Annotated in this window: 111 protein-coding genes and 7 pseudogenes (2 of these 118 cut by a window edge); 57 read left to right on the forward strand and 61 right to left on the reverse strand. The window is 44.8% G+C overall.

Annotation, left to right across the window (positions count from 1 at the left end):
- The 4 genes from AC0IYG_RS19025 to AC0IYG_RS19040 form a co-directional block, all read right to left on the reverse strand.
- On the reverse strand, positions 1-994 hold the 5' portion of the coding sequence (locus AC0IYG_RS19025) for an FG-GAP repeat domain-containing protein (RefSeq protein ID WP_471712670.1). Its footprint begins 218 nt before the window's first position; 994 of the gene's 1212 nt are visible here — the first part of the coding sequence; its start codon is at positions 992-994; the stop codon falls past the left edge of the window.
- 697 nt (positions 995-1691) lie between these two features.
- On the reverse strand, positions 1692-2774 hold the full coding sequence (rhaT, locus tag AC0IYG_RS19030; protein ID WP_471712671.1) for an L-rhamnose/proton symporter RhaT: 1083 nt from the start codon (positions 2772-2774) through the stop codon (positions 1692-1694).
- Between the two features lie 49 nt (positions 2775-2823).
- Positions 2824-3048, reverse strand: a complete 225-nt coding sequence (locus tag AC0IYG_RS19035) for a T9SS type A sorting domain-containing protein (RefSeq protein ID WP_471712672.1) — start codon at positions 3046-3048, stop codon at positions 2824-2826.
- Entirely contained in the window at positions 3014-5074 is a 2061-nt protein-coding gene (locus AC0IYG_RS19040; RefSeq protein ID WP_471712673.1) for an FG-GAP repeat domain-containing protein, read from the reverse strand. Before AC0IYG_RS19040 ends, AC0IYG_RS19035 begins: the two co-directional genes overlap by 35 nt.
- A gap of 115 nt (positions 5075-5189) precedes the next feature.
- On the opposite strand from AC0IYG_RS19040, the gene AC0IYG_RS19045 reads away from it, so the two are divergent.
- The 3 genes from AC0IYG_RS19045 to AC0IYG_RS19055 all read left to right on the forward strand — a co-directional run bounded on the left by AC0IYG_RS19045 (position 5190) and on the right by AC0IYG_RS19055 (position 7867).
- Positions 5190-6494, forward strand: coding sequence for a UDP-N-acetylmuramoyl-tripeptide--D-alanyl-D-alanine ligase (locus AC0IYG_RS19045; protein WP_471712674.1), 1305 nt, complete (start codon positions 5190-5192; stop codon positions 6492-6494).
- A 218-nt stretch (positions 6495-6712) separates the two neighbouring features.
- On the forward strand, positions 6713-7264 hold the full coding sequence (locus AC0IYG_RS19050) for a peroxiredoxin (protein WP_471712675.1): 552 nt from the start codon (positions 6713-6715) through the stop codon (positions 7262-7264).
- Positions 7265-7276: 12 nt separating this feature from the next.
- A complete protein-coding gene (locus AC0IYG_RS19055; protein WP_471712676.1) occupies positions 7277-7867 on the forward strand; it encodes a carboxymuconolactone decarboxylase family protein in 591 nt (196 codons plus the stop codon).
- A 75-nt stretch (positions 7868-7942) separates the two neighbouring features.
- Here AC0IYG_RS19055 and AC0IYG_RS19060 read toward each other — a convergent pair whose 3' ends face one another.
- From AC0IYG_RS19060 to AC0IYG_RS19115, 12 genes are all read right to left on the reverse strand, one after another.
- Entirely contained in the window at positions 7943-8440 is a 498-nt protein-coding gene (locus tag AC0IYG_RS19060; protein ID WP_471712677.1) for a hypothetical protein, read from the reverse strand.
- A complete protein-coding gene (locus AC0IYG_RS19065; protein WP_471712678.1) occupies positions 8421-8702 on the reverse strand; it encodes a hypothetical protein in 282 nt (93 codons plus the stop codon). Before AC0IYG_RS19065 ends, AC0IYG_RS19060 begins: the two co-directional genes overlap by 20 nt.
- A complete protein-coding gene (locus tag AC0IYG_RS19070; RefSeq protein WP_471712679.1) occupies positions 8699-9148 on the reverse strand; it encodes a TapB family protein in 450 nt (149 codons plus the stop codon). Before AC0IYG_RS19070 ends, AC0IYG_RS19065 begins: the two co-directional genes overlap by 4 nt.
- 28 nt (positions 9149-9176) lie before the next feature.
- Positions 9177-9536, reverse strand: a complete 360-nt coding sequence (locus tag AC0IYG_RS19075; protein ID WP_471712680.1) for a hypothetical protein — start codon at positions 9534-9536, stop codon at positions 9177-9179.
- A gap of 64 nt (positions 9537-9600) precedes the next feature.
- Positions 9601-10080, reverse strand: a complete 480-nt coding sequence (locus AC0IYG_RS19080) for a hypothetical protein (protein WP_471712681.1) — start codon at positions 10078-10080, stop codon at positions 9601-9603.
- Positions 10067-10270 carry a hypothetical protein gene (locus tag AC0IYG_RS19085; RefSeq protein WP_471712682.1) on the reverse strand — a complete coding sequence of 68 codons (204 nt, stop codon included), beginning with the start codon at positions 10268-10270 and terminating at the stop codon, positions 10067-10069. The genes AC0IYG_RS19080 and AC0IYG_RS19085 overlap by 14 nt, the downstream gene beginning before the upstream one ends.
- A 156-nt stretch (positions 10271-10426) precedes the next feature.
- On the reverse strand, positions 10427-11191 hold the full coding sequence (locus tag AC0IYG_RS19090) for a right-handed parallel beta-helix repeat-containing protein (RefSeq protein ID WP_471712683.1): 765 nt from the start codon (positions 11189-11191) through the stop codon (positions 10427-10429).
- Positions 11184-11384 carry a hypothetical protein gene (locus AC0IYG_RS19095; protein WP_471712684.1) on the reverse strand — a complete coding sequence of 67 codons (201 nt, stop codon included), beginning with the start codon at positions 11382-11384 and terminating at the stop codon, positions 11184-11186. The genes AC0IYG_RS19090 and AC0IYG_RS19095 overlap by 8 nt, the downstream gene beginning before the upstream one ends.
- Entirely contained in the window at positions 11362-11637 is a 276-nt protein-coding gene (locus AC0IYG_RS19100) for a hypothetical protein (protein ID WP_471712685.1), read from the reverse strand. Before AC0IYG_RS19100 ends, AC0IYG_RS19095 begins: the two co-directional genes overlap by 23 nt.
- Positions 11638-11822: 185 nt before the next feature.
- A complete protein-coding gene (locus AC0IYG_RS19105) occupies positions 11823-12218 on the reverse strand; it encodes a LytR/AlgR family response regulator transcription factor (protein ID WP_471712686.1) in 396 nt (131 codons plus the stop codon).
- Between the two features lie 16 nt (positions 12219-12234).
- On the reverse strand, positions 12235-12513 hold the full coding sequence (locus AC0IYG_RS19110) for a LytR/AlgR family response regulator transcription factor (RefSeq protein ID WP_471712687.1): 279 nt from the start codon (positions 12511-12513) through the stop codon (positions 12235-12237).
- Entirely contained in the window at positions 12510-13616 is a 1107-nt protein-coding gene (locus AC0IYG_RS19115; RefSeq protein WP_471712688.1) for a sensor histidine kinase, read from the reverse strand. Before AC0IYG_RS19115 ends, AC0IYG_RS19110 begins: the two co-directional genes overlap by 4 nt.
- Positions 13617-13915: 299 nt before the next feature.
- On the opposite strand from AC0IYG_RS19115, the gene ahcY reads away from it, so the two are divergent.
- Complete coding sequence (gene ahcY / locus AC0IYG_RS19120; protein WP_471712689.1) at positions 13916-15232, forward strand: adenosylhomocysteinase; 1317 nt, start codon at positions 13916-13918, stop codon at positions 15230-15232.
- Positions 15233-15315: 83 nt separating this feature from the next.
- On the opposite strand, the gene AC0IYG_RS19125 is transcribed toward ahcY, so the two are convergent.
- Entirely contained in the window at positions 15316-15672 is a 357-nt protein-coding gene (locus tag AC0IYG_RS19125) for a T9SS type A sorting domain-containing protein (protein ID WP_471712690.1), read from the reverse strand.
- A gap of 3 nt (positions 15673-15675) precedes the next feature.
- The gene (locus AC0IYG_RS19130) at positions 15676-19959 is read right to left on the reverse strand and encodes a M4 family metallopeptidase (protein WP_471712691.1); all 4284 of its coding nucleotides are present in this window, start codon (positions 19957-19959) and stop codon (positions 15676-15678) included.
- A 65-nt stretch (positions 19960-20024) separates the two neighbouring features.
- On the opposite strand from AC0IYG_RS19130, the gene AC0IYG_RS19135 reads away from it, so the two are divergent.
- Positions 20025-20231 carry a hypothetical protein gene (locus AC0IYG_RS19135; RefSeq protein ID WP_471712692.1) on the forward strand — a complete coding sequence of 69 codons (207 nt, stop codon included), beginning with the start codon at positions 20025-20027 and terminating at the stop codon, positions 20229-20231.
- A gap of 201 nt (positions 20232-20432) precedes the next feature.
- Here AC0IYG_RS19135 and AC0IYG_RS19140 read toward each other — a convergent pair whose 3' ends face one another.
- Complete coding sequence (locus AC0IYG_RS19140; protein ID WP_471712693.1) at positions 20433-21275, reverse strand: SHOCT domain-containing protein; 843 nt, start codon at positions 21273-21275, stop codon at positions 20433-20435.
- A 171-nt stretch (positions 21276-21446) separates the two neighbouring features.
- Between AC0IYG_RS19140 and AC0IYG_RS19145 the strand changes: the two genes are divergently transcribed.
- Together AC0IYG_RS19145 and AC0IYG_RS19150 are read left to right on the forward strand one after the other, a co-directional pair.
- On the forward strand, positions 21447-22301 hold the full coding sequence (locus tag AC0IYG_RS19145) for a hypothetical protein (protein ID WP_471712694.1): 855 nt from the start codon (positions 21447-21449) through the stop codon (positions 22299-22301).
- A gap of 167 nt (positions 22302-22468) precedes the next feature.
- Positions 22469-23299 (forward strand): hypothetical protein, encoded by an 831-nt coding sequence (locus tag AC0IYG_RS19150; RefSeq protein ID WP_471712695.1) that lies wholly within the window; start codon positions 22469-22471, stop codon positions 23297-23299.
- A gap of 98 nt (positions 23300-23397) precedes the next feature.
- Here the strand turns inward: AC0IYG_RS19150 and AC0IYG_RS19155 are convergent, their stop codons facing one another.
- From AC0IYG_RS19155 to AC0IYG_RS19180, 6 genes and pseudogenes are all read right to left on the reverse strand, one after another.
- Positions 23398-23913 carry a TolC family protein gene (locus tag AC0IYG_RS19155; protein WP_471712696.1) on the reverse strand — a complete coding sequence of 172 codons (516 nt, stop codon included), beginning with the start codon at positions 23911-23913 and terminating at the stop codon, positions 23398-23400.
- Between the two features lie 154 nt (positions 23914-24067).
- Positions 24068-24766 (reverse strand): annotated as a pseudogene (locus tag AC0IYG_RS19160) (TolC family protein); the annotation flags it as partial.
- Positions 24767-24798: 32 nt separating this feature from the next.
- Positions 24799-27222 carry an efflux RND transporter permease subunit gene (locus tag AC0IYG_RS19165; protein ID WP_471712697.1) on the reverse strand — a complete coding sequence of 808 codons (2424 nt, stop codon included), beginning with the start codon at positions 27220-27222 and terminating at the stop codon, positions 24799-24801.
- Positions 27209-27925 (reverse strand): efflux RND transporter permease subunit, encoded by a 717-nt coding sequence (locus AC0IYG_RS19170; protein WP_471712698.1) that lies wholly within the window; start codon positions 27923-27925, stop codon positions 27209-27211. The genes AC0IYG_RS19165 and AC0IYG_RS19170 overlap by 14 nt, the downstream gene beginning before the upstream one ends.
- Positions 27926-27938: 13 nt before the next feature.
- Entirely contained in the window at positions 27939-29021 is a 1083-nt protein-coding gene (locus tag AC0IYG_RS19175) for an efflux RND transporter periplasmic adaptor subunit (protein ID WP_471712699.1), read from the reverse strand.
- A 165-nt stretch (positions 29022-29186) separates the two neighbouring features.
- Positions 29187-29462, reverse strand: a complete 276-nt coding sequence (locus AC0IYG_RS19180) for an ArsR/SmtB family transcription factor (protein ID WP_471712700.1) — start codon at positions 29460-29462, stop codon at positions 29187-29189.
- Between the two features lie 202 nt (positions 29463-29664).
- Between AC0IYG_RS19180 and AC0IYG_RS19185 the strand changes: the two genes are divergently transcribed.
- The 4 genes from AC0IYG_RS19185 (at position 29665) to AC0IYG_RS19200 (ending at position 36048) form a co-directional block, all read left to right on the forward strand.
- Entirely contained in the window at positions 29665-29928 is a 264-nt protein-coding gene (locus AC0IYG_RS19185) for a filamentous hemagglutinin (RefSeq protein WP_471712701.1), read from the forward strand.
- 75 nt (positions 29929-30003) lie between these two features.
- On the forward strand, positions 30004-31107 hold the full coding sequence (locus AC0IYG_RS19190; RefSeq protein WP_471712702.1) for an alpha-amylase family glycosyl hydrolase: 1104 nt from the start codon (positions 30004-30006) through the stop codon (positions 31105-31107).
- A complete protein-coding gene (locus AC0IYG_RS19195; RefSeq protein WP_471712703.1) occupies positions 31104-31709 on the forward strand; it encodes a hypothetical protein in 606 nt (201 codons plus the stop codon). Before AC0IYG_RS19190 ends, AC0IYG_RS19195 begins: the two co-directional genes overlap by 4 nt.
- A 178-nt stretch (positions 31710-31887) precedes the next feature.
- A complete protein-coding gene (locus AC0IYG_RS19200; RefSeq protein ID WP_471712704.1) occupies positions 31888-36048 on the forward strand; it encodes a carbohydrate-binding protein in 4161 nt (1386 codons plus the stop codon).
- 81 nt (positions 36049-36129) lie between these two features.
- Here the strand turns inward: AC0IYG_RS19200 and AC0IYG_RS19205 are convergent, their stop codons facing one another.
- Positions 36130-36801, reverse strand: a complete 672-nt coding sequence (locus AC0IYG_RS19205; RefSeq protein WP_471712705.1) for a GlxA family transcriptional regulator — start codon at positions 36799-36801, stop codon at positions 36130-36132.
- Positions 36749-37144 carry a type 1 glutamine amidotransferase family protein gene (locus AC0IYG_RS19210; RefSeq protein WP_471712706.1) on the reverse strand — a complete coding sequence of 132 codons (396 nt, stop codon included), beginning with the start codon at positions 37142-37144 and terminating at the stop codon, positions 36749-36751. The genes AC0IYG_RS19205 and AC0IYG_RS19210 overlap by 53 nt, the downstream gene beginning before the upstream one ends.
- Positions 37145-37349: 205 nt before the next feature.
- On the opposite strand from AC0IYG_RS19210, the pseudogene AC0IYG_RS19215 reads away from it, so the two are divergent.
- From AC0IYG_RS19215 to AC0IYG_RS19225, 3 genes and pseudogenes are all read left to right on the forward strand, one after another.
- Positions 37350-37571 (forward strand): annotated as a pseudogene (locus AC0IYG_RS19215) (DUF1579 family protein); the annotation flags it as partial.
- A 4-nt stretch (positions 37572-37575) separates the two neighbouring features.
- The gene (locus AC0IYG_RS19220) at positions 37576-37848 is read left to right on the forward strand and encodes a DUF1579 family protein (protein WP_471712707.1); all 273 of its coding nucleotides are present in this window, start codon (positions 37576-37578) and stop codon (positions 37846-37848) included.
- A gap of 55 nt (positions 37849-37903) precedes the next feature.
- Positions 37904-39094: a peptidoglycan DD-metalloendopeptidase family protein gene (locus AC0IYG_RS19225; protein WP_471712708.1), complete on the forward strand. Its 1191-nt coding sequence runs from the start codon at positions 37904-37906 to the stop codon at positions 39092-39094.
- Between the two features lie 33 nt (positions 39095-39127).
- On the opposite strand, the gene AC0IYG_RS19230 is transcribed toward AC0IYG_RS19225, so the two are convergent.
- On the reverse strand, positions 39128-39532 hold the full coding sequence (locus tag AC0IYG_RS19230; RefSeq protein WP_471712709.1) for a hypothetical protein: 405 nt from the start codon (positions 39530-39532) through the stop codon (positions 39128-39130).
- Between the two features lie 194 nt (positions 39533-39726).
- Between AC0IYG_RS19230 and AC0IYG_RS19235 the strand changes: the two genes are divergently transcribed.
- From AC0IYG_RS19235 to AC0IYG_RS19250, 4 genes are all read left to right on the forward strand, one after another.
- Complete coding sequence (locus AC0IYG_RS19235; protein WP_471712710.1) at positions 39727-40089, forward strand: hypothetical protein; 363 nt, start codon at positions 39727-39729, stop codon at positions 40087-40089.
- Positions 40082-41656, forward strand: a complete 1575-nt coding sequence (locus AC0IYG_RS19240; RefSeq protein WP_471712711.1) for a tetratricopeptide repeat-containing sensor histidine kinase — start codon at positions 40082-40084, stop codon at positions 41654-41656. The genes AC0IYG_RS19235 and AC0IYG_RS19240 overlap by 8 nt, the downstream gene beginning before the upstream one ends.
- 53 nt (positions 41657-41709) lie before the next feature.
- A complete protein-coding gene (locus tag AC0IYG_RS19245) occupies positions 41710-42327 on the forward strand; it encodes a response regulator (protein WP_471712712.1) in 618 nt (205 codons plus the stop codon).
- Positions 42328-42558: 231 nt separating this feature from the next.
- Complete coding sequence (locus AC0IYG_RS19250; RefSeq protein ID WP_471712713.1) at positions 42559-42972, forward strand: putative toxin-antitoxin system toxin component, PIN family; 414 nt, start codon at positions 42559-42561, stop codon at positions 42970-42972.
- A gap of 4 nt (positions 42973-42976) precedes the next feature.
- Here AC0IYG_RS19250 and AC0IYG_RS19255 read toward each other — a convergent pair whose 3' ends face one another.
- Positions 42977-44425, reverse strand: a complete 1449-nt coding sequence (locus tag AC0IYG_RS19255) for an arylsulfatase (RefSeq protein ID WP_471712714.1) — start codon at positions 44423-44425, stop codon at positions 42977-42979.
- Between the two features lie 401 nt (positions 44426-44826).
- Here AC0IYG_RS19255 and AC0IYG_RS19260 point away from each other — a divergent pair, with 401 nt between their 5' ends.
- From AC0IYG_RS19260 to AC0IYG_RS19295, 8 genes are all read left to right on the forward strand, one after another.
- A complete protein-coding gene (locus AC0IYG_RS19260; protein ID WP_471712715.1) occupies positions 44827-45885 on the forward strand; it encodes a LacI family DNA-binding transcriptional regulator in 1059 nt (352 codons plus the stop codon).
- A 170-nt stretch (positions 45886-46055) separates the two neighbouring features.
- Entirely contained in the window at positions 46056-47063 is a 1008-nt protein-coding gene (locus AC0IYG_RS19265) for a Gfo/Idh/MocA family protein (RefSeq protein ID WP_471712716.1), read from the forward strand.
- Between the two features lie 40 nt (positions 47064-47103).
- A complete protein-coding gene (locus AC0IYG_RS19270; RefSeq protein ID WP_471712717.1) occupies positions 47104-48456 on the forward strand; it encodes a Gfo/Idh/MocA family protein in 1353 nt (450 codons plus the stop codon).
- Between the two features lie 63 nt (positions 48457-48519).
- Positions 48520-48642, forward strand: a complete 123-nt coding sequence (locus AC0IYG_RS19275; protein ID WP_471712718.1) for a hypothetical protein — start codon at positions 48520-48522, stop codon at positions 48640-48642.
- A 273-nt stretch (positions 48643-48915) separates the two neighbouring features.
- The gene (locus tag AC0IYG_RS19280) at positions 48916-50235 is read left to right on the forward strand and encodes a sugar MFS transporter (protein WP_471712719.1); all 1320 of its coding nucleotides are present in this window, start codon (positions 48916-48918) and stop codon (positions 50233-50235) included.
- Positions 50236-50332: 97 nt separating this feature from the next.
- A complete protein-coding gene (gene nagA, locus AC0IYG_RS19285; RefSeq protein WP_471712720.1) occupies positions 50333-51535 on the forward strand; it encodes an N-acetylglucosamine-6-phosphate deacetylase in 1203 nt (400 codons plus the stop codon).
- A complete protein-coding gene (locus AC0IYG_RS19290) occupies positions 51525-52301 on the forward strand; it encodes a glucosamine-6-phosphate deaminase (protein ID WP_471712721.1) in 777 nt (258 codons plus the stop codon). The genes nagA and AC0IYG_RS19290 overlap by 11 nt, the downstream gene beginning before the upstream one ends.
- A gap of 45 nt (positions 52302-52346) precedes the next feature.
- Entirely contained in the window at positions 52347-53726 is a 1380-nt protein-coding gene (locus tag AC0IYG_RS19295; RefSeq protein ID WP_471712722.1) for a putative oxidoreductase C-terminal domain-containing protein, read from the forward strand.
- Positions 53727-53833: 107 nt separating this feature from the next.
- On the opposite strand, the gene AC0IYG_RS19300 is transcribed toward AC0IYG_RS19295, so the two are convergent.
- Both AC0IYG_RS19300 and AC0IYG_RS19305 read right to left on the reverse strand, forming a co-directional pair.
- Entirely contained in the window at positions 53834-54499 is a 666-nt protein-coding gene (locus tag AC0IYG_RS19300; RefSeq protein WP_471712723.1) for a hypothetical protein, read from the reverse strand.
- 84 nt (positions 54500-54583) lie between these two features.
- Positions 54584-54832: a hypothetical protein gene (locus AC0IYG_RS19305; protein WP_471712724.1), complete on the reverse strand. Its 249-nt coding sequence runs from the start codon at positions 54830-54832 to the stop codon at positions 54584-54586.
- 191 nt (positions 54833-55023) lie between these two features.
- Here AC0IYG_RS19305 and AC0IYG_RS19310 point away from each other — a divergent pair, with 191 nt between their 5' ends.
- The 4 genes from AC0IYG_RS19310 (at position 55024) to AC0IYG_RS19325 (ending at position 57249) form a co-directional block, all read left to right on the forward strand.
- Positions 55024-55446: an XRE family transcriptional regulator gene (locus AC0IYG_RS19310; protein WP_471712725.1), complete on the forward strand. Its 423-nt coding sequence runs from the start codon at positions 55024-55026 to the stop codon at positions 55444-55446.
- Between the two features lie 43 nt (positions 55447-55489).
- Positions 55490-56074: a zeta toxin gene (locus tag AC0IYG_RS19315; RefSeq protein WP_471712726.1), complete on the forward strand. Its 585-nt coding sequence runs from the start codon at positions 55490-55492 to the stop codon at positions 56072-56074.
- Positions 56061-56219 carry a hypothetical protein gene (locus AC0IYG_RS19320; RefSeq protein ID WP_471712727.1) on the forward strand — a complete coding sequence of 53 codons (159 nt, stop codon included), beginning with the start codon at positions 56061-56063 and terminating at the stop codon, positions 56217-56219. The genes AC0IYG_RS19315 and AC0IYG_RS19320 overlap by 14 nt, the downstream gene beginning before the upstream one ends.
- A gap of 151 nt (positions 56220-56370) precedes the next feature.
- Positions 56371-57249, forward strand: coding sequence for a hypothetical protein (locus AC0IYG_RS19325; RefSeq protein ID WP_471712728.1), 879 nt, complete (start codon positions 56371-56373; stop codon positions 57247-57249).
- An 86-nt stretch (positions 57250-57335) separates the two neighbouring features.
- On the opposite strand, the gene AC0IYG_RS19330 is transcribed toward AC0IYG_RS19325, so the two are convergent.
- From AC0IYG_RS19330 to AC0IYG_RS19405, 16 genes and pseudogenes are all read right to left on the reverse strand, one after another.
- Positions 57336-58226: an anti-sigma factor gene (locus AC0IYG_RS19330; RefSeq protein ID WP_471712729.1), complete on the reverse strand. Its 891-nt coding sequence runs from the start codon at positions 58224-58226 to the stop codon at positions 57336-57338.
- Positions 58223-58954, reverse strand: a complete 732-nt coding sequence (locus AC0IYG_RS19335) for an RNA polymerase sigma factor (protein ID WP_471712730.1) — start codon at positions 58952-58954, stop codon at positions 58223-58225. Before AC0IYG_RS19335 ends, AC0IYG_RS19330 begins: the two co-directional genes overlap by 4 nt.
- A 68-nt stretch (positions 58955-59022) precedes the next feature.
- A pseudogene (gldF, locus tag AC0IYG_RS19340) lies at positions 59023-59752 on the reverse strand (gliding motility-associated ABC transporter permease subunit GldF).
- Positions 59753-59779: 27 nt separating this feature from the next.
- On the reverse strand, positions 59780-60295 hold the full coding sequence (locus tag AC0IYG_RS19345; protein WP_471712731.1) for a DUF4199 domain-containing protein: 516 nt from the start codon (positions 60293-60295) through the stop codon (positions 59780-59782).
- Positions 60296-60305: 10 nt separating this feature from the next.
- The gene (locus AC0IYG_RS19350; RefSeq protein WP_471712732.1) at positions 60306-60866 is read right to left on the reverse strand and encodes a DUF4199 domain-containing protein; all 561 of its coding nucleotides are present in this window, start codon (positions 60864-60866) and stop codon (positions 60306-60308) included.
- Positions 60863-62146 (reverse strand): dihydroorotase, encoded by a 1284-nt coding sequence (locus tag AC0IYG_RS19355; protein ID WP_471712733.1) that lies wholly within the window; start codon positions 62144-62146, stop codon positions 60863-60865. The genes AC0IYG_RS19350 and AC0IYG_RS19355 overlap by 4 nt, the downstream gene beginning before the upstream one ends.
- Positions 62147-62230: 84 nt before the next feature.
- Positions 62231-62611, reverse strand: coding sequence for a glycine cleavage system protein GcvH (gene gcvH / locus AC0IYG_RS19360; protein WP_471712734.1), 381 nt, complete (start codon positions 62609-62611; stop codon positions 62231-62233).
- A gap of 76 nt (positions 62612-62687) precedes the next feature.
- Complete coding sequence (gene sov / locus AC0IYG_RS19365) at positions 62688-65291, reverse strand: T9SS outer membrane translocon Sov/SprA (RefSeq protein WP_471712735.1); 2604 nt, start codon at positions 65289-65291, stop codon at positions 62688-62690.
- Positions 65237-69776: pseudogene (sov, locus tag AC0IYG_RS19370) on the reverse strand (T9SS outer membrane translocon Sov/SprA). Before sov (AC0IYG_RS19370) ends, sov (AC0IYG_RS19365) begins: the two are co-directional and overlap by 55 nt.
- 182 nt (positions 69777-69958) lie before the next feature.
- Positions 69959-70549: a Holliday junction branch migration protein RuvA gene (gene ruvA / locus AC0IYG_RS19375; RefSeq protein WP_471712736.1), complete on the reverse strand. Its 591-nt coding sequence runs from the start codon at positions 70547-70549 to the stop codon at positions 69959-69961.
- Between the two features lie 31 nt (positions 70550-70580).
- Positions 70581-70883, reverse strand: coding sequence for a LysM peptidoglycan-binding domain-containing protein (locus AC0IYG_RS19380; protein ID WP_471712737.1), 303 nt, complete (start codon positions 70881-70883; stop codon positions 70581-70583).
- A complete protein-coding gene (locus AC0IYG_RS19385; RefSeq protein ID WP_471712888.1) occupies positions 70843-71499 on the reverse strand; it encodes a hypothetical protein in 657 nt (218 codons plus the stop codon). Before AC0IYG_RS19385 ends, AC0IYG_RS19380 begins: the two co-directional genes overlap by 41 nt.
- Positions 71409-72146, reverse strand: coding sequence for a lytic transglycosylase domain-containing protein (locus AC0IYG_RS19390; RefSeq protein ID WP_471712738.1), 738 nt, complete (start codon positions 72144-72146; stop codon positions 71409-71411). Before AC0IYG_RS19390 ends, AC0IYG_RS19385 begins: the two co-directional genes overlap by 91 nt.
- A 297-nt stretch (positions 72147-72443) precedes the next feature.
- Positions 72444-73902, reverse strand: a pseudogene (gatA, locus tag AC0IYG_RS19395) (Asp-tRNA(Asn)/Glu-tRNA(Gln) amidotransferase subunit GatA).
- Between the two features lie 90 nt (positions 73903-73992).
- Positions 73993-74193: a Sec-independent protein translocase subunit TatA/TatB gene (locus AC0IYG_RS19400; protein WP_471712739.1), complete on the reverse strand. Its 201-nt coding sequence runs from the start codon at positions 74191-74193 to the stop codon at positions 73993-73995.
- A gap of 70 nt (positions 74194-74263) precedes the next feature.
- Positions 74264-74680 carry a YkvA family protein gene (locus AC0IYG_RS19405; RefSeq protein WP_471712740.1) on the reverse strand — a complete coding sequence of 139 codons (417 nt, stop codon included), beginning with the start codon at positions 74678-74680 and terminating at the stop codon, positions 74264-74266.
- Positions 74681-74887: 207 nt separating this feature from the next.
- Between AC0IYG_RS19405 and mdh the strand changes: the two are divergent.
- A pseudogene (mdh, locus tag AC0IYG_RS19410) lies at positions 74888-75815 on the forward strand (malate dehydrogenase).
- A 113-nt stretch (positions 75816-75928) separates the two neighbouring features.
- On the opposite strand, the gene AC0IYG_RS19415 reads toward mdh, so the two are convergent.
- Positions 75929-77305, reverse strand: a complete 1377-nt coding sequence (locus AC0IYG_RS19415; RefSeq protein ID WP_471712741.1) for a hypothetical protein — start codon at positions 77303-77305, stop codon at positions 75929-75931.
- 81 nt (positions 77306-77386) lie between these two features.
- Here AC0IYG_RS19415 and AC0IYG_RS19420 point away from each other — a divergent pair, with 81 nt between their 5' ends.
- The 15 genes from AC0IYG_RS19420 (at position 77387) to AC0IYG_RS19490 (ending at position 91485) form a co-directional block, all read left to right on the forward strand.
- The gene (locus AC0IYG_RS19420) at positions 77387-78562 is read left to right on the forward strand and encodes a hypothetical protein (protein WP_471712742.1); all 1176 of its coding nucleotides are present in this window, start codon (positions 77387-77389) and stop codon (positions 78560-78562) included.
- Positions 78559-79074, forward strand: coding sequence for a hypothetical protein (locus AC0IYG_RS19425; protein WP_471712743.1), 516 nt, complete (start codon positions 78559-78561; stop codon positions 79072-79074). Before AC0IYG_RS19420 ends, AC0IYG_RS19425 begins: the two co-directional genes overlap by 4 nt.
- Positions 79001-79810 carry a triple tyrosine motif-containing protein gene (locus tag AC0IYG_RS19430; protein ID WP_471712744.1) on the forward strand — a complete coding sequence of 270 codons (810 nt, stop codon included), beginning with the start codon at positions 79001-79003 and terminating at the stop codon, positions 79808-79810. Before AC0IYG_RS19425 ends, AC0IYG_RS19430 begins: the two co-directional genes overlap by 74 nt.
- Complete coding sequence (locus tag AC0IYG_RS19435; RefSeq protein ID WP_471712745.1) at positions 79764-80288, forward strand: helix-turn-helix transcriptional regulator; 525 nt, start codon at positions 79764-79766, stop codon at positions 80286-80288. Before AC0IYG_RS19430 ends, AC0IYG_RS19435 begins: the two co-directional genes overlap by 47 nt.
- Before the next feature lie 167 nt (positions 80289-80455).
- A complete protein-coding gene (locus AC0IYG_RS19440; RefSeq protein ID WP_471712746.1) occupies positions 80456-80773 on the forward strand; it encodes a carboxypeptidase-like regulatory domain-containing protein in 318 nt (105 codons plus the stop codon).
- Positions 80733-83471 (forward strand): SusC/RagA family TonB-linked outer membrane protein, encoded by a 2739-nt coding sequence (locus tag AC0IYG_RS19445; RefSeq protein WP_471712747.1) that lies wholly within the window; start codon positions 80733-80735, stop codon positions 83469-83471. The genes AC0IYG_RS19440 and AC0IYG_RS19445 overlap by 41 nt, the downstream gene beginning before the upstream one ends.
- A gap of 20 nt (positions 83472-83491) precedes the next feature.
- Positions 83492-84505 (forward strand): RagB/SusD family nutrient uptake outer membrane protein, encoded by a 1014-nt coding sequence (locus AC0IYG_RS19450; RefSeq protein WP_471712748.1) that lies wholly within the window; start codon positions 83492-83494, stop codon positions 84503-84505.
- The gene (locus AC0IYG_RS19455) at positions 84489-84860 is read left to right on the forward strand and encodes a RagB/SusD family nutrient uptake outer membrane protein (protein ID WP_471712749.1); all 372 of its coding nucleotides are present in this window, start codon (positions 84489-84491) and stop codon (positions 84858-84860) included. The genes AC0IYG_RS19450 and AC0IYG_RS19455 overlap by 17 nt, the downstream gene beginning before the upstream one ends.
- Positions 84838-85002 (forward strand): hypothetical protein, encoded by a 165-nt coding sequence (locus tag AC0IYG_RS19460; protein ID WP_471712750.1) that lies wholly within the window; start codon positions 84838-84840, stop codon positions 85000-85002. The genes AC0IYG_RS19455 and AC0IYG_RS19460 overlap by 23 nt, the downstream gene beginning before the upstream one ends.
- A 133-nt stretch (positions 85003-85135) precedes the next feature.
- Positions 85136-85882 (forward strand): LamG domain-containing protein, encoded by a 747-nt coding sequence (locus AC0IYG_RS19465; RefSeq protein ID WP_471712751.1) that lies wholly within the window; start codon positions 85136-85138, stop codon positions 85880-85882.
- Positions 85883-85940: 58 nt separating this feature from the next.
- Positions 85941-86267, forward strand: a complete 327-nt coding sequence (locus AC0IYG_RS19470; protein ID WP_471712752.1) for a hypothetical protein — start codon at positions 85941-85943, stop codon at positions 86265-86267.
- A 5-nt stretch (positions 86268-86272) separates the two neighbouring features.
- Positions 86273-87286, forward strand: coding sequence for a glucoamylase family protein (locus AC0IYG_RS19475; RefSeq protein WP_471712753.1), 1014 nt, complete (start codon positions 86273-86275; stop codon positions 87284-87286).
- Between the two features lie 55 nt (positions 87287-87341).
- Positions 87342-88691: a glucoamylase family protein gene (locus tag AC0IYG_RS19480; protein WP_471712754.1), complete on the forward strand. Its 1350-nt coding sequence runs from the start codon at positions 87342-87344 to the stop codon at positions 88689-88691.
- Positions 88692-88833: 142 nt separating this feature from the next.
- Positions 88834-89814, forward strand: a complete 981-nt coding sequence (locus AC0IYG_RS19485) for a Kelch repeat-containing protein (RefSeq protein ID WP_471712755.1) — start codon at positions 88834-88836, stop codon at positions 89812-89814.
- Positions 89815-89847: 33 nt separating this feature from the next.
- Positions 89848-91485, forward strand: a complete 1638-nt coding sequence (locus AC0IYG_RS19490) for a M1 family metallopeptidase (RefSeq protein WP_471712756.1) — start codon at positions 89848-89850, stop codon at positions 91483-91485.
- Here the strand turns inward: AC0IYG_RS19490 and AC0IYG_RS19495 are convergent.
- From AC0IYG_RS19495 to AC0IYG_RS19510, 4 genes are all read right to left on the reverse strand, one after another.
- Positions 91477-92145 carry a thiamine diphosphokinase gene (locus tag AC0IYG_RS19495; protein ID WP_471712757.1) on the reverse strand — a complete coding sequence of 223 codons (669 nt, stop codon included), beginning with the start codon at positions 92143-92145 and terminating at the stop codon, positions 91477-91479. The genes AC0IYG_RS19490 and AC0IYG_RS19495 overlap by 9 nt on opposite strands.
- A 10-nt stretch (positions 92146-92155) precedes the next feature.
- On the reverse strand, positions 92156-92785 hold the full coding sequence (locus AC0IYG_RS19500; protein ID WP_471712758.1) for a hypothetical protein: 630 nt from the start codon (positions 92783-92785) through the stop codon (positions 92156-92158).
- A gap of 61 nt (positions 92786-92846) precedes the next feature.
- Positions 92847-93677, reverse strand: coding sequence for a nucleoside triphosphate pyrophosphohydrolase (gene mazG / locus AC0IYG_RS19505; RefSeq protein ID WP_471712759.1), 831 nt, complete (start codon positions 93675-93677; stop codon positions 92847-92849).
- 23 nt (positions 93678-93700) lie between these two features.
- On the reverse strand, positions 93701-94183 hold the full coding sequence (locus AC0IYG_RS19510) for a PaaI family thioesterase (RefSeq protein ID WP_471712760.1): 483 nt from the start codon (positions 94181-94183) through the stop codon (positions 93701-93703).
- 163 nt (positions 94184-94346) lie between these two features.
- Here AC0IYG_RS19510 and AC0IYG_RS19515 point away from each other — a divergent pair, with 163 nt between their 5' ends.
- Both AC0IYG_RS19515 and AC0IYG_RS19520 read left to right on the forward strand, forming a co-directional pair.
- A complete protein-coding gene (locus AC0IYG_RS19515; RefSeq protein ID WP_235129119.1) occupies positions 94347-95141 on the forward strand; it encodes a phosphosulfolactate synthase in 795 nt (264 codons plus the stop codon).
- Between the two features lie 40 nt (positions 95142-95181).
- Positions 95182-95838 (forward strand): DedA family protein, encoded by a 657-nt coding sequence (locus AC0IYG_RS19520; RefSeq protein WP_471712761.1) that lies wholly within the window; start codon positions 95182-95184, stop codon positions 95836-95838.
- Positions 95839-95975: 137 nt separating this feature from the next.
- Here AC0IYG_RS19520 and guaB read toward each other — a convergent pair whose 3' ends face one another.
- Positions 95976-97451 carry an IMP dehydrogenase gene (guaB, locus tag AC0IYG_RS19525; protein ID WP_471712762.1) on the reverse strand — a complete coding sequence of 492 codons (1476 nt, stop codon included), beginning with the start codon at positions 97449-97451 and terminating at the stop codon, positions 95976-95978.
- 284 nt (positions 97452-97735) lie between these two features.
- Here guaB and AC0IYG_RS19530 point away from each other — a divergent pair, with 284 nt between their 5' ends.
- From AC0IYG_RS19530 to AC0IYG_RS19555, 6 genes are all read left to right on the forward strand, one after another.
- Positions 97736-98290, forward strand: a complete 555-nt coding sequence (locus tag AC0IYG_RS19530) for an RNA polymerase sigma factor (RefSeq protein WP_471712763.1) — start codon at positions 97736-97738, stop codon at positions 98288-98290.
- Positions 98291-98307: 17 nt separating this feature from the next.
- Complete coding sequence (locus AC0IYG_RS19535) at positions 98308-99309, forward strand: FecR family protein (RefSeq protein ID WP_471712764.1); 1002 nt, start codon at positions 98308-98310, stop codon at positions 99307-99309.
- Positions 99310-99461: 152 nt separating this feature from the next.
- Positions 99462-99689, forward strand: a complete 228-nt coding sequence (locus AC0IYG_RS19540; RefSeq protein ID WP_471712765.1) for a hypothetical protein — start codon at positions 99462-99464, stop codon at positions 99687-99689.
- Positions 99676-102840 (forward strand): SusC/RagA family TonB-linked outer membrane protein, encoded by a 3165-nt coding sequence (locus AC0IYG_RS19545; protein WP_471712766.1) that lies wholly within the window; start codon positions 99676-99678, stop codon positions 102838-102840. Before AC0IYG_RS19540 ends, AC0IYG_RS19545 begins: the two co-directional genes overlap by 14 nt.
- 34 nt (positions 102841-102874) lie before the next feature.
- Positions 102875-104314 (forward strand): RagB/SusD family nutrient uptake outer membrane protein, encoded by a 1440-nt coding sequence (locus tag AC0IYG_RS19550; protein ID WP_471712767.1) that lies wholly within the window; start codon positions 102875-102877, stop codon positions 104312-104314.
- Between the two features lie 3 nt (positions 104315-104317).
- Positions 104318-104734, forward strand: coding sequence for a hypothetical protein (locus AC0IYG_RS19555; protein ID WP_471712768.1), 417 nt, complete (start codon positions 104318-104320; stop codon positions 104732-104734).
- Between the two features lies 1 nt (position 104735).
- Here AC0IYG_RS19555 and AC0IYG_RS19560 read toward each other — a convergent pair whose 3' ends face one another.
- The 5 genes from AC0IYG_RS19560 to mutY all read right to left on the reverse strand — a co-directional run bounded on the left by AC0IYG_RS19560 (position 104736) and on the right by mutY (position 110026).
- Positions 104736-106022, reverse strand: coding sequence for a transporter associated domain-containing protein (locus AC0IYG_RS19560; protein WP_471712769.1), 1287 nt, complete (start codon positions 106020-106022; stop codon positions 104736-104738).
- A 164-nt stretch (positions 106023-106186) separates the two neighbouring features.
- Positions 106187-106663, reverse strand: coding sequence for a single-stranded DNA-binding protein (locus AC0IYG_RS19565; protein WP_471712770.1), 477 nt, complete (start codon positions 106661-106663; stop codon positions 106187-106189).
- Between the two features lie 60 nt (positions 106664-106723).
- Positions 106724-107929, reverse strand: coding sequence for a Gfo/Idh/MocA family protein (locus AC0IYG_RS19570; RefSeq protein ID WP_471712771.1), 1206 nt, complete (start codon positions 107927-107929; stop codon positions 106724-106726).
- A 54-nt stretch (positions 107930-107983) separates the two neighbouring features.
- Complete coding sequence (locus AC0IYG_RS19575; RefSeq protein WP_471712772.1) at positions 107984-108841, reverse strand: phytanoyl-CoA dioxygenase family protein; 858 nt, start codon at positions 108839-108841, stop codon at positions 107984-107986.
- Positions 108842-108946: 105 nt separating this feature from the next.
- Positions 108947-110026, reverse strand: coding sequence for an A/G-specific adenine glycosylase (mutY, locus tag AC0IYG_RS19580; RefSeq protein WP_471712773.1), 1080 nt, complete (start codon positions 110024-110026; stop codon positions 108947-108949).
- A gap of 159 nt (positions 110027-110185) precedes the next feature.
- Between mutY and AC0IYG_RS19585 the strand changes: the two genes are divergently transcribed.
- The 3 genes from AC0IYG_RS19585 to AC0IYG_RS19595 all read left to right on the forward strand — a co-directional run bounded on the left by AC0IYG_RS19585 (position 110186) and on the right by AC0IYG_RS19595 (position 113196).
- Positions 110186-110491 (forward strand): HU family DNA-binding protein, encoded by a 306-nt coding sequence (locus AC0IYG_RS19585; RefSeq protein WP_026631310.1) that lies wholly within the window; start codon positions 110186-110188, stop codon positions 110489-110491.
- A gap of 33 nt (positions 110492-110524) precedes the next feature.
- Positions 110525-111370, forward strand: a complete 846-nt coding sequence (locus AC0IYG_RS19590) for a tetratricopeptide repeat protein (protein WP_471712774.1) — start codon at positions 110525-110527, stop codon at positions 111368-111370.
- A 263-nt stretch (positions 111371-111633) separates the two neighbouring features.
- Positions 111634-113196 (forward strand): Rne/Rng family ribonuclease, encoded by a 1563-nt coding sequence (locus AC0IYG_RS19595; RefSeq protein ID WP_471712775.1) that lies wholly within the window; start codon positions 111634-111636, stop codon positions 113194-113196.
- Positions 113197-113222: 26 nt separating this feature from the next.
- On the opposite strand, the gene AC0IYG_RS19600 is transcribed toward AC0IYG_RS19595, so the two are convergent.
- The 3 genes and pseudogenes from AC0IYG_RS19600 to AC0IYG_RS19610 form a co-directional block, all read right to left on the reverse strand.
- Positions 113223-114050, reverse strand: a complete 828-nt coding sequence (locus tag AC0IYG_RS19600) for an enoyl-CoA hydratase/isomerase family protein (RefSeq protein ID WP_471712776.1) — start codon at positions 114048-114050, stop codon at positions 113223-113225.
- 39 nt (positions 114051-114089) lie between these two features.
- Positions 114090-115176 (reverse strand): annotated as a pseudogene (locus tag AC0IYG_RS19605) (M20 family metallo-hydrolase).
- A protein-coding gene (locus AC0IYG_RS19610) for a glutamate-5-semialdehyde dehydrogenase (protein ID WP_471712777.1) crosses the window boundary here: on the reverse strand, positions 115170-115343 show its 3' portion. The gene runs 1077 nt beyond the window's last position; the window shows 174 of its 1251 coding nt (coding positions 1078-1251); its start codon lies beyond the right edge, outside the window; its stop codon occupies positions 115170-115172. The pseudogene AC0IYG_RS19605 and the gene AC0IYG_RS19610 overlap by 7 nt, the downstream one beginning before the upstream one ends.

A 115343-nucleotide genomic window follows, 5' to 3' on the forward strand; every position in this document is an offset into this window, starting at 1 on the left:
AATATCGTTTTCCAGTAACTAAATCCATGTTTCCGTCACCGTTAATGTCCGCCAAAGCGACGCCGTGGGTTTGTGAAAATGACTTGTCAATGTTGTGGTGCCGCCAAGTCTGATTGCCTTGATCGTCCTTGCCTTGCTCATGCCACCAAATGCCGTAATCGTGCGCAGAAGCACTTAAAACATCGCTTAGTCCATCTCCGTTAAGATCCATCACATACATTTGAGAACAATCTTTGCCAAGATCAGCGGGATGAAATTTCCAGTCAGCATCTTTCGGCTGTTTCGCGGGCCCGCCTTCCGGCCCTTCCCACCAGCCACTTCTGACCACAACGTCTTTCCGGCCATCGCCATTAATGTCGCCATAGCCAATGCCGTGCGTGTACATGTGCGTGGCTACCTTTTCATCATTGCTGATTGTGAATTTTTCCCATGCTGTGTCTCCCTTTCTCGAAGGAGCGCGCAGCCAGATCACTTTTTTGGCAGTTGGGTCGTTGCATAGCAAGTCTAACCGGCCGTCGCCATCCATATCCACGAGCATCGGCGACTCATTTCCGACTGACGAATGTATTTGATGTGTTGGCCAGTAACCGGGTTTTCCTTGTGGGTTTTCGTGCCAAAAAGCTGCCTTTCCAGGCCAGTCAATCCGGATCAGATCGATCCAGCCATCTTGATTGACGTCCATCGCAAAATCCAGAAATGAATCGCTGTAACTGCCATTGACCACAAATGTATCGGGCTTAGCGAGTTCGTGCGCTTTCCAACTAGGTGCTTCAAACCAATAAGCTCCTGCAAGAATGTCTTTTTTGCCATCCTTATTTACATCACCCATTGCGGCCCCTTCCGAAATGAATCGTTTGGTCAGCTCCTGCTTTTTGAATGTTATGGCTCCTCCTTTTTTCGCTTTTGCCTTGGTTTGAGCCTGAGAAGCAGCCGCCGAAATCAGAAAAACGTGGATCAGACAAAGCCATTTCAAATGTTTCGCAATCATCATCATTTATCAAGGATTTAGTATCTGTATATTAAAAAGGAAAGGGGGCTGATTTTACTGCTTTGCAGGTTAGATTTCCTTAGGAGAAAAACGTTAAAAAACTGGTTCTTTCGCTAAGTTAACGCTGGATTCTTTACTTCCAGGCCAGGTTAAAACCTGGCCTTAGGATATCAGCCGTGCCTGATGGCACTCCTCCGAGAAGAATGCCGTCAGGCATGGGTGATATGCTAACTCCGGAATTCATTCCGGAGAAAAACACACTAAAAAGGAACCCGCTACTCTCGCCAGCATTAAATTCGGATACTTTTATCCTTCCAGGCCAGGTTGAAACCTGGCCCGAGTATATCAGCCGTGCCTGACGGCACTCGTCGAAAAAAATGCCGTCAGGCATGACCGATTTACTAACTCCGGAATTCATTCCGGAGAAAAAAGCGCCCCAAAAAAGAACCTGCTCCGCTCCCAAGTTAAAAAAGGACATCTCTTCCTTCCAGGCCAGGTTGAAACCTGGCCCGAGCATATCAGCCGTGCCTGACGGCACTCGTCGAAAAAAATGCCGTCAGGCATGACCGATTTACTAACTCCGGAATTCATTCCGGAGAAAGAAAACACACTCCCCCCAAAAAAAACCACACCTTTCAAGCCAGGTTAAAACCCGGCCCGGGGAAATCGACCGTGCCTAACGGCACTCAGCGCTGCTAAAAATCTACTCCCTCAAATAGTTACCATACCCCACAATCAGCACAGAAAGGATAATGACCATAATCCCCGAAAGGATCGTAATGATGGTTTTACGGCTTACTGCGTTCCATTCTTTGAGAATTAAGCCCCAGGAATTGGCGACGAGAATGATGAATGCCATGTGAAGGATCCAGGAACTGGGGCCGTTGCCGAGCTTGCTTTCGCCCATTCCGTAGAAGAAAAATTGCAGAAACCAGGTTGTCCCGGCGAGTGCAGAGAAAATATAATTGGATAGCAGCGGCGTGCTGGAATTGGTATAGTCGCCAAAGGTTTTGTTACGCGCATTCAGGATCATGCACCAGAAAAAGTTTGTTGTCAGTCCACCGAGGAGAATGACCACATAGGTCACATTATTTTGAAATAAAAACTCACCCTCACCCGGATTAGCGGCTTTCCAAACTGCATTTGCCTGTTCAGCCATAACTTTTCCTGCATCAATTCCAAAAGCAAAGCAAGCGCTCAGCACACCGGAAATGATGGAAACGGTCAACCCTAAACCAAGCTTAAACTCCACATTATCCCCTTCGATAAAACCACTTTTTTTACGTTCGCTATCTTTCATAGCACCCGCTTTTCCACAAATAACAATCCCGATAAGGCAGACCAGCAGTCCTAGCAACACAGTTTGACCCCAGGCATTTGTAAAAAGGTCAGAAATGGTGTCTTTTCCAGGTTTCGGATTAAATTGATAAAATATAGAAGGAATAAGCGCACCCAGAACAGAGCTAAGGCCTAAAATAATGGAGCTTCCCAGCGAGACACCCAGATAACGGACGCCCAGTCCATAAGTAAGCCCCCCTATCCCCCATAAAACGCCAAAAAAGTAAGTCAGAAAGAGAATGCCGCCATTGGTGTTGGCAATGATGTCCGTATAATTGGGAATGGTCAGAAATGCAGCAAGCGGTGGAACGATAAACCAGGAAAAAAGTCCGCCGACGATCCAGTAAGACTCCCAGGCCCAGCCTTTGACCCGCTTGTATGGAATGTAAAAACTGCCGGAAGCAAAACCGCCGATAAAATGGAAAATTACACCAAGAAGAGCTTGCATGAATGATGGATTTTATCATGTAAGGACGGTTAAATGGTGTTCTACTCCCTTACTCGGCAACCATCACTTTTTTGACAATGCGGCTGTTGCCCGTTTTAAATTCAATCAAATACAATCCCGCAGGCCAGTTTGCAGTAGAAATTTCCTTTTCAATGCCCGCTCGCACGGGCTCATTGCGAACAAACGATTTTCCACCCGGAGTAAGCACATCAAAAGAGCCATTTCGAGAGGATGAGATTTTAAAGAAAGTCGGCCGCAGGATTTGGAAAAACATTGACAACAACCTCGGCGGATGGCTCATTTCCTGTTATCGTCACCGGCAAAACGTTAGTCAGCAATCTCAGCCCGCCAGCATTGCTTCCCAAGGCCAGGTCCGGCTTTTTATCACCATTATAATCGCCCGCAGCAACCGCCAGATAGTTTCCAAAAGAAGGCGATGCGGCTTTGCCAGTTTGTTCAACCAACAATTGCTCACGCGCCGTCCACTTGCCCCAATCGGCACCATGAAAAATGCGAATGTTCCCGGTATGGTCCGCAGTAATCAGGTCTGGGCGGCCGTCGAGATCGAAATCAGCGACTGCCACTTGCGGCGAGCGGCCCTCAAAACTGATCCCGACACCCGCAAAGGCATCCGTTTCAAGTTTGAATGTAAACTGCTTGCTAGTTCCGGTGTTGGAATAATAATAAATGTTGCCCTGCGTCTTGCCGACCAGTAAATCCAAATCTCCGTCATTGTCTGCATCATAAAAATGTGGCGAATCACCCGTCTGTGATTCCGTGGGCAATGTGATAACCACGGCATCGGCAAGATTAAGTTGCGCCGCTGCACCTGGCTGCGCTTTATTGGGAATGTAACGATATTCCAGTCTTAATGTAGAAGTTGATGTTGATGCAAAACCGAGGTCAATGGTGCCATCGCCATTGAAATCTGCCCATTGCGGCTTGATATTATACACCGCAAATGCAGACGCCAGATTGAGATAATTCTCAGATTCCACTACAAAATCCGGTGCAGCATTGGTCCCATTGTTTTTCAAAAGCCAAAAACCGCCTTTAAATCCGCCCTGACCTGCAATTCCGCCAGTCCCGATGAGCATATCCAGATCACCATCACCGTCGATATCAAAAAATGAAGGAGCCGCATTTTCGCCGACGTCCAGCATTTGATCTTGCAAAAAATTCTTTTTACTAAGTTTAAAATCAGGCTTAATGGTTGTTCCAGCATTATGATACAGCCATCCGGAGGATTTGAAATCAGTCAAATTTCCATCATTGGAAGCAATGCTGGGTGCAACAAGCAAATCTTTCACACCATCAAAATCAACGTCCTCCATAAACGCGGCAGGAAAAATGTGCATCTGCACCGGATCGACAGCTGGATAAGTGTTGGTAAAAGCATTAAAATTTCCGATCAAACCCGATGCTGAATTGGTTAAAAAAGAAATGTGCGTGTTGCTAACGTGGCCAACCAGCAGATCCTTTTTCCCATCGCCATTCAAATCCTGCAATAAGATAGAGTTCCCCGCATGCATAACGCGACCACCTGAAAGATCCTGAACGCCGCAGTCCAACCCGAACTCAAAACCTTCATTCGTTCCTTTATGAAAATTTCCCCAGCAATCGCCATTACGCTGAAAAACGGGATCTTTGGCGTTGCCCAAACTATCTGCAACACCAAACTTTTCCTTACTCAGATTCTGGTGCAGCTCAATGTAATTCCCGGAAAAATCAAACAACAGCAAGTCCAGATCGCCGTCGTCATCCACATCCCCAATGCCTGGAATGTCCGTTCCAGAAACCTGCAAATTGATATTTCCTGAAAAACCTTTGGTATAAATCACTTCCTGCATCAATTTCCAGGACCAGGATTGTCCCGTTTTTAGCTGCTTATAAACGCTGATTCCCAGCGAAGTGCTTGTAAAAAGATCTTTATTTCCATCGCCATCATAATCCGCTAAAATCATCCAGTTGTCGGCTTTTGGAAAAATGGATTCATAATAAGGTGCGTGAATGAATGTCCTTTTGCCCGCATTAACCGGATCCGGACCAGCCAGAAAAGTGGTGATCTTGCTATTCGTGCGGTCGTAAACAACCAGGTCTTCGTCGGCATCATTGTTCAGATGCATTTTCAAAAATTGAGGCGCATTAAGGCCCCCAGCCCAGGGATTGGCCAGTTTTACACCTTTGGAAGTAACATTAGTGAGTGTATCAAGCTTAAACCAAGAGGTTTGCGAAAACGCTTTTGAGATAAATAGTAAACAAAAAATCAGGAAGAAAAAGGAGGTAAATTTCGGTCGCATCGTTGAGGAATAATCTATTAATTTTGCAGGTTCATGCGGACGCCGCGCGGGCTTGCTATTACGTTTTAAACCTAACGAAATAAGCGCTTATAACTTTATAACGATTGCACATTTCATGTATACTTCAACCGAAACGCTCTATCAACATTTCCAAAATGGCGCCGCCATATGCACGGATACGCGCAAAATCAGCGATGGATGTCTGTTTTTTGCTTTAAAAGGCGACAATTTTGACGGCAATCAATATGCCGCAGAGGCATTGACCAAAGGCGCTGCCTATGCCGTTGTGGATGATGAGCAACTCGTGAAAAGTGAGCGGTTTTTGTTGGTTGAAAATGTGCTCGAAGCATTGCAGGATCTTGCCAGACATCACCGCAAAACATTCCCTTTTCCAGTGATCGCATTAACCGGCTCGAATGGTAAAACGACGACCAAGGAGCTGATTGCAAAAGTGTTATCGATGAAATTCAACACCTATGCAACCAAAGGAAACCTCAATAACCACATTGGCGTGCCGCTGACGCTTTTGTCCATTGATCCGTCAAAACATGAAATGGCGGTTGTAGAAATGGGCGCAAACCATCAGCAGGAAATCGCGCTGCTATGCACCATCGCATTGCCCACGCACGGCCTGATCACGAACATTGGAAAGGCACATTTGGAAGGTTTCGGCGGAATAGAGGGCATTAAGAAGGGAAAAGGCGAACTGCTTGATTTTCTTTCAAAGAAAAAAGGCACCGTTTTCGTGAACAGCAGACACGACGTGATCATGGAAATGGTTAGCAAGCGCCGTGCTTTTGGTGAGATCGTGTTCTATGGTTCTGAAAACAGTCCTGTTAATCCGGAATTGGTTCAGGTAAGTCCTGTGGTCGTTTACCAAAACAATGGAAAAACAGTCGTTACGCAGCTTCCGGGAGGTTATAACTTTGATAACATGTGCGCAGCGCTGGCCATCGGAAAACATTTTGGCATTGAAGACAATGATGCGAATGAGGCCGTGGCCAATTACAAGCCTGATAACAACCGCTCTCAAATCGTCAAAAAAGGAAGCAACACGGTGATTATGGATGCATATAATGCGAATCCATCGTCCATGTCGGCAGCCATTGCCAACTTTGCTAGAATTGAAGCACCGAGGAAAATGGTGATTCTCGGCGACATGTTCGAGCTGGGAGACGCCGCGGCGGAAGAACATTTGTTGCTTGGCGAACAAATCGCCGAACACAAGTTTGATATCGTCATTCTGGCAGGCAGCCTCATGCAGCATGCGTTGCCCGCATTGCCAAAAGCATATTACTTTCCAGACAAGTTTTCACTTCATAATTGGGTTATGGACAACCCGCAAGAAAATACATACATTCTGATCAAAGGTTCGAGGGGAATGGCATTGGAAACAGTGCTAAACCTGATGCCAGAATGAGGAGTATAAGTTAAGTAATTATTACTATAATTATATCGGCCGAATCTATAACATTATTGACGAAATTTATAAATAAGCAGAACTTATAAATAAAAACAAATTCATTTGATTAGAACAACACTTTCCCTGGATAATACCAGGCGGAAAGTTGCCTCGTGAGGACTGCGATTGTAGTTTTGTAACACAAAAAAGTACAAATTAATAACCAACGCACAATCATGTCAAATAGAATCCTTTCTGTGGGATCGACTTTCCCTCAGTTCAAAAAAACATCCGTAGTTTCTCTTGAAAAAGGAAACGAATTCTACGATATTACCTCAGAAGATCACAAGAATGCTGATAAGTGGATGGTAATGTTCTGGTGGCCAAAGGATTTCACATTCGTTTGCCCAACTGAAATTGCTGAGTTCGGAAAGCACGTTGAAGATTTCGCTGACCGCGACACAATGCTGATCGGTGCTTCTACTGACAGCGAATTTGTTCACCTTGCTTGGAGAAAAAACCACGACGACCTTCGTGACCTGCAATTCCCAATGCTGGCTGACACTTCTAAGTCACTTGCAGAAGAGCTTGGAATTCTTGAAGCAAATGAAAAAATTGCTTACCGTGTAACATACATCGTTGATCCACAAGGAATTATTCGTTGGGTTAGCGTTAACGACCTTTCTGTTGGCCGTAATGTTGGAGAAGTTATCCGCGTTTTGGATGCTTTGCAAACTGACGAACTTTGCCCTTGCAACTGGGTAAAAGGAGAAGCAACATTAGCTTAATCCACACCAGAAATGTATCCATTTGCAGCAACAGGGAACACCAAAGATTCCCTTTATAAGGAAGTAAATTTGCCTGCGGAGTTTGAAAGTGTGCTGATTAATAAATTGGCAGCGCTTGATCACCGTTATCTCAAAGATTTGAAAATCAATGTGGGTAACGTGTTAAAATCGCAGACATTGAACCGCAAAGAGGCGCTTTTGATTGCGCTTTCCGTAGCAGTGAACGAGAAAAATGCAGCATTGATCACTGCATTGGAGGAGCTTGCGGCTAATGAAGGTGCCGACGAAAAGGAGATTGCAGAAGTTACAGCTTGTGTTTCTCTGATGAATGCCAACAACGTTTTTTATCGTTTCAGGCATTTCATGCACAAGGAATTTTATGATAATGCACCTGCCGGAATTAAAATGAGCATCATGGTTAATCCGGTTTTGGGCAAAGAGTTTTTTGAATTATTAAGTCTTGTGGTTTCAGCATTGAACGGCTGCGAAATGTGTGTTACATCACACGAGCAATCGGTTTTGAACCACGGCGGAACCCAGGCGCGTATTTTTGACGCGGTCCGCGTTGGCGCAATATTCAAAAGCTTTAACGTTTTGATTTAAAAAACTATCCAGGTCCAAATGCAGCAATGCGTTTGGCCTGGACATTTTGAACTACCTACTCTTTACTCCGTACTTTTACTCTGAATAGCTGACAAAAGCAATGTTGTCTCCCCACATTGTGGATGGCTCGAAGTCGATCGTTAATTCCTCTTCATATTCGTCTTCTGAAAAATGCTTCCGAAGTTTTAAAGGACCCTCTCCCGCTTCACCTTTGTAGTAAGCTGTCATTTTATATCTGCCCAGCGGAATGTCGACCAGCTTACCATAATCATCCGTAAAAGGTGCTCCATGTTTCATTTTAAGCGTTTTTCCTTTTGAGCCATCGATCAGGTTACCCACTGGAACAAGCGTAAATTCAATGTTTTCTGAATCATAAATGCTGCTAAGAATCGCTTTGTTGACCTCGATGGTTACACCGTAATATCCCTGTGCATCAACCGGCCGCCTGCCGGTCAGCTTCCACTGAAAATTTCTGACGGCGCCGTCAATACTGAATGCTTCATACACATCCGGATGCAGGTCAAACTCATATTCCTTGCCATTATATCGCTTCTTAATGTGCGCCGAAGCCATAAATGTGCCGACTTTCGGCAGCTGGATTTTGTAGTTTCCATTCGCGTCTGAATTCCCAATCGAGTACGACCGTGTGGATCATGGTGTTGTCAATGACGACTTCAACCCCTGAAAGCGGCGATCCATCCGTGTTGGTCACTTTGCCGGTTGCGTATCCATCCTGGGCACCCGCTCCGTCCGGCACGGGCCCGTCTGTATCCTTGCAGGAAACTGCAATCAACAGCATAATGGCACATTGAAATGCGCGTAATGTGCGGCTCATTGCTTGGAAATTTTTTGCAGTTCGGTGGTTGTTTTGTCTTTGCCGGATGCTTCGATGCTTTTCACAATGCCGACGCCGGGAGCCGTCCAAAGTTCAACTGTGTAAACCACTTCGCTTACTTCGTCGGGAATGCTATCACCAGATAGTTTGGTATACATTTCATAATCATACACCCATTTGCTGCAATTGAACGTTCCTGCGGGGGTTGTGATCGCTTCCTGTTTTGTTACTTTCCCTTCCAGGTAAGTCACTTTACATTCCAGATTGGCTTCAATGTTATCGTCCTCTTCGATCGGGATGAGCGGCTTCAGCTTCATGCGCACGGGTTCTTTGCTGAAAGTCAACTTGCTATCGACTGTTCCTTTGTTTTCAAAAATCTGCTGTTGAGGAAAGCCAGTTAAGCTGTAATCCTCTATTACTGCAAATTCGCGAACATATGCTGTCATTGAATTCAATCCTTCGGGATAAATTAGTTCATAAGTTGTCAACCCGTTTTTTTGTAAAAGCACGATTAAGGCTTTTCACTTCAATGCCTTCCTCTTCGATCAGATTTTCAATGTTATAAACCGCTATGCCCGAAGAATCTTTTACGCTAACCACTTTCATGACCGAACTGCTCTTGGCGCCGTCACTATCCTGAATCGTGTATGTGTAAATTTCATCTTTCGCGGGTAAAAATGCTTTGTCTTCGGTCGCCGGATTTCCGTCGTCGGGCTTAATGTTGTCTTTGTCATCTTTACAGGATGTGAACGCAGCGGCCGCAACGGCCAGCATAAACAATGTTTGCCTCGCCTGGCGGGCAATAATAGAGTAAGGTTGATTCTTATTTAACATGGCTTTTTGATTTATAAAATTTATTGAGACAAAACGGAACTTGATATACGCAGCATTGAAAGTTTCAACGCGCTTTAAAAACAAGGTGCATGATGAGCAGCAGAAATCCGGAAATGGACAGATAACCGCGAAGGAAAATGAATGTGAGCCATTCGTTCCGAGCGTTTTTGAAACCCGTTTCCGTATTAAGCAAGTCGCTGTTAATAAGCTCATTCACAGGCTCGCTGAACTTTACAATCAGCACCATATCGGCCACCAAAAGCAGGAAAGCAAAAAGAACTGGCGCATAAGCCAGGAAGCCATTTGATTTATCGGTTAACAGCAGCCAGAGAAACATAATGGCCAATGCAGAAAGATAAAGCACTTTAAACCTGCCCCGAACGATCGGATCAACGGCTTTTCTCAACTCGATAAAATCATTGGAAGGAATGTTGTATAAAGCTTTTCCGAAGCCGAAATGATAAAATGCGCCTTGCGCAGCGATAAAAAAATAGAGCGAAATGCCAATGATCCTGACGAGGGAGATTAACTCAATTGATTTCATAAAGTTTGGTTCTTGAATTGGCGGTTGAATCTTTTTCCAGCGTTTTGGCGAGCTTTTTGTTCAAATATTTGCGCACAGAAAGCCGGGTAACATCGAGTCTTTCAGGCTCAATGGTCGTAGAAACGAGATGATTGCTGTTCGCGTAATAGCGCACGATCGTGCCTTTTTGATCCGGACTTGTTTCTGTCACCCAAAAACCGCTTTCGGGAAGCTGGCTGGCGCACCGAACGCTTCCCGCCTTGCATGCCGAACTGGATGCTCACGGCCAAAATGATGGCCGCAAGCACTGACTTATTCATCTTCATCATTTATTTTTCTGGCTAATGTCTTCCGGGCCGGTTCGCCATTATTCTTTCAGCAACTTACCCTGGGCGTTATCGGCAAATGTGTTTGCCGTTTCCACATCATTGTTAATGTTCGCCTGATAATTCACATAAATGCCGTAGCCGCCGCTTCCCGAGATCTTGGAGTTTTTAATCTGCATGCTGGCCTGGCTTCCGTAAACGGCAATGTTCACTTTCTTACCTGAAACGAGCGCCGTGCTGCCGCCGCCGGATATTTCGGCATGTTCAAGCACATTCATTGCGCTGGTTGAGAAGCATATCAACCCTCTCCAATAGGCAGGTTTGTTTTCCGCTCCACGGATGATGATTTTTGAAGTTGGCGTTCCTTTTGCATGGATATAACCATCATCGACAGACATTCTGGCGCCGGCAGTCATCTCAATGATTACGCCCGGCAAAAGCTTCCAGTTAGCATCCACGGTAAGGCTTTCCAGGATCCGATAAGGTGTTTTATCCTTGAAACCTTGCCAAACAACCTCGCCGGTTGTGTTTTTAGAAATTTGCGAAGCAGCAACTTCTACAACATTCCGCCCGTTTCCATTGGTAAAAATGGAGTTGACGTCTAATTTGGCAACATTATTGGCTGATAGCAGAATGCCCGCTTCGGTGTTATCCTTAAATGTATTGGAAGCAAAATTTGATAAAATGGCTGCGTCTTCCACCCATAATCCGTAACCGTCATTTTTTTCAAAAAGGCAGTTTTTAATGGATAACTGAGCTTTTGAACCTCCTGTAATGGCCATTCCGGCTTTTTTGGCACTAAACAAAACTTTGCTTCCCGCGTGTGAAAACCTGCACATATTCCAATGCATTGGCACTGCTCGCAGAGCGGAAAATTACGCCTGCCCAAAATCCTTTTGTTTTTTCCTTGCCAATCAACCTAATCGGCTTTGCAGAATCACCTTTTGCAAGCAAAACTCCACCATTATCATTGATTTCAAAATCTGGCGTCTCTTGCAAAAGCAATCACCACACCGGGCTTTAATGTAAGCTCCGCATTGACCGAAACACTGCCGTCTGTGATGTAATCGGGCAACTCCGGATCGGCAATGCGGTCTTCTAATGTGGTTTTGGCCTTAATGTTTGCTTCCAGCACAATGGGCAGGATCACCTCATCAGGCTCGTCGGGTTTTACAACTTCGTCTTCCTTACAGCTTGTCACAAAAAGGGCAAGCGAGAAGAGGGCAAGCAGGATTCTTTTACTTTTTAACATGGCTATTTTGAATTAACTGGACACTGATTTTTGCCACTTTGTCAATGGCGGTGCAAGTGTAATCCGAAATAGCGAGGTGAAGAATTAATGTCGATCAACAGCAACTTTTATCGACAAAAGGCGTCAGCAGATGCAGATTCCGACCGTTCACTCAAAATGTCAGCTTAAAGCGTCGCTGACAATCATTACGGAAGTTGCGACCGATGGGGAGCTCTTTTTCCAGCAATTTCAATTTTATGCGCGTGGTAACTTTCCACTTTGTCCACTGACACGATGAACGACCTGTGCACGCGGATGAAACCGTCTTCGGGAAGCAGCTCTTCCAGCAGACTGATCTTATGTTTCGAGATCAAAACTTTGTCTTTCAAAACCACCTTAATGTAATCCCGCAAACTTTCGATCCAGAAAATATCATTAACATTGACCTTCACCATTTTCCTGTCCACTTTCAGATAAAGAAAAACATCCTGATTGCTAACGGCAGGCTTTTGTGTTACAGAAATGGACTGATTGGTAACATTAAGGCCTGTAAAAACCTTGTCCATCGCCCGCAAAAAACGCTCAAACGGAATGGGTTTCAACAGATAATCAACAGCATTAAGGTCGAAGCCTTCGACGGCATAATCCTGATATGCAGTCGTAAAAATAACTTTCGGGGGGCGTTTTAAGGCTTCGGAGCAGATCCGTTCCTTTCAGTCCCGGCATTTTCACATCCAGAAACATGAGATCCACTTTTTGCTGCTGCAAAACCTGGAAAGCCTGAATTGCGTCCTGGCAGCGCGCAATGATCTCGATCTCACTAAAATTCCGGAGATAATTGTCCAGGACTTCAATGGCATGCGGTTCATCATCAACCAGGATCGCTTTGATTTTCATGCGGCTATTTCAATTTTTTTATCCAATTCCAATTCAAGAATGACGGCAAACATTTCATCCTCTTCCAGGATTTTCAACTGATAAGCAGACGGATACAAAATTTCCAGCCGCTTCCGTACATTGGCCAGCCCAATGCTCACATGATGGCTTTTATCACCTTTCTGAGCCTCGCGCTCGGGCCTGCTGTTTGATATTTTAAATTTAAGAAATTTGTTCTTGACCCTTAAATCCATATTGATCCAGGCCTGCCCGACCTGCTCGCTCGCGCCGTGTTTAAAAGCATTTTCGACCAAAGGCAGAATGAGCAGCGGCGCGATTTTAAATTCCGGAGAAAGGCCGTTGATACTGAAATTAATGTCCAGCCGCTCGCCGTAACGGATCTTTTCAAGCTCAATATAACTTTCCACGATCGTAATATCGCGTTCCAGGCCGACCTCGTCCGTGTTGGCTTCGTAAAGCATGTAACGCAATATTTCCGCAAGGCCCATCACCACAGACGGCGATTGCGGCGACTGATTAAGCGTCAATGCGTACAAATTGTTGAGCGTGTTGAAAAGGAAATGAGGGTGCAGCTGCCCTTTCAAAAAATTGAGCTCGGCCTCCATTGCGGCCTGCCTTCTTTCGAACCACATTTTGAAAAATTTAACCGATAAGGCAATCCAGACGAAGATATTGGTTTGTTCAAAAGCGCTGATAAGATAGACGGGCTTCGTCAATTGCTGCCAGAAACTGCCTTCCAGTTTTTTCCAGACAAATGTCGGATCTGTCTTTTTCACAGCGTTATAAATGATCGGATCGGCCACCCAGATTTCCAATAACCTGAACGCCAGCGTCGACAGCACGACAGCCGCAATGAGTAAAACGAAGAATTCGACCCGTTTTTTCCTATTAAAAAACTTCGGAATAATGACGTATCCGATGGAATAGAAATAGGCCGTGTGAATGGGCAAAAATAGCGAAACAACACCGGCCGCAATCCAGTAATCGGGCATGCCGGCGCCATAAATGAAGGTAAGGATGATCAGAACGACGATCCAAAATGCTACATGCTGAAAAATCCTGATCTGAGCCTTTTTGGAAATGGGGAAAACGTTTGGGCGCATAAAGCAAATATAACCAATTCGTGCCCTAATTTCAGAGCTGGAAGAGTTTGTCGACAAAGACCTCAATCGCGTCGACAAACAGCACATTAAGCAACATTCATCGACTTATAAGACAAAATATCTGCAACAGCTCCCTATTTTCCTGCTACTAACTGACAAAGTCCCGATTCACTGAGGCAATCAGATAAAACATCCAAATTGTTGACCGAAATGACAATTTGTATCTATTTTTCTTCCCGTCCGTGGTTTTTCTAGTTAGTTTTGTAGTAAAATAAAGATATAAACTAAACTGTCAAATAATGGCGACGTCAACAGAAACGTACATTCCTTACAAGGTAAAAGACATCAGTTTGGCCGAATGGGGCCGTAAAGAAATCACATTGGCAGAAGCTGAAATGCCTGGTTTAATGGCAATTCGCGCTGAATACGGTCCATCACAGCCCCTTGCAGGTGCACGTGTTGCCGGTTGCTTGCACATGACGATCCAGACTGCGGTTTTGATCGAAACGCTTACTGCACTGGGTGCTGAGGTTACCTGGTCTTCATGTAACATTTTCTCAACGCAAGATCACGCAGCGGCGGCGATCGCAGCAGCGGGAATTCCTGTTTACGCTTGGAAAGGCATGAACGAAGAAGAATTCAACTGGTGTATCGAACAAACATTGTTCTTCGGTGAAGACCGCAAGCCATTGAATATGATCCTGGACGACGGCGGTGACCTTACTAATATGGTTTTCGACGAATATCCTGAGCTGATCGCTGGCATTAAAGGACTTTCGGAAGAAACTACAACAGGTGTGCTTCGTCTGTACGACCGTTTGAAAAACGGAACGCTTCATTTGCCTGCAATCAATGTAAATGACTCGGTTACAAAATCGAAATTTGATAACAAATACGGCTGCCGCGAATCACTTGTAGATTCAATCCGTCGTGCAACTGACTTGATGCTTGCTGGTAAAGTGGCAGTTGTAGCAGGTTACGGTGACGTTGGTAAGGGTTCAGCAGAATCACTTCGTGGCGCAGGTTGCCGCGTATTGGTTACTGAAATCGATCCAATTTGCGCGCTTCAGGCTGCAATGGACGGTTTTGAAGTGGTTACAATGGATGAAGCTGCAACTCGCGCTAACATTTTCGTAACTGCAACAGGAAACTACAAAATTATCACAGACCGTCACTTCCTGGCGATGCGTGACAAAGCGGTTGTTTGCAACATCGGTCACTTCGATAATGAAATCGACATGGCTTGGTTGAACTCAACTTATGGAGATTCAAAAGTACAGATCAAACCACAGGTTGACATTTATTCGGTTGCCGGCAAAGACATTATCATTCTTGCAGAAGGCCGTTTGGTAAACCTGGGCTGCGCAATGGGCCACCCGTCATTCGTAATGTCATGCTCGTTCTCTAACCAGACGCTTGCGCAAATCGAACTTTGGACGAACACTGCGGCATACGACAAAAAAGTATACGTGCTTCCAAAAGCACTAGACGAAAAAGTAGCAGCATTCCACTTGGCCCACGTAGGCGCAAAACTGGAAACGCTGTCAGACGAACAAGCAGCTTACATTGGTGTTAGCACCGAAGGGCCGTTTAAATCTGAGACTTATCGTTATTGATTGTTTGAGTTTGGCCTGTTTAGGTCAACATTCGTAAAAGCATCCCAGGCCGAAAACCTGGGATGCTTTTTTTATTGCCAATCCTAGCGTTGAACAACCAGTTTCCGCGAACATTCTTCTCTCCCTCTTGTAAATCTCACAATGTAGGTTCCGGTCTGCAATTTAGAAATGTCAAGATCCTCTGCATTCCAATGTTCGTGTTTCATACAACTGCGTCCTTTTTTATCCAATATTTCGACTTTGTAGCCGACAACTGGCTGTGCGGATTTAAACCTGATATTTGTTGCTGCCGGATTTGGAAAAACGGTTATGTCGATGACTGTCCTTTTTAATGGATAAAGTGTCAATCCATATTCACTTCTGATGACTTTCTCCTGAGCCTGAGCTTGAAGCGCGCAAATTGCATACAACATCACTGCGACTAAACAGATCTTTTTCATACGTCAGGGCTTTTTAGTAGAGAATATATAATCGAAATCAAAGTCAATGCTGGCTCCCACCCACCTTCCACCGAACACACCTGATTTTGGGAGCATTTCTATAAAAGGCATCTTGCCATTTTGTAAGTGTGCGGGAAGGCCATCATATAAATAAAGTTTGAAATCAAAACTAGGGCCCGTCGCATAACTATCATCCTTCCCGTTAAGGTTAGTAATTTCAATGTGAAAATGATAAAGTGCTGTTTCCTCAGGTAAATCGCCATTAATTTTTGTTTGAAAGAGATCTTCTGGAATAAAGACAACTCCAAATCCATTTACCGCACAGTCCCACTCTCGAAAATAACCCTTATCACTTGTCACTGTGACGCGATAGCTGTAAGAGTGTAGATCAGAAAAATCATTGTCTGTGAGATCAACTGTAAAACCTAACTGTGGATAGAATACTTTGCTAGGGTCACCTTCTGAATCATTGGGGTTATCTGGATTATTTGGGTCGTCAGACGTAGCTTGCTCATCATCAGGATCATATTCTTTCACCTTCTTTTCTCCATGATTGGCCCCATGCATTGTCGAAAAATGATGAAATGTGTACGGGTCAGGGTAATGTGTCCCAGTTGGTGTAATGTTCATGGCCAATGCGTCCCAGGCATAATCCACACCATATTCGAGATTTGTAAGCATTATCGAAGTTCCGGCTGTTTCTTTTTCGTAGATGATCTGGTTGTTTTTATGAAGTCTGAAAAGATAGCCATCTGGTGCCCATTGATTTGCCCAAGAGAATTCCACTTTTGAAATGTCCACATCCTGTTGATTTTCGCTGGGATGGAACAAATTTGACTTCTCCGGACGCAACCAATAGAAAAACGGCTTTGAATACGGCCCATAAATCCAATCCCCTTTGTCATCCTTTGCCTTCGCCCGGACGCGCCATTTGAAACCACCGTTTTTGTCCAAAGGCAGTATTAAAGCATCAGGTATTGTAGCTGCGGTTTGAATTGTTGAGCCGAGCCCATTAGGAATGATGGCATCATCACTAGTTCTATAAATGGTATACTCATATTCATGTGCTCCAGTCACCTCCGACCAAGCCAACCCTTGTGCTACGCCATACTGAAAAGCAACAACCTGATCATTTTTAGGGCTTACCAGCACCGGTGCAGGCACCAGCGAATAATCCAGCACGAATGTTGATAAGTTCTTCTTTCCAAACTCCTTCTCAGTGATAAATGGAGGTGTTGCCTCCTTGTAAGGTTCGAACGCCCATGTATATACTTTTCCGTCAGATTGGTCAGGCAGTTTTAAGTTTTCATGGTCATAAAGCACCTGTGGGGATTCCATATCATCTTTTTTGTCCTGGATGTGAAATCTGTAACCACTGACGCCGGGCGTTTCTTCGGCGGAAAGTATTAAATCTTTTCCGAAAGGAGGAACGTGTTGGCCGTCAACAGGACTAGGCGGAACTAGTAGCGTTGTTTGAGGCAGATCGGTGTGAAAAGAAATTGCGTCAAGCCATTCGCCGAAAATATCAGTATTAGTTAGCCCAGTTTTAATAAGGCTCTTCGAGCCTTTATCCCAGGTTACCCCTTCTTCTGAACCCAGTTTATGGGTTGCGATCACTTGCCAACTATAATCCCGCTCCTTAGCCAAAGCGAATTCCTTCGCCTCCTTCTCATCATCGACTGCTTCCACGGGAAAATCCTGCGCAGGCACTTCTCCTGTCAGATCGGTTACTCTTAATATGTAACCCGCCGCGCCGGGAGTTGCCTGCCATTCAATAACACCCCCCCAGGCGGGCAACTGTTCATGCTGCAGAGGACTGATCGGTGCTGTAGTTATGGGCGCGGTTGTTACTTCGAGGATAGGACTCCAATTATTGACCATTTTTTCCAAAGCACGGCACTCTAAATATCCACCTAACAAGTTGGCGCATCCCTGCCCACCTGCGGCATAAAGCCTGCGACGGACAAAATACTTTTTACCACCCTCCAAATAAAACTTGGCTGTTGTTGTCTGTTTGCCTGGGTCTTTTTCATCAATGTAAGGCAAAAGTACTTCTGTTGTATGTTGAAATGCCCTGTATACCGGTGATATAAGGTCGTCAAAAGCAACATCTTCGGAAACCTCTGTTAAACTAATCTCTTCCTTGCCAGGATAGACCACATCCGAACGAAATCTGGCATCAAAGGCCTGCACTTCTTTAATTTCTATGTCATCAGCATTGACTGCCCATATCTTGGGCTGATCAACAAACTCTTTGCCAAGCACACAGGTCAAGGCTTTATTACATTTCTTCCATGTATCCGATGTTTCCTTAAAGCCATTAGCGAGGAGCGAAGACTGAATGGCCAGCGCCATATCATCAAAGGTGGAATTAGGCGGCATGAATTTAAAAAACGCATCGAAAACAATCTTTCCAGGCACACCTTCCGGAAGTTTTGTAAAAAATTCGGCATGTCCGTTTTCATTAGTAAAACCGTTCAGCGGCGTCCCGTTACTAATCAAGTAAAAAAACTGAGTCCAAACGCCTGCTTTTTGCTCTGGTGTTGCAGCAGACCAACCTATTCCATTGTAAAACTTCAATTGTCCTTTCGACGTCGGATCCGAAAAGCTGCGTAGATAGTCATTTCCCCCAAAAGCATCTGCGCCAATGGTCCATGCAATTTCCTTATTCTTTGAAACTCTATATTCGTTGTTTACCTCCAAACCAAAAATATCCTGCAGGGCGAAGCTTATAGCAATCGTCTCAACCGATTCTGGCAATTGGGCATTCTTATTTGTATAAAAGATTCCACTGAAGTAAATTCCGGCTACTTGATCTATGGTAAATAACTCATCGTTATCAAGATATCTAAAAAGATTAGTCTTTTGCTGATAACCGGAGGCGAAAGACGGGTACTTTGGACCAACAACATTATTAATGACACTGGCTCCTTTCCCATCTAGGCTTGCAAATTGGTAACGTTTCTTAAAATGTTCTTTTGCCAGATCAGTTATAAAATGTACCGAGACACCCTTTCGTGAAAGTGCTAATTCATTATTCAAAGTGTAAATTTGATCCGCATCCTTCGTATCTACGAAAGGCATAGTTTCTGTCGGGTCAAATACATAAGTTGTTACTGGCCCATCTTTTGAACAATCTCGCAAAACCCAAACCACCTCTCCTGACACATCTGGCGTTGTTTGTGCAAGAACCGTTTTCACAGGCACAGTCCCGTAATGCACTGTCTCGGCAGATTTCCCATCAACAGGCAAACATCCCCCTTCAAAAAGCGAAAGTTTGATCCCCACCCCCACTGCCTTCCATGCTTCCCTAACCGCAAGATCTAATTCGGATCCTACCGGGTGACCCATGTTATGCACTACTTCAATTGTTGCGTTACGTACATCGAAAAAATTGGAGTTTGGAGTAAGCTTACTCATAGCTCCCCAGAAGATTTCTGTTGCCTTAGGAACACCAATCCCCAGGCAGGAATATTCGGTCCCATGGTCGTTTTTCTTGACACCATTTGACCCTTCTGATAAAAGGTAAAAACACTTGTTGATTACGCCGGCATTATCATGCTGAGACTTCGGGTCATTCCAAGACTTCCAATATTGCCCTTCGAAAGTATCTGGGTGTTTTTGGTCTTTGGGATTAGCCATATTACGAACTCCACCTATATATGACTGGTCCCCAAATACCCAGTTATAACTTGCATTTTTCTCAACTTCCCGTTCTATTACTACAGAGAATATATCTGCAAAAGCTTCTGAAATAGTTAGACAGGAAGCGTTTGTGCCCACATTCTGAGGATTGAAGATTCTATGTAAAAAAATGCCATGCGCAAATTCGTGTGCGACAATGTCCACTTCTGTTCGGTGTATTGACAAGTTAATGATCGACTGGAAAGTAAATTCTTTTTTTTGCGGGCTGTAAGCAGCATAATGTGTACTTGTTGTTGATTGAATTAAATTGCACTTGACAGTCAATCCTGCATTGTCGAGTCCATTCCACCCAAAATACTTTTGAAAGGCCACCATAGTTTCTCTCAAAGACCATATCAGTCCAGTGCCCACTGGACTTGGAAAAGAATTTGGCTGCTCATCAATAAAAATACCGTCATTGTTCTTGTCTAAAAAATTCACTTTGGAATTACTCCCCTCGATACCAGCAGTAAGCTCTATTGCCGGCAAGCTCTTTTCAGGCAAAGTTTCCAGCCGATATTCCTTATTTAACCCGGCCTGGTCAGTCGAATACTGCATCAGTCTCACATCTCGCTGCCCATTGAAAAAGGTCGGCAGCGACATGGTAATGTTCTTTTTATTATAAATAGGTTGTGCGTGAAGCGATGTGCACAGAAACAGCAGAACGAATGGCAGGCAATGCCACCATTGATAAAATATTGTCTTTAACATTAATGATAGATGTGCTAAATAGAAAAATGGTTTACGCTATGCTGCGGGTTGAGGTGCAAAGAATAGCAGATGCCACTTGGAAGCACGAATCGAATGAGCCTGCGGTCGGTGCGAGCTATTCTAAGGAAAAATTCGAATTACGTTTGTTGCTAATCCTTCACTAGCGGAGGCAAAAGTTCCAACGGCCTGGGGATAGGAAATCCAATGTTGTTTTCATCAAAACCCCTCTCGATTGCCTCATAGCAACACTTTTTGCAGGCCCGGGGCCTGCTGTATTCCAGCTACACCCTCCTATTTCAGCCCTAAAACACGAAAAAGGCCGAAGAAATGATTTCCCCGGCCGTCGACATTTCTAATTTTCAAGATTATAATCTTGCCAGCAATTCCTGCTTTTTGGCTTTAAACTCTTCCTCGCTGATCTGACCTTTTTCAAATAATACATTAACCCTTTCAATCGTCGCAATGATTATGTCTTGCGGGCTGCGGTCAGTCGGGCTATGGTCAGCCACGCTGCGGTCAGTCGGGCTGCGGTCAGCCGGGCTGCGATCAGCCGAACTGCGGAGGTCTGAATTTGAAGTTACATCGTATGCAATTTCAGGAGTGGGCTGCGTTTGCGTGCTGGGTTCTGAGATCAGTTCGAGACTTGCCAAGTCTACCGGGCCGTGCTGACTGGTGAATTTATAAGAATTTCCAGCGCCTTGCTGTTGCGAAACGCCCGTGATTTTGTGATGCTTGGTGTCATAAATGGCTCTCTTTCCATTTTCCTCAATCACCAACCGCCTAACCGGCGCAAAATAGGCATATCGGAAATTGTTCTGCGACCCGCTTGAGGTAGGATTTCCAAAAACCGACGGCCATGAGCTGCCTGCATTGTCGCTAGCTAGCGAAGTTTTGTGGTTCGCAGGCGTTTGCGACTTGTCATCTCCAGTGTCTGCATACAAAACCTGACTGGTAACAAGGCCCGAAAGCTCATTGCAAATGCTGCTAACAGTTGCTTTTAGCGAGCTATTGAACATTTCCCCAACCATTGTCATCCCGCCCTTCATCCACTGCCCCGAGCCGCCAAGTTCCGGAATATTGAATTGCGCCATCGAGCCATTTCCATTAATAACAGCTTCCAGAAGCGACTCGACCGTTTCATTTTTCACATTATATTTCGTAGCAAGCTCTTCAATATATTGCCTGCCTGTATTTGTCAATGCTTTCATATTTCTTCTCTTTTTACGTATACGTCACAAAAATGGTGCCATGAAGGAATTTCAAATCAATTTAACCGCAGGCTCATTGAGAATTACCACTTAACCATCGGATTTTTGTTAATGTTGGCGCAGCGATATGTTTGATGCAGTTAAACATTTTTTTTATCAAACATTAAGATTATGAAATTACTTCACAATGTCCCGGCAGTTACCAAGGCAATTATCCTTGCAGCCATGATGAGTGCTTGCCAAAATGAAAAAGACGATGTTGTAGCACCCGCTAATTCGCTCGAACAAGCTACGGATGCTAATGCCAAAACAATTACCAAATTGTTAATTAAAGATGGCGGCACAAAACTTACGTATTCCGGAATTCGGAATTTGCTAACGAAGGAACTTAATGATGCAGAATGGCTCAGAGAATATTCCTATGTCGACAATAAAATTGTTTGTGCACTTTCAAAAGGCAGTGCAAAGATTAATAATTACGCAACTTATACATTGAATGCAAAAGGGCTTTGCGAACAGAGCGCAATTACACAGTATTCGTCACAAACCGTTATTTACAAATACAATGAAATGAACCGGCTTTCCCTGGCATACAATAAGGCAACGCCTAACTTGCGTCAGGAATACAAATACGAGCTAGATGCGGACGGACAAGGAGAGTCATTGCGTTCAATTACATTTTACGACAAATATGATGTTAAATTGAAAGTAATCGAATTTAAATATATGGATGGAACGAACGGTTCATGGTCAACCAATGATTTGTATCCTGTAAATCCGGATCATTTAGCAGAAGCTACAAGTAAATATTTACCGATGTTTGGAAAATTCAGCCGATATCTTGTGAAACAGAAATTGGAGAAAGTATATTATGTGCCTAATGGCGTTCCTGCTGAAACAGAATTCAATTATAGCTACAATTCAGATGCGGGTGCTGCTGGTGTAAAGACGATTAAAACAACCGACTATTTTGGCAAATTGCTTTCGACTGTCGAAAGACAATATTTAATGCCGATGGTTCAGTAGTATTAATTTGCTTATATTCAAATGACCTGTCAACTAACATTGACAGGTCATTTTCGTTTTCACCGAAGGCTCAACGAGACCCGCCGCTTGACCATCGGATTTCATTTAAATGCACATTTGGCGATAAGTTTGTTTTGTAAAAGTTTTATAAACAAAACATATAACTTATGAAATTACTTCAAAATTTACCTGCCATCGCAAAGACAATTGTTGTCGCCGGAATGCTGGGCGCTTGCCAAAATGAACAGGATGCAATCGTAAACCCAATTACGGAACGCAGTGAGCAAGCCGATCAAAATGCAAAGTTGAATCCTACGTTTAAAGTCAACAGATTACTAAGTGACGATAATGTAACATTGTCTTACACGGGTCCGCTCAGGTTACTTTACCTACAAACTAACAATGGGACCAATGAATATACAAGTTACAATTATGCAAATTCGAACCAAATCGTTGGAATCAAACGCAACGTAACGACCCAGGCAATCATTGAAACGTCCGTTTATGTAATCAATGCATCAGGAAAATGTAACGAAAGCCACCACGTGAAAAATGGCGTAACGGAAATATATGTTTACAAATACAATTCAGATGGACGTCTGGAAAAAATGTACAATAAAAACCATCCGAACGATTGTCAGGAATTCAGTTATGTTAGCAACAGTAACGGAAATGTCAATCTACAATCAATTAATTTCTTTAATAGTAACGGCCAAAAATACAAAGATGTGTATTACTATTATTACAACAATGAGGAAGATAAGGCTAAGATCAACCCCGCAAGCATAGCCCTCGCGCGTGGTAAGTATCTGCCCATCTTTGGAAATTTCAATGTTAATCTGATAAAACAAATTTCTGAAAGCACCTTGACAAATCAGATCTCGCCTTCAACTGTAAATCGTGAATTCACTTATTCATGGGTTGATGACATCGAAAATGTTAAAGAAAAAAATAACATTGGTGTGATTTCCAGGAAAAGGAAATATGGCGTGTTATAAATAACACAAATAAAAAAAGAAGAACCCCAAACAGTATCCGGGGTTCTTCTGATTTACAACCTAACACAACCTGTTGATCTCTATAACGCTGAGTAAAATTAGAGTTGCTCCTTTACATTTCCCGTAATACGATCGAGTTCGATTTTTGAAGATAAATAATCGTAAACTGCTTCGAGATAATTGGATTTTGCTGACGTTAATGCGAATTCTGAATCAATCAGTTCGAGGCGTGACGCGACCCCTTTTTCGTATCTGTATTTCGTGATTGAATAACTTAGTTCAGCCGTTTCGGAAACATTTTGCTGCGTTTTTATCCGTTCAGATGTTTCAACCAAACTGGCTAAAACCTGCTTCACTTCCGTTTTGAGCTGTTCCTGAGCATTGTTGTAAATCACGTCAGCTTGTTGCCTTTCTAGCTTGCCCAATGCTATTTTGTTCACATTCTGGTTTCCGCTGAAAATTGGGATGGAGAACTGGACGCCAGCGAAGAAAACAGGAGGATAGGAAGCATTTCCAAATCTGAATTGATTGGTCTGCGTCTGGATTTGATATTGGCTGATAAAACTCACCACCGGCAACCGCGCTCGATCTGTACAAGTCAATCTCCTTGTCATTAATCTCCTTGTTCAATGTTAATATTTGCAGATCCGGACGTTGCTGGACGGACAACTTGTAAGTTCCATCCTCTGCCGGAATAGCATCTCCCGGGGTTAATTCCAGAGAATCCGAAAGCACAAAATCTGTATCAGAAACGTCACCAAGCAGATTTCGCAATTGCTGTTGACTGATTTGGAGTGCATAAGTTAGTCTTAAAACATCGGGTTCTAGATTTTTAACCGAAGTATAAGCGCGCAATGTGTCTACACGCAAAGCGCGGCCTTGCGCTAATAACGAACGCGCATCATTAAGTGCCTTCTGATTTCTTACAATGCTCTCTTTTTGCAATTTCAGCCGCTCATTCAGCACAAGCAGCTGAACATAGTTTTGCTTCACCTGCGCCACTACGTCCACTTCTCTCTGACGAAAGGAAAGCTGGCTCTGTTTTTCAAGCAGTTTTCGACGTTCGATTTCATGTCTGGCTCCTGCATTGTAAATCGGTTGAATTAACGAAACCTGTGCCGCACCGATGTCTTCACCTCCAAAACGCGCATAACCTATCTTTTCAGAATTTGTCGCTCCGCCGCCATTCAATCCGAAGAACACGGGTTTTTGAAAATAATGCTGAAACTGACCGGTTAGGCTGATATTTGGCATTAACAAACCGCGCGTAATGCCGGTTTGTTGTTTGGCCTTGTAAATGTTGATCGAATCGATCCGCAAGTCACGGTTGTGGCTTTGCGCCAGTTCAATTGCCTTTTGCAAAGACAATGTCTCACTTTGTCCAAAGGTCAGCAGCGGGCTCAGCAATAATGCAATTGCAAGCTGTTTTGTCAACCTTTTATATTGATTTAAACTTGGATTTTTCATGATTGAAATGTGGTATTATATTTCGTAACGGATTAATGTGTGTGTAATAAAGCCTCTTGTTCGATCGCTGTATTGCCATCTTCTTTGCGCAGTTTGTGCGGTCTGGACAAATAGGAATAGATTGAAGGAATTACATAAAGGGTGAGGATCCCGGCGAAGACCAGGCCGCCGACTACGACAATTCCCAATGACTGGCGACTGCCGGACGCTGTTCCCAATGACAATGCGATGGGCAATGTTCCGAAAATCATGGCCAGAGTCGTCATCAAAATCGGGCGGAACCGGGAGACAGCGGCAATTTTCGCAGCCTCGAAAGTTGATACGCCTGACTCTTTGCTTTGATTGGCAAATTCCACGATCAGAATGCCGTTTTTGGTGATCAAACCAATGAGCATAATGATGCCGATCTGACTGAAAATATTAACTGTTTGTGCTGTAAACCATAAGCTTAGCAATGCACCCGTGAGCGCCATTGGAACAGTCAGAAGAATAATAAATGGATCCACGAGACTTTCAAACTGCGCAGCGAGCACGAGATAAATGAGGATAATCGCGAAAATGAATGCGAAGATCAAGCTTGAACTGCTTTCTGAATAATCGCGGCTTTGTCCTGCCAATGCTGTGCTGAATCCTTTGGGAAGTGCCTTTGCAGTGATTTGATCCAATTCCTGAATGGCTTCACCCAAGCTTACACCTGCCGCCGGAGTGGCCGAAATGGTGGCGCTGTAATTTTGATTATAACGGTAAATCGCGGGAGGACTAATGCCTTCATTTTGCTTGGTAAGGTTGTCCAATGACACCATTTCACCACTTCCGGATTTCAGATACAACGATTTGAGATCATAAGGAGCCGACCTATCTTCCCGGTCCAGCTGGCCAATCACTTCATACTGACGGTCATTGTGGATGAAATAACCATATCTTCTGCTACTCAATGCAAGTTGCAATGTCTGTCCAATGGCCTGGGTTGAAATTCCAAGCTGTGCCGCGCGCTGACGGTCAATGCTAATGCTGATTTCGGGACGGTTGATCTTAAAATCTGCGTCTGCGAAAACCAACTTTTTATTGCCGCTTACATCGCCCATTAATTTAGGCATCACATCGATAAGCTCCTTCAAACCAGGCGCTTGTACCACATACTGAACGGGTTGCGTATTTCCGTAACCACCAATTGTCGGCAGCTGGATGGGGATAATGAGCACATTGCGGAACCGCTGCGAAGCGCCAACCAGTTTCATAAATATTTGCGCTTGCGTCAGGCCACTTTTCCGGTCTTTTGGTTCTTTAAGGAAAATCCATTGAAAACCGCCGTTAACTGGCTGCGTTAGTGTTCCGCCCGCTGCGGCGATGGCGGTGTAAGTTCTTTCCATGTTCAAATCCGGAATGGAATCATTTACAAAATCCCCTATCTCCTTCATACTCTGCTCCATACTCTCGAATGAAGTGCCTTCTGGCGCCATAACGGCAAGTCCAACCATGGATCTGTCTTCGAGTGGTGCCAGCTCAGACGGCAGCTTAGGCGCTAGCCAGAACGCAACACCAAATGAGACCAAAAGCAGCACGATGCCCAGCCAACGCACTTTCATAAACGCAGACAGCGATCGTGCGTAAGCATTGTTCATGGCGACAAACCAAGGTTCGGTTTTTTTGTAAAGCCAGTTATGCGATGTGCCCGGTCTGAGCAGATAGGCGCTCATCATTGGCGTAAGCGTTAGCGCGACGAAGGCCGAAACGGTGACCGAGCCGGCTACGACAATGGCAAATTCTTTAAACAAACGGCCCGTAAGCCCTCCTAAAAAGAGAATCGGAAGGAATACAGCGACAAGCGTAATGGTTGTTGAAATTACCGCAAAGTAAATTTCATTGGAGCCCTCGCGCGCCGCCTGAATGGGCGACATGCCTTCTTCGACTTTACTATATATATTTTCCAAAACAATAATCGCGTCATCGACGACAAGTCCAATCGCCAAAACAAGCCCCAGCAGCGTCAGAACGTTGATTGAGAAGTCGGCAATGTACATGATGAAGAATGCCGACACGATCGAAACGGGGATTGCAAGCAAGGGAATTAATGTGCTTCGCCAGTCTCTCAGGAAGACAAAAATGATGAGTGAAACCAATGCAAAAGCAAGCAGTAATGTCTCCTCAACTTCTGACAATGAGTTTCTTACCGGAACCGTAAAGTCTTTACCAAGCGCGATTTCATATTCTTTCGGAGCTGTTTTTTTAATTTCTTCAAAACGTTTTTTAAACTCATCCACAATAGCCAGCGAATTGGCGCCACGTTGCGGGCTCACACCCGTTCCTACTCCATATTCAGCTGTTTTGCCATTGTAAACAATCATCGCAGTCCGCTCGTTTTGAGACGACATGATCGCCTGGCCAATGTCTTTGAAACGAACAATTGCACCATTGCTTTCCCGCAGGATCATGTTGTTGAAATCATCTTCCGTCACCAGTCTTCCCTGCGTTCTGAGCGTTACTTTCGGTGTTTTCGCCTTCTATGCGGCCGCTGGGTAAATCGACGTTTTCACGCTGCAATGCGGTTTGAATGTCGGTTGGCGTGAGTCCGTAGGAAGCAAGTTTCACAGGATCCATTCTCAAACGCATCGCGCGTTTTCTTCCTGCATAAGAATCAACCAACCTCACCCCGGGGATGGATTGAAGCCGCTCTTTGATGTTAATGTTAACAAAATCGGTTACGTCTTCGAGCGTTTTTGTTTTACTCTGAACGGTCAGGAACACCAGGAAATCGGCCGGACCGGCTTTTTCTACAATAGTTGGCTCAATGTCCGTTGGCAGTTGCTGGCGCGACTTGGAAACCTTATCCCTAACGTCATTAGCAGCCGCTTCGAGATCTGCATTCAATTCAAATTCAACTGTGATAATGCTCACTTGCTCGCGCGAAGTGGAAGATACGGAACGGATTCCGTTGGCTTCGGCAATGGCTTCTTCCAAAGGTTTTGTAACCTGCGAAGCGATGATGTCGGCGCTGGCTCCGGGATAAACTGTGGTTACCATTACAATCGGGGAATCTGTAACGGGATATTCCCGTGTTCCCAAAAATTTATAACCGACAATCCCAAAAAGTATAAGCAGTACGGACATTACCCCGGCCAACACGGGCCGGGAAATACTTACTTGTGAAATAGCACTCATGACTAATAGATATTTATTTAATAGAAACCAATTGGATAGCTGAACCGGGAGTCAAACGCAGCATATTGCTCGTAATCACCGTATCGCCAGGGGCAAGTCCTTTTGTAACGTGCACTGAAAACGCATTCCGTTCGCCCACTTCAATGGATTTAAAACCCGCTGTGCCTGCATTGGCAACATATACGCTGTAACCTTTCGATGAAGGGATCAAAGCCTGATTTGGCACCAAAATAGCATTACCGGTATTGCTTAAACGCAACGAAAGACGAGCACTTTGGCCTGGCAATAATTGGCTGCCTTTGTTTTCCGTCACAGCACGCATCAGGAGCGTTTTTGTTTTTTGATCCAGCCCCGCTTCGTGCGCTACGATCTTTCCTTTGTAGACTTTGTCGTTGGATTCAACATGGTATGCAACCTCATCGCCCAATTTTAACGTGTTCGCGTGTTTTTCAGGAATGGCAAAGTCGATTTTCAAACGGCTGTTGTCAGTCAGCAATGCAAGCGGACTTCCGGGAGTTACAAAAGCGCCGGTGTAAACATTCACAATGCCCAGGTTACCGCTAAATGGTGCACGAATGCTTGTTTTTGCGATAGTAACTTTCAATTGCTCGATTTTAGCTTGCAAAACTTTCAGGTTTGTAAATGCTTGATCATAGTCTTGCTGAATCGCTGCTTCTCTGTCAATCAGATCTTTAAGTCGTCTTTCATTTAAAAGGACCAATTTTTCCTGTTGTTTCAATTGTTCCAATTCAGCAAGCAGATCCGCATCGTCTAATTTGAACAACAATGTTCCTGCATTTACAAATTTTCCTTCTTTCGCATGCACCGCGACCACTTTGCGGCTCAGCTCACTGGTAATGCTCACTTCCTGATAAGCCATCAACGTTCCCGAAACGGTCATTTCTTCATTTAGCGATTCCGTGCGAAGCACCTGTCCGTCCACCGGAACGCCTACTGCCTGAGGTGCGGCAGCAGCTGCCGGTTTTTTCAAATCAGTTTTTTCTGACGTGTATCCTTTGAAGAATACAGACAGCAATATCACCCCGGTTATAATAAGGCCCGAGATGATTTTTGCAGAGTGAATTGTCTTTTCCATGTATAGATGAATTTAAATATTTAAAATATTCGATAAATAAGGTTAAAACTTTCCCTTTTTGAGGAGGCTAACCCGGAAAGTTTTAAAGCGACTTTCCAGGACTAAATAAACGATTGGTTACATATTAATATATTGGAATGTATCAATATATCAGGGCAAAAAAAGTTAGACTTTCAATGTGTTCAAAAACTGAACGTATTCGTCTAAAATGGCTTTGTTAAGTTTGTATTTCACGTTTCTTCCCTCCTTTTCGACCACGATCAGGTCTGCATCGGCAAGTTGTTTTACGTGATGGGAAATAGAAGGTTGTGTCAGGTCAATAAAATCTGGGATTTCATGACAATACAGACAATCTTCTTTTTGGCGCAACTCCTGCAAAATGAGGATGCGGCTGGGGTCGCTCAACGCTTTCGAAATCCGCTCCACTCTCCTGACCTCCATGACTAACGATATATAGATAAATTTGAATATATTAATAAAACTGTACAGTGCGTAGATTACAAAGTAAGTCAATAAATAATTCCGCAGGAAGCAAAGTTTTTTTTGTTTCCCACAATTTGGGCTAATTTCTGAAGCATCCAACCCGGCACAGTTATTGTATCTCACAGCATCATATCAGTGTAAACAACAAACTCATAAGACCATGGACATTTATCAAATTGCTTCCGAATATTGGGATTCTTCAAATGTAGGGATTGATCCGTCAGACCCTCGTGAAACACCACCTTTTGACCCGCGCCCGGAAGTACCGTCGCCGGATGTGCCGGAAGAAACACCTCCGTTTGAACGCGATCCCGAAACGCCGCCTGTTCAGCCAGAACCTGAGTTACCGCCTGCTGAGCCGGTCGTGCCGGAAGTGGAGCCTATGCTGCCAGGACAGGAGCCGGACATTCCTGCTTTTATTTAAACCTGCATTCGTCTCCATACTTGCGGCGCCGCACATGGCTGAAATAGCGGAGGAAGTGGCTTAAATATTTGGATTATGAATAACAATCAAATCGTCACAGCTCTCTTTGACGCCGTGCAAAACAATAATCTTGACATTGCAGGCGCCGATAAAAAATTTTATACAAAACTGGTTTTACACGCTGCCGAAATCCGGGACCTTTTTACGCAGCTTTACGCCAATCACCCGGACTATAACGACAGCTTCACCCGCCTGATCGAAGTGCTGATCGCTTCGCATCAGAACAGATCGCAAACGCTTAGGGAGCGAGACCATAATAAGGATGAGAATTGGTATTTGAGCAATCAACTGGCAGGCATGAGCCTGTACGTTGATCGCTTCTGTGGAAACCTGGATGCATTGCCCGAGAAATTTAATTATTTGCTCGACCTGGGTGTGAATGTCCTGCACCTAATTCCTGTTTTTGAAAATCCTGAAAAAGAAGCGGAAGTGGGCGATGTCATTCCCGACATTGAAAGCGTTGACAAACGTTTTGAAACATTAAAAGATCTGGAAGAGGTAAGCTCCAAAATGCATGACGACGGCATTTATCTAATGCTGGATATCACACTAAATCAAACTGCAAATCGTCATCCGCACGCGTTAATCGAGACATTGGTTGACGCAATGTTCTATGCCAATATCGGAACGGACATTTTACAGATCGACACGCAAAACAGCGTAGACCTTTCCCAAATCCACACCGTTTTACAACTTGTGAAACAATGCGTTCAGGTTACAGCGCCCGGAATGGCATTGGTGGCAGATACAGCCTTTGCGCCGAACGATACGCTGAAATATTTTGGTGAAGGTCGCTATCTGGCCAAAGAATGTGATTTTGCATACAATTCCGTGCAGATGTCCTTGCAATGGGACGCTCTCGCTTCGGGCCAGGTTTCGATCATGATGGCCGCACAACCTTTATTGGCAGAAAAGCCTTTTGGCACTTCCTGGATCACGTACACACGCTCTCACGACGACATTAACCTCGGCTACGATGACCAGATGATTCTCGATTCGGGGTTCACGCCTTATCAGCATCACAAATATTTGAAAGATTATTTCTCGGCGCTTTTCCGGGATCAACGTCAGCTGGTGCGCTGTTTTCCTTTGATCCGGACACGCAGCGTGCACGCATGAGCGGCACTTTGGCATCATTATGCGGTTTGGAAAAAGCAGTTGCTGAGAAAAATGAGCACCAGATCAACATTTCAATTCAGAAAATATTGCTGATGCAGGCCAACAGTTTCTTTATTGGCGGACTTCCGATGCTGTTTTACGGAGATGAAGCAGGTTATCTGAACGACTATTCATTTCAGGAAGCCACCGACAAAAGCGATGACAACCGCTGGATGCACAGACCTTTGATTGATTGGAAAAAAAATAAGCTGGTTTATAAAGAAGGAACCGTCGAAAACAGAATTTACACGGCCACTAAAAAACTACTCGCCATACGCGCCAAACTTCCTGTCGTGGCTGATATTAACAATACGCGCTGGCTTCCAAGACACAACATTCACATTGCCGGATTTGTCCGTAATGGAAAAGAGAAAGCGTTGTTCTGCATTTTCAATTACAGCAATGAAAGTGCTTATCTCACCTGGCACTCGTTCCGTTACAATGGTTTGGCGCCCCAAAAACTATATGATCACTGGCGTGAAAACTATTTTGAGGCTGGAAATGATGGTGATTTCCTGATCCTTGAACCTTATGCTTTTTATCTGCTTGAAGTAGCCGACTAGTGTAATCAGCGTATTATATTTAATAAAAGCAGCTTTTGGGCGGTAAAAAACGCAAAAACCGTAGAGTTATTTTAGGTTACAAGACATTTAGTTTATACGAAGACCTAGAAAAATTTCTACACTTCAATTTTTTTACTTTAAACAAATTGTATATTCCCGAAAAATTTGATCGTCAGGGATGAAAAAACTTTTACTTACTTACTTTTTACTATCCTCCTTTATAACTCAGGCACAGTCATATAAGTCACTTCCCGGAAGAGTAGAAGCAGAGGATTACACAGCAATGAATTCGGTTGGAACAGAACCAACCGGAGACGTGAACGGCGGCTCAAATGTGGGCTGGATTCAAGATGGCAGCTGGATGGACTACAATGTAAATGTAACCACGCAAGGTTATTACACATTCCGTTTCCGTGTTGCCAATGGATACAGTCCGGAGGCTACGATTGTACTTAAATCGGCCAGTGGAGATAATCTTGGACAATGCATTGTGCCTCAAACAGGCGGCATGCAGAATTACACCACGCTTAATTTCGTGGCCCTGCTTCCTCAGGGAAATCAGAAAATCCGGATTTTTGCACCGAAAGGCGGCTTCAACTTTAACTGGTTTGATGCAGCTGCCTCACTTTCCGGCGCAGGCAGAATTGAAGCGGAAAATTTTAGCGCTGCCAGTGATGTCCGCACAGAAACGACTGCTGACGTTGACGGCAATTTGAATGTGGGGTATATTGATGATGGTGACTATTTGGATTACAATATCAAACTGGCAACAGCCGGACCTTATACTGCCAAATTCAGAATTGCAAACAGCTACGGTTCCGGCATCATTCAGATTAAAAATGCCGCAGGAACAGTCCTTGGGCAGGTTAATGTGCCACAAACTGGCGGCTGGCAGAGCTGGTCGACCATCAACATGCAACTGGCTTTGCCCGCAGGGAGCCAGATCCTCCGCATTGCAACTCCGTCAGGTGCTTTTAATTTTAACTGGTTTGAGCTCGTGCATGAAAACCAGTCACCGGATCGCGAGCAAGCATCAACAAAGATTGAAGCTGAAAACTTCGTTGCTTCGCATAATGTAGGCACCGAAGTGACTGCGGATACTTCCGGTGTTCAAAATGTCGGCTGGATTCAGGATGACAGTTGGATGGAATATCCTATCACAACAGCTGTCCCAGGAATTTATACAGTTAGTTATCGGATCGCCAACGGATACAGCCCCGAAGCCTCATTTGCATTAAAAAAGAGCGACGGAACAGAACTGGGCCGCCTTACCATACCACAAACAGGCGGCATGCAGGCATGGAAAACGGTCAAAATGCTTGTTGCCCTGCCAGCCGGAAACGAGACATTGAGAGTTCAGTCATTAAAAGCAGGCTGGAATTTTAACTGGTTTGAAGCAACATCATCACGCCTGCTCACAGGCAAAATGGAAGCTGAAACATTTGATGTGGCCAGCGATGTGCGCATAGAGGCAACCACAGATTCTGCCAACGGCTCATCTGTAACTTATATTGACGATGCCGACTGGCTGGATTACAATGTTAAGATAGCAACGGCTGGCACTTACACCATCGCTTTCCGGATTTCCAACAGTTATGGAAATGGAAACATTGAGGTTAAAAATGGCGCGGGCGCAGTCCTGGGTAATGTTGATGTGCCGCAAACAGGCGGTTGGAATACTTACAGAACGATCAGAACAACCGTTAATCTTGCAGCAGGAAGTCAAATCCTGCGCATTTACGCCAACCGCGGTGCCTTTAATCTCAACTGGTTTGAAATCACAAGTGGCGTAGTTCAACAGCAATCAACAATCACATTTGGTGAAATAGGCGAAAAAAGCTTAGCGGATGGCGCATTTAATCTGGTCGCAAGCAGCAACAACAATCAGTCGCCGATCACTTTTTCTTCATCAAACACCGCAGTAGCGACGGTTTCTAACGCAACTGGCGTTTGGAAAGCAACCCTGGTTGGTGCCGGTCAAACTACAATCATCGCGTCGCAAGCAGGAAGCATCCAGTTTCTGGCGGCTCCGAATGTAACCAGGACATTAACGGTGAAGGCGCCGGCCATTCCTGATAATCCGATAGCGGGGACCAAGATTGCCCTCGATCCAAAACGATGGTATCAGCTGACTAATGCTGCCAATGGCCTTAACGGGTTGTTTGATGGCAACACGCAACAGGATGTGCTTACCGGCTGGGGAAAAGTGGTGGATTATTATGACGCTTACTATCCGCTCAGAGACGGCGAACAAATCAATTTGCAAGCCGTTAAATTTTTTGATTACACAGGCTCAACTGAAAATCAGCCTTTGATTTTGTCAGTTATTGATGATCAGTGGAACCGCATTCCGGTGGCTACTTTCACGGGTTCGGTGTACAATGGCTGGGTTGGACCTTATCCTGACAGAGCTTCAAATACGCAATTCAATCTTGACGCCCCTGTTTCGAACATTCGTTATCTGGTGCTGACCATTCCGCATTTGCTTCCTACCGAGATCGAATTTTACGGAACCTACACACCCGCTGCGCCTTCCACTGCACCGGGACGTGTGAAGAATATCAGGCTGAACGATATGCTGGGTGTAAATGGCTATGAATGGAATTTCCAGGATGGCGCGAATACGGACAAACTGGTTGAAGCAAAAGTGACTGCGGCCAAAAGCTTTTCCGGATTCCGGCATTACATGGACTGGGAAAAATTAGAATCGAGAGAAGGTGTTTTCTCTTACAACCCGACTTTGAGCGGAAGCTGGAACTACGATTTGATTTATCAAAGGCTGAAACAAGAAAAAATTGAAGTTTTAGCTTGCCTAAAAACACTTCCAGGCTGGATGCTGGCATCTTATCCCGAAGCAGACAGGGATTCGGAGAATGTTCCGGTGCGCTATGGAAAAGACTTTAAAGACCCGCTTTCCTACATTGAGCAAGCGAAAGTTGCATTCCAATATGTTGCCCGTTACGGAAGCAATGTGAATGTTGACCCAACTTTATTGAAAGTGGATACAATTCCAAGATGGTTTGGTGACTATCCTAATACGGTAAAAATCGGGTTGAACCTGGTCAAATACATTGAATGTGATAACGAGCGCGACAAGTGGTGGAAGGGCCGTAAAGGCTATCAGACCGCGCGCGAATATGCTGCCAACATTTCAGCATTTTATGATGGCCATAAAAACACAATGGGACCAGGCGTTGGCGTAAAAAATGCGGATCCAAACATGAAGGTGGTTATTGCCGGAATGGTGACAGGCCCGGATTATCTCAAAGGAATGGTTGATTGGTGCAAGGAATTCAGAGGTTACAAACCGGATGGAAGTGTAAATCTTTGCTGGGACGTTGTAAACTTCCACCTTTATACAGATGATGCTTCGTCAAGCCAGAGCGGCACTTCGACGTGTGGCGTGGCTCCTGAGGTTGGAAATGCGCACATTATCCTGGATGACTTTGTAAAAGCTTCCAAGGAAATGTCACAGGAAATGCCCGTCTGGATCACCGAGGCTGGTTATGACCTAAACCAAACCAGCCCGCTGAAAGCAATGCCTATCGGAAACAAAACGGCTAAACAAACCCAAGCTGACTGGATTCTGCGCACGTCACTTTTCTCTGCACGTCACGGAATCGAAAAGATTTTTTACTATCAAATGTATGATGACAATCCTGCATGGGAATGGATGTTCGGATCTTCCGGCTTGCTGAACGATGATTACTCCCGCAGACCGGCTGCCGATTATTTTATACAAACCAAAAAACTGTTTGGTGATTACATTTACAAAGAAACAATCCACGCCGACCCAATTGTAGACCGTTACGAATTGAATGGCAAGTCAGTTTATATCCTGACAATTCCTGACGAAATCGGGCGCACTGCTGAATATACACTTGATTTGGGAGCACAAGGAATAGCCCAGGTTTTCACACCAACTGCCGGAAGCAATTCAATGGCTTTGCAAGAAAAATCGATTGTTAATGGAAAAGTTACGGTTACGGTAAGTGAGACACCGATTTTTGTAATGGCCGCTACACTTGCTAACGGCAGAACAGCAGCGGCACCCGAACTGTCAACCAAGGAATCGCCTTTGCATGTGGATGTGAATGTATTCCCGAACCCGGTTACGGATTTTATCAACATTGAGCTTGCCAATGAAAGCACTGACGATATCGAGTTCAAAGTGTTTGACGCAAGAACGGGTAGGCTTTATAGAGACAACCGGATCAAGAAATCGGGCAATAAGGTTTCACACAAGCTGAATGTTCAGAACCTGCCGATCGGCGCCTACATTATTGAAGTAAAACAGGGCAATGAAAGCACTTTCCGCAAGTTGGCAAAAGTGCATTAAGGAGGGAAGTAGGAATAAGGAAGAAACTAGGAAGTAAAAGGTGGCTTAACATTGTCTTCAAAGACTGTTAAGCCACCTTTTTTAATGAAGATATTGTGCAGTCACGCGGTTGGCCATTCGAGCCCCGTCAAGCCTGGAAATGTTGAATTTATCCCGATATTCTTTTGGCGTAACGCCCGTGCTTTTTTTGAATAATTGCCGAAAGGATTTAAGATCATTATAACCTGAGTTCAGCATTACTTCCAGCACACTTTGATCTGTTTGTGCGAGCAGCTTCTTTGCCGCTTCAATCCGGGTGCGCTGCAAATATTCGATAGGCGTCACACCCACCGCTTGCTTGAACCTCCGTACAACATTACGCCGGCTGGCGGGAATGTCCTGAATCAAAGTCTCAATCGTGCTTCCTTCCTGATATTCTTTCTCAATCTTTTTCTGCGCCATGTTCACCAATCCATCGCCATGATCCAGCGAGGGCGAAAATGTGCCAAAATAAGTTTGCTGCTCACGGTCCATATCAATGGCAAACATCTTCGCCGTACGAAGTGTTAGCTCTTTTCCACAATGCCGCTGAATCAGATAAAGCATCAAATGAAAGCTGCTCGTGGCTCCTCCACTAGTATAAATCCCTTTGTCATCGGTCACCACCGCGTCACTTTTAATGATCACTTCGGGAAAATTAGAGGCGAGCGTCATCGCAGCATCAATGTGCGTGGTCGCTTCTTTTCCGTTTAACAAGCCCGCGGCTGCAAGCAAAAATGCACCCGTACAAAAGCTCGCAATCCTCCGCACCGCCTTGAAACTGCTTCAAAAGCCAGGAAATGCAGGGCTGATTTTTAGCAATAGAAACTTTGAGATCGCCAGCGCCAAAAGCGGGCACCAGAATCAATTGCTGCTGGTCAGCGGCATGAATAGAACTGATTTCGTAAGTTCCGTAAAGTTCTGCGGGATTGGCCTCAGGTGAAAATAGCCGGATGTTGAAAAAAGGCGAACCATGTTCCCGTTCGTAAAACATGTTTGCAGATTCAAACACATCGAGAATGGCCGCTACACTCAGCAACCGATGCTTGTTTGTAATTAAAAGACCTAATTGTATCATATAACTGACGATTAATAAGCAAACTGCCTGGCAAGATAATGTTTTTTGTCTCAAATACCCCTCTTCAATGACCTTTTAAAACATGTCATCCGCATTTAATAATTCTTATTTTTGTCTTAAACAAAAATAACATTGTCCTAAACAATTTTCCAATTAGTCCATGAGGAGCGGATCTTCCATCTGCGCATTTATGGCAAGCAAAATCATGAGTAAATCAAAATTCGAAATCTCGCTGGAATCAGGCGTCCACAATCAGCTTCAATCATTGGCAGGAAGCTGGAAAGGAATTACAAAAACATGGTTTGAGCCAGGCGTTGTCGCCGACGAATCCCCAATGGAAGGCACAATCCGCCCCATCCTCGGCGGCCGGTTTATGATGCACGAATACAAAGGATCATTAACCGAAACGCCGTTTGAAGGCATTGCCATATATGGTTTTGACATCCCTAACAACAACTTGCAGGCCGCCTGGATCGACAGTTTCCATATGGGGAACGGGCATTATGCTATCCAGCGGAGCCGCATCGGAAAACGGTTTTTCTGTTTTAGGAAGTTACGGCGGCCCCGACATTCCCGAACCGTGGGGCTGGCGAACCGTCGTTGAGCTGATCGACAACGATAATCTCATGATCACAGCCTATAACATTTCACCGGAAGGCCAGGAAGACAAAGCAACAGAAACCGTTTACAAGCGGGTTAGCTAAATGCCGGATGGCACGAATTTGTTATTCATCGGGTAAGAGGCCATAACCCATCCCGATGAAACATTCAACCCGTTTTTTACTGCTCGCATTAATCATAGCATTAATCGTGTCCTGCAAGCCGGTGCCCGTTTCGCATTGGTTCCCGGTGACGCCGCAAGAGCATTATGAGCGGGAGCTTTATAAATTGAAGGCTGAGAAAACGACAGCCGGACTAACGTGGTTCCGCACCAGCGAAGCCGTGCTGAATGATTCCGTTTTTTCGCTGGCGCCCTATCAGGAACGATCGTATCTGGGCGATTCTTTCCCTGCACAGGCCATTCGCTTACAGATTCCGGAAGGAAGAAAATTGGTAATTACACCATTGCGCGAGCCAAAAGACACAGCTGCGCATTTTTTTATGGAGCTTTTTAAGATCAAGGCAAATGGCAAGCCGCAACGCCTGGATTACTTGAAACAAGAAGATCAAACAATCACCTACTCCAACGATAACGCCGACACATTGCTGCTGCGCCTTCAAACCGGTTTGAATGAAGAAACGGCTGTTTCGCTATCCCTGACTACATTGCCATCGCTGGAATTTCCCGTTTCAGGACACGGCATGTCATCCATTATGAGCTTTTGGGGTGCTGATCGCGACGGCGGAATCCGGTCGCATGAAGGCGTTGACATACGTGCTAAACGCGGAACGCCTGTTGTCGCAGCGCAAAATGGATTTATTACACAAACCGGGACGAATAACCTGGGCGGGAAGGTCGTATTTCTGTCATCAATGGGCAGTCCGTATTCCTTATATTATGCCCATTTGGATAGTCAACTGGTTTCGGTCGGTGAGCGGGTTGTGATTGGCGACACACTGGGTCTGGTGGGAAACACGGGCAATGCTATAACCACTGCGCCGCATTTGCATTTCGGCATTTACGCGCGCGGTTCAGGTGCGGTGAATCCATTGCCTTTTATTGATGACCGCAAACAAAAAATTCCAGGGTTACCGGAGCAATCACGCTGGCTTGGCGACACGGTTAGAATTAAGAAAAAGGCCAATTTGTACATTTCGCCGCAGTTTAATGCGAGTGAAAAAATCGGTTCCTTGCCAGCAAACACGTTGGTAAGGATATTGGGCGAAATGTCAAAAGGGTTTCGCGTGGCACTTGAAAGCGGAGACAAAGGTTACATTCCAACCGTGCCGCTCGAAGCGTATAACCGTGAAATTTCCGCCGCAAAACAGCAAAAATCCGGAAGCAGATAACGAATGGATCTGTCCCGGATTTTTCAATGCATTTTACTGCTTATCCCCGATCATTTCAATTTCCTGACTTTCGAAAACAACGAAAATATTCAGCTTATTTGACTTTATGCTGCCGATCTTTTCCGTTCCCTCATACAAGTCAATTCCTGAGCTTCCGGCGCTTTTCAAAGCAATTGAACCCAGGTCTTCGTCCGGTTCGGAAGCGCCATCCAATTTGAGCTTCATTTTACCGGTCACCACTTCCGCAGAAAATTTGTCCAGCTGAACTGTGATCACGGCTCCGTTAAGCGGCTGCTTTGTTCCGTCAATGTTGAGTTCGGTAATCTTGTAATTCCCTGCAACTTGCGCGCTCAGTTCGGGAGCCGGATCTTTGTCTTTGTCTTTCTCACAAGCGAAGAATAATGTACTCAGGAATAAAATCAGAAAAATCTTTTTCATGGCTGTTTAAATAAATGATAATTAGATGATTAGTTGTCATTTTGACTCGACAAAGGTAGGCGGACCGGCCGCAGGCAATCAATCCTCTGAAAGTACGATTTTCGAAAAATCATGCTTTTAGAGGATATTATTCAATGGTTTTATTTCAGAATTTTGCGGACGTATTTTTCCAGAAAAAACTCCTCCGTGTGGCAATGAAATTCGTTTACAAGACTGCCTTTCTGTTTTTCCTTTATGTCCATGCGATGGCGCAAAGCGGTGATGCGAATGTCATTTTGAAAAAAATCAGGGAAAGTAAAGAAGACACCAACCGGGTGCTGGCCTACATTGAATATGGTAACCTCCTCGAAAATAATAACCTCGACAGTGCGGGAAAATATTATCTAAAAGCGGAAGCATTAAGCCAAAAGCTGGATTATGATCTTGGAAAATTCAAGTTTCGCTCCAATTACACTTACATTCTGAATTTGCAGGGGAAATTTGAACAAGGACTGAAACTGAACAAGGAAAGCCTGGAAATAGCAAAACCGGATGAACCATCAGGTGAACATGGGTAAAAGTCACGCCAACATTGCCACCAGTTATGTTTATATGGGCAATTTCACCGAGGCAATCAAATATTATCAGCGCTCGATAGACCAGTTCGAGAAGCTGGGAATGAAACAATTTTTGCCAAGACTTTATATCAGCATGGGCTCAGCGTTTGAGCACGCCAATCTTTTTAATAAATCGCTGGTATACAAGCAAAAAGCGCTGCAATTGGCGCGCCCCATGAAAGACAGTCTGACGCTTGCAGACATTCTCACCAATCTCGGCGGGTGTTATTTCAATTTAAAGCGCTATAAAGAAGGTTTGGCGGCTTATACAGAAGGACTTGTTGTCGCGCAAAAAATCAAGTCGGACATTTTCGTTGTGCAGGCTTACGGCGGACTTTGCCGTGTTAACCGCGGTTTGAAAAAGCTTGACATTGCACGGGAATACGGTGAAAAGGGACTGGATCTGGCCAGAAAAACGGGAAATGTGTTTTTGGAAATGGAATGTTTGCGTGCATTAATGTTCGTGGCCGAGGATAGTAATGATGTAAAGCTTTCGGCTAAATACACGCGGGACGCGCTGAAAATCGCGGAAGCCAACGAGATGACGGATCATTTGGTTGAGCTTTATGAAGACTATGCAACCGATCTGGCGCGTGAAAACAATTACAAAGGCGCGTTCGATTATCTGATGAAATACACGATTCTGAACGACTCAATTCAGGGCCTCGACGTGCAGAAACAATTGCAGGAACTGGATACAAAATATCTGACCGCCCAAAAAGAAAAAACAGATCGTCAGTTTAGAAAAGAAAAACAAAAACGTAACACACTCATTTATAGTCTCATTGCAGGACTGATGGCTGTAACGCTGATCTCTGTTTTAGTTTACCGAAACATTACAATCCTAAAACGAATCGCTGAAAAAGAAGTGCTTCAATTGCAACAGGAAAAACAACTCGTGGCCACAAATTCTATTTTGAAAGGTCAGGAAGAAGAACGCACCCGCGTTGCCAGAGACCTCCATGACGGTCTTGGCGGACTATTATCTGGTATTAAATTAACTTTGAATTCCGTGAAAGGAAATGTAATTCTGCCCGAGGAAAGCGCTATGACCTTTACCCGGGCACTCACACAACTTGACGGCGCAATCAGCGAAATGCGCCGCGTGGCACACAGTATGATGCCCGAAACATTGGTAAGGTTCGGGCTGATCGACGCACTCAATGATTTTTGCGAAGGAATCAGCGCTTCCGGCCAATTAAAGGTTACTATGCAGGATTTTGGTTTTGAAGAACGCCTGGACTCGTCTATTGAAATCGTCCTTTACCGTGTCGTCCAGGAGCTTTTGAACAATGTGCTGAAATATGCCGAGGCCACAGAAGCGCAGGTTCAGCTTACACGGATCGGCAGCAATGTAAGTCTTACCGTGGAAGACAATGGAAAGGGATTTGATGTAAAAAGCCTCGAAACGAGCAAAGGAGCGGGTTTCAGGAATGTGCAGGCACGTGTTGATTATCTGAACGGCAAGCTGGACATTCAATCGACGCCGGAAGAAGGAACCTCTGTTTTGGTAGAAATTGTGGTGTAAATTCTTTTAGCAATGCGATCTCAGCGCAACTTCACCATACTAACCTCGAACTTATGAACGCCAGAATCCTAATTGTAGATGACCATCCGCTAGTGCTGGAAGGCCTGAAATCGCTCTTGTCAGAAAGTGAGGGCATATCGGTCGTAGGCACAGCGACGAATGCCATTGATGCAATTGCGTTTCTTAAAAACAACGAAGTCGACATTGCATTTCTGGACATTAACCTGCCCGATATCAGCGGAATAGAGCTTTGCAAAAAGGTTAAGGAACAATTTCCGGAAGTGAAAACGCTTGCTTTGAGCACATTCAGCGAACGTGCATATGTGTCGCGCATGATCCAGAATGGTGCTTCGGGATATTTGATCAAAAGTTCGAGTAAAGAAGAAATCCTGGAAGCCATTCACCAGGTTCAGGCTGGCGGCTATTTCATGAATGTCAATTTCGATCAGGCCGCGGCAACCACTGCGCCCAAAACCGTCCCGTTTCTCACTCGTCGTGAAAAGGAAGTGCTCATCCTCATCGCCGAAGGAATGACCAATCCACAAATCGCCGACAAACTTTTCATTAGCGTAACCACCGTCAACAGCCACCGCCAAAACCTCCTCATGAAATTCGAAGTCTCAAACACAGCATCACTAATCAAGCTGGCCGCGGGGTTGGGGTTGATTTGATTTTTAGCTCGTTTTGTTTAAATTTGAGCATGAACACATTAAGAATAAGCATATTGAATCCTAAGGCGACAAAGCTTCTTAAGAACCTCGCGGATCTTGAACTCATCGCCATAGAGAAACCGTCTGCCTCAGGATTTGCTTCAATACTCAAACGACTACGCTCCGCAAACAAATCAGTTCCCAAAATGGATGAAATCACCAGGGAAATAGAATTGGTTCGCACGAAGCGTTATGAGAAATAAGCCTAAACGGATAATTTTAGATACAAATCTTTGGATCAGTTTCCTCATCTCAAAAGATTTTGCAAAGCTTGATAAGATCCTTTTTTCTGGCAAATGTCGTCTGATATTCAGCGAAGAGTTGTTGCAAGAGTTCTTGCAAGTTGCCCGCCGACCAAAATTCCGAAAATATTTCTCTCCCGATAATTTAGAAGCGATACTCGATTCTATCGAAGAATATGCAGATTTTATTCAGGTTTCCACAATAGAAACGCAGTGCAGAGATCCGAAAGACAACTTTCTGCTGGCCTTGGCAATTGATGGAAATGCTGACTATTTGCTCACAGGCGACCATGACCTCCTCGATCTGGGCATAATTGAAAAAACGCAAATTATGACCATCGCCAGTTTTATCACAAGGATTTAACCCCCTACTCCGTCGTTACCAAACTCCCAAACGGAAACAATACTGACGAAACGTGGGCGCGGTTCATGATCTGGCCTAGCTCTTTGGCTTTTTCTGGAAATTGTGGCGTGAGGTTTGTGGTTTCGCCCGGGTCTTTTGAGAGATCGTAAAGCTCGACCAATGCGTCGGGATTGCCAGCAGCTTTTAACCGAATGGCTTTCCAATTTCCCTGGCGAACGGCTTGACGACCACCTTGTTCATGGAATTCCCAATACAAATAATCATGCTTTTTCTGGGTGGTTTTGCCCTTTAATGCATCGGTGAAGGAAATGCCGTCAATGTTTTGTGGTGCCTGAGCCTGCGCCAGTTCAGCAAATGTTGGCAGAATGTCCCAGAATGCGCCTATATAGTCGCTTTTGGTGCCGGGCTTGATCACTGCCGGCCAGCGTGCTGCGAATGGCTCGCGAACACCGCCTTCATATAAATCGCGTTTTACGCCCCGAAACCCGCCGCTGCTGTTGAAAAACTTAGGATCTGCGCCGCCTTCAACGTGCGGGCCGTTGTCACTTGTGAAGATGATCAGCGTATTTTTATCTAAACCTTTTTCCTTCAATTTTTCCAAAACCTGACCGACATACATATCCAGCCGCGTCACCATGGCTGCAAATGTTGCCCGCGGAATTTCTTGGGAAGCGTAACCGCCATCTTTGGCATTAACACCGTAATCTGCGCCCTTATGCGGCTTTTCCTCAAATTTACCTTTGTAATATTGCAAAATGCTATCCTCAGGAACAATCAGTTCTGCATGCGGAAGAATGTAAGGCAAAAACAGGAAAAAAGGCTTTGTCCCATCCTGCACATTCACAAATTGCAATGCCTTTTCCTGAATCAGATCCGGCGCGTATTCCTTATTATAGCGCAGGTTTTTGTTGCCTTCCAGAATGATCTTTTTATTATTATCCCACAAATGGTTCGGATAATAGCGGTGCGCCAGACTTTGGCAATTATAGCCGTAGAATTGATTGAAACCCTGTTTGTTAGGATCTCCTTCCGAACCAACCGGCCCAAGTCCCCATTTCCCAAATGCTGCGGTGACGTAACCGGATTTCTGCAAAATCTCAGCAACGGTGAGCACCGAATCCGCGATGGGCTGCTGGCCTTCCGGCGAAACGCTCTTGTTTCCGCGAATGTAAGTGTGGCCTGTATGCTGTCCCGTTAGCAGCGACGACCGCGAAGGTGCGCAAACGGATGTGCCCGCGTAGAACTGATTGAATATCATTCCCTCCCGCGCCAGCTTATCAATATTTGGTGTCTTGATTAATTTCTGACCATTGAAACCTACGTCTCCGTAACCCAGGTCGTCCGCTAAAATGAAGATAATGTTGGGTCGCCCCGGCTTTGCAGTTTGTGCAGCTAAATGGTGTCCGGTGACACTAAATATGAGGCAGCAAAACAGCGCAATAACGTTTTTCATTATTTACTACTATATTTGATATACTTCAAAAAGACATTGAAACCGCTGGAATACTTGTAAAACCTGCGGCTATCTTTGCCCTGATACCCTACGACAGCCAGGCGACTGGCATGAATTGACAACCACCGAAAATTCCGGCAAGTCGGACTGCGCTGTCTTATAGGGTATCAGGGTTCAATATATCTCGATTGCTGCGTTTCAGAATTAAATAATCTACTTAATTGATAGACAAAATAAGAATTAAAAAATCAAACAAACAATAGCCTCAGGTGCACTTGAAGGCAAATTCTTGCGCTGTTTACCACAAACTTTTTTAAGCGCTGTGTTGTGTGAAGGCTGATTGACAGGTAGATTTCCTAAATTGACACTTCTTTGCACATTACTCACATTTTACCTTCCGGATGGAAAAGGACAACACTTATTTTGGCGTTAAGGAGATTGCGCGGCGGGCTAATGTTTCAATTGCAACGGTTGACAGGGTAATTCACAACCGCACCGGCGTTTCTGAGAAGACCAAAAAGAAGATCAATGAAATTATAAAAGAGCTTGATTATCAACCCAATATACTAGCAAGTCGGCTTGCTTCGCGGAAGATCATTTCCCTTGCCGTATTGCTCCCAAAAGTTTCTGAGGAAACGGATTTCTGGGAAGCGCCGCTGAAAGGCATTGTTCGTGCGCAGAATGAGATCAAACGATATGGCGTGCAGGTGAGCACATTTCTGTTCGATCTTAATGATCATCAGTCGTTTACCGAACAAACCAAAAAGATTCTTGAGGGAACATTTCATGGCGTTTTGCTGGCGCCTTCGTTTTTGGAAGAAGCCACGGAGTTTGTCAAAACGTGCCATAAGCTCAAAATTCCTTTTACATTCATTGATTCCGACATTCCGGATCAGGATAACCTTGCATACATCGGTCCGCATTTATTTCAGAGTGGTTATGTTGGAGCGAAATTGCTTACTTATCGGTTAAAAGAAAAGCATAAGGTGCTGGTCGTCAACATTTCAAAAGACACAGACACTTATAATTATCACCAGATTGAGGAAGGTTTCCGGAGTTATTTTAAAGACCACAAAATTCCAGGTGAAATCATCCGCGTTGACATTAAGGATACGGATAATCTTTCTGTGACGCGCGACCTGAAACGCGTCTTGCTTACGCATGAAGACATTGAAGCCATTTTTGTAACCAATTCCCGGGTCGCGTCTGTTGCTACTTTTCTTGAAAAAAATGACCGCACCGACATTTCCCTCATCGGCTACGACTTCCTTAAAGAGAACATTCGCTATCTGAAAGAAGGCTTGATTGACTTCCTGATTTGTCATAAGCCGGAAGAGCAGGGTTACCGCGGATTGATGGCTTTATACGAGACACTTGTGCTGGGAAAGACAGTGGAAAAGGTTCATTTTATGCCTATTGACATTGTTACGCGCGAGAATCAGGCATTTTATCAAAATTGATTGTAAATCACCCTAACAACCATATAAAGCATTTGCATTTTGAGTTGTTTCAAAATAATTTACAATCAAAACTTGCAATAAGTTGTTCCTAAAAATATGTTTGTATATTTACGGGTACGTGCCCGAAACATGTTTCTGGCTATTCCTAAACACTTTTATATAATCAAAATATGCGTTCGCTGAGCAGACGAAACTTCATTATTAACTCAGTCGTAACCGGCGCCGGATTGGGATTACTGGATTATTTGCCAGCCCATGCGAATGTTGCTGATGGAAAACGTGTGGGCATTATTGGTTTGGATACATCGCACAGCATTGCATTTACCAAAGCATTGAATGCCACGCAGCCTGACCCTGTTTATGACGGTTACAAGGTCACAGCAGCCTATCCGCAAGGAAGCAAAGACATTGAATCCAGCACAAAACGCATCCCCGGTTACATTGAGGAAGTAAAAAAAATTGGCGTAAAAATCACGGATTCAATTCAGGAATTATTGGCTGAAACGGATGTGATTTTGCTGGAAACAAATGATGGCCGGTTGCATTTGGAGCAAGCATTGGAGGTTTTCAAAGCTGGCAAAAGAATGTTCATCGACAAACCGGTTGCAGGCTCATTATCAGACGCGATCGCGATCTATAATGCTGCCGAAAAATACAAAATTCCAGTTTTTTCAGCTTCATCTTTGCGCTATATCAAAGGACTGGAAAACATTGATAAAGCCAAGGTTTTAGGCGCGGACACATACAGTCCGGCCGTTTTGGAAAAGACCCACCCTGACTTTTTCTGGTATGGCGTTCACGGCGTGGAAACGCTTTATACCGTAATGGGAACGGGCTGCAAAAGCGTCACACGTGTAAGCACACCTAACACGGACATTGTCGTCGGCATCTGGGGCGACGGCCGCACAGGCACATTCCGTGGAACGCGCACTGGAAAGCACGATTACGGCGGGACCGTTTTTACAGAAGATGGCAACAAAGTTTTGGGGCCTTATGCTGGTTATGAGCCGCTTTTGGTGGATATTATCAAGTATTTCAAAACGGGTGAAATGCCTGTAACGCCGCAGGAAACGATCGAAATATTCACGTTTATGGAAGCCGCGGACGAAAGCAAACGTCAGGGCGGAAAGAGCGTGACATTGGAAAGTGTTTTAAACAAAGCCAAAAAGGGCAGATAAAATCGCTCAGTAAACAGTCAGATCCTTAATCATTATTGATATGAAAAATATTCCTACTGAAAGACGAGATTTTTTAAAGAAAACGCTTGCAGGAAGTGCATTGCTCACATTCGGCGGCATTTTGCCTGGATTTAGTCCCAAAAGTTATGCAAAGATCATTGGCGCAAATGAAAAAGTGCGTGTCGGTGTGATGGGTGTGAACAGCCGCGGTCTGGCGCTTTCTTCAAATTACGCCTTGCAGCCAAATTGCGAGGTTGTTTCAATCTCGGATGTGGATTCCAGGGCGGCAGAAAAATGCATTAGTGCTGTTAATGACATTCAAAAGTCCAAACCTGCCAACACACCTGATTTCCGGAAAGCCCTGGAAAATAAGGATATGGATGCTCTCGTGATCGCGGCGCCCGACCATTGGCACGCGCCTGCTGCAATCCTGGCTTCAAAAGCTGGAAAGCACGTTTACCTCGAAAAACCTTGCAGCCACAACCCAAACGAAGGGGAAATGCTGATCGCGGCGGCGAAGAAATATAAGAATGTAATTCAAATGGGCAACCAGCGTCGCTCGTGGCCGAATGTTATGGCGGCGATTAAGGAAGTGCATAATGGTGCCATTGGCCGTCCCTATTTTGTAAAAGGCTGGTATACCAATAACAGAGCATCCATAGGCGTTGGAAAAGAAACGGCCGTTCCGGCCTGGCTCGACTACGAGTTGTGGCAGGGACCCGCGCCGCGCCGCGCTTATAAAGACAACTTGATCCATTACAATTGGCACTGGCTTTGGAAGTGGGGAACGGGCGAAGCGCTCAACAACGGCACGCACATGCTGGACCTGATGCGCTGGGGTTTGCAGGTTAAATATCCCAATCGTGTAACTTCCTCTGGTGGACGATTCCGTTACAAAGATGACTGGGAAGCTCCTGATACGCAGGTTATTAATCTGGAATTTGATAACAACACGGCCATGTCTTGGGAGGGCAGAAGCTGCAATGGCCGGACAAATGAAGGCAGCAGCGTGGGCGTCATTTTTTATGGAGAAAACGGCTCGCTGCAAATCGGTGAAGGCAACACTTACACCATTTACGGCCTTGATAACAAAGTCATTAAGGAAGTAAAAAATGATTTTGTCATTGACCCAAGGAACAAAATGAATCCGTCGCAAGGGCTGGATGCATTGCACATTCAGAACTTCTTTGATGCGATCAAAAAAGGAACGCCGCTGGCTTCGGAGATCGTTGGCGGACACCAAAGCACATTGCTCGCGCAGCTCGGCAACATTGCATATCGCACCGGAGGCACATTGAATGTTGATTCCTCGAACGGACATATTAAGAATAACAAAGAGGCTGAAAAACTCTGGAAAAGAGAATATCAGAAAGGCTGGGAACCGAGTGTTTGATCTTATGATGGATATCATTATCCCCGTCAGGGGATCTAGATTTCCAGCCCTGGATTTTAATCCATGGCGAAATGCCCCGGATCCGGGTTGCGGGATTTATTAACCCCGGATAACCCGGATAACCCGGATAACCCGGATAACCCGGATAACCCGGATAACCCGGATAACCCGGATAACCCGGATTAAAATCCGGGGTTGGAGATCGTCATCCCCTGACGGGGATTGGTGCACCGGTAAAGTTGAATTATCTCCGTCAGGGATATAGATTTAAAGCCCTGGATTTTAATCCATGGCGAAATGCCCCGGATTCGGGTTGCGGGATTTATTAACCCCGAATTCGGTTTGCGGGATTATCAGCCCCGGATTTTAATTCATGGCGAAATGCCCCGGATTCGTTGCGGGATCTATATTTGAATACCAGCGCGGGATTGAGTTCCGCGATTTATCGCCCAAAAACCCATGAAAAACGCCTCCATAGCAATCAAAGTTGAAGATCTTTCGAAGCGGGAAACGATGATCTCGATCTTTTTGATCGGGTTGATGTTTTTCATCTTTGGTTTTGTTTCCTGGGTGAATTCGATCCTGATTCCGTATTTCAAAATCGCTTGCGAGCTTACCAGTTTTCAGGCTTATCTCGTTGCATTTGCCTTTTACATTGCCTATTTCGTCATGTCTGTGCCATCCTCTTATTTGCTGAGAGCGGTGGGTTTCAAGAAGGGAATGATGTTTGGATTCTGGGCAATGGCTTTGGGTGCATTCATTTTTGTCCCTGCGGCTATGTCGCGGACTTATGAGATTTTTCTCTTGGGATTGTTTACAATTGGCATTGGATTGGCGATTTTACAAACTGCCGCTAATCCTTACATAACCATTCTCGGAGCAAAAGAACGAGCAGCTCAGCGCATCAGCATCATGGGAATTTGCAACAAAGCAGCCGGCATTTTGTCGCCGATCGTTTTTGCAGCCGTGATCCTCCGCCCTACTGACACGGCCATGTTCCAGCAGCTGAGCTCGATGACAGACATCGAACGCAGTGCAGCATTAGACGAGCTGATTCGGCGCGTAATCAATCCATACATTGGACTCGGAAGCTTTCTTTTCATCCTAGGTTTTTTGGTTTACAAATCACCTTTGCCCGAGATTGACACAGAGCATGAAAGCGAACATTTGGCAACTGCCAATGCAGGCAAAACGAGCATTTTCCAGTTTCCACATTTGGTTCTGGGCGCATTAGCGATCTTTTTGCATGTGGGAACGCAGGTGATTGCCATCGATACCATTATAGGTTATGCCAATTCAATGGGCATTGATCTGCTGGAAGCCAAGGTCTTCCCTTCTTACACGCTTTTCTGCACTATTTGCGGGTATTTGATTGGAATCACCGTCATTCCAAAATACATCAGTCAGGTTACGGCGCTCAGAATCTGCACATTGCTTGGGACAGTTTTTACATTGCTGATCATTTTTGCCAAAGGAGAAATTAATTTCTTGGGACACACAACGGACATTTCAATCTGGTTTGTCGTGTTGCTTGGATTGGCCAATTCGCTGGTTTGGGCGGGCATATGGCCGCTGGCGTTAGATGATCTGGGCAGGTTTACCAAGTTAGGCGCCTCCATTATGATTATGGGGCTTTGCGGAAACGCCATTATGCCCCTTTTCTACGGCTATTTTGCAGATACGCTGGATGTGCGGCAGGCTTACTGGGTGCTGCTGCCTTGTTACTTATATCTCGTTTTTTATGCAGTGAAAGGGCATAAGTTGAGGAGATGGAGCTAGGCAGTCAGCTTTCGGCGTTCGAGGTCTATTAACGGTTAAATTTTACAAAATATAAAAAAGTGCTGACGGCTGATTGCCGAAAGCCGAAAGCCAACAAATGCGTCTTAAAATAACCAACGGCACCATCATCACTCCCTTTCGCTATATCCGGAACGGGACATTGCTTGTGGAAGATGGCGTGATCATTGGCATACACGAAGGGAATGTGGATTTTCCGGATGCGGAGATTATCGATGCTGGCGGAAATTACATTGCGCCGGGATTCATTGATATTCATATTCACGGGGGAGGCGGCCATGATTTTATGGATGGAACGGTTCACGCATTTTTGCGCATTGCCGAAACCCACGCCAAATACGGAACCACAGCCTTGGTTCCCACGACATTGACCAGCGAAAAAGAGGATTTGCTGCAAACGCTGGATCATTATGAAGAAGCAAATGCAACCAACCTGAAAGGTGCGCAATTCCTCGGAATGCACTTGGAGGGGCCCTATTTCGCATTAAGTCAGCGCGGTGCGCAGGATCCGCGTTACATTAGAAATCCCGATCCGAAAGAATATGAAGAAGTGCTCGCTTATTCCTCGTCGATTACGCGGTGGAGCGCTGCGCCTGAGCTTCCAGGAGCTATTGATTTTGGTAAAAGATTGAAACAAATGGGCATTCTGGCGGCTGTGGCGCATACGGACGCGATTTATGAGGAAGTGCTGGAAGCTTATGAAAACGGTTACACGCTGGCCACGCACTTGTACTCGGCCATGTCCGGTGTGACGCGGAAGAATGCATTTCGATATGCCGGGACCATTGAAAGCGCTTTTTTACTCGATATGGACGTGGAGATTATTGCGGACGGTGTGCATTTGCCTGCTCCGCTTTTGAAACTGATATACAAAATAAAAGGCCCCGACCGCATTGCATTGATCACCGACGCCATGCGCGCAGCCGGAATGCCGGAAGGCGAAAGCACATTAGGCTCGCTCAAAAATGGCTTGAAGGTGATCGTAGAAGACGGCGTCGCCAAGTTACCCGACCGCACCTCCTTCGCCGGAAGCGTTTCAACAACAGATCGCCTGGTAAGAAATATGGTGCAGATGGCGGATGTTTCCTTGCTCGATTCCGTGCGGATGATGACTGCTACACCTGCGCGCATTATGGGCGTGGACCACAAAAAAGGCACATTAGTCGCTGGTAAAGACGCGGATATCGTGATTTTCGACCACGACATTAACATACAAAAAACCATAGTACGAGGCAGAATTATTTACGACAGGCATCTTAACGAACACAATTATGAAGGTTGACGATTTGGAAATAAAAATTTTCGACACCAGACAAGAAATGGGAATCAATGCAGCCCAAATGGTTGCTGATAAAATCCGCGAATTACAAGAGATCAAAGATTCAGTTAACATCATTTTCGCCTCTGCGCCTTCCCAAAATGAGTTTTTAGCTGCATTGAAAGAGGAAAAAGGCATTGAGTGGGAGAAAATAAATGCTTTCCATATGGACGAATATGTGGGCCTTCCGAATGACGCACCTCAGAATTTCGGCAATTTTCTTAAAGTTAAGTTATTCGATTTTGTGCCGTTAAAATCAGTTTCGTATTTGAATGGCAATGCGGAAAATATGGAGGAAGAATGCAATCGTTATGCGGAGCTTTTGGAAGAAAATCCGATTGATATTGTTTGTCTGGGCATTGGAGAAAATGGACATTTAGCCTTCAATGATCCGCATGTGGCATTTTTTGATGATCCTTTGATTGTAAAACAGGTGGATCTGGATCATGCCTGCCGTCAGCAACAGGTGAATGATGCATGTTTTGACACATTTGATGAAGTGCCGCAAACGGCATTAACCTTGACGATCCCGACATTGATGAAGGCAAAATATGCTTATGCGATGGTTCCGGGCGAGAAAAAGGCGCAGGCTATTTATCACACCGTTGCGGAGGAAATTCAGGAAGAATATCCGTCTACGATCCTCCGTAAGCACCCGCACGCCGTTTTATTTATTGATAAAGACAGTTCAGGGAAGCTGAAAGAAATTTCGTCATACAGTCAGGCGTAACTCCATTTTTGGGCCTATCTTGCATTATTACCTCAATCCACCAACATGAGAAACAAACTCTTGACAATCGCTTTCATGAGCGCAATGGCATTAAATCAGGGATGTGATACGAAGAAAGAAGAAGCCAAAGACGAAGCAACCAAAAAACCATTAAGCCTGATCGTGGTTGAACCGGGGCACTTTCATGCCGCATTGGTTCAGAAATCCATGTATCCGGACGTCGATTCGGTCGTGCATGTTTATGCCTCCGAAGGCCCGGATGTGAAGGCGTATCTGGATAAAGTTGAGAAATACAATGCGAGTCCAACGGACCCGACGCGCTGGAAAGAGGAAGTTTACACAGGTTCTGATTTTCTTGAAAAAATGCTTTCGGAAAAGAAGGGAAATGTGGTCATACTGGCTGGAAACAATCAAAAAAAGACCGACTATATTAAGCAATCCGTTGATGCGGGCTTGAATGTGCTTGCGGATAAGCCTATGGCGATTGATGCCGCTGGTTTTGAAAAACTAAAAGAAGCATTTGCAAGTGCTGAAAAGAACAAAGTGCTCCTTTACGACATCATGACCGAGCGTTACGAGATCACGAATGCATTACAGCGCGAATTGGCCAATATGCCGGACATTTTCGGTGAATTACAAAAAGGAACCGCAGAAAATCCGGCCGTTGCAAAGGAAAGTGTGCACCATTTTTTCAAATACATTTCTGGTGAACCGTTAGTGCGTCCTACCTGGTTTTTTGATGTAAAACAGCAAGGCGAAGGAATGGTGGACGTTACCACGCATTTGGTGGATCTTGTTCAATGGAGCTGTTTCCCAAACACGGAATTGGACTACAAAAAGGACATTAAACTTCTTTCCGCAAAACGCACCGCTACGAAGCTTACCAAATCTCAATTCAAGCTCGTAACCAAAAGCGATAACTTCCCGGACTTCTTGAGCAAGGACGTAAAAGACACAACATTAAGCGTCTACGCGAATGGCGCGATGAATTACACGTTAAAAGGCGTCCACGCGAAAGTCTCTGTACTATGGAATTTCCAAGCCCCAGAAGGCACCGGCGACACGCATTACTCGATCATGAAAGGCTCCAAAGCCAACCTCATCGTCCGCCAGGGCAAAGATCAGAAATACAAGCCCGTGCTTTACATCGAAACCGTTGACAAAGGCAAGGCCTACGAAGACGCCGTTGCCAACAGCTTCAAAATGGTGCAAGGAAAATATCCTGGCATTGAGCTAAAAAAGAACGCAGCAGGCTGGGAAGTGGCAATTCCTGCAAAATACGACAACGGCCACGAAGCACATTTCGCACAGGTTGCTAATAAATATATGGAATATTTGAAGGCTGGGCAGTTGCCTAGGTGGGAGGTTCCTAATATGATTGCAAAGTATTATTTGACGACGCTGGCTTTGAAGGAGGCGAAGTGATTCAGGGGATCGAATTTGTGAATATTTGAATGTTATCCGTTGCTTGAAAGCAACGGGCATGTCTGGGGGAGGGTTTTTGGGTTGGGGATATTGATGTATTTGTGTTCTCATTTTTGTATTCTTATCAACGCAAACCCCACTTTCCCAAACACACCTCTACCCGAAATCTCACTCATTCCACCGACCCGTTTTGATACTGTCAAGTCATCCCGATATTCCGCTGACATGGTTAATCGCGACCACTTAATTCCGAGCGCAACTGACGCCACAGGAGATATACGTTGAAAGCCAAACACATCAGAGTGAGCTATCCTACCAAATGTTCTTTCCTGTTGTATAGCAGACATGAAAACGTTCGCGCCCAACTTTCCATCTAAAAAAATGTTAACCTTAGCTTTCGGGATAAGATACCACCGCAATCCAGCGTCCACAGCTCCTCTGTGGTGCACCTCACTAAGATAATGTTGTGCAGCTGTCTGGTTGTATTCATGGAAAAGCAGCGGATGCACTTTTTTTTGCGCGTAACCCACCTGTCCAAGCACAGACCACCTTGAATTCAAAGACCTTTCAAAATAGAAACCAGCGCCCCATGAGCGACTGGAAGAAAAATCAATGATCGATCCCTCATATGATCCTTGCGGTACATCTTCCTTATGATACCAATCCCGTCCATAATCTCCTTGAATGCCAAACTCCCAATATGGAGCGCGTTGCTGCGCTATGGCTGAAAAACTAAAAACAAGAGAGCTGAAAAGTAAAACTATTATTCTCATAACCTGGGCAGCTAAGTAATGGATACGGCATGAATGACTATTAACCAACAAGTTACTTAAAATTTTCAGCTTACAAATAAAAGGTTATTTCCCTTTTCGAATCCCCTCCACCTTCTCGAAAAATTCCAGCAACTCCTTAAACGAAAAGTAAGTGTTACTCAAATTTTCATTTCGACCCAGTTCGTTTTGGGCGAGCATGAAACCGCTGAACATTGTCCAGAGTTCGTTGGTCCAGCTTTCGGCGGTGCTGCTGCTGAGCAATGCGCTTACTTCCTTTCCATAAGCGATCCATTTCGCATTGTCTGGCTCATTAATGTGTGTTTTTGCGTTCATTTATGGGGTTTTAAATGTGTAACTGGAAATGTGTTTCCGAACTTTCAATTTGTAATCTGGCAAAGCACGGAATTCCTGCAAACTAAACGCACTGTCTCCCGCCGGTACATTACTCCGAAATGCTTGTAAAATACTCGGAGACTTACCGATAGATTTATATAAATTGCCTTTTTAACAAACCACATTCCCGCATGACACATACTACGCCCAACCCAAAAATCCACGAAGGCCGCAACCTGAAACGATTCCGCGAAATGCTCGGAATGAAACAAGACGTCCTCGCCATGGAACTTGGCAGCGAATGGAACCAGCAAAAGGTTTCGCTACTGGAACAAAAGGAAAAGATAGATTCCGACATCTTAGAGCAGGTTTCGGCAATCTTGAAAATGCCCGTTGAAGCGATCCGGAACTATGATGAAGAGCAGGCCGTGAACATTATTGCTAATACATTTAATGATAGCGCAATGTTGAATGCTGTAAATAACAACCCAACTTTTCACCCAGTTGACAAACTCATTCAACTTCATGAGGAGAAAATTGCTTTGTATGAGCGGATGTTGAAGGAGAAAGATGAGATGATGGGGCGGCTGGAGCGGTTGATTGGGGGGAAGTGACTTTTTGTGGAGAAGGTTATCGTAACTTTGTAAGTGTTCGGAAATGACTGAAAAAGAGCTTTATATAATTGCCGGTTGCAATGGAGCTGGAAAGACTGCCGCCTCATTTTCCATATTGCCTGAGATTTTAGAGTGTAAGGAATTTGTAAATGCTGATGAAATCGCAAAGGGCGTATCTCCATTTCAGCCAGAAAAAGTAGCTTTGGAAGCTGGTCGAATAATGTTAAATAGAGTCAATGAGTTGCTTAATGGCGAGGAAAGCTTTGCATTTGAAACAACATTATCTACCAGAAGCTATAAACAAAAAGTAGACGAGGCGAAAAGAAAGGGATTTTCTACTACATTAATTTTCTTTTGGCTCAAAAATGTTCGACTCGCCGAAGAGCGTGTAAAAATGAGAGTCGCAGAAGGAGGACATAATATTGAGCCTGATGTGATAAAACGAAGATATCGGAAAGGCATTAAGAATTTATTTGATATTTATTTGCCAATTGTCGATCATGCATTTATCATCGACAATTCATTCGAGAAAGAAGAACTAATAGCACATAGGGCAAAAGATACGGAGTGGGAGATCATTGACAGTGAAAAGTATAATCAACTAAGACATTACTATGAGCACAATTAAAAAGCAAAAGGAATTACAGGAAAAAATCATTTTAGGGCTCAAAAAAACCCATGATAACGTCATTGCATTCAAAAAACAAAAGAATACCGAGCTTGTTGTGATGAGGGGTGATGAGATTGTAAAAATCAAGCCTTGGGAACAATAAGAACAGTTCCAGGATGAATAAGTGTATCCGCCCCAATGATCACATTAACCGTTAGTTTCTTCACACCAACCGAATATTCATTTCCTCCTTAAAGCAGTTTCAATTGTCATAGTATTACAGTGGTTAAAATCCACATTTAAACTTAATACTTATGAACAAACTGTTTAGAAAAATCACATTCTTGTCTGGCGCTGCGTGCAGTTTCTTTCTGATCTCATGTCAGGAAGAAGCAATTGATACGGCGATTCAACCTGCGATTAAGAATCAGGAAACTGCTTTGGCGCCGCCGGTTATGATCGCTGAATTAAGATTATCGAAATTTGGTAACGACACACTGATCTATAATCCGGACGGGCGGATCAAGCAGCGAATCAATGCTGAGGGATACAGCGTGTTTCGAACGGATTATAAATACGCTAACAATGCGATTACGGCATCCAAATACAAGAATGACATCCTGCAATGGAGATCAGAGTGGCGCCTGGAAAATGGCCGTGCCGTGGAACTGAAAAGGAAAGATTATCATGTAGGCGGTGTCATAGGCGAAGAGACTTCGTACATAGCTTATCACTACAACAATCAAAATCAGCTTGTTAAGCTGCTCATCAATGAAGGCAAGAAAAGGACTGTAACATTGTCTTATGATAACTTGGGCAACGTCGTGAAATTCCTGTTCGTGAAAAATACCGATACGGGTGATGTCTTCCAGGAGCTGGTAAAATTTGATTACACAGAGTATGTCGGTAGTCCTACCCAACATGATAAAGGTTCTACGATCAATCTGCACGTTTTCGGGCCGCAAGGACTCTCTTGGATGGGTGATCGTTATCTTCCGATTTTTGGAAAATTTGGTAAAAGTCTTTTGAAGAAGACAGTTTGCTCGAGTTCTTTTCCGACATATAAATATGCTTATGATCTGGACACTAACGGTTATGTGAAAGATCAAAAGAGTTACACAGAAAAAGGCGCACTCATTTATAGTGAGCAGTTGAAGTATGTTTCGCCAATCACTGACACCTATAAACGATAAAATTCAGCTTGTGTAGTTATCTGGTGGAGCGAAAAAAGGGGATGAAGAAATCAATTCTTCATCCCCTTTTCCAGTATTAATATATTCTAACTCACTTTCCCCATCACATACATTTCTTCCATCGTCGGTGAGGGAACGCCGCCTTCTTTTTCAAGCGTGATGGCAAAGGCAACTGCGCCGGGCTTTGTGTTCTTCATTTTCAGAACTTTTCCTCCAAACTCATTGTCAATCATCCCATTGTCTACTGGCTTTCCATCCACAATGCTCCAAAGCTGATATTGCTTACCCGCAGGTGGTTTTGGCAGGTTTTGAATGTCGAGTAAAACCTGGTTAGTTGCCGTGTGCCAGAATGCTGAAACCGAGCTCTGCGGTGATTTTTCCAGTCCGGCCAAATGCACCGTTTTGTATTCGGGATTGCGATAAAGGCTAGCGAGCGATTGTGCATAACCAAATTCCTTTTCGATCGTTCCCATTTTGGAAGCCATTTGCTCATTGTCCTGCTTCAACTTGGTCATCTGCGTGGCCGACCAGCCCGCAAAAATGGCCAGTAAAACGGATGCTGCAATGGCTAGCTTCGCCCAGAATGGCGTTACTTCTCTCGTTTCAACTTGGTTAAAAACATTGTCTATCACCTTCGGTCCTTCGACAGAATCCGTTGGACTGACTGTGTTGAACGTTGTAGGCGCGCTATTGTTTATGCTTTGGTCAACGTTATTTTCACCTTCAATTTTATCTTCAGTTTCCTGTGCGGAATCAAAATTCATCTTGGCAAAAAGCGACTCTTTCAATGAAGCAGGAGGTGGCGTCTGATGTTTAAGTGCATATTCTTCCAATGCGCTTTCAGTCCGCAGCAGCTCTTCTTTTATCTCAGGGTAAATATGAGACATACACTCCACTTCCTGTTTTTCCTGAGGAGAAACAGTGCCCAATACATATTCCTCTAATATACCGGACTCTATGTAGGCTTGGATATTCATACTGCAAAGTATTGTTTTAACTCTTGTAATGCTGTTCGGATCCTTGATTTCACAGTTCCCAAGGGGATACTCAGCTCCTCAGATATTTCTTCATGCGTGTATCCCTGAAAATAGGCCATGTCGATGAGGATCTTCCTCTCGGGTCTCAGCATATTCACAATGGCTTTCATCTCCGAGCTCGATGTCAGAGAATCTTCGTATACATCCCTTTCATTCAGGACTGCCTTGTTGTCGATATCATCCATCGCTGGTTTTCTCCCCTCAACCCTTGCCGCGTCTATCGCACCATTTCGTGCAATATTCATGATCCATGTAAACAACCTTCCTTTTTCCGGATTGTAAGAAGCAATGTTCTTCCAGATTTTAAGAAAAGATTCCTGCAATACATCTGCGGCGCGCTCCTCGTCCCTCAACGTTTTTGAAATGATATTAAACAAAGCTCCTGAGTAATGGTCGTACAGAAATTCGAAAGCTGTTCGCTCGTTTCTCTTTAGAGCCAACACCAGTTCCTCTTCCGAGTATTTTAACTTACTAGTCGCCAAGAGTTGCTTAACATTTAATTGTATGTTACTAAATGGCAATCTAACGAATTTTCGGAAGAACCGGTCACGGCTATTATAAATTATTGTGTCCTGATTCCAACCATTAAAAACTCTGGTTAGCTGCGGTAAAGAGGGTTTCCCAAGGTGGGGATAAAATGTGTTTATCATAGTGTGTTTTTTCTTCATATACGAATAACACACCAGAATAGATCAACAATTTGTCAACTCTTGTTCAAGACATTAAAAGATTATCCTTATTTCCGGATTTTTTCGATCCGCAAGTGCGCCAGAAACAGGAAGAGTGCCATCAGGCTCAGCAGATAGATAATATTGCGCGAATCAACAAGCCCTTTTCCAAGTGCAAGATATTGCTGATCCAATGCTGCCCAGCTCAAAAGCTGAGCGCCTAACCCCACGCCGGCCAGCTGAGCGAGTGCTCCAAAACCGATATACCAGATAAAAGCCAGAAAAACGCATGCTATAAACGCAATGATCTGATTGTCGGTCAGCGACGAGGTCCAGATGCCCATGGAAACAATAACGCCGCAAAAAAGCAGCAGGCCAATGTACGAACCGACAACGGCTGCTGAGTCCACATTTCCTTCTGGGTTCCCAAGCCTGTAAACGCTGTAATAGTAGATAAGCGTGGGTAAAAGTGTGATCGCAACCAAAACCCAGTTTGCAAAAAATTTACCCAAAACCAGCTCGCTGTTCCGCAACGGTTTGGTGAGCAACAATTCCAATGTCCCGTTTCTGGCTTCTTCTGCAATGGGACCGCATGGTGATGGCCGGAATCAGAAAAAGCAAGACATAAGGGGCAAGCTGAAAAAACGAACCTAAATCAGCATAACCATAATCAAGGATATTAGAATCAGGAAAAACCCAGACGATCAGACCCACAGCTGTTAAAAATGCGGCCATCACAATGTAGGCGATCAGCGAATTGAAAAAGCTGCCTATTTCCTTTTGAAAGATTGCAAACACTATCTGAAGATTTAAATCGGGTGACCTTTACTCAAAGACTGGCTTTTCACGGCGAACGATAGCAGCTACGATCAATGCAATAACCAATCCTGTGATCACATATAACACAACAGTCATCGCAAACATAATGCCTGGCGACATGAGCTTCTGAGAAAACTCCATAGCCATATCAATTTCTGAATCATCCTTGCCTCTACGTTCCATATCCTCCCGCACTTTGTCTAGTGCCTGGGCAAGCATGGTGTTATCAATGAATCGCGTGTAAAACATTGAGAAAGCAGCGCTTAAGACACCCATTACAGCCGAGGCAAGCGCTCCCACGCCAACGCCTTCGCCAAACGAGATGTATCCTCTATTCTGCGTTTTGAAGTCTTTCATTGCCAGCACAATCCCTACGACCATGAAAACGAACGACAATGAGGATAATGCCTTGTTGTCTGAAAGCCCGGTTACATTAATGATCGTTGTAAAAATCATGATCACAACGGCGGTCAAGACACCATATTTGAGGGCAATGCGTGCGGTAGAGACTTGTTCTTCCATTTAAGTCGATTTAAGATTTGTTGTGAAACACACCATAATCCTGTTTTCTGAAAATCAGCGAAATCACAAGGATCGGGATAATGGCCATTAGGGTTTTCTTACTAACTTCATCCATAATGATCTCCGATCGCTTCATGCCGCCGACTCCGTTATACATTTTGGCAAATTCAGCTTCACCGATATTCTTCACCAGCTCAGCTTTCCCTTGCAGCATTAGGGCTTTCATTTCAGCAATGTAATTGGTAAAAACAGCAGGATCACCGTAAGTTACAAAAAAGTAAATCAGCCAGCCAGCAATCAGCGCCCCGATCGTGTTCACTACATAGCCGATTGTCAAAGCCTCCCAAAGGTGTAAAAACCCGTTCCCGACATTCTTGCGATAATACCAGCAAGCGCCTGCGATGAAAATGACATGTATGCCAAAATCAAGCACCTTGTTATTTCCCAATGGCACGATCCCGATCAGATAAAGACCGATAAAGAAAATGAATACAAGCACGCCTGTCATTAGTCCGAAAACGAGCGAAACTTTAAGTATTGGTTTATTAAAATATGCAATTATCGACTTCATAGATACCATTCCTGTTTTCCGTTGTTAACAACTCCTCTTACTTTTCCTCGCAACGTTTGTCCCAAAAATGGTGTGTTCTTCGATTTTGAAAAGCTTTTATCAAATGTCCAGGTTGTGTCCTGCTCGAATAATGTCAGATTAGCCAGACTGCCCTCTGCAATGTTGCTTGGCTGCAATCTGAGAATGTGGCGAGGAGCTGCCGTAAATTTTTCGATAACCTCTTCCAAAGACAATCCGCTATGCATTAACGCGAGTGAAAATGCGGTTTCCAGTCCGGTTATGCCAAAGTCTGCGTGATCAAATTCAAGGTTTTTGCTCTCTTCATCATGCGGATTATGGTCCGAAACAATCGCATCAATGGTCCCATCAGCAAGTGCTTCCCGAATGGCCTGCGCATCGGCAGCCGAACGGAAAGGCGGATTTACTTTCAGGTTTGTGTCAAAATCGATCAGATCTTCGTCGGTAAACGCAAGCTGGTGCGCGGCAATGTCGCAGGAAACCGGCAACCCGTTTTGCTTGGCTTCCCGGATCAAATCCACCGCTTTTTTCGAGGAAATCAGCGAAATGTGTAACGCAGGCGCATCGGACTTGTACATGCTTTTTTCTAATGCGTAAGCCAGCAATTTAAGGTCGCGCATCAGCATCATCTCTTCGGCTAACGCAGGCATTCCTTTCATGCCGATAAGCGTACTCGTCAGCCCTTCGTGCATTTGACCGTAAAGCGTCAATTGCTTGTCTTCCGGCCTGTTCATCAGCAGCGCATTGAGCGGCTGCAGATATAAGATGGTTTTCAAAAACAGATCCGCATTCTGCACCGGGTGCTCGCCATCTGTAAATGCAATCGCTCCGGCTTCATGCAAGTCGATCATTTCAGTGAAATCGACCCCTTCGGCTTTTCTCGTAACCGCAGCTGCAACGTGTAATTTCACCAGCCCGCCACTTCCCGATTGCCGGATGTAATTCAATGTGTCTTTGCTGTGAACAACAGGCTCTGTGTTCGGGAGCAGCACAATTTCTGTAAACCCGCCGCGCGCCGCAGCAGCACGGACGGATGTCAAATCTTCCTTATGCTCAAATCCCGGATCGCGGGAAGCCACGCGCATATCCACCCAACCAGCGGACACACACAGATCTTTGCCTTCCTTAACCTCGGCTCCATCTGCATCCAGATTGTCCCCGATTGCTTTTATCGTCGAGCCTTCAATCAGAATGTCCTTAACCTGACCGTTGAACGGCGATTGTTTATCAATGATTCGAGCTGAGCGTATTAATAATTTCATAAGCGTATTAAACAAACTGCCGGCTTGCATTGTGTCAAACCGGTTTCAAAAAAAAAGCTCCAAAACGGAGCTTTTAACCTAATATCAGGCACCTATAAACTTTTCGTATTCTTCGGCGGACATTAAACCAACTTCATCACCAGGGCTCGACAAGCTGATTTTCACCATCCAGCCGCGTCCGTAAGGATCTGTATTTACAAGTTCAGGCTCTCCGTCCAATTCTTCATTTACTTCCAAAACGGATCCTGCAACCGGAATGAACAGGTCAGAAACAGTTTTAACCGCTTCAACTGAACCGAAAACCTCTCCTTTTCCCAGCTCATCACCAACTGTATTGATATCAACGTAAACAATGTCACCTAATTCGTTCTGCGCATGGTCCGTAATGCCAATGGTCGCTATATCACCATCGATGCGAATCCATTCGTGATCCTCTGTAGACTTAAGTTCTGACGGGAAATTCATGGTTAAATCAGGTAAGTTGTAAACATCTTTGAACCGCAAATTACAGGATGTAGGTTGTATTTTCCAAATCAAAAAGTTATTCCGCCAAATTGAATTTCAACTGCACACCACCCGACGTGCTTGCACGGTAAAACGAATTGGAAACCAAAGGATCATTAAACGTCCTGTCGAAATAAAACTGCACGCTCAAACGGTTATTAACCATGTAATTGACGGTTGGACGAAGCTGGAAGTTGATGTTACCCGCAATCGGGATATTCTCTCCGTCAAACTTCCGCTGAATCGACCGCGTATCACGGAAAGTGAGGCCGAGCTGCATGGTCATGTCATTTTTCAGCTTTTTCTTAACTCCATTGATCTTGAACGGGATTGCCACATTGTTTTTGGTAAATCCAATGTTCACGGTCACGTCCTGGTTGAAAAGCTCTGCCATTTGTGAGTTTGACAAATTCAATGCGATCGTGCGGTCTCTGTTGTATTCGATCCGCGCGGTAACCCTGCTCTGCGTTCTGAATTCGACTCCCACCAGCGGCTGGAATTTCTCCGATAATGTGATCGTGCTCATGGAGAACACAGGAATATATTGTCCCAGATCATTTCTGCGCGTCGATAACGGATATCCGGTTACAGCGAGATTTACATAAAGCGCTTCGTAATCCAATGATGATGTAAAGTTTCCGACGCTATATTGTGACATGTATTTGTGCCGTAATGTAAATGAGCTGAAAAGGCGTTTAAAGCCCGACAGTTGCGAAAGTCCGTTGTAACTCAGATCCCAGTTCGGCATCGGAAATTTCAGGAATGGGTTTGTCCGCACAGTCGCCGGGTCTTTGCCCGTGTAAGCCGCAAAGAATGACGAGATCAGAACGTCCTGCGAAGTCTCATTATATTCTCCGCCACTTTGATTTTCTGCATTCAACCGATCCCTTAAAATAGCGCGGTAAGCTCTGAATTTATCAAAAACAGGAGACGAATTATCCCGTTTCATTTTCGCAAAGGCCGTCCGGAACGACAGGAATGACATGCTGAACTGACCATTACGCAATGGGCTCTGTGAAACAAATCCGCCCGATGTATCCGGTCTGTAAAATTCCTGATAAGCATCCTGTCTCGTAAGCCGCGCTTCAATGATCAGCCTGAAATCTTTGAATGGTTCCAATGTTGTGTTCGCGGAAAAATTCTTGGCAATCGTTTGCTGGAACGGCATATTTTGCTGCTCGCTTCGCGTGATCCAACCTTTTTCTGCCGCCTTAACCTGGAAATTCCTGTCCTGCTGGCCCAGCACGAATGGTAAGCCAGGCGCATTGGTGTTGTCTATCCCGAAATATTTTGGTGCCCGCAGATAACCCGGAAGTGACGTCGTTTCCTGGACCGAATAACTCACATTGATTCCCCGAACAGTCATCAAAGCGCGCGTAACACTTTTCAGGATGTCGGTCGTTCGCATGTCAATTTCTTCAATATCACCCGGGCTTCGCGCAAAATTCTTGCGCCCAGCCGAAGGCGTGTTGGCGAATTTGAGATATCTCAGTTTGTTATAAAGCAGCACAAAATCGACTTTTCCAGTCACACCGCGCTCTCTGCTGTTGCGGATAATGTCTCCGAAAGGAAGCCCTAATGTATCTTTTAAGCCAAATGCATTTGCCTGATATTGATAAGCAATGGAATGCTTGTAATCGGCTGTCATCCAGTCCACCAGTGGAATTTTGTCCAATGGCAGACGGTAAGTAAGATCAATCTTTTGATCGTAATTCTTGATCCTGCCCAGCTTTTTAAAATTCGACCAAAGCGAATCTTTCTTTTCTGCCGAGTTGATATCACCCATCGGCTCGTCAATGATGGAATTGGCCGATGCATTATAGCTTAACGTCATATTGCGCGTCAAATTCCAGCTCAGATCGTAATAGCGGTTAAACCAGAAATATTTTTCATACAATGGCTGAATGCCGTCCGTCGTCAAGTCCGCATTGCGCAATTGCGTTTTCAGGAATCTCCTGTCCACATCGGTGCGAACGGAAACCATGTTTGGCAATAATGTAAGGTTCACATCCTTGATCAGGTCCGCCCATCGACTCGTCGCTTTCCAGTTTTTGAACGGCTCAATGGCCTTCGGTTGGCTGCTGTATACATAAGAAATGCCTCCGCGATAATTGCGCTGCGCATATTCCTGCGTCAGGATATTCCTTCGCTTATCGTCACTGAATGCGTAAGTGAACGAGAAGTTTTCAAAATCATAGAAATGGTTTCGCGCGCCGGGCTTCGTTTTGATCTTCCGGACATTTGAAAAATTGATTCCCCGCTTGACGCCATTTTCCTCAACCATCCGCCGATAACCGTCCCGCTCCTCATCCGATTCCAGATTATCCAGCGAAGTGTTGAGTGGCGTATCCGGGTCGAGCGGATTAAAATGCGGCTTAACATTGCGCCGGTCATAACTCAGGAAAAGCGGAATACTGAAACCCCAGCTTGCCGGTAAAAGCTTGTCCAATGCAATGTTGCTGGAAACCCCGTATTCTGTTGTGAAATTACGGGAACGCTCGCCAATGCGCTGCTGCACGCTGCCAAAACCAAAGGTTTCAAGTCGTCCTGATGCGGTTAATGTTGCAAAATCGGCAAGTTTGGCATTCAGCTGCGCAATGGCCGCGACACCGCCCGTGTCGTCAAATCCTTCCACATGCATTTCATCCACCCGAGATACAAAAGCTCTTGGGCCGCTCGTCCTGCGATTTCGGAGTTCCGCATCCCGATCATCATCACCCGCACCGAACTCAAATCCGGATTTCCTACAACAGTGAGTTTATATCTCCCATCCGCCGTTGTAATCGTGTACGGAACACTAAGGTTTCTGTCAAGCTGGCGGTTGCGCTGGGCCTTGGCTTCTATCAGGTCTGCTAATGCAATGTTCAGCTCATTTTCTTCCGGCCAAACTTCCCTATCGATTGATTGATTAGGCAAGGTGGCCTTCAAGCTGGAAAGGTCTATTTCGTAATAATTTTGGGTAAGGTCAGTTCCGATCCGCATGAAAGCACCCACCATGCGGTCCTCATTCTGCTCGTTTTGCATATGCACATACATGCGCAATCTTTTACGGAAAAGCAGGTCGAGATTCACATTTTTGAACACAGCCCTTGAATCGCCGTCACGCAGGTCCGTAACGCAAAGGCTCATCGACTGCTCATTCAGCAAAAGCGGAGGACGTTGCGTGTTATCCTGGTCACGTATCCAGCCGGGTGGAATCTGGTAAACGTATTTATTAGAGCTGGTTTCATCCACCGTGCTGTTTTCCTCAATACTAACCGTTCCGACAGTAAACTTAGCGTCATAAGGCTCCGGAACTTCCTGCAAGCCAGGGGCATCGAGGTTCGAAGTGTATTTCCTGTATTGCTGTCCAACCATTTGCAACTGTGCAAAACGAAGCACAACAGGTTGCTGAAAATCAGTGAGATACATGCGCATAAAACGAATGGATTTGAACCCATTCATATTTCCGATCATTCCGGAAAACTCCTTAATCGGAACGCGGAACAAATACCAGGTCTGATTATCGGCTGTGTTAATGGTTTTATCAACGATATAACCCTTTCCAACTGCGAGCTGGTTTGGTTTTAAATCAATTTCATATTCGTAATAAGATTCATTGTCATTGATCGTGTTATCCACGTTCATGTCCTCACCATCGGGAACATTGGTTGAAGCAGGCGTTACATCTGCATTTCTTCCCAAACTTTCCGGAGAGTTGTTCTCCATGCCAATGTAATTTTTGTAGCGTTCAAGCACTTTCAGATCTGCGCTGTCGAGGCTTGCGCCCAAGAAGAATTGAAAATCATCGCCGGACGGGTCATTCAAAATCTGCGCTCTTGCTTCCGGGGTAAGATTCGCAGGAAGGCGGTCGATGAATCGTCTGAAAAATGCACGTTCTTCCTCATTGCTCAATCCATCCAATCCCACATCCTGACGCTGGCGTGCACCGGATTCATTACTGAATGCATTGATCAGATATTGTGATTTGGTAACATAGCCCCAAGCCGTAGAATCCACATTGACACCAACCTGTTTCGGAACAATCGGAAGTCCGTTTTCGAAATTGTAACGCTCGTCAGGAATAACGTCTTCTGAAATATCACCCAGGTTAAACACCAGCTTTCCACCTGTTGTATTTGGTCGCTCATCCGCACTTCCGTCCCGGACTGTCCCTAGCTTGTCATTAATAAATGGGTCCAGCATCCAGAATTCAATGCTTTCAATGTTGGCATTGTCAAAGTCATTGTCCGAAGTGATCGCCCTGCTTATTGCACCAAAGTTTTGTCTTGGATTTTTAAGGCGTCCGCTAGGAAGCAGATCAGCATTATAATTATACATGCCTCTTTCGCTTGGATAGTAGGCAATGTCAAGCACATTCTGCGGATACGAAACAAGCCCGGCAATGGCACGTTTCGGGAAAATTTCGTTGGGCAGATAAAGCCTTTCGTAATAATATTTGTGATCCTCATCTTCGAGGTTAGCCGGCGGCTGGTAACCACCGCCTAGTCCCTGCGCACCGCCGAAAATATTATCAACTGTATAAGCTGAAATTTTGGCTCTTCTGTATCCGTAATCCAGCGTTTTCCCATCCGTTCCCTGGCGGAATGCGGGCGGAACTCCTGCAAGTCGCCACTTTTGCGGCTGTCTCGACAAATCGTAAATGGTGCGAGTTGCCTCAAAATCGTCAACTAATGAACGGTTATTCACGTCTTTTGAAACGCCGGGAAGTATTTTTGCAAATTCGCCTTTAAACTGAATGCTCGACATTTCCTTGGTTTGTATCAAAGGCAATGCATCCAGCCATTTGGTAAGGAACGGAACATCTTTTCTAAAATTAATGTCGAACCCGATCATTGTGTTGTTAACAGGCTCATTGCCAATTGAAACACGCGATAAGAAACCAGCAGGCCGCTCGCGGTATTTCATCAAGGTCATACCCAGGCTCATGTCGCGGCTAACCATGTAGTCCAAACGTGTTCCAAGCAGGGAACGGATCTGGTTCTGGAACATGTCAGGGCGTTCGTACTCAATAACAATCTCCCTGCCGGAATTCATCACACTGCTGTTCAGAATGCGGACACGGCCAATTTGCGCTTCAACAATGTAATCGGAACCCGGAGAAAGCGGAACACCGCCGGATGTGACGGTCACGGAAGTTTCAAGAACGCCAAATGGCAGCTGCACCTCAGCTCCCCCACTCGATTGGTAAGATCCCTTAATGAAAAACTTATTGCGCTCTGATATTTGCTGCGCATCAATCATTGTAGTCGAATAGAGCTCGCCGAAGACATATTTGTTTCGGAACTGCTCTTCACCCGCACCAAATTTCCTGGCCAGGTTTGATCCGAATGGTTCAAGAACGGGGAAAATGATCCGGCCTGTATTACTATCAACAGTGATGCCATTTACAAAGTCAAAGTTTCCGTCAGGTTGGAGATCATTGACAGGGTTCAACCGGTCGAGACCCATGAGGCGGATGAGCGGAATGTTTGCTATGCTGCTTTCCTGCAAGTTCGGATTATCAATTCCGGTCTGGTCATCTTTATAAATGATCCGAAGCTGAAAACCTTGTTTATCGATCTGGCTCGTTCCCAACGAATAAACGTTTTTCATCATCAGGTTCCACATCGGCAACTTCGTGTTGTTACGGATCGTCGACGATTTGAGCAACTTCAATGCAATCACTTCATTATCCCTACGCGCCTGATAATCCTCGGTAAGCTCCCCTACTTTAAATGATCGCCCGTTCAATGTGTATTCGTAAGAAACGGCAAGCACTTCGTCATTTCTTAATGCATTGGTCAAAGAAATGTATCCCAATTGTGGATGAAATGTATAATCGCGGTCTGCAATCAGCCTTTTTGCACCACGAAGCAATTCATAGTCAACAGCCCTTTCCAACCCTAGACTTGTGATGGCGCTGTTCGTATTGTCGACCTGACGGAAACCTGTGTTGTCTGAAAAGTGTTTTGTAAAGTCCGTTTGCGCTGTTATCCGCAGGTGAAGTTGAGCGGATGGGTTGTAAACTCGGGTTGGCAGATTTATACGGAGCTGGCTCACCCAGATCGGCAAAACCCACAACATTACGCAATGATTCCGTTGTCGTGGTCCTGTTCGTAACATACACTTCCATCCGCGTTACCGTTACGCCGGACGTAATGGTTGGTGTATTTTGTAACGAACGTTCGTAATTATTTCTAAAATATTGGGATAGGAAGAAGTTCCGGTTTTCGTCATACGTGTCCGCACGCAATTCGAAGTCCCGGCTCTGTGCGCCGCCACGCAATACGATTCTTTCCTTGCTGGATTTCTGCTGTGACGCCACCAAAGTCGCGCTTAACCTGCCAAATTGAAGGTCCGTTTTTAGACCAAACAGATTTTGCACACCAGGAATCAGCTGGCTGTTAATGGCCCAATTGATATTTCCAGCCTCTATTTTCCGGATAAAGCTTTCTTCAGGATTTTTATAATTCAGCTTAATCGCATTCTCAAAATTGAAGTTTGCTTTTGTATCAAAATTGGTTTGAAAACCAAGCTGATCGCCCAGCCTCGCATCAAAGTTGATGCTGATCTGCTCATTAAAAATGAATTGTGTATTTCTTCTCTGACGGATTGGAATGGCTGGATTGTCGAGAAACTGGTGCATTAAGCCCAAATCCAGCGACACAAATCCTGTTGGCTTAAAATTGACGAAGTCGTCACCCAAGAGTTTTGAAAGTCCTGGCGGAATGTCCAGTTTTGGCAAAAGTCCTCTTGAACCCATTGCACTTTTCCCGTCCTGCCTGCCTGCATATTCGCGTAGCAAACTTTTGAAAGCACGGTCTTCCTGAATCTTGTCGTAAGTCGAAAGATCCATTCGCTCGGGCGCGCGGTAATTCAGATTTCCTGCCGGCGTACGAATGCTTTCTGAAACGGCCACCTTGCCGGTGCTATCCAGTAAAATTGAGGTTGAAATGTTGCCCGGGTCGCGCAAATAAAATGGCGAGCGTGGGCGTGGTTCTGCAACGCGGTTGGAATAAAAATCTTTCCAGCGCATAATGAGCTGGCTTCCCGACCGGTCTATTTTCCTTTTAGTAGTGTCCTCAGGAACAGTATCGGCCACAATTGCCCAATCCTGCGCCTGCCCTGAATATGGTTCGTCCATATCGACAGAGACATTTGCTAAAAGTACAGCGCCCGTCGATATGGTTAATGCCTTAAAAAGAAAGGAGTAAATCGTTGATGACAAGGTAATATACTTATTTAGAGAAGGTTGCAGCTACAATCAAATCCATCAAAACGACTTTACTATCGTAAATTTTTTTACCAAATATCATTACAGTTCGATTATCGAAGTGCTAGTTTTATCAGATTCTCAACCGTGATTGTGTTCCCCTCACGCTTTATAATGGCGTCCAGGCTCTTCTCTGCGGTCGGCTTTGGAATACCCAAAGTAACGAGCGCAGCTAATGCTTCACTTTTTACAGTGCCTGAGGGACTATCTATGCTTCTCGGTCCGGTAGACACAAGGTCTTCTTTCCGAATTTTATCCCGCAATTCCAATATAACGCGTTGAGCAGTTTTTGACCCGATCCCTTTGATTGATTGTATCAAACGCAGATCTTCATCTATAATTCCTTGCCTGATTTCCGATGAGGAAAGCGACGAAAGCATTACCAATGCAGTTGACGGGCCGACTCCCGATATGCCTATCAGGTCCAGGAAAAGCCTCTTTTCATCATTTCCCCAAAACCCATAAAGGATATGGGCATCTTCCCGTATATTCAGGAACGTTACGAGCTTGCACTTCTCCCCAAGCTCGGGCAGGGAAGTGTAGGTTTGTAAAGAAATCCGAACTTCGTAGCCTAATCCGTTTACATCGATAATGGCATATGCCGGATCTTTGTAGACTACAGTTCCGTTAACGTAGGCAATCATATAAATAGTATGTGTAATTGATGCGTATTCACTAGACAGAAATAATGAGTTTCTGACCAGGCTTGATAGCGTTTCCTCTTATTCTGTTTTTCTTTTTCAATTGTCCTATTTCCAGTCCGTAACGCTGCGATATAATCCATAACGTGTCTCCCTTTTGAACTGTATGATAGCGCTTTTTGGTATGCCTGTCGTTTCTGACAATTTCCTTTTTCGGTGCAGGAGCAGTGTTTACAGCAAGTTTAGCGCCGCGAACCGGTTCTTTTACTTCTTTAAGAATAACCAGTCGTTGTCCTTTATTGATATTGTTTCGGCGTAAGTGGTTCCATCTTTTCAATTCCGAAACGGATACGCGGTATTTCTTGGGCAATAGAAAGCAAATTTTCTCCTCTTCTGACGGTGTGTGATGCTCTTTTCGTGCGCGTTTTTTGCGTAACCACGTCTTCGCTTTCAGCATCGTAATCCTCATCTTCACTCACCAGTTGCTGGCTCACAACCGCATAAGGAAATGCCGGATTTTTACCCATCGAATCCAGAACAGTGCTATCCAGCTTGGCCACCATTACGCCAGGCTGCAACAGCAATCTGCGCGTGCAAGAATCCATAATCGAATTCCGGTTGCTCACCAGATAGGTGAACTGCATGCTAGGCACTTTGAGAACAAAATCACGTGTCTGATCAGGAAGTGATGTTTTGGTGATCTGTGGATTCAGTTTTTTAATGTCTTCGAAATCAATGTTGCTGTTTTTGCAAAAAGCCAGCAGATCAATGTATCCGTTAATGTGTATCGTGTCATTCGGAATCTGGAACTCCATTTTCTGTGGGAAAATGCCGTGATCATTTCCGTAGTTCATCATGTAGTTCATCGCCACATATTGCGGAACGTACGAACGGGTTTCGCGGGGAAGAACATTGTAGATTGTCCAGAAAGTTGTCCCATGTGAGCGGCGCATTGCACGCTTAATGTTGCCGGGCCTGTGTTATAAGAAGCCAATGCTAGCTCCCAATCGCCGAAAATGTTGTAGAGTTGTTTCAGATAGCGGCAAGCAGCTTCGGTCGCTTTTACGGGCTCGAAACGCTCGTCAATATATTTATCCTGATAAAGGCCAAACTCGCGGCCGGTTGCCGGCATAAACTGCCACAAACCGCCTGCTCTCGCGTGAGAAATTACAGTCGGATTAAGCCCCGACTCGATCATTGAAAGATATTTAAGCTCAGTTGGTAACCCGTGCTTCTGTAATGTTTTTTCGAAAATGGGGAAGTAGAGTGGCATTTTCTCCATCATTGTTTTGGTGAAGTCGGCCTTTCTGTAAATGAAATACTCTACAAACTCGTGGGAAGTTTTGTGGTAAGTAAGGGGAATCGATTTTTCAAGTTTAGCAAACCGCTCTTTTAGAAGTTCACCTGAAATAGCCGGGGTATTTCCAATTTCTTCGATAGCCGGTAAAGCAGGAATCGCCATTTCCTCTGCTTCAACTATTTTCTCCAGCGTATCTTGCTCGGTTGCTAACTTTTCTTGTGGAATTATTGCCATAGCCGGCACACTTCCAAACCCTACACACATGGCTCCGAGCCACAATACTTTTTTCGAAATCTTCATCAATAAATGTTTTTTGAAGGTTAATCAATTCCCGGTTTTCAATGGCTACTATTTGTAAATGAATGCTTTACAAATAAAATTTCCTTGTTTTTAGATTTCCAACGTGCTGAAAATCTTCCTGATGAACTAGAATAATCTCTAATACATTTCACTCAAAACTTACTAACTATCGCACTTTAACGACATTCAAAAAACCGACTGTTTATTCCGGCACGATTATTTTCTTGTAACATTGGGTTAAAACATTAACCACTTAGGTAATCATTGGCATAAAAAAAGTCACTTGCGGGTTCAGCATTAACGATTTGCTTCTGAAACCACGGCTCCTTTTTTATTCAGCTTGGTTATATATTGAGCGAAAGCCAACATTTTTTCCTCACCAAAATAAGAAGCCATTATCTGAATTCCAATTGGCATCCCGTTTCCGTCTTCTCCATTAGGAACAGCAATTGCCGGATTTCCCACCACATTTGCCTGAACTGTAAAGATATCAGCAAGATACATTTGTAAAGGATCCTGCGTCTTTTCTCCAATCGTAAAAGCCGTAGTTGGCGTTACCGGTGAAATCAGAAAATCAAACTGGTCAAAAAACCGGTTTGTTTCCTCCTGCACCAATCTTCTAACGCGTTGCGCTTTGGTATAGTATGCGTCGTAATAATTTGCGCTCAGAACAAAAGTCCCCAACAGAATTCTTCTCCTCACCTCTTCACCAAACCCTTCCGTGCGCGTGTTCTTATATAAACTATCAAGATCCTTTGCTTCCGGGCTTCTGTGGCCGTAACGAACGCCGTCAAATCTGGATAAATTGGAACTTGCTTCCGCAGTGGTTAAGATGTAATAAGTAGGAAGCAGTGAATCGACCAATGGAATTTCGACAGGCGTAAGCTTCATGCCCTTCGGCACGTAACCGGTTTAATACTTCCAGTGTCTGATTACGAATGTCAGAAGAAATTGCTTCACTTTCAACACTTTCCCGAATATATCCAATGCGCGCTTTTCCGCTCCATTCCAGTTGCTGTGTGTAAGCAGGCACCGGTTTGCTCGAAACTGTGCTGTCAAAATCATCTGCGCCAGCCATTATTTCTGTCAAAAGTGCTGCATCTGCAACGCTTTTTGTAATGGGCCCGATGCAGTCAAATGATGAAGCATATGCAATAAGCCCGTAGCGCGAAATCCTTCCGTAAGAAGGTTTCACCCCAACAACTCCGCAGAACGCAGCTGGTTGCCTCACCGAACCACCCGTGTCGCTTCCAAGCGATGCGTGGCACAATCCGGCCTGGACCGCAACGGCTGAACCGCCCGAAGAGCCACCCGGAACTTTGGTGTTATCTGCGGCATTGAGCACGGGACCGAAAGAAGAGTTTTCATTCGAAGAACCCATGGCAAATTCATCACAATTCTGCCTGCCGATTACAATGGCGTCTTCATCCAACAAGCGCTGAACCGCTGTTGCCGTGTAAGGCGCTATATAAGAATTGAGAATTTGACTTCCGGCTTGCAATCCGTGGCCTTTGTGCGAAAGCACATCTTTAAGTCCGATCACCATTCCGGCTAGTCTGCCGGCCGTGCCGTTTGCTATTTTTTGATCAACTGAAATGGCTGCTTGCTTCGCTTCGTCATGATATACTTCAACGAAAGCATTCAGGTGCTGATTAGCCTCAATATTTTGCAGATAATAATCAACTAACTTGACGCAGGTCAAATCGCCTCCACGCAAATCTTCCTGAATCTCGGCTAGCGTCAGATACTCTTTCAATGTAAATTATTTGTGGGGTTGTAAATAAAGAATCAGAGCCATTAAGTATAACCTTAAAGGCTCTGCCATAAACTCGATAAGATGGAAGCGTTATTTGGGGTCTTCCATGCTTTTTTCAATATTTTCCTTAACGTCTTCAGATGCGTTCTTGAACTCGTTGATACCTTGCCCCAAACCGCGCATCAACTCAGGAATTTTCTTCGCACCGAAGAACAGTAAAACGAACAATGCAACCAAAAAGATCTCTTGTCCACCTAAACCCATAATTCCCAAAACGGTTATTGATTCCATATCTGTTTCTTTTTTAATGTTTACAAAAATAAAAATTCTTTTTCTACAGAAACTACTAAACGGTTCTGTTTTATCCTATGTTAATTGTTTTTTCACCCTTTTCCCACTGGCTGAATTTTGCAATGTCACTGCCCAGTGACTTGATGAGCCAAACGATCAATGCAACGTCATCTGTGATCCCAATAACGGGTAAAAAGTCCGGAATTAAATCGATCGGCGATACAAAATAGATCAGCACGGCCACAATCGAGAGCAAACTTTTCCAGGGCAGCCCCTTATATTCTCCTGCTGCATAAGCCCGGATCATACGGATCAAAAGCTGTACACTTCCTGCAACTTCGGCGAGATTTCCTTTGAACCCCACTTTGTTCATCTTGCCCATTACATCTTTTGCCAACTCAAAAAGACGAGCCGAATTCTGCGCATATCGGCCTGCCTTTCCAGCAGCTTTCTTGAAAAAAATTGACTTTAAAATCCTTGATATCATTGATTCGTTATTCATTATATGAAGCAAGAAAAAGTGGTTTATAATGCCGATATAACTATCAAGATACGTAAAAAATTGCATTTCGGATTGACCCCATGACTTTTAAGGCAAAAAATCTCATTCCGCTTGGTTTAAACAAATTATGTGTCCTACTTTTAGGAGAAAATTTAAAAAGCATCAATTTCTATACAATTAACCATATTTTTTATGAAGATTACTGTTGTGGGTGCAGGCGCCGTTGGTGCAACTACTGCCGATAATATTATTCGACGTGAACTGGCTGAAGAGGTCGTTTTACTGGATATAAAAGAAGGCGTAAGCGAGGGAAAATCGCTGGATATGTACCAGACAGCAGCATTGCTGGGGTTTAATACCAAACCAGTGGGCTCAACCAACGATTACGAAAAAACGAAGGGCTCTGATGTGGTCGTGATTACGTCCGGCCTGCCCCGCAAGCCTGGCATGACACGTGAAGAACTCATCGGGATCAATGCCGGGATTGTCAAAGGTGTAACCGAAAATATTCTTAAATATTCTCCCGATGCGATCATCATCGTCGTGTCCAACCCAATGGACACAATGACTTACCTGGCTTTGAAAGAGTCGGGCATCGCAAAGGAAAAACTCATCGGAATGGGTGGCGCATTGGACAGCGCACGCTTTAAGACCTATCTTGCATTGGCAATGAACGCTTCGCCGCTGGACATTCACGGCATGGTAATCGGTGGCCACGGCGATACGACCATGATCCCGTTAACGCGCCTTGCAACTTACAATGGTCTTCCAGTTAGCAATTTCCTTTCTAATGATGAATTGGAAAAAGTAGCAGCTGACACGATGGTGGGTGGCGCAACATTGACAAAACTGATCGGAACTTCGGCGTGGTATGCACCGGGCGCAGCAACATTGCTTTTGGTTGAAAGCATTGTTCGTGATCAAAAACGCATTGTTCCCTGGCAGCGTTTATCTGGAAGGTGAATATGGGCAGAATGACATCTGTATGGGTGTTCCGGTTGTGTTGGGAAGAAAAGGATGGGAAAAAATCATCCAATTAGAACTGACTGATTCAGAAAAAGCCGCTTTCGAAAAATCCGCAGAGGCTGTGAGATCGATGAACGGAGCATTGAATTTATAAACGAATCTTTTCAAATTTTTGAACATTTCCGTCATCTTTAAGATGACGGGCAATTTTTTTTCCGCATGCCATGGATGGCGAAAAACGTATTTTCGCCATCCATGGCATTTTTTTTAAATTGAAATCTGATATTGTAATACGACTGCCCCTTTTCTTGTGGACGATGCTAATTCATTTGCAACGCTGCTGGCCTTATAAATAGACCGGTTTTCATAGTTAAGCGAGATCTTGCCGCTATGGCCTTTGATAAGCCAGTTTACTCCCAGATTATAGACGTTAACCGCGTCCTGCAATCGCTCATAATCAGCATATTGTAATGATGCGTAAGGCATTAACGTGCCCTGATTTCCGAGCAGGCCATCTTTGAATTTATAACCCGCCTGAGCGTAAATCACGTTTCCTGTTCCAAACATCGGGAAAGCATTTCCTTGCGTTCCGCCTACACCAGCAATGGGTTGCGTCGTTCCGGTTGCCGGGTTCATAATGCCGTTGTAACGCAGATATCCTTTGCCATAATCCGTATTGAAATAACCCAGATAAGCCGAAACAGCGGTGCCTTTGTCCTTATTAACCGGCATATCCATGTAAGCCGCAACCGACCAAAGCGTCATATTGCTGTAAAGCGTGTCTGCACTTTCCCGGCGCCAAGTCGCGTCCTTTTGAGAAATAATGCCCGCTTCAATGTTGAGGACTTTGCGCTTGCCAAGATATGTTCCCGTCATATAACCGGGCGTTGTGTTGTCTTCCGTGTCAAAAATGTTGTAGATCAGCAAACCCTGAAACTGCTTATGATGCTTGCGCTGTGCGAAAACCGAGTTCAAACCCAGCGCAGGAGGAACAGATCCGCTGGTTTCAATCGGGAATGGGTCGGCAACGTCAATTCGGTAATTTAGTTTGCCAATTTGACCACGGCTGTAAACGCTCAATTTTCTTGCAAACTGATCTGTTTGATCGACTGTGGCTTGTGCAAAAACCGGAACGTCCATCGTCATAATGGTGCCAATGCTGGGTTGTGAAAATCTGGAAAGGCCGTTTACAACTGTGAGCCCGCCACCAAAACGAATGAAGTTGTTCCCTTTCCGCTGCACTTCATATTCACCCAATGCGTCATGAAAGAAAGCCGCGATCTTCCGGTTACTAGGCGTCCCAGCGGTGTTATAGGACGGAAATGCGCTCACCTTATTAAAGTTGTTCATGCCAAACTGCGTGTAAAAAAAGATCCGGTCCGTTAGCTGACCGAACAATTGCAGGCGCGTCCGGCGCAAACCAATGTCAAATGTGTTGGATTTGGCATCACCCAAAACAGTCGTTCCGGGATTGCTTTCATTGAACCGGAGCCAGGTCTGATTGGTAAATGTGAACTTCACATAATGTGACCCGGATTCATTAAGATTGTAGCGGATATCATTTTTGATATTATCGTCCGAAGGCTTCGCCTGAGCAAACGCAATTGTCGCATTAAGCAGCGTTATAAGAAGTACTTTTTTCATTAATTGACGTTATAGTTTTAGTAATCGAACTGCATTTAAACCCTTAACGGCGAGTAAAAAACGTTATCAAAGACTGTTAAAATGATTTGTGAACCCGAGGCAAAACGGTCATCTTTTTTCAATTTCCCAAGTCAGTCTACGAATAGTAAGGCTGCATTATGGATTGCTATACTCCTTTTAATTGTAATCAAATTTGCCGCAAATGCACAGGAAACGCCTCCTTTGACCAATTATTCGTCCACACTTTATAAGGCGCACAACCAGAATTGGGCGATTGGCCAAAGCAGCGATCAGATCATTTATGCTGCCAATTCCGACGGCCTGATGGAATACGACGGCGCATCCTGGAAGCTGCATCCGTTTCCCGACCGGCAAATTGTAAGAACGGTCCTTTATGATGAAACCGTGCCCAACGCAGTGATGGGAAGGGTCCTCAACCGGCCATTGAAAAAGGAGCAGCGCATTTACGTAGGCGGTTTTTCTGAATTTGGATATTGGAAAAAAGAGGCTGACGGACAGCTAAAATATTACTCACTAAGCAAGCAATCCAACTTCGCGAGCCTGAAAACAGAGGAGATCTGGCACATTACCAAAACGCCGCGTTACATTTATTTCCAATCCTTTTCGCACATTTATCGCTACGATGGCCAAAAGCTGATCGAACTTAAAACGCCGGGAAATTTCATGTTCCTTCGCTTTGTGCAAGGACGGCTCTTTCTGCCCACAATTGGAAAAGGGATTTATGAGCTCAAAGGCGAAACATTTGAGCCATTGCGCGGAACCGCAAGTCTTTCAACTGCAATCGTTTCATCCATCCTGCCACTTTCGGATAACAATGTATTGATCACAACATTTAAGCATGGATTGTTTTTGTGGAAAGACGGCGTTCTAAAACCCTGGAAAATCCCGCTTACCGAAGAATTGCAGCGCAACATTATCAACCGCGCGATCATGCTCCAACAAGACAGCAGCCTCGTTTTCGGGACCATTCAGGCGGGTGTGTATGTGATTGACAAAGCTGGAAACCTTAAATATCAGTTTAATAAAGAGACGGGTTTGCAAAACAACACTGTGCTCGCGCTGAAGAAGACAGTCGCAAGCAGCTTTGGATCGGACTGGATCAGGGCCTTGATATGGTCAAAATGTCGTCGCCTGTCATCTCCTATCAAACCAACGACAATCCGCTTGGCTCAACTTATGCCGCGGCCATTTGGCATGGAAAGCTTTATGTCGGTTCAAATAAGGGTGTTTTTGTGAAAAAATGGCTTTCAACCGAGCCGTTTCGTGCAGTGCCCGGACTAGAAGGCCAAACTTGGAGCCTGAATGTGTTCTCGGACCAGCTCATTTGCGGACACAATGATGCGACTTACCGGATCACCGACACAGGAATTACGAAAGTTTCGGACATTACGGGCGGCTGGGTTATGTTGCCGATTCAATCCGGAAATGACACGCTTTTGCTGCAAGGCTCCTATAATGGACTGCACGTTTATCAGAACAATACGCAAAAATTATGGACCTATGCTTATCCCGTAAAAGGCATTCCGCCGATTCCCGTAAAACAGATCGTCCGGGATAGCAAAGGACAATTCTGGCTGGGACATGCTTACCGTGGGTTATTTATGACGCGGCTGACACCCAAACTGGATTCCGCTTCGATCTGGAAGGAATATAAGGCTCCAAAAGATCTGCCGGGTGAGTTTTCAGTCGAAACCACAAATTGGAAAAACCGCATTTACGTGCGTTCCGGCTCGGCATCTCGAACCTGACGCTAATAACCGATTACAGACTTCCGTAGATTTCGCAACAGCCGACGACGATGAAGCCTTCAAAGTGCGGACAGGGATAGATGGCGATTGGTTCCAGGTGTTTATGAACCGGATTATCTATCATACCTCCAATAACAATGTGCACAATCTGCCGCTTTCCCTGATCCGGAATAGCGAAACGGTGATCCCGATTTCCAAAAACTTCTATTTTTTCTGCCTGGATAACGGCTATGCGCTTTACAACCGCAGTTCCGGATCAAAAACAATTGAGCCGCCCGCTTCGCCAATCATTCGCAAAGTCGCCAATCTTAGAACATTGTCACAAACTTTCAGCATTTCAGGAAGTCCAGCATTGCCTTCGAGTATCCGGTCGCTGCGGATTAGTTTTGCCTTACCCGTTTATGGTCAAAGCACGCAGTTTAAATATCGGCTCAGGGGTTTGTCCGATCAATGGTCAGAATGGACGGATCAGAACTTCGTGGAATTCACCAACCTCGAATCGACTAATTACACTTTTGAAGTGCGCAGCAGTCTGAACGACAATACTACGGCCTATCGGTTCAGCGTACAGCCTTATTGGCGTGAAACATTATTTGCAAAACTGCTCTTCACAACGGTTCTGGGCCTGGCATTTGTTTCCCTGATTCTTTATCAGGAGAAAAAGGCTCATTCGTCACAGAAACCGGCTAATGGAAGAGCAGGACGAGAAACTACGTCAGCAACGATTGGCCAGTGAGCGCCAGATCATGCAAATTCAAAATGAAAAGCTGCAAAGTGATATTCAGAGCAAAAGTCAGAAGCTGAGCAACATTGCAATCAATGTCGTCCGCAAAAATGAAATCCTGGAAGAGATCCGAGATGAACTGAAACAGGTCAAAGCGGAAATGGGACAACAGCTTCCCAACATTCATTATCAAAAGCTCTTGAACAGCATTGAACGCAATGTGGCTGGCAAGGACGACTGGGAATTATTCGAGCAGAACTTCGATGAAGTGCATGAACAATTCTTCAAAAGACTCCGCCAGATTTGCCCCAGCATTTCTCCGTCAGAACTCAGGCTCGCTGCATGTCTCCGGATGAACCTCTCGACAAAGGAGATGGCGCCAGCACTTGGAATCTCCATTCGTGGTGTTGAAATCAAGCGTTACAGACTCCGTAAAAAGCTTGGATTAGGAGCAGAAGCCAATCTTGTTCAGTATATGATGGACATTTGAGCCTATTGCACTAATCCGATAGTAAATCCCGTTTTATGCCAGTTTTCCTTGCATTATTCTCATTGATGTAGTGTTGATGTAGTCGATTTCTTGAATTTTGCTTGTCTTTGAACTTAAATTTGAAGACAATAAATTCTTATAATAATTCTATATCAAATAAATCATCAATGAAAACTATTGTACGATTACTGTGCATGATCGTTTTGCTGTCAGGGAGTCTGGTCTCCTATGGTCAGGAAATAACTGTCACGGGAAAGGTAACCGCTGCCGGCGACGGCTCCCCATTGCCGGGCGCCAGCGTTCTTATAAAAGGGACGACAACGGGCGTCCCAACTGACACCGAGGGGAATTATTCGATAAATGTCCCTAATCAAAATGCAATCCTTGTCGTTTCCATGATCGGTATGACTTCCCAGGAAGTGACGGTCGGAACCAGAAGCTCCATTGACGTTGCTTTCAGTCGAAGATGCAAGAGCATTGGGTGAGGTTGTTGTCATTGGATACGGAACCGCAAGCAAGCGCGACCTTACGGGATCTATTGTTACCATTAAAGGTGCTGAAATATCAGATAAGCCTTCTGCCAACCCGATTACTTCATTACAAGGGAAAGTAGCCGGACTTTCGGTTGTGAACTCCGGACGTGCAGGTGAAGAACCGGATGTGCGGATCAGGGGAACGAACTCTATTAATGGTGTAAAACCGGTTTACATTGTTGACGGGATTCTGAACGACAACATTAACTTCCTTAACCCGGCCGACATTGAATCGATCGAAGTTTTGAAAGATCCTTCGTCACTGGCCATTTTCGGGGTTAGGGGTGCAAATGGTGCCATTGCCGTAACTACGAAAAAGGCGAAAGCGGGCACATTGAATGTTAATTTTAACTCATCAGTTGGTATTAAGCAAGTTGCGGACCGCATTAGCATGACCAACGCGGCACAATTTAAAGAGCTTTATAATGAGCAGCTTGCTAATCAGGGAAGCGCTCCTTACAATTATCAGAATTGGACTGGTGATACAGATTGGCAGGATCAGATTTTCCAAAACGGCTTCCTGAATTACAATAACATCAGCATTTCCGGCGCAACTGAGAAGAACCGCTTTTACATGGGAATCGGAACTGTGCAGGAAGAAGGTTTGATCAAGCACGAAAAATATGGTAAGCTGACACTGAACATCAATGACGAGTTGCAGGTGAATAAGAACCTGAAATTCGGGATGACTTTTAGCGGTTACCGCGCAACGCCGTCTGGAGATAAGAAGAAAAATGTGACCGGCGCTATCCTCGCAGCTCCTATTGCTCCGATTTTTAATGATCAATACGGACTTTATCACACGCTTCCGGATTTTCAAAGAGCACAGGTTTACAATCCGTTAGTAGACGTTGAGCTGCAAAAGAATACGGAAATTTTGCGTGAATATCGCGCGGTCGGAAGCATTTACGGAGAGCTTAACTTTTTGAAAGACTTCACTTTCCGCGCTGCATTGTATGCTGATTATGGCTTCAACACGATTCGTAACTATCAGCCGCTTGTAAATGTTTACAATCCTGAAATTGTTGGCGAGGACAAAACGGATGCCGTTGTAAGACAAACCATTGTAAATCAGAAGCAGAACATTTTCCCGAAGCTTCAACAAGATTACTTGTTAACCTATAAAAAGGCATTCGGAGATCACGATCTGACCGTTTTGGGTGGCTTTACAACATATTACAGGTCGTTTGAAGAAACCTCTTCGACGGTAAGACAAGGCAGCAGCTTCGCCATCCCGAACGATCCACGCTTCTGGTATACGGATAATGTGGGTGACGCTTCCACGCGGACGGGTGCTGGCTCGGCCTGGGAATCGTCAACACTTTCTGTGTTAGGGCGCTTGCTTTACAATTACAAAGGCAAATATCTGGTCAATGCTTCGTATAGAAAAGACGGAAGCTCAGCATTTTTGGGCAAAGGCAGATGGCAGGATTTCGGAGCAGTCGGCCTGGGATGGGTTGTGAGTGAAGAAGATTTTTTCAAAGACCAAAGCCTGTTTGACTATCTGAAAATCAAAGGGTCATATGGTATTCTTGGAAATCAGAACATTGATGATAAATATCGCTATCCCGCTTACCCGACGCTTACAGCGGCAAATTCAGGCGTTTTTGGAGAAAACATCGTAGCCGGTTTGCAAAACGAATACATTGCGGACCCAAACTTGCACTGGGAAAAAGTGCACGCATATGAAGGCGGCGTGGAATTCAACATGCTCAAAAATCGATTGCAGGTTGAGGCCAATTATTACAATAAGCTGACAAAAGACATTCTCGTGCTTGTGCCGGGAATTGCCGGAACCATCCCTGGTTTGAGCAACCTGGGCGAAGCAAAAAACCACGGTTTTGAATTTTCGGCCACCTGGAATCAACAGGTTACAGACGACTTTTCATACTCAATCGGTGGTAACCTTACGACCATCAACAACAAAGTTCAGAAGCTTTCGACCAAGGGATATGACATTATCAATGGCGCATCCCGAACAACAGAAGGCTATCCAATCGGGTATTTTTGGGGTTATGTAGCAGATGGGATCTATCAGACAGAGGCAGATTTTATCAAATCACCTGTGAGCTCGATCGGAGAAGTTTCACCTGGCGACATTAAATATAAAGATGTCAACAACGACGGTTTCATCACCGAAGCTGACAGAACATTGATCGGTAACCCAACACCGGACCTGACTTACGGTGCGTCGCTTTCTGCAAAATACAAAGGGTTTGATGCCGGCATTGAGCTGAATGGTGTTTATGGAAACGAAATTTTCCGCCAATGGAACCGCAGCACATTTGCGCAATTCAACTATCAAACGGAAAGAATGGGCCGCTGGAACGGACCAGGAACTTCTAACTGGGAGCCGATACTGAACACTTCACGCTCAAACAATTATCTGCCTTCATCCTACTGGATCGAGGACGGAAGCTTTTTCAGGATCAGAAATGTGCAATTAGGCTACAATTTTTCATCGCAAGCTTTGAAAAGCCTGCGCTTGAAGTCATTGAGGCTATATGTGAATGCGCAAAACCTGAAAACTTTCACAAACAGCACCGGATTTACTCCTGAAATCGGCGGAAGCACAACTGCTTTCGGTGTCGATAACGGAACGTATCCACTGCCTGTCATTTACACATTCGGTGTCAACCTGAATTTTTAAAATCTTATCTCTTTTTGAATATGAAAAGTGAATTAATAAAAAAGACTTATAAAATCTCGCTAATGGCGGTTTTCAGCTTGCTGGGAATTGCGGGATGCAGCGATTTCCTGGATCGCGAGCCATTGGGGCGTTATGTTGAAAAAGACATTCCGGCGGGCTCATTTGACAGCCAGGTGTTTGGTGTTTATGCCAAAATGCGCGGTTTCGGCGTGTCTGCAATGCCTTACCTGGCAATCCACAACTTCCGCTCAGACGATGCTGACAAAGGAAGCTCCACAACTGACGGTGTTGCGCAGGAAGCATTTTATGACAACTTCCAGTATACACAAGATGAATGGTTGCTAAATAGTTATTGGTCAGACCATTATGCACTGATCATTGCAGCCAATGCGGTGATTGCGGATATAGATTCAGTTGGAGCAACAGATGCGGGAACGCTTGTAAATAAGGCAGAAGCAAATTTCATGCGTGCATACGCCTATTTCAACCTTGCAAGAACTTATGGTGACGTTCCAAAAATCGATTTCAAAGTGCGCGAATCATCCGAAGCGAACATTCCGAAATCGCCGGTTAATGAAATCTTTGCCCTTATCGACTCTGATTTAACAGAAGCATCAGCATTGCTGCCCGTTTCCTGGGAATCCAAATACATCGGAAGGTTGACAAGCGGTGCAGCGCTTTCACTGCATGCTAAGACACATTTATGGCGGAAAAACTGGCCTGCTGCATTGGCCGCTGCAAAGCAGGTGATCGCTTCTGGAAGATATTCATTGGTGAGCGACTATGCTGGAATTTTCCGTGAAACGGGCGAGAACAACTCAGAATCCGTGTTTGAATTGCAAGCGTTTTATTCCATCACACAAACTTCGCTGGGCATTGAGAATGCAATGCATCAGGGAGTAAGGGGCTCTGGGTCATGGGATTTGGGCTGGGGCTGGAATACGCCGAACAAATCGCTGGCGGACGCTTTTGAAAAAGGCGATCCAAGAAGACGCGACCCTCCTCTACTCCGGACAAGTGAATACGCCTTATAATGAGAGCGTTCCGCCTGCTACAACAAGCATTCCAAGAGCATATTGGAACAAAAAAGCTTACACCAATCCTGCAACGAGAGAAGCAACTGCAAGCCGGTTTGGTCAGTGGATGAATGTGCGCGTAATCCGTTATGCTGACGTGCTGCTTATGGCGGCGGAAGCAGCGAACGAAGTGGGTGGCGAGCAGAACATTACGGATGCATTGGCTTGGCTGGAAATGGTTCGTGGTCGTGCGCGGGGCACTAATGCGGCGATTTTACCAAAAATTGTGACCAGAAATCAAGCGGCGCTGAGAGAAGCGATCCGCAAAGAAAGACCGCGTGGAGCTGGGCATGGAAAACGAACGGTTCTTTGATCTTGTGCGCTGGGGAATTGCGGAAGATGTGCTGCATGCCGCTGGTAAAACGCAGTATCAAAACCGTCATCGCTATCTGCCGATCCCTCGTCCCGAAATCGATAAATCGGGTGGTGTGCTTGTTCAAAACCCTGAATACTGATCCTAACACAGGAATTGCAATCTTATTTGTTCAAAAATTAATCGCATTGAAATGAGAAAATATAACATCCCGGTTACTGGTGCTGGGTTTAGCATTGTCGATTTTTTCCTGTCAAAATTTTGAGAGACCTGAATTGGTTTTGATCTCTGATGACGATCCTTCTTTCAACGGCCCTTTGCAACGGCTTTGGGCGTTTGAAGGCGTCGCGACGGACAGCATTTGGGGAAGTCGGGGCAATGCAACAGGCGTATCATATGTGGAAGGCGTAAGCGGAAAAGCTTTTCAAGGTTCGCCCACCGGCCAGATCGAATATGCGTCTGCCGGAAAACTGGCCACGATGGAAAGCTTCACAATTGCATTTTGGATGAACACGGCAAAGCATGACGGCGGCGCGCAAAGTGTTTTTATGCTGCCTAACACAGAGGATTTTTGGGGTAACACTTTCATGCTCATCGAAGGAAACAACACCAAAAGTGACTCGATGCTGGTTAAATTCAACTTTGCAGGAAACTGGATCACATTTGACGGAACAAAAAATGCGAACGGACTAAACAAATGGCCCAATGCATACGGCAAGTGGAAACACGTTGCCTACACGTATGATGGGACAACTTCGAAATTTGCTGCATATGTGGATGGCAAAAGATTGCCGCTTGCTGAATCCGTAACCAACATTATGAAGGATAAACAACCTTTTGGTCCGTTGAAAATGACAAATGCTTCGAAATTTGTATTAGGCGGTTTTCAGCAACACATTGGCATAAAAGCGCCTGCTGATGCCTGGATGCTGCATTATACCGGCAAGCTGGATCAGTTCCGGGTTTATACCAAAGCGCTTTCGGACGCTGAGATCGCTGAAATCTTCACAAAGAAAATGTAAAATTCCGGGAGGGAAGTCCAGCACTTCTCTCCCGTTTTTCTATCCAATCTACGTTCCTATGACCAGAGGCTTCATGAAGCACGGCTTTTTATTGCTCATACTTTTTTTATCAGGATGCAATAGAAAAGACTCATCCGGCTCAGTTACGGATCCCGAATCACGTGATTCGACGGATAAATTCCCGGTGATATCCGATGACGAACTGCTTACTCTCGTTCAAAAACAGACATTCAAGTATTTCTGGGACTTCGGGCACCCGGTTAGCGGCCTTGCCCGCGAGCGCAACTCTTCCGGCGACGTGGTAACTTCCGGAGGCAGCGGTTTTGGGATCATGACCATTCCGATTGCGATTGAACGGAAATTTATTACAAAAAAGAGGGGTTAGAAAGAATGCAGAAAATCGTCGGTTTTCTGAAAGATAAAACGACCAAGTTTCACGGCGCTTTTCCGCATTGGATCAATGGTGCAACGGGCGCTGCGGTGCCTTTCAGTCAAAAAGACAATGGGGCCGATCTGGTTGAAACCTCTTTTTTAATTCAGGGATTGTTGACGGCTCGTCAGTATTTTTCCGGCGCTGATCCAGCTGAGGTCGCTTTGCGGAAAGACATTAATGCTATTTGGGAAGGTGTGGAATGGGACTGGTTTACGAAAGGCCGAGAAAATGTGCTTTACTGGCATTGGAGCCCCGACTATAATTGGGACATGAATCATCAGATCAAAGGCTGGAACGAATGTCTAATTACATACGCGCTCGCGGCGTCCTCACCAACGCATGCAATTTCAAAAAAGGTTTATGAAAATGGTTGGACCAAAAATGGCGGTTTCGTAAACGGAAGTGCCTATTATGGCGTCACGCTTCCGCTTGGTGAACCGTCCGGTGGCCCGCTTTTCTTCTCACATTATTCGTTTCTGGGACTGAATCCAACCGGTCTTACTGACAGTTACACCGATTATTTTACCCAAAACAAAGCCCACGCCTTAATCAATTACAATTACTGCAAAGCCGATCCCAAAGATTACGGTTACAGCGAAAACTGCTGGGGATTGACGGCCTGCGACATTCCCAATAGTTATAATGCCAATTCGCCAACAAATGATAAAAGCGTAATTGCGCCCACGGCGGCACTTTCCTCATTCCCTTACACGCCCGATGAGTCTATGCGGGCTTTAAAATATTTTTATTACAAACTCGGCGATCAGCTTTGGGGTGAATACGGTTTTTACGATTCATTCTCGATTCATGAACAATGGATTGCGGATTCTTACCTGGCCATTGACCAGGGACCCATCATTATCATGATCGAAAACCACCGCAGCGGCCTGCCGTGGAAGCTCTTTATGAGTGCTTCCGAAGTGAAATCCGGCTTGAAAAAACTAGGTTTCAGCAGCCCAAACCTCAATTAAGCGTCCCGATCAAATCAACGAAATCATGAAGATATCCCTCTATTGCTTATCCTGTATGCTTCTTTTATTCACGCAAACCAACCCGGTTTTTGGGCAAAAGAAAAAGACAAAAACAAGTCAGACAGCAACATTCAACCCGGCTGAACGGCCAAAGAACCTTTCAGACACAGCATTGCTTGAATTAGTGCAAAAACAAACTTTCCGCTATTTCTGGGAATTTGCGCATCCGGTAAGCGCGATGGCGCGCGAGCGGAGCAACATTGCATACGATTACGGCGCCGAAGTGGTCACTACAGGCGGAACCGGATTTGGCATTATGGCCATGATCGTTGCCGCAGAAAGAGGCTGGCAACCAAGAGATTCTGTTTCAGCCAGGCTTTTAAAAATGGTCAAATTCCTGGCAAAAGCTGATCATTATCACGGCGTTTTTCCACATTGGCTGAATGGCGGAACGGGCAAAATAGTGCCTTTTGGGCGTAAGGACGATGGCGGAGACCTTGTCGAAACCTCATTTCTATTCCAAGGCCTGCTCGCTGCCAGACAATATTTCGATCAAGATACGCAAACCGAAAAGGAGCTTCGCAACCGGATCCAGTGGATTTGGGATGAAGTGGAGTGGGATTGGTATACGAGAGGAAATCCGAATCAATTATACTGGCATTGGAGCCCGAATAATGGTTGGGCGATGAATTTTGAGTTGAGAGGCTATAACGAGACATTGATCACTTACATTCTCGCAGCAGCTTCGCCACGTTACCCGATCACGGCGCAGGTTTACAATAAATGCTGGGCGCAGAGTGATCATTTCAAAAATGGAAAAGAATTTTATGGAGTAAAGCTTCCGCTGGGTTTTGATTACGGCGGCCCCCTTTTCTTTGCACATTACTCGTTCCTCGGCCTGGATCCGAGGCAACTGAAAGATCAATATGCCGATTATTGGGAGCAGAATGTGAATCACTCGATGATTAACTACAAACATTGTGTCACGAATCCGGGGAAATTCAAAGGTTATGGAGAAAATAGCTGGGGTTTAACCGCAAGCGACACATATGACGGCTATAATGCACATTCGCCTACAAACGATTTTGGCACCATAACGCCAACAGCTGCATTATCATCATTTCCTTACACGCCGGAACAGTCCATGAAAGCGTTGCGCTATTTTTATGACAATCTGGGTGACAAAATATGGAGTGAATACGGTTTTACGGATGCATTCAACGAAAGTCAGAACTGGTACGCCAAATCTCACCTCGCCATTGACCAGGGACCGATCATTGTGATGATCGAGAATTACCGCACCGGACTTATATGGAAGCTTTTCATGAAGGACCCGGATATTCAGAAAGGGCTGAAAAAGTTGGGTTTTGAAAGTCCTGCGATGGGTTTAACCAGCAAAAATTAACCCCTTATTGACCTAAATTGACAGAAAGACCGGCCGTGCGCTGGTCTTTCTGTTTTATAAAATATGTTTGTACCTTGATGCATATTTTGTCGAGGCATTTGGTTCAAAAAATGCTTCATATTCACATCAAATAACGTCTAATATGATTTCATTTTGCAGATCTGCGGCATTTTTCATCTGCCTCAATTTACTGGCATTTTCAGTTTTAGCGCAGCAGTGGAAAGTTTCTGAGCCTGAAAACAACCCCGAAAAAAGGCATGAAAATGCAATGGCGACTGCAAATGGAAAACTCTATCTTTTGGGCGGACGCGGCATTAAACCGGTTGACGAATATGATTTCAAAAAAGACGCCTGGACGAGCCTGAAACCGACGCCGATTGAAATGAGCCATTTTCAGGCAGTTACTTATAAAAATGAGATTTATGTTTTAGGAGCATTTACAGGCGGTTATCCTCACGAAATCCCTATCCCTAACATTTACATTTTTAATCCCATCAAAAACGAATGGCGAAAAGGAGCTGCAATTCCTGAAAATCGTCTGCGCGGAGCAGCGGGAGCATTTGTTTTGAATGATAAAATTTACCTCGTTTGCGGCATTCAGGACGGACATTGGGATGGCCAGGTTACCTGGTTTGACGAGTTTAATCCAGCAACGGGTGAATGGAAAACACTTGCCGACGCGCCCAGACCGAGAGATCATGTGCAAGTCGCGGTGTTGGGCAACAAGTTATATGTTGCAGGTGGACGCTTATCCACCGCGCGCATCAACCAGGTTTTGAACACAGTCATTAAGGAGGTGGATGTTTACGATTTCAAAACAGGCAAATGGTCGACGCTGGACGAATCTAATAACCTGCCCACATTGCGTGCTGGTAACACGACGGTGGTTTATGGAAACAAAATCCTGGTCATTGGTGGAGAAAGTGATGCGCATGTGGCCGCACATAATGAAGTGGAAGCATTCAATCCGCAAACACAAAAATGGGAGAAATTCCCTTCGCTGCATCAGGGGCGCCATGGCACGCAGGCTGTTTCGCTGAACAAAAAGGTTTACATCGGCGCTGGCTCAGCCAATAGAGGCGGCGGACCTGAGCTGAATGATATGGAGATCCTGGACAAATAAATTGAAATCAAAAAATACGAAAATCACTTCCTAATGCGCAAAATATTAGTTTGCCTTTGCCTGCTGGCGTCTGCGTCCGGCTTTGCTCAAACAATCAAATTCACTCATGCGGACACATTGCGTGGCTCGATAACACCGGAAAGAGCCTGGTGGAATTTGACTTTTTATCATTTGAGCGTGCGCCCCAATGCACAGGATAGCACATTGACCGGTTCTACAAAAGTTGTTTATAAGGTTTTGAAACCGCAACAAACAATACAAATCGACTTGCAGGAGCCACTTGAAATCACAAAAGTAACGCAGGACGGCGAGTCGCTTACTTACAAGCGTGACGGCAATGCATTTTTTATTGCTTTGACAAAAAAACAGGAAGTTGGTAAAACAGAGGCAATTGAGGTTTCCTATGCCGGCCGACCAAGACTAGCGAAACGTCCGCCGTGGGACGGTGGCGTGCAGTGGGTGCCGGATGGAAAAGGGAACACGATCATTTCCACATCCTGCCAGGGTTTGGGATCGAGCGTTTGGTGGCCTTGCAAAGACCACATGTATGACGAGCCAGACAGCATGCTGATCAGCATTACGGTACCGAAAAATATGATGGATGTTTCAAATGGGAACCTGCGTTCTGTGGTGGGAAATGATGATAACACGCATACATTCAATTGGGCGGTTCAAAATCCAATCAATAATTATGGTGTAAATATGAATATTGCCAATTATGTGAGCTGGAAGGAAACTTATAAAGGTGAAAAAGGCGATTTGGCTTTAAGTTATTATGTGCTTCCTCAAAACCTGGAAAAGGCGAAAGAGCAATTTAAGCAGGCGCCTCAGATGTTGAAGGCATTTGAACATTGGTTTGGGCCATATCCGTTTTATGAAGATGGTTACAAACTGGTTGAAGTGCCTTATCTCGGCATGGAGCACCAGAGTTCGGTTACTTATGGCAATGGTTATAAAATGGGTTATCTGGGTCGAGATCTTTCTAACACAGGATGGGGTTTGAAGTGGGATTTCATCATTATTCACGAAAGCGGGCACGAATGGTTCGCCAACAACATTACTTATAAGGATGTTGCTGATATGTGGGTGCATGAAGGCTTTACTAATTATTCAGAAAACCTTTACACCGAATATTATTTTGGCAAACAAGCGGGTTCGGATTATGTTATTGGAACAAGAGGGCTGATCGCCAACGACAGTCCGATTATCGGCACTTATGGTGTAAATCAGGAAGGGTCGAGGGATATGTATTATAAGGGCGGCAACATGCTGCATACGATCCGGCAGATTGTGAATGATGATGAAAAGTGGAGACAAATCCTTCGCGGATTGAACAAGACATTCTATCACCAAACCGTCGATGGCTCACAAATTGAAGCTTATGTAAGTGAAAACGCAGGAAGGAACATCACAAAGGTTTTTGACCAATATTTGCGCGATACGCGGATTCCAACTTTTGAATATTCTTTTGGAAATAAAGGGCTTCAATATCGCTGGGGCAATGTTACTGATGGTTTTGATATGCCAGTTAAGGTAAAAATCGGTGGTAAGGACGAATTCCTTTATCCAACAACAAGCTGGCAGACCTTGAAAACGAAAGGCATTAAGACGTTGACGGTTGACAGGAATTTTTATGTAGAGTCTAAAGAAACGAAACAGGCATCAATGTAGATCCCAGCATTCCATAACCAGCAGATCACCGCTTTTAGCCGAAACCCTGACCATTCCATCCACCTCAGCTTCATTGCTGTTTCCGGTGCGATGGCCCAAAGTCAGGGTTTCGTTATATAAATTGTATTTCAATCCGCTCGTTTCAATGCCTTCCACCGCGCCAACCGGAATAAGGGAAATCGGTGTTCCGGCCACATACCATTTTTCAAAAGTGCCGGATAGCGGGAAGATTTTCGAATAATCATCAAACATGACCAGCCTGATTCGGTCTTTATAACGAACCATATTGGTAATGTTCGTGATCGCGTGATCTGCCCGGCGACCCGTTGCCCAGACAATGTTAGCAGCTGGAAAACCTCTGCCTATAAGGAAATCAATCGCTTTTTCAAGATCAGTCTTTTCCTGATCGGGTGTGCTGATGATTTCAATCGGGTGTTGTCTTTCGGAAATTGCGTCAAAGTCATGCTGCTGATCGAAGTCCCCCATCCAGACATCAACTTTGATGCCCAGATCGAGAACCCGGTAAATCGCATGATCTAATACAACAATAAACGGGCTCCATTCCAGAAGCTGACCCAAAAGTTCTTCACTGCACGCCTCGCCATTCGCGATAATCAACGCCGGTTCCTGCTTTTCCTTTACGATGTGGTGGGAAGACATTGATTACTATTTATTCTCGTTTGATAAAGGTGACCAGATCACCGAGTTGCTGTCTGACATCTTTGAATTGTGAATTCAATTCGCCGAATTGCTGATTCAATTCGCCGAATTGTTGATCCATGACATTAAACCGTTGATCCATAGCGTCAAAACGGTGATCTATGACACTAAACCGTTGATCCATAACATCAAAACGTTGATCGATGGCATTAAATCGCTGGTTCACAGCATCAAAGCGCTGGTCCACAACATCAAAACGTTGGTCCATCTTTATTTCAAGATTCTCTACTTTCGTTTCGAGTTTATCCAATCTTACTTCAACTCGTCCAACGCGAATGTCCAGCCGATCCACTTTTGAATCAACCTGGTTGACTTTTGAGTCCAGTCTGTCGAACCGATGTTCATGCTCACCGAATTTCTTCTTCGTGTAAGCAAAGCCGTCTTTTACCTCAGTAGTGAGCGCTCCAAGTCCGTTTGCGATGATTTCGATTTGCTTGCCTTGATCCACAGCTAAGTGCTCTAATTGTTCAACTCGTTCTTCTAAAAACATTTCAGTGATTTGATAAAAATGAATACTAAACCTACTGTTATCCGCTATCACCAAATCCTGATCAATATCGAAAAGAATCCGTTGGTTCACAAACAACACATGGGTTTAGACGTAGTCTTTTCGGTATGGTCACTGAAATAAAAGATATTTTTTACACGCCTAATGTCTTCGCCTTATTCCAATAGGCATCCATTTCACTTAATGTCATGTCTGACAACGATTTACCATCCGCTTTTGAGGCTTCTTCCAAATATTGAAAACGCTTGATGAACTTCTTATTCGTCCTTTCCAGCGCTGTTTCAGGGTTAATGTCAACGAATCTTGAATAATTGACCAGAGAAAATAAAAGGTCTCCGAACTCTCCTTCGGCTTCTTTCTGATCAATCACTTCGCCATTTTCAATGTTGAAGTTATCTTTAAATTCTTTCAACTCCTCTTCGACTTTGTTCCAAACCTGCTGTTTTTCATCCCAATCAAACCCAACGCCTCTCGCCTTTTCCTGAATGCGCATTGCCTTCACAAGCGCGGGCAACGAAGCGGGCACGCCGGAAAGCACCGATTTGTTCCCCTCTTTCAATTTCAGCTTTTCCCAATTTTGTTTCACAGCTTCTTCATCCTCGGCCACGAAATCTCCATATATATGCGGATGGCGTGAAACCAGCTTATCACAAATTCCATTCAGCACATCTTTTATGTCAAATCGCAAAGCGTCATCTGCATTTTCAGAGCCGATTTTGGCATAAAAAACAATGTGCAAAAGCACGTCGCCCAGCTCCTTTTTAACTTCCTTCAAATCATTTTCCAGAATGGCATCCGACAGTTCATATGTTTCTTCAATGGTCAGGTGCCGCAGCGTGTCCATCGTTTGTTTTCGATCCCAAGGACATTGCTCACGCAGCTCATCCATAATAGTCAGCAACCGGTCAAAAGCCATTAATTGCTCCTTACGCTGGGCTGGTAAATCGTCAAATTGTTTTTCCATAAGACAAAGATATGCCGCGCCACTTATTCCGCGGACGGCTCAGGAATTTTAAAACTCGTTTGAATTAAATTGCTGGCACATTTAGCCACTATCCGCCCATCCGCCTTAAATAACTGCCCCTCGACATGAATGATATTTTTGCCCGAGCGAATCACTTGTGACTTGGCCGTTAGAATATCTCCGGGAACAGCAGGGTTTAAAAAATCGCAGTTCAGGTTAACGGACGTAAATGCAAATTCTCTTCCAAGCGCGTAAACCATTGTGCCCACAATGTCATCCAGGATCGTTGACGCAATTCCGCCGTGCAGCGTTCGCATCGGATTACACATGTCCTCGCGCACTTCATATTCAATTTCCATCGAACCTTCCGCAACATCGATCAGCTTCCCGTTCAGCCATTTTGCGACAGGCGAGAAATTGCTGGTCATATGTTTGCCTTTCAATTGTAAAAGCAATTCAATACGCGGATTGGCTGGCAAATAAGGCGTGTTCGATTGTGAATCCATTCAAGTTATATGATTTGCAAGATGAAATGTGACATTCTAAAAATAGTAATTATCATAGAAAGATACATGCATATCCAGCAATCATATGGATTTTATTGCGACGTATCAAACGTTATTACTACCTTTGCCGAAGTTTTTGCCAGAGATAAAAGCATACCCATATATGAATTTTACGTTATCGCAAGTTCCTGCCCGTTCCGAAAAACCCAGAAAAAAAGGGATCACCATGGTAATGGATAAAGGACTCAGTGTCAGGGAAACGGAAGATATGCTGTCCATAGCGTCACCTTATATTGATATCGTAAAACTGGGCTGGGCGACCTCTTTTGTAAGTCCCAATCTGAACGAAAAACTGGCTGTTTACAAGAACGCAAATATTCCTGTCTATTTTGGAGGAACATTGTTTGAAGCCTTTGTGGTAAGAAACCAGTTTGATGATTACCGCAAGCTTTTGGATAAATATGACCTGAAATATGCGGAGGTTTCCGATGGTTCAATTGAGATGAACCAGGATGTAAAATGCGAATACATCCGCACGCTGGCCCAGCAGGTTACGGTGCTTTCGGAGGTGGGCTCAAAAGACGAGAATAAAATTATCCCTCCTTATAAATGGATCCAGCTTATTAAATCGGAATTGGAGGCTGGCGCCTGGAAAGTGATTGGTGAAGCGCGTGAGTCTGGTAATGTTGGTTTGTTCCGTGCGAGTGGTGAAGTTCGTCAGGGTTTGGTTGAAGAAATTTTGACAGAGATCGCTTTCGAAGATATGCTTTGGGAAGCTCCTCAAAAATCACAGCAGGTTTGGTTTGTAAAGCTTTTAGGCGCAAATGTGAATTTGGGAAATATTGCACCAAGCGAATTAATTCCACTGGAAACAATCCGCCTCGGTCTTCGTGGTGACACATTCAACCACTTCCTGAATGCCAAAACCAAGCAGAAGTGGAAAATTGATTCCAAGTAGTTTCAGTTCAATTAAAATATATTGTTAACAAAAATTATCTATGGAATTTCTAACGCAGTTCATTGACTTCTTCCTCCATCTGGACAAGCATTTGTTCAACATTGTCGAGCAATACGGCACGTTGACTTATGTAATTTTGTTCCTGATCGTTTTCACAGAAACCGGCTTGGTAATCATGCCTTTGTTACCCGGCGATTCCTTATTATTTGCTGCGGGCGCAATTGCTGCCAATGAAGGAACTGGCCTAAATGTGTGGCTCATCATCATTGTATTGATCGTTGCTGCGCTTTTGGGCGACAATGTCAATTATTTTATGGGTAAAAAATTCGGTGGAGAGATCAAGAAGCGAGAACGCATTCTGTTCCTGAAAAGAGAATATCTTGAAAAAACCGAAGCTTTCTACGAAAAGCATGGCGGAAGCACGGTTATCATGGCGCGTTTCATCCCGATCGTTCGTACAGTCGCACCTTTTGTTGCTGGCGCGGGAAGTATGAATTATTCCAAATACATTGTTTATTGCGTAATAGGCGCAATTCTTTGGGTTCCTTCTCTTACTCTTTTGGGCTATTTCTTCGGAAATATGGACATCGTGAAAAAGAACTTTGAACTGGTTATCTTTGGAATTATCGGATTCTCAATCCTTCCAATGATTTTCCAGTATCTGAAAAGTCGCTTTGCAAAGCCGAATGTAGCTTAAGGGCTTTCGGTGATCGGCTTTCGGCTATCAAAAAACTTTTAGATCATACATTAAAACGGCTCGCAACTTTATGTTACGAGCCGTTTTACTTTATTTTAGTTCAGGCCGATTGCCGACAGCTGACTGCCGATCGCCCCTTACGATTTCGAAGAATAATTCGGTGCTTCTTTCTGGATCATTACATCGTGTGGATGGCTTTCTTTAACACCAGCCGATGTGATTTTTACGAATTGCGCTTTTTGCAATGTCGCAATGTCGCCTGCTCCGCAGTAACCCATTCCCGCTTTCAAGCCTCCTACCATTTGGTAAACGATCTCGGAAACTTTGCCTTTGAAAGGAACACGTCCAACGATTCCTTCCGGAACCAGTTTTTTCACGTCGTCCTCAGCATCCTGGAAATAACGGTCTTTTGAACCATCTTCCATCGCTTCTACTGAGCCCATTCCGCGATATGCTTTGAATTTCCGTCCTTCGTAAATCACGATCTCACCAGGAGCTTCATCACTTCCCGCCAGCATGGAACCGATCATAATGGTGCTTGCGCCGCCAGCCAATGCTTTGGTCATATCACCGGAGAAGCGAATTCCGCCATCTGCGATAACCGGAACGTCTGTGTCTTTCAAAGCTTCTGCTGCCCACATAACAGCAGTAAGCTGCGGAACGCCGATTCCGGCAATGATGCGTGTTGTACAAATACTTCCCGGACCAACGCCCACTTTCACTGCATCCGCACCGGCATCTGCCAGAGCCTTCGCTCCTTCTCCCGTTGCCACGTTTCCAGCGATAACGTCCAGTTTAGGGAATTGCTTTTTAACAGATTTCAATGCTTCGATAACACCAAATGAATGTCCGTGAGCCGTATCCAGACTGATGACGTCCACACCAGCTTTCACCAATGCTTCAACACGTTTCAACAGATCAGCAGTTACACCCACCGCAGCGCCTACACGCAGGCGGCCGTATTCATCTTTACATGCATTCGGGTGCGATTTGCGTTTCAGAATATCCTTATACGTTATCAAACCCGTCAATCTGTATTCAGAATCTACGATCGGGAGTTTTTCGATTTTGTATTCCTGAAGGATTTTCTCTGCGTCGTCCAGTGACAAACCGTCGGAAGCCGTGATCAGCTTGTCTTTGGTCATAATCTCTGTCACAGGCTTGCCCATTTCTCTTTCGAAACGCAAGTCCCTGTTGGTCAGGATGCCGATAAGCTTGTGGTCTTTGTCAATTACGGGGATTCCGCCGATTTTGAATTCGCGCATAATCTGGTGCGCGTCGCCTAATGTTGCTGTGTCGGAAAGCGTGATCGGGTCGAGGATCATGCCGCTTTCGGAGCGCTTTACTTTCCTAACCTGCTCAGCCTGAGCTTCCAGGCTCATATTTTTGTGAATAATCCCGATCCCGCCTTCCTGCGCCATAGCAATGGCGAGGTCGAATTCGGTAACGGTATCCATTGCAGCAGAAACAAGTGGAATGTTCAGCTCAATGTTACGAGTTAGCTTGGTTTTTGTTGTTGTGTTGCGAGGCAGAATTTCTGAATAACCAGGTATTAGAAGAACGTCGTCGTACGTTAGCGCCTCGAAGAGGACTTTGGATGGGTCTGTGCTCATAGCAAATAAACTATTGTTATTTGCCGGGCAAAATTAAGAAAATGTTTGCTGCCTACCAAACATTTTGTCAAATGCCAAATATTAATTTTTTAAGAATTGCAAATCCCTCATCCCTTGCTGCGCCATGCATTCGACCAATCTCCGCATTAACCATGTAACTAAAACCAGCAGTGAAATGTGTATTTTTAAAAATTATTAAAAATATGATAAAATGGTTTAGGGATTAATGCCGGTTCCTTGACTATAACTTTGCAGCCACCAATCGAGGCCACATTCAGGATCAGATGAAGCCAACATTTACCGATGAACAACTGGTAATTCAGCTTTCCGAAAGCAATAAACGCGCTTTCGAAGAGATCTATGACCGTTATTGGTATAAGTTGTATTGCATTTCATTTCATCAGACGGGATCCAAGGAAGAAGCGGAGGAACTGGTGCATGACTTGTTTGAAAGTCTCTGGAAAAGAAGGCTGGAAAGCAACATTAACCACCTCAGTTCCTATCTCGTGATTGCATTGAAATATCTGATCGTGAATCACATCAAATCGCAGATTACCTGGCGGAAATATCAGGAATATGTGCTTTTGAACAAGATGCACGAGATTTCGACGACGGAGGAAAATATTGAGTTCAATGACCTTTCGGAAGCCATTGATAAGGCGATGAAAAAACTGCCGGAGAAAACCAGCCGCGTGTTTCAGCTGAGCCGCTTTGAAAATCAATCAGTTAAGAACATTGCCAAGGAGCTGCACATTTCCGAAAAAGCCGTGGAATATCACATTACCAAGTCCCTGAAAGTCTTGAAAGACAATCTCTGGATTTATCAGACCGATAATTGAGACCTTACCCCTTAAAAATGAATCAATACGACTTTCAGAAAACCTTGAAAAAATATCTCGCCGGGCAGCAAACCCGGGAGGAAGAGGATTTTATTCTGGAACATTTCAAAAATAATCCGTTGACTGAAACGCCCGTTTTCGAAAGCGAGAAGGCGATAATTGGAAAACGGATTAAGAAAAAGCTTTTAGCAGAAACAATTGGCGTGCCGCTGATCGTAAGATTAAAACCGTGGCTCGCAGCCGCTGCATCGGTGATCGTTGCGCTGGGATGCTGGTATTTTCTGGCAAAAGAAAAGAATCCAAGGATGGCTTCCGGGGCAGATTTCTCACCAAACGACAGCGTGATTGAAATTAAAAACACTTCCGATAAGCCGCAGCATGTTCCGCTGGAAGATGGCAGCATTGTGATTTTGAAGAAAAACAGCAGCATTAGTTTTCCGGAACATTTTGGCAGACAAAACCGGCTCGTTTACTTGCACGGAGAAGCCTTTTTCCAAATCAAAAGAAATACAGCTAAACCCTTTATCGTCTCGACAGGAACGCTGGTTACCAAGGTGCTTGGAACCAGCTTCACTGTCAAGTCCTACGATGAATCGGCTTCCGTGGAAGTCCAGGTGAAGACGGGAAGAGTTTCCGTATATGAAGGAGCGGACAATGATGCAGTTAACAGAAATGGTGTGATTCTGACCCCGAATCAGAAGATTGTTTTTGATAAAAAATCGAAAAAACTCTCGCTATCGATCATTGAAAATCCATTAATGGTTATCCCTGTTAATGAGACGGAACACGGCTTTTTGTTTTCCGAAGTGCCCGTTAAAAATGTATTCTCAGCCCTTGAAAAATCTTACGGAATTGATATCGTGCTCGAAAACGATTCAACCGACTCGTGTCTTTTTACAGGCGATCTGAACGGGCTGACCATGTTTCAGCAGCTCGACCTGATCTGTAAGTCGACCAATATTGCTTATGAAAGGCGTGGAACGGCCCTATTTGTGCAGGGTGCGGGATGCGGTGATTAGTAAAAAAAATGGCGATGATGCTCGAACATCACCGCCACCATAACCCTGTTGTTACCAACAGTTTCCTTAAATAGTTCTTGCGTTTGCGTTCACAAAAACCTTTAAAATTATGCATAAAAAAAATACCCCTCAAAAGGGTTGTTTACAAGGTCATGAGTACTACGGCTAAACAACTGATCATTGCCATCCTATGCTGCGGAATTTCTTTCGCGCACACACTTCATGGGCAGGAACTGCTCAACAAGGAGATTTCCCTAAAAGTGGAATCGCTGGAAGTAAAGAAAGTGCTTCAAATGATCGAAAAACAAGCGGACGTGAAGTTCGTTTTACAGCACATCGAGCATTCAGAATTCACAAAATACAGGCTTGAAAGAGGTTAAGGGCTCTTTGGACAAGGTTTTGGACCAGTTGCTGACGCCGCTTAATGTGTCTTATGAAGTGGTAGGAAACTCGCGGATCCTGCTCAGAAAAAAGCCGCAAGCTCCGACCGGGAACGCACAAACTTTGCAAAGCCAGGGAATCACAGCGGAGCGTAACATTACAGGAAAAGTGATTGACGAAAAAGGCGCCGGCCTTCCGGGCGTGAACATTCTGCTTGTCGGAACACAACAAGGAACGTCGACTAATGAGAATGGTGAATTCCGCATTGCTGTGCCCGATCAGAATGCAACATTGAAGTTCTCTTTCATTGGCTATGTAAGCCAGGAAGTGGTTGTAGATAAGGATGTTATTAATGTTAGCCTTGCTCCTGACGTGAGCGCTTTGAAAGAAGTGGTTGTAGTGGGTTACGGAACGCAGGAAAAGAAAGACGTTACGGGTGCTGTGTCATCGGTTAAGGGTGCTGATTTTCAAAATCTGCCTTCTGGTGGTGCGCAACAAGCATTGCAAGGCCGCGCGGCGGGCGTGAACATTGTCCGCAATGGTGGTGCTCCGGGTGATGCCGGTTCTATCCAGATCCGTGGTTTCGGAACGGTTAATAACTCTTCACCATTGGTTGTGATCGACGGAATTCCGGCGGGAACGATGAATGACGTTAACCCAAATGACATTGAATCTATTGAAATATTAAAAGACGCATCTGCCTCTGCGATTTACGGAACGCGGGCTGCAAATGGCGTTATTCTGGTGACAACAAAACGCGGAAAATTCGATGCGCCTTTGTCTGTTACGGTGAATGCGTATGTGGGTGTGACCAACCGGATCAAATCGCTGGATGTGCTCACAGCGCCTCAGCTGGCCGAAATGAAGCGGAAAGCGTACACGAATGATGACCTGGACATTCCTGCGATTTGGAATGACACAAAATATCAAACGCAGCTTACAAACTGGCAGGAAGAGCTTTTCAAGCAAGGCGTAACCCGCAATTATGACGCTTCCCTGCGCGGAGGTGGCAAATATTCAACGTTTGCCATTTCTGGTGGTTACTATAATGAGGACGGGATCATTGGCAAATCCAATTACACGCGTTATACATTCCGTATCAATTCGGATCATAAAATAGGTTCAAGAATTAAGATTGGCCAAAATCTTCAATTCACAAACACTTCGAACACAGGTCCGGACACGCAGTCGTCGCAAACGGGTTTGCTGTTCAGCGCCATTCGTTTTCATCCCGGATTGCCGGTTAAAAATGCAGATGGTTCTTACGGCTCAACACAAGGCTTAGGCGCTTTTGGAGATCTTAATAACCCTATTTTCACGGTTGATAACCAGGATAAGGAGAATGTCAGAAACCGGTTTTTAGGAAATTTAACGGGTGAACTGGAAGTTTTGGAAGGATTGAAATTGCGTGCAAACATTGGTATGGACGCCACATTTTCTGACAGCCATACATTTGATATAAAAATCAATGATCAGTTTCGCACCAATTCTTACAACCAGCTGAGCCTGGGACGTGATAAAACGTGGTCATTTTTGCAGGAATATTTCCTTTCTTATGACAAAGCATTTGGCAAACATTCGCTAAGCGTCGTGGGCGGTTACACTTCCCAGACGTTCAACAGCATTTATTCAAATCAATGGGGACGTGAATTTTCGAGCGAAGATCCTTCGTTGCGTTACATGCAGTATGCAGGGATAATCGTTTCGGTTCCTTTGGTGAATGGCGGCAACGGTGGCCGGAGTTATGATGCGCTTGGTTCGTGGTTTGGAAGAGTTAATTATTCATTCAATGAACGCTATTTATTCACTGCAACCATGCGGAGCGATGGATCCTCGAAATTTGCTCCAGGCAACCAATGGGGTGTTTTTCCAGCCTTTTCTTTGGGTTGGAGACTTTCGGAAGAATCGTTTTTCAGAAATGCATTGCCTATGTTCAGCAATTTCAAGCTAACGGGTGGATGGGGACAATTGGGTAACCAGAATGTGGCCTCCCTGCAATATCTGGCTTTGATCAACTCCACTTATCGTTATGCATTTGGCAATGGCGGCGTGCAAAATCAGGTTTCGGGTGCCGCACAAAGCAGGCTGGCCAACCTGAACATTGGATGGGAAACAGCAGAAATGAGCAATTTCGGACTGGAAGCTGGTTTGTTCAAAAACAGCCTTTATTTCTCTGCCAATTATTTCATCAAAGACACAAAGAAAATGTTGCTCGCGCCGCCATCGGTCGGCACAATCGGCAGCGCGACCATTCCTGACCAGAATGTTGGACAACTCAGAAACCAAGGTCTGGAACTGGAAGCATCTTATCGCCACACGGTTGGTGACGTGACATTCAATGTGAGTGGCAATGCAACTTTTATTAAAAACAAGATCACAAAACTGGCGACTCCGGGCGGATTCCTTGCCACACAATTGTATGGAAGAGGGCAGCAGGAAATCGTAAGAACTTATGAAGGACATCCATATGGCACATTTTACGGCTATAAAACAGATGGAATTTACCAGAATGCGAGCGAGATCGATGGCGATGCAAACATTGCAAATGATCCGCGACGCGCAGATGGACAGATTGTGCCGGGCGATGTGCGTTTCCTGGATTTGAACAATGACGGCATTGTGGACGATGATGACAGAACGATCATTGGCAGCCCCCAACCTAAAATCAACTACGGTTTTTCCGCGGGAGCCAATTACAAAGGATTTGATTTTAACCTGTTCTTCGTGGGCGTAGGCGGCGTTTCGATTTACAATGCAGACCGTATGCAAGGTCTGGACGCGAGTTATCCGTTCAATTTGTATGCTGATGCGTTGAACAGCTGGAATGGTGAAGGTTCGAGCAACACGATTCCGCGCGTGAGTATTAATAATGCAAACCGTAATTATCGTCCTTCTGACCTGTTTATTGAAAAAGGTGATTTCCTGCGTCTTAAAAACATGACATTGGGTTACACCATTCCAAAAACGGCCATTTCGAAGCTGAAAATGACACAAGCCCGCGTTTATGTGACTGGACAAAACCTGATCACTTTCACAAAATACACAGGCCTTAACCCTGAATTGGGATATGTAAACGGACAGCTGAATGTGGATTATGCGCAATATCCGCTGGCCCGCACGTGGACAATCGGTGCGACTATTTCTTTCTAAAACCCACTCAGAATCACATCGAAAGAATTCATTTATGAAAAAGATAACAATTCTATCAGGCTATATCATGCTTGCCATGCTCACGGGTTGTGACGATTTGCTTGAAACAACGCCCTACGGGCAAGTTACTTCGCAGCAATACTGGCGAAACGGCGATGATGTGGTGGCGGCCGTGAATGCAGTTTACGCACCATTATTGGACGAAGACGGCTTTGCGCATACCGAATACACATTTGATAACTGCTCGGATGACATGAACCGTGCTGGCGACCATTCGGACGAGACGGCTTTGGAAATGTTCACATTTGATGCTTCCAATTCGCACATTCTGGCTACGTGGAAAACCAAGTATGAGGTCATTTCAAGAGCCAATGCTGTGCTGATCAATGCGCCGAAAGTGGATATGGACGAGACATTGCGTAACCGCAGCATGGGTGAAGCCTATTTTTTAAGAGGTTTTGTTTACTGGAGACTTTCGCTGATCTATGGCGAGGTGCCTATTTTGCTGGAAGAAGATGCATTAGCATTGAATTTCAACAAGCCAAAATCAACATTAGCAGAAGTTCGCGCGCAAGCCGAAGCTGACTTCCTGAAAGCCGCGTCTTTGCTTCCGGTTTCTTATGCGGATGGCGATGCAGGGCGGGTTACACAAGGTTCTGCGAATGGTTTTTTGACCAAATTATATGTGTATCAGGAACAATGGGCAAAGGCAATCGAAGCGAGCACAAAAGTAACTTCGAATGCTGCTTATAAATTGGCAACAGGTTTCAGCCAGAATTTTGAATTGGCAACCGAAAACAATCCTGAAATCTTGTTCTCGCTGCAATACGAAACAGGCTGGACAGCTGACAACTCTCCTACTTTTTACCACACGCCGCAGGCATTTGGCGGTTGGGGTTTTCACGAGCCGATTGCGGATCTAGTTCAGGAATTTGAAAAAGGCGATACGCGGAAAGCTTCATCTATTTTCAGTCCTGGTGATAAGGTGGATCGCAATGAGGGCGGCGTAGAAACATTCGAGGGAAGTATGACGCGCGTGACCGGTTACGCCTTCAAGAAATACACGCAGTTTGCTGAAAACGGTGATATGAGCCAGAGTTTGAATGCGCCATTTTTGAGAACTGCGGACGTTTATCTGCTAGCCGCCGAGGCGAAGATCCGCTCGGGAGCAAATGGCGATGCGGAATTAAATGCAGTAAGAAAGCGTGCGGGATTGGCTGCCATTACAGGTGCAACTATGAAAAACATCATGCACGAAAGGCGCGTTGAATTGGCTGGCGAAAACGAAAGACATCAGGATCTGATGCGCTGGGACAAAGCCGGATTGATTGACATTGTGGCACATTACAAAATCAACCGCGGGCCGAATAAGCCTAGCCGTAATTTCGTAAAGCCGAAACATTACTATTTCCCATTGCCGCAGCGTGAAGTGGATTTGAGTAACGGCGTTTTAATCCAGAACAGCAATTATTAAGTTTTGATCAACAAAGGAGTTTCATTGATTTGCCTGCTCGTCTTTTTTACGGGATGTTCGTCCCGTGAAAAAGACATCGTAGGTTTATGGCGCACCGATTCTATTTCCAATTATGTGAATGGTTTCAGTTTTACCAACAATACAAAAGACGCACATTGGTCCTATTTCGACTATCGGGCGGACGGAACTTTGTTCGAAAGAAGAAAAGGAGAATATCGGAAATCACATTATAAGCTCGCATCAGCCGACTCGCTGGTGTACATGGATTCTACTGGAAAAGTGCTCACAGGTTATAAAATCCTCGATCTGAACGACAAGATCATGGTTTTGAAAATGTCGCAAAAGCCATATTTATCCGGCAAGAATCAGGAATTGTACGAGATAAGATATTTTTCAAAAGCAGTTCCAAAAGGGAAATAAGCTAGCTAACCAGCACCCTAACTTTCTTAATGCGCTTTTTATCAGCCGATTGCACTTTAAATGTAACTTCCCTGTGCGTTGCAATTTCGCCGGTGCGTGGTAATCTTGAAAACAGTTCGAGTAACAATCCTGCCAACGACTCGCTATTGCCCCTTACCTCATCAAAATAGTCACTTTCCAGGTTCAAAAGCCGGCAAAGATCAGTGATGGACACTTTTCCTTCAAAAACATAAGTGTTATCATCAACCTGCGTGTAGTTTACTTCATCGTCCTCGTCGTATTCATCATTGATATCGCCGAAAATTTCCTCGATAATGTCCTCCAATGTGATTAGTCCGCTCGTTCCTCCATATTCGTCCACAACAATGGCCATATGCACGCGGCGGTTTTGGAAATCCTTCATCAGGTCGTCCAAATGCTTGCTTTCGGGAATGAAATAAACGGGGCGCAGCAGTTTTTGCCAATTGAAATGTTCGTCCAGATGAATGTGCGGAAGCAGATCCTTTACATTCAAAATCCCTTCAATGTGATCCAGATCATCGCGGTAAACCGGCACCCGCGAGTAACCCGATTTATTGATCTTGTCCATCAATTCATGGAAATCCAGCTCAATATCGAACGCGGTAATGTGCAAGCGGGCTTGCATGGCCTTCTTTGAATTGGTTTGCCGGAAATTGGCCAATCCGCGTAAAAGATCGGTTTCTTCCTCGCTTTCCGCTTTTGCTTCCAGTCTTTCGGTTGTGATTTCCGCACCTTCGGGAGTAAGCACACCAAAGGAATAACCAAGCTTCATAATGGGCTGCGCGAGCGGCTGGCATATTTTGATCAGGAAATTGGTAACGCCCGAAATTCTTGGGATAAATTCCAATGCCCGCCGTGCGCTGTTGTAACGAACCATGGCATCAAGCCAGATCCATAATGCCAGACAGCCAATTGAAATCCATTTATAAATGTTGTTAGGGTCGTCCTGAATGTGAATCCACGCAATTCTAGCTGCTAAAAGCAATGCTAACATGGTAATTCCTCGCTGGATCAGCGAAAGGGCAAGCTGCTGAATGCGGTTTGGAAGCGTGCTCTCGGTGTCACTTTTTCGTTCCCAGGGATTTTCCAATGCGCCGGAAGCAGCATAAGCGGCACGGACGCCAGAGAGAAACAGGGAAATCAGGAAGAGAAATAATACGAGGATGAGGTCGTAGGGAGCAAGGAAATCAGTGGGTATAATGACTCCTGCAAATAAAGTTTGCGTACATCTTTTGGGGGACGGAAATCCCCGTACGTGTTCGGGCAAGCGGATCGTCGCTGTCTGCTGTTTCTTTCACGAATAGGTTTGGAAAAGTTTGCAATAAACTTTCGTTTAAATAAATGTAGCGATTCTGCTCACAAATATTATTCCAATGGGATTTAAAAGCTGAAATAAATACTTTTGAGCAGAATCGCCGACTTTATAAATGCTTAGAATGGCAGATCGTCGTCATCATTTCCGGCAGCCAGTGATGGCGGGATCGGGTCGGATGATCTGGGTGATTGCTGTGCTCTTGGCTGCGAAGATTGTTGTGCATAACCGCCGCTGCTTTCGCCGCCGCCGCCAGAACCCGCAGGGCCGCCTAATAATGTCATGCTGTTCGCACGGATCGTAACGCCTGTTTTTTGCTGGCCTTCTTTGTCCGTCCAGCTGTCGGTGCGGATACGGCCTTCAATGTAAACCTGATTGCCTTTTTTCAAATATTTCTCTGCGACTTTGGCCAACCCTTCCCAAAGTTCGATCCGGTGCCATTCTGTATTATCAACGCGTTCGCCGCTCTTGTTTGTGTATGACTCTGTGGTGGCAATGTTGAACTTAGCAACTGCCGAGCCGCTTTCCAGATATCTTACTTCCGGGTCGCTGCCCAGATTGCCTATCAAAATGACCTTGTTAACACTTCCTGCCATGATTTCTATTTGTGGATGATTATTAGACTTGAATTTAAAGATACAGATGTAAAAGCACTTTTAAATATCCTGTTCGCTGATTTTGCCCGTAATTTTATGTTTGAGAATTAATTTATTCCGCCCGTCATGCGTCATTTCCTGCTTGATCAAATAATATTCTTCGTCATATGATGTATAGTTCGACGGCTTGGTGACACCTTCTTTTCCGCGCCACACAGGAAGTTCTACTTTTTCCCAAAGCTTCGTTTTCGCTGACTTATAAGCTGCGTCAATAATCGCGTTCACAACATAACCGTCATAAAACGTCTCCGCAGCCTCCCGCCCATTTTCAACGGCATTGAACATATCGGTGAACATATGGTTATAACCCAGATCATTCACTTCATCCCCGACAGGAAAAAGCCAGCCCGTATTGCTCTCGGCCTTTTCTGCCACATAATCCTCCCCTTTTCCTTCTGCATTCTGGCCGGTTGTGAACATTTCAAAACCAGTCCGGAGGAAGTTGTTGATCCAGATCGTGCCTTCGGTTCCCATGACTTCGTCGCGCAAATCCATCCCGCCTCGGAATGTCCAGCTCACTTCAAATTGCCCTATCGCACCATTTTCATATTTAACCAATGCAATCGCATGATCCTCAGCATCAATGGGTTTCACTTGTGTATCGGCCCAGCACATTACTTCAACCGGCTTAATATCTTTGCCAATAAAGTTGCGTGAAATTTCAATGCAATGGCAGCCCAGATCCAGAATGCAGCCGCCGCCCGCCTGCTCAATGTCCCAGAACCATTCGCTATGCGGGCCTGGATGTGCTTCACGTGATTTTGCCCAGATAATTCGTCCTAATGAGCCATTTTTGACACTTTCGATGGATTTCAAAAACTTCGGCGTATAACAAAGATCTTCCAGATAACCCGCAAAAATCCCTGCTTCCTCAGCTGCTCGCATCATGCGCAACGCCTCGGCACCATTCCGGCCTAATGGTTTGGTTGAAACAACCGCCTTTTTATGTTTGGCACAAAGCATTACGGCCTCTTCATGAATGTTGTTAGGCAATGCAATGCACACCATATTCACGTCGGGATGCGCAATCACCTCTTCCATATTGGATGACCAAAAGTCGCACCCGTAATCATTAGCGAACTTTTGGGCACTTTCTTCGCGTCGCGCATAAATTGCGACAACCCTATCCCGGCCCCGCTGCCCGTGAATGGATTCAGCATAAAATCGTCCGATAAAACCGGAACCTAACATCGCAATTTTCTGCATAAGGAAATATATAATAATGTTATAAAAATCGAAAGCCGACCGCCGATAGCCAACTCAGTTCGTCTTCACTTCACTCTCCCAGCCAGTTGTTTTCAGCGCCGGGTCATCTTCTTTTTTCAAAAAGTCAGCATCGCCAAATGATGAAGCATCCCATTCCAGCAATGCGCGGTCAGGAACAATCGAAACCGGAGCCCGCCAGGAAGTGGACATTTCGGCGTAAGCAATGTTGGATTGCGAGTTATAACAGGAAATCAGGGACCAGCGCGGATGATCCGATAAATTAGCTTCGGACCGGTGCATGAGGTTGCTATGAAAAAACAGTGCGTCGCCCGGTTCAATTTCACAATAAACCAGCTCCATCGTTTTCAATGCATGATTCACCATTTCCATATCCGCACCGACCTGCTCACCAGCAAAACCATGATTCACACGACCCATTTTATGCGAGCCTTTAATCACTTGCAGGCAACCGTTTTCCTTATTTGCAGGCGTCAGCGCGATCATTACGCTCATCAACTGATCGGGAAAGATGAATTGATTTTTATACCAATAACCATAATCCTGATGCCACTCCCACGCGCCGCCTACTTTCGGTTCTTTCTGCATCAGTTTTGTATGAAAATGGCAAACCGGACTTTCCTGACCCAACAACTGCCAAACTGAATTGACCATTCGCTCACTCCTGATCAAATAACCAAAAACATCATCACCGGGCGTAAACCAGAGCGAAAGCTTCGTTTTTTTGCCAGACTGGTCATTGAGATCCATTGCATTTTTCTGCATGACCGAATTCTCAACCGCGGTCTGATACAATTTATCTGTCTCTTCCTTTGAAAAGAGGCCCTTTACAACCAGGTAACCGTCTTCGTAGAAAGTCTTGATCTGATTCGCATTTAAACTAAAACTTGTCATAACCTTTCCGTTTTACGTGTTTAGTACAAAAATATATTACTTAAAATACAATTCCTTGCACTTCATACTGATTAAAAACATTTAGACGGAAATGGTCTGGGCAGGTCACAAATATTTTTCTTCTTTTAACACAGCATCAATTAAAATAGGCTTTGGCAGCTCCTCAACCTCATTTTTTGAGAAAAAATAAAATTCGGGCGGCAGGTTAACAGGTTCGTTTTCGGGGAGAGTGATCCACCAAAACTGCACATGCAGCTTTTGATGTGTTAATAAGTGAATGTAAAGCTTGGGCACCAGCCGGATATTTCCTTTCGCCAGCAATTCCAGCAATGTTGTGTTTTCTGTCAAGTCTTCCGGCGACTCGATTTGCGCAGCCGATTCAATTTGGAAAAAATCATAGAGTCCTTTCCAGATGTCTTTCGTGCTCCGCTCTTGCATCGCCAGCTTTTCGCCTTGCTGAATGATAAAATAGTTGAGAAAGCGGTTTTTAATCTTCAACTTTTTCGCCTTAACGGGAAGCACGTTCTGCATGTTGAAAGCATTAGCAAAACAAATGTCATTGAAAGGACAAATCGCGCAATTTGGAGAAACAGGCACACACTGAAGCGCACCAAATTCGATCATTGCCTGATTATATGTGGCCGGATCCTCATGCGACACTAGCTCTTTTGCAAACGCAGCAAATTCCTTTTTACCCTCATTACTCAGCATATCCGACTTGATCCCGAAAATCCGAGCCATAACCCGATAAACATTCCCATCAATGGCCGCAACCGCTTCCCCAAAAGCAAAAGAGGCGATCGCAGCTGCGGTATAATGGCCGAGTCCTTTTAGTTTGGAAAGTGAAGCGGCAGTTTCCGGAAATTTGCCATTAAAATCGTTTACAATCTGCCGTGCGGTGAAATGCATATTCCTTGCGCGGGAATAATATCCCAATCCCTGCCAGAGCCGCAGCACGTCCCGTTCGTCGGCATTGGCGAGGTCGAAAACGGTTGGATAATTTTCCAGAAACTTCTCATAATAAGGCGTTCCCTGCGCGACGCGGGTCTGCTGAAGAATTATTTCCGACAACCATATTTTATAAGGATCCGTCGTTTGTCTCCAGAGTAAAGGGCGGTGGTTTTTGAGATACCAGGATTTAAGTTTTTTATTAAAATCAATAGCCTGTAAATGATCGGATACCATAATATTTGTACTTATGTACGCTGTTATTTAACGAATTAGAAAAAAAATGAAAACGCCTTCCTTTTAAATCTTCGTAAAATTAGCGTACCTTTGTGTTCCCAAAATTTAGAGGAGTAAGTAAATAAATGAAATAATATCCACTTAAAGTAAACAATCAAAGTGACTAAGGCAGACGTAATCGCACAGATTTCTGAGAAAACAGGTGTAGACAAGGGCGATGTTCAGCAAACGCTGGAATCGTTTTTCACCGTGGTAAAGGACTCACTTTCTGAGGGAGAGAACCTTTATGTAAGAGGTTTTGGTAGTTTCATCAATAAAAAACGTGCGCGTAAAGTTGCCCGTAATATCTCGAAGGGAACTTCTATGATCATTGACGAGCACTTTGTACCAAGCTTCAAACCTGCAAAAGTATTTGTAGAACAGGTTAAAGAGAGTGACAAACTGAAAGCTGTCGCTGAAAAGTAATTTACCTGAAAAGGTCTGGGTTATAAAATGATTATGAAAAAGTCTATTCTTCTATCTTGTGTGCTTGCAGTAGCGCTTGTTGGAACGCTTTTTAGCCTTCCTAAGGTTGTTGTAAACACAAAAGGCAAGGAAGTAGGCCAGGAACGAAGTCAATCCGAAGCAGCTGCTACAACGACTGCTGCTCCGGAAGCTTCTCCAAAATCGCAGCACGATGCCGCCACCCTGTCGCCTGATCAACAAAAAGCAGTGGATCAGCTCAGAAATGGTTTCGTAAATGCGAGCGACAAAGACAAAGCAGCTGCCGGCTTGAAGTTGTCTGACAAATTCGTTGAACTTCAAAAATTCGACAGCGCAGCGTTTTATGCTGAAAAAGTGGCGCTTTTATCTCCAAGTGTTGAGAACTTAGTTAAGACCGGCGATCGTTATTACGAAGCTTATGGTTTTGCTATCGACGAGGCGAAGGCGAAGAATCTTGGAGTAAAAACACGCGAATATTATCAGAAAGCACTTGATCAGAATCCGGCTTTATTAGCTGCAAAGGCTAATATGGCAATGACTTACGTGAACACAGAAAACCCGATGCAGGGAATTTTAATGTTGCGCGAAGTGATTGACACGGATCCTACAAATGAGTTGGCTCTGTTCAACTTAGGGATCTTGTCGATGAGATCTAACCAATATTCAAAGGCTGCCGACAGGTTCAGACAGATTTTAACCAACAACCCGGCTAATTCAAAAGCGAAGTTTTATTTAGGACTGACGCTGGTGGAGTTGGGAAACAAGGAAGAGGCCCGCAAGGTGCTCGCCGAAGTAAAAAAGGAGGAAAAGGATCCGGTTATCCAGCAAGCCATTGGCGAATTGGAAGAACGTCTGAACTGATAAGCAGAAATTAAGACAATCAATTTTTATTTATAAACGACATATAATTATGCCTTGCGGAAAAAAGAGAAAGAGACATAAGATTTCAACTCACAAGAGAAAGAAAAGACTTAGAAAAAACAGACATAAGAAGAAATAATATATCATGACCGGATTTTCAAAAAAGTCCGGTCATGCCTTCTTCCCCTCGTATGTATTGCCCTTTCGATCAGAAAGCGGAGGTTAAGTATCAACATTATTATAGCCATTTAGTTGGTTGAACATTGAGTAACGAATTACTAATCAATTCTACTCAAAAGGGAGAACGTATAGCCCTTTTGCAGGATAAACGTCTTTTAGAATATCACGTCGAAACACCGGATCAAAGCTTTACCGTAGGTGACATTTACCTTGGTACGGTCAGAAAGCTGGTAGCGGGGCTTAATGCCGCGTTTGTTGATGTCGGTTTTGAAAAAGATGCGTTTCTGCATTATCTAGATCTTGGGCCAAATATCAATTCTCTAAACAAATTAACGAAGGACGTTATATCCAAGCGTCAGACTTCCGGGAAGTTGAACAACTTCAAAATGGAGCCTGAAATTGAAAAGCTGGGTAAGATTGATAAAGTCCTTTCGAAAAATCAACCGATCCTTGTTCAGATCGTTAAGGAGCCAATTTCTACAAAAGGCCCCAGATTATCCTGCGACATTTCCATTGCCGGACGTTACATTGTTCTGGTTCCGTTTTCAAATTCTGTAAACCTTTCTAAAAAGATCACTGACAAAGCAGAGCGGAATCGTCTGCAACGTCTGATGTCGTCTATCAAGCCAGCCAACTTCGGTGTAATTATCCGCACCGTTGCAACCGGGAAGGATGTGGACGAGCTTAACAAAGACTTACAGGATTGCCTTGACAAGTGGGAAAATGGCATAAAAATGCTTCGTGATGCCAAACGACGCGACCGCGTCATAGGTGAAATGAACCGCGCTTCTTCCATCATCCGCGACATGCTGAATGAGTCATTCGACAGCATTACGGTTGATTCCAAAGAAGTTTACGACGACATTAAGGCTTACATTCACAACATTGCGCCAGATAAAGAGAACATTCTGAAACTGCACAATGGCAAGAATAAGCTGTTCGAACAATTTGGTCTTGAAAAGCAGATCAAGTCATTATTCGGCCGTTCTGTAAGTTTGCCCAATGGTGGTTATCTGATCATTGAACATACTGAGGCGCTGCACGTTATCGACGTCAACAGCGGTAACAAGTCGAATTCAGAAGAAGATCAGGAAGCGACTGCGTTGAGCGTCAACCTCGAAGCAGCGAAGGAAATCGCCCGTCAGTTGCGATTACGCGATATGGGCGGCATTATCGTCGTCGATTTCATCGATATGAAGAAAGCGGAAAATAAACGCGTTCTTTTCGATACGATGCGCGACGAGATGAAAGGCGACCGCTCGAAATACACCATTCTGCCGCTTTCGAAATTTGGTCTGCTGCAAATTACACGTCAGCGCGTAAGACCTGAAATGAACATTGTAACCCGCGAAACATGCCCTACTTGCGGCGGAACGGGCACAATTCAGGCAAGCATTCTGGTCTCTGATGTAATTGCTAATAACCTGGATTACATTCTGACCAAGCAAAATGAGCGTGGAATTACCATTTCACTTCATCCATTCTTGCATTCTTATTTTACAAAAGGGATAATTTCCGAACAAGTGAAATGGCTTTTCCATTACAAAACATGGGTTAAGCTGATTAAAGACACTTCGTTGGGTGTCGTAGATTTCAAATTCCACAACCGTTACGGCGAGGAAATCGAGATTGTTCCGGGTAATTAAGCTGATTTATATCTCAGCATTTATCATCATTTCCCTTTCCAGTTCGGGATTTTTTTTTCTTTAAAAGCCAGCACGCCTTCTTTTGCGTCTTCGGAAGCAAGAATTTCATCTAATTCTGCTTTGAGAAAACTGTGCTTTTCGCTTTCCGGCATTTGTTTCAACTTTTGAAAAGCTTTCATGCCCTGTTGAATTGCATAAGGAGCATTTGCACAAATTTGCATTGCCATTTCCTGAACTTCCTGCGAAATGCTTTCGGCTTCTGTAATGTGGGTTACCAAGCCTAATTCAAGTGCTTCCTCAGCATTATAGCTTTTGCCGATAATGCACATTTCCAACATCTTCCGCGCAGGGACAATCTGACTAAGTGAGGCCATCACCTGCATCGGCCAAATCCCACGCTTAACTTCCGGCAAGCCGAAAGAAGCATCATTTACACTAAAAACGAATGTGCAGCCACAAATAATCAGGAAACCGCCGGCCAAAACCGAACCTTCAACTTGTGCGATAATGGGCTTACAAACGTCATTAAATGCATCTCCTAACTTAGCCTCTTCGCTGATTGGCGGCAATGTCGGATTCTTGATATCTGCGGAAACGTTATGGAAAGCATTCAGATCGGCACCTGCGCAAAAAATGGAACCTTCCGCATTGATTATCAGGCATCTCACGTCATTGTGATAATGCGCATACGCCAATGCGAAAATGATTTCCTCCGCCATACCAGGCGTGAATGCATTACGCTTTTCAGGACGGCTTAGCGTGATGGTGAATATGTGATTGGCAAATGAAGTTTTGATATACAAAAACTTCACTGAATCGAAATGCTGGACGTCTTCTTCTGAATAAAACCGCATACAGGCGCTTGTTAGCGTTATGGAATAGCGGAATGTTTGTTAAGCCTTGTTTACGACACCTTGGAGCATCGTTATATATTGCTTGATCCCCGCCTCGATCTCATGAAGATAAATAAATTCGTCCGCACTATGCGAGCGTCCCGAATGTCCCGGGCCCATTTTTAACGATGGGCAATCGAGTAATGCCTGGTCAGAAGTCGTAGGCGAACCGTATGCTTCCCTTCCAAGTTTCAAGCCTTCCAACACAATCGGATGGTCCATAGGAATGCTCGAAGGCCGCAAACGAATCGATCTTGCAGAAACCTCCGATTGAATGTTGCTTTGAATGACTTCAATCACTTCTTCTAAAAGTGTATTGATCCGTTACGCGAACGTCAATTGTGAAGTTGCAGGCGTCGGGAACGACATTATGCTGCGTTCCTGCATTAATGATGGTCACGGACATTTTCACAGGGCCTAATGTGGGTGAAACCTTTGGGAATTTGTATTCTTGAATCCAGTTAATGTCCTTTACTGCTTTGTAAATGGCATTATCACCTTCCTCGCGTGCAGCGTGACCGGATTTTCCTTTTGCCGTGCAATCCAGGACTAACAAGCCTTTTTCAGCAACCGCCAAATGCATTTCGGTTGGTTCGCCCACAACGGCGAACGCGATTTCAGGCAATTCAGGGACAACGATTTCGAGCCCTTCTTTTCCTGAGATTTCTTCTTCGGCAGTGGTGGCGATTGCAATGTTGTAAGCCAGATCTTTTTTATCAAAAAAGTAACAGAATGTAGCGATCAGTGAAACCAGGCAACCACCGGCATCATTACTGCCTAGGCCGAACAGCTTATCGTCTTCCACAATCGCCTTGAACGGGTCTAGCGTCCAAGATTTGTTTGGCTTAACCGTATCGTGATGAGAGTTAAAAAGCAATGTTGGCTTATGCTTATCAAAATGGCGGTTATAGGCCCACAGATTGTTCTTTTTCTGCTGGTAAGGGATGTTTTTAGACTCAAAAAAGTCGGCGATCAATTGCGCTGTGCCCGCTTCTTCTTTGCTAAATGAAGGTGTTTCGATCAGGCTTTTCAGCAGCGCGATCGCCTCGTTTGTTAATGTTTGTATGTTTTCCAATGCGCTTACCATCTTACTTGCCCGTCACCTTTAACAATCCATTTTTCGGTCACGAGCTTTTCCAATGCGAAAGGTCCACGCGCGTGCAGTTTTTGAGTTGAAATGCCAATTTCTGCGCCTAATGCAAAGACAGCGCCGTCGGTAAAGCGCGTTGATGCATTGGCATAAACAGCCGCCGC

The sequence above is a fragment of the Dyadobacter sp. AC419 genome, assembly GCF_979253085.1.

Coding starts and splice junctions, on each gene's coding strand:
- rhaT (WP_471712671.1), bottom strand. CDS start 2,774: ATGCAAGCTCTTCTTGGTGTAATTTTCCATTTTATCGGCGGTTTTGCT.
- AC0IYG_RS19035 (WP_471712672.1), bottom strand. CDS start 3,048: ATGTTTTTCCAAATCCTGCGGCCGACTTTCTTTAAAATCTCATCCTCT.
- AC0IYG_RS19040 (WP_471712673.1), bottom strand. CDS start 5,074: ATGCGACCGAAATTTACCTCCTTTTTCTTCCTGATTTTTTGTTTACTA.
- AC0IYG_RS19045 (WP_471712674.1), top strand. CDS start 5,190: ATGTATACTTCAACCGAAACGCTCTATCAACATTTCCAAAATGGCGCC.
- AC0IYG_RS19050 (WP_471712675.1), top strand. CDS start 6,713: ATGTCAAATAGAATCCTTTCTGTGGGATCGACTTTCCCTCAGTTCAAA.
- AC0IYG_RS19055 (WP_471712676.1), top strand. CDS start 7,277: ATGTATCCATTTGCAGCAACAGGGAACACCAAAGATTCCCTTTATAAG.
- AC0IYG_RS19060 (WP_471712677.1), bottom strand. CDS start 8,440: ATGGCTTCGGCGCACATTAAGAAGCGATATAATGGCAAGGAATATGAG.
- AC0IYG_RS19065 (WP_471712678.1), bottom strand. CDS start 8,702: ATGAGCCGCACATTACGCGCATTTCAATGTGCCATTATGCTGTTGATT.
- AC0IYG_RS19070 (WP_471712679.1), bottom strand. CDS start 9,148: ATGACAGCATATGTTCGCGAATTTGCAGTAATAGAGGATTACAGCTTA.
- AC0IYG_RS19075 (WP_471712680.1), bottom strand. CDS start 9,536: ATGTTAAATAAGAATCAACCTTACTCTATTATTGCCCGCCAGGCGAGG.
- AC0IYG_RS19080 (WP_471712681.1), bottom strand. CDS start 10,080: ATGAAATCAATTGAGTTAATCTCCCTCGTCAGGATCATTGGCATTTCG.
- AC0IYG_RS19100 (WP_471712685.1), bottom strand. CDS start 11,637: ATGTTAAAAAGTAAAAGAATCCTGCTTGCCCTCTTCTCGCTTGCCCTT.
- AC0IYG_RS19110 (WP_471712687.1), bottom strand. CDS start 12,513: ATGAAAATCAAAGCGATCCTGGTTGATGATGAACCGCATGCCATTGAA.
- AC0IYG_RS19115 (WP_471712688.1), bottom strand. CDS start 13,616: ATGCGCCCAAACGTTTTCCCCATTTCCAAAAAGGCTCAGATCAGGATT.
- ahcY (WP_471712689.1), top strand. CDS start 13,916: ATGGCGACGTCAACAGAAACGTACATTCCTTACAAGGTAAAAGACATC.
- AC0IYG_RS19125 (WP_471712690.1), bottom strand. CDS start 15,672: ATGAAAAAGATCTGTTTAGTCGCAGTGATGTTGTATGCAATTTGCGCG.
- AC0IYG_RS19130 (WP_471712691.1), bottom strand. CDS start 19,959: ATGTCGCTGCCGACCTTTTTCAATGGGCAGCGAGATGTGAGACTGATG.
- AC0IYG_RS19135 (WP_471712692.1), top strand. CDS start 20,025: ATGGCAGGCAATGCCACCATTGATAAAATATTGTCTTTAACATTAATG.
- AC0IYG_RS19140 (WP_471712693.1), bottom strand. CDS start 21,275: ATGAAAGCATTGACAAATACAGGCAGGCAATATATTGAAGAGCTTGCT.
- AC0IYG_RS19145 (WP_471712694.1), top strand. CDS start 21,447: ATGAAATTACTTCACAATGTCCCGGCAGTTACCAAGGCAATTATCCTT.
- AC0IYG_RS19150 (WP_471712695.1), top strand. CDS start 22,469: ATGAAATTACTTCAAAATTTACCTGCCATCGCAAAGACAATTGTTGTC.
- AC0IYG_RS19155 (WP_471712696.1), bottom strand. CDS start 23,913: ATGACAAGGAGATTGACTTGTACAGATCGAGCGCGGTTGCCGGTGGTG.
- AC0IYG_RS19170 (WP_471712698.1), bottom strand. CDS start 27,925: ATGAGTGCTATTTCACAAGTAAGTATTTCCCGGCCCGTGTTGGCCGGG.
- AC0IYG_RS19175 (WP_471712699.1), bottom strand. CDS start 29,021: ATGGAAAAGACAATTCACTCTGCAAAAATCATCTCGGGCCTTATTATA.
- AC0IYG_RS19180 (WP_471712700.1), bottom strand. CDS start 29,462: ATGGAGGTCAGGAGAGTGGAGCGGATTTCGAAAGCGTTGAGCGACCCC.
- AC0IYG_RS19185 (WP_471712701.1), top strand. CDS start 29,665: ATGGACATTTATCAAATTGCTTCCGAATATTGGGATTCTTCAAATGTA.
- AC0IYG_RS19190 (WP_471712702.1), top strand. CDS start 30,004: ATGAATAACAATCAAATCGTCACAGCTCTCTTTGACGCCGTGCAAAAC.
- AC0IYG_RS19195 (WP_471712703.1), top strand. CDS start 31,104: ATGAGCGGCACTTTGGCATCATTATGCGGTTTGGAAAAAGCAGTTGCT.
- AC0IYG_RS19200 (WP_471712704.1), top strand. CDS start 31,888: ATGAAAAAACTTTTACTTACTTACTTTTTACTATCCTCCTTTATAACT.
- AC0IYG_RS19210 (WP_471712706.1), bottom strand. CDS start 37,144: ATGATACAATTAGGTCTTTTAATTACAAACAAGCATCGGTTGCTGAGT.
- AC0IYG_RS19220 (WP_471712707.1), top strand. CDS start 37,576: ATGGTTTTGACATCCCTAACAACAACTTGCAGGCCGCCTGGATCGACA.
- AC0IYG_RS19225 (WP_471712708.1), top strand. CDS start 37,904: ATGAAACATTCAACCCGTTTTTTACTGCTCGCATTAATCATAGCATTA.
- AC0IYG_RS19230 (WP_471712709.1), bottom strand. CDS start 39,532: ATGAAAAAGATTTTTCTGATTTTATTCCTGAGTACATTATTCTTCGCT.
- AC0IYG_RS19235 (WP_471712710.1), top strand. CDS start 39,727: ATGAAATTCGTTTACAAGACTGCCTTTCTGTTTTTCCTTTATGTCCAT.
- AC0IYG_RS19240 (WP_471712711.1), top strand. CDS start 40,082: ATGGGTAAAAGTCACGCCAACATTGCCACCAGTTATGTTTATATGGGC.
- AC0IYG_RS19245 (WP_471712712.1), top strand. CDS start 41,710: ATGAACGCCAGAATCCTAATTGTAGATGACCATCCGCTAGTGCTGGAA.
- AC0IYG_RS19250 (WP_471712713.1), top strand. CDS start 42,559: ATGAGAAATAAGCCTAAACGGATAATTTTAGATACAAATCTTTGGATC.
- AC0IYG_RS19255 (WP_471712714.1), bottom strand. CDS start 44,425: ATGAAAAACGTTATTGCGCTGTTTTGCTGCCTCATATTTAGTGTCACC.
- AC0IYG_RS19260 (WP_471712715.1), top strand. CDS start 44,827: ATGGAAAAGGACAACACTTATTTTGGCGTTAAGGAGATTGCGCGGCGG.
- AC0IYG_RS19265 (WP_471712716.1), top strand. CDS start 46,056: ATGCGTTCGCTGAGCAGACGAAACTTCATTATTAACTCAGTCGTAACC.
- AC0IYG_RS19270 (WP_471712717.1), top strand. CDS start 47,104: ATGAAAAATATTCCTACTGAAAGACGAGATTTTTTAAAGAAAACGCTT.
- AC0IYG_RS19275 (WP_471712718.1), top strand. CDS start 48,520: ATGGCGAAATGCCCCGGATCCGGGTTGCGGGATTTATTAACCCCGGAT.
- AC0IYG_RS19280 (WP_471712719.1), top strand. CDS start 48,916: ATGAAAAACGCCTCCATAGCAATCAAAGTTGAAGATCTTTCGAAGCGG.
- nagA (WP_471712720.1), top strand. CDS start 50,333: ATGCGTCTTAAAATAACCAACGGCACCATCATCACTCCCTTTCGCTAT.
- AC0IYG_RS19290 (WP_471712721.1), top strand. CDS start 51,525: ATGAAGGTTGACGATTTGGAAATAAAAATTTTCGACACCAGACAAGAA.
- AC0IYG_RS19295 (WP_471712722.1), top strand. CDS start 52,347: ATGAGAAACAAACTCTTGACAATCGCTTTCATGAGCGCAATGGCATTA.
- AC0IYG_RS19300 (WP_471712723.1), bottom strand. CDS start 54,499: ATGAGAATAATAGTTTTACTTTTCAGCTCTCTTGTTTTTAGTTTTTCA.
- AC0IYG_RS19305 (WP_471712724.1), bottom strand. CDS start 54,832: ATGAACGCAAAAACACACATTAATGAGCCAGACAATGCGAAATGGATC.
- AC0IYG_RS19310 (WP_471712725.1), top strand. CDS start 55,024: ATGACACATACTACGCCCAACCCAAAAATCCACGAAGGCCGCAACCTG.
- AC0IYG_RS19315 (WP_471712726.1), top strand. CDS start 55,490: ATGACTGAAAAAGAGCTTTATATAATTGCCGGTTGCAATGGAGCTGGA.
- AC0IYG_RS19320 (WP_471712727.1), top strand. CDS start 56,061: ATGAGCACAATTAAAAAGCAAAAGGAATTACAGGAAAAAATCATTTTA.
- AC0IYG_RS19325 (WP_471712728.1), top strand. CDS start 56,371: ATGAACAAACTGTTTAGAAAAATCACATTCTTGTCTGGCGCTGCGTGC.
- AC0IYG_RS19330 (WP_471712729.1), bottom strand. CDS start 58,226: ATGAATATCCAAGCCTACATAGAGTCCGGTATATTAGAGGAATATGTA.
- AC0IYG_RS19335 (WP_471712730.1), bottom strand. CDS start 58,954: ATGAAGAAAAAACACACTATGATAAACACATTTTATCCCCACCTTGGG.
- AC0IYG_RS19345 (WP_471712731.1), bottom strand. CDS start 60,295: ATGGAAGAACAAGTCTCTACCGCACGCATTGCCCTCAAATATGGTGTC.
- AC0IYG_RS19350 (WP_471712732.1), bottom strand. CDS start 60,866: ATGAAGTCGATAATTGCATATTTTAATAAACCAATACTTAAAGTTTCG.
- AC0IYG_RS19355 (WP_471712733.1), bottom strand. CDS start 62,146: ATGAAATTATTAATACGCTCAGCTCGAATCATTGATAAACAATCGCCG.
- gcvH (WP_471712734.1), bottom strand. CDS start 62,611: ATGAATTTCCCGTCAGAACTTAAGTCTACAGAGGATCACGAATGGATT.
- sov (WP_471712735.1), bottom strand. CDS start 65,291: ATGCATGTGGAAGGATTTGACGACACGGGCGGTGTCGCGGCCATTGCG.
- ruvA (WP_471712736.1), bottom strand. CDS start 70,549: ATGATTGCCTACGTTAACGGAACTGTAGTCTACAAAGATCCGGCATAT.
- AC0IYG_RS19385 (WP_471712888.1), bottom strand. CDS start 71,499: ATGCGCCGCTCACATGGGACAACTTTCTGGACAATCTACAATGTTCTT.
- AC0IYG_RS19390 (WP_471712738.1), bottom strand. CDS start 72,146: ATGAAGATTTCGAAAAAAGTATTGTGGCTCGGAGCCATGTGTGTAGGG.
- AC0IYG_RS19400 (WP_471712739.1), bottom strand. CDS start 74,193: ATGGAATCAATAACCGTTTTGGGAATTATGGGTTTAGGTGGACAAGAG.
- AC0IYG_RS19405 (WP_471712740.1), bottom strand. CDS start 74,680: ATGATATCAAGGATTTTAAAGTCAATTTTTTTCAAGAAAGCTGCTGGA.
- AC0IYG_RS19415 (WP_471712741.1), bottom strand. CDS start 77,305: ATGAAAAAAGTACTTCTTATAACGCTGCTTAATGCGACAATTGCGTTT.
- AC0IYG_RS19420 (WP_471712742.1), top strand. CDS start 77,387: ATGATTTGTGAACCCGAGGCAAAACGGTCATCTTTTTTCAATTTCCCA.
- AC0IYG_RS19435 (WP_471712745.1), top strand. CDS start 79,764: ATGGAAGAGCAGGACGAGAAACTACGTCAGCAACGATTGGCCAGTGAG.
- AC0IYG_RS19440 (WP_471712746.1), top strand. CDS start 80,456: ATGAAAACTATTGTACGATTACTGTGCATGATCGTTTTGCTGTCAGGG.
- AC0IYG_RS19450 (WP_471712748.1), top strand. CDS start 83,492: ATGAAAAGTGAATTAATAAAAAAGACTTATAAAATCTCGCTAATGGCG.
- AC0IYG_RS19460 (WP_471712750.1), top strand. CDS start 84,838: ATGGAAAACGAACGGTTCTTTGATCTTGTGCGCTGGGGAATTGCGGAA.
- AC0IYG_RS19470 (WP_471712752.1), top strand. CDS start 85,941: ATGACCAGAGGCTTCATGAAGCACGGCTTTTTATTGCTCATACTTTTT.
- AC0IYG_RS19475 (WP_471712753.1), top strand. CDS start 86,273: ATGCAGAAAATCGTCGGTTTTCTGAAAGATAAAACGACCAAGTTTCAC.
- AC0IYG_RS19480 (WP_471712754.1), top strand. CDS start 87,342: ATGCTTCTTTTATTCACGCAAACCAACCCGGTTTTTGGGCAAAAGAAA.
- AC0IYG_RS19485 (WP_471712755.1), top strand. CDS start 88,834: ATGATTTCATTTTGCAGATCTGCGGCATTTTTCATCTGCCTCAATTTA.
- AC0IYG_RS19490 (WP_471712756.1), top strand. CDS start 89,848: ATGCGCAAAATATTAGTTTGCCTTTGCCTGCTGGCGTCTGCGTCCGGC.
- AC0IYG_RS19495 (WP_471712757.1), bottom strand. CDS start 92,145: ATGTCTTCCCACCACATCGTAAAGGAAAAGCAGGAACCGGCGTTGATT.
- mazG (WP_471712759.1), bottom strand. CDS start 93,677: ATGGAAAAACAATTTGACGATTTACCAGCCCAGCGTAAGGAGCAATTA.
- AC0IYG_RS19510 (WP_471712760.1), bottom strand. CDS start 94,183: ATGGATTCACAATCGAACACGCCTTATTTGCCAGCCAATCCGCGTATT.
- AC0IYG_RS19515 (WP_235129119.1), top strand. CDS start 94,347: ATGAATTTTACGTTATCGCAAGTTCCTGCCCGTTCCGAAAAACCCAGA.
- AC0IYG_RS19520 (WP_471712761.1), top strand. CDS start 95,182: ATGGAATTTCTAACGCAGTTCATTGACTTCTTCCTCCATCTGGACAAG.
- guaB (WP_471712762.1), bottom strand. CDS start 97,451: ATGAGCACAGACCCATCCAAAGTCCTCTTCGAGGCGCTAACGTACGAC.
- AC0IYG_RS19530 (WP_471712763.1), top strand. CDS start 97,736: ATGAAGCCAACATTTACCGATGAACAACTGGTAATTCAGCTTTCCGAA.
- AC0IYG_RS19535 (WP_471712764.1), top strand. CDS start 98,308: ATGAATCAATACGACTTTCAGAAAACCTTGAAAAAATATCTCGCCGGG.
- AC0IYG_RS19540 (WP_471712765.1), top strand. CDS start 99,462: ATGAGTACTACGGCTAAACAACTGATCATTGCCATCCTATGCTGCGGA.
- AC0IYG_RS19550 (WP_471712767.1), top strand. CDS start 102,875: ATGAAAAAGATAACAATTCTATCAGGCTATATCATGCTTGCCATGCTC.
- AC0IYG_RS19565 (WP_471712770.1), bottom strand. CDS start 106,663: ATGGCAGGAAGTGTTAACAAGGTCATTTTGATAGGCAATCTGGGCAGC.
- AC0IYG_RS19570 (WP_471712771.1), bottom strand. CDS start 107,929: ATGCAGAAAATTGCGATGTTAGGTTCCGGTTTTATCGGACGATTTTAT.
- AC0IYG_RS19575 (WP_471712772.1), bottom strand. CDS start 108,841: ATGACAAGTTTTAGTTTAAATGCGAATCAGATCAAGACTTTCTACGAA.
- mutY (WP_471712773.1), bottom strand. CDS start 110,026: ATGGTATCCGATCATTTACAGGCTATTGATTTTAATAAAAAACTTAAA.
- AC0IYG_RS19590 (WP_471712774.1), top strand. CDS start 110,525: ATGAAAAAGTCTATTCTTCTATCTTGTGTGCTTGCAGTAGCGCTTGTT.
- AC0IYG_RS19600 (WP_471712776.1), bottom strand. CDS start 114,050: ATGCGGTTTTATTCAGAAGAAGACGTCCAGCATTTCGATTCAGTGAAG.